The organism is Pseudomonas sp. FSL R10-2189 (genome assembly GCF_009600325.1).
In the GTDB taxonomy this organism is placed as follows: domain Bacteria; phylum Pseudomonadota; class Gammaproteobacteria; order Pseudomonadales; family Pseudomonadaceae; genus Aquipseudomonas; species Aquipseudomonas helleri.
Window position 1 is genome coordinate 112,580 of the sequence record NZ_WIVZ01000005.1, and the last position, 113,447, is coordinate 226,026.

At 60.0% G+C, this 113,447-nt stretch carries 104 protein-coding genes (2 of these 104 running past the window's edge); 49 read left to right on the forward strand and 55 right to left on the reverse strand.

What is annotated here, in order from left to right; translation table 11 throughout:
- From GHO32_RS06155 to GHO32_RS06165, 3 genes are all read left to right on the forward strand, one after another.
- Positions 1-686, forward strand: the 3' portion of a protein-coding gene (locus tag GHO32_RS06155) for an acetoin reductase (RefSeq protein WP_153336525.1). Its footprint begins 94 nt before the window's first position; the window shows 686 of its 780 coding nt (coding positions 95-780); its start codon lies beyond the left edge, outside the window; the stop codon is at positions 684-686.
- A gap of 308 nt (positions 687-994) precedes the next feature.
- Positions 995-1,261 (forward strand): helix-turn-helix domain-containing protein, encoded by a 267-nt coding sequence (locus GHO32_RS06160; protein ID WP_123751672.1) that lies wholly within the window; start codon positions 995-997, stop codon positions 1,259-1,261.
- A complete protein-coding gene (locus GHO32_RS06165) occupies positions 1,258-2,595 on the forward strand; it encodes a type II toxin-antitoxin system HipA family toxin (protein ID WP_153336524.1) in 1,338 nt (445 codons plus the stop codon). The genes GHO32_RS06160 and GHO32_RS06165 overlap by 4 nt, the downstream gene beginning before the upstream one ends.
- Before the next feature lie 48 nt (positions 2,596-2,643).
- Here GHO32_RS06165 and GHO32_RS06170 read toward each other — a convergent pair whose 3' ends face one another.
- From GHO32_RS06170 to GHO32_RS06210, 9 genes are all read right to left on the reverse strand, one after another.
- Positions 2,644-2,994 (reverse strand): DUF6124 family protein, encoded by a 351-nt coding sequence (locus GHO32_RS06170; RefSeq protein WP_153336523.1) that lies wholly within the window; start codon positions 2,992-2,994, stop codon positions 2,644-2,646.
- A gap of 343 nt (positions 2,995-3,337) precedes the next feature.
- Positions 3,338-4,000, reverse strand: coding sequence for a transcriptional regulator BetI (gene betI, locus GHO32_RS06175; RefSeq protein ID WP_153336522.1), 663 nt, complete (start codon positions 3,998-4,000; stop codon positions 3,338-3,340).
- A 139-nt stretch (positions 4,001-4,139) separates the two neighbouring features.
- On the reverse strand, positions 4,140-5,585 hold the full coding sequence (locus GHO32_RS06180) for a cytosine permease (RefSeq protein WP_153336521.1): 1,446 nt from the start codon (positions 5,583-5,585) through the stop codon (positions 4,140-4,142).
- Positions 5,586-5,650: 65 nt separating this feature from the next.
- Positions 5,651-6,835 carry an iron-containing alcohol dehydrogenase gene (locus GHO32_RS06185; RefSeq protein WP_368668347.1) on the reverse strand — a complete coding sequence of 395 codons (1,185 nt, stop codon included), beginning with the start codon at positions 6,833-6,835 and terminating at the stop codon, positions 5,651-5,653.
- A 10-nt stretch (positions 6,836-6,845) separates the two neighbouring features.
- Complete coding sequence (locus GHO32_RS06190) at positions 6,846-8,342, reverse strand: aldehyde dehydrogenase family protein (RefSeq protein ID WP_368668346.1); 1,497 nt, start codon at positions 8,340-8,342, stop codon at positions 6,846-6,848.
- Between the two features lie 314 nt (positions 8,343-8,656).
- Positions 8,657-10,318, reverse strand: coding sequence for a CapA family protein (locus GHO32_RS06195; RefSeq protein WP_153442795.1), 1,662 nt, complete (start codon positions 10,316-10,318; stop codon positions 8,657-8,659).
- Positions 10,319-10,369: 51 nt separating this feature from the next.
- Positions 10,370-11,452, reverse strand: coding sequence for a M14 family metallopeptidase (locus GHO32_RS06200; RefSeq protein WP_153336518.1), 1,083 nt, complete (start codon positions 11,450-11,452; stop codon positions 10,370-10,372).
- Positions 11,453-11,496: 44 nt separating this feature from the next.
- A complete protein-coding gene (locus GHO32_RS06205; protein WP_048367717.1) occupies positions 11,497-12,789 on the reverse strand; it encodes an MFS transporter in 1,293 nt (430 codons plus the stop codon).
- Between the two features lie 26 nt (positions 12,790-12,815).
- Positions 12,816-14,627, reverse strand: a complete 1,812-nt coding sequence (locus tag GHO32_RS06210) for a DUF1302 domain-containing protein (protein WP_256665447.1) — start codon at positions 14,625-14,627, stop codon at positions 12,816-12,818.
- Positions 14,628-14,956: 329 nt separating this feature from the next.
- On the opposite strand from GHO32_RS06210, the gene GHO32_RS06215 reads away from it, so the two are divergent.
- The 3 genes from GHO32_RS06215 (at position 14,957) to GHO32_RS06225 (ending at position 18,685) form a co-directional block, all read left to right on the forward strand.
- Complete coding sequence (locus GHO32_RS06215) at positions 14,957-16,060, forward strand: GlxA family transcriptional regulator (protein ID WP_178110172.1); 1,104 nt, start codon at positions 14,957-14,959, stop codon at positions 16,058-16,060.
- A 229-nt stretch (positions 16,061-16,289) separates the two neighbouring features.
- Positions 16,290-17,327: a branched-chain amino acid aminotransferase gene (locus GHO32_RS06220; RefSeq protein WP_153442796.1), complete on the forward strand. Its 1,038-nt coding sequence runs from the start codon at positions 16,290-16,292 to the stop codon at positions 17,325-17,327.
- 281 nt (positions 17,328-17,608) lie between these two features.
- On the forward strand, positions 17,609-18,685 hold the full coding sequence (locus GHO32_RS06225) for a sigma-54-dependent Fis family transcriptional regulator (protein ID WP_153336516.1): 1,077 nt from the start codon (positions 17,609-17,611) through the stop codon (positions 18,683-18,685).
- Here GHO32_RS06225 and GHO32_RS06230 read toward each other — a convergent pair.
- From GHO32_RS06230 to GHO32_RS06245, 4 genes are all read right to left on the reverse strand, one after another.
- Positions 18,682-19,797, reverse strand: a complete 1,116-nt coding sequence (locus tag GHO32_RS06230; RefSeq protein WP_153337992.1) for an LLM class flavin-dependent oxidoreductase — start codon at positions 19,795-19,797, stop codon at positions 18,682-18,684. The genes GHO32_RS06225 and GHO32_RS06230 overlap by 4 nt on opposite strands.
- Position 19,798: 1 nt before the next feature.
- Positions 19,799-20,815 carry an LLM class flavin-dependent oxidoreductase gene (locus tag GHO32_RS06235; RefSeq protein ID WP_153337991.1) on the reverse strand — a complete coding sequence of 339 codons (1,017 nt, stop codon included), beginning with the start codon at positions 20,813-20,815 and terminating at the stop codon, positions 19,799-19,801.
- A complete protein-coding gene (locus GHO32_RS06240) occupies positions 20,805-21,758 on the reverse strand; it encodes an LLM class flavin-dependent oxidoreductase (RefSeq protein WP_153336954.1) in 954 nt (317 codons plus the stop codon). Before GHO32_RS06240 ends, GHO32_RS06235 begins: the two co-directional genes overlap by 11 nt.
- A gap of 61 nt (positions 21,759-21,819) precedes the next feature.
- Positions 21,820-24,255, reverse strand: a complete 2,436-nt coding sequence (locus GHO32_RS06245; protein ID WP_153336955.1) for a TonB-dependent siderophore receptor — start codon at positions 24,253-24,255, stop codon at positions 21,820-21,822.
- A 369-nt stretch (positions 24,256-24,624) separates the two neighbouring features.
- Between GHO32_RS06245 and GHO32_RS06250 the strand changes: the two genes are divergently transcribed.
- Complete coding sequence (locus GHO32_RS06250; RefSeq protein ID WP_153337990.1) at positions 24,625-25,617, forward strand: P1 family peptidase; 993 nt, start codon at positions 24,625-24,627, stop codon at positions 25,615-25,617.
- A 111-nt stretch (positions 25,618-25,728) separates the two neighbouring features.
- On the opposite strand, the gene GHO32_RS06255 is transcribed toward GHO32_RS06250, so the two are convergent.
- Complete coding sequence (locus GHO32_RS06255) at positions 25,729-27,105, reverse strand: tetratricopeptide repeat protein (protein ID WP_153337012.1); 1,377 nt, start codon at positions 27,103-27,105, stop codon at positions 25,729-25,731.
- Positions 27,106-27,380: 275 nt separating this feature from the next.
- Here GHO32_RS06255 and GHO32_RS06260 point away from each other — a divergent pair, with 275 nt between their 5' ends.
- From GHO32_RS06260 to GHO32_RS06285, 6 genes are read left to right on the forward strand one after another with little or no spacing between them, the layout of a single operon-like run.
- A complete protein-coding gene (locus GHO32_RS06260; protein ID WP_153337989.1) occupies positions 27,381-28,997 on the forward strand; it encodes an ABC transporter substrate-binding protein in 1,617 nt (538 codons plus the stop codon).
- Positions 28,994-29,986 carry an ABC transporter permease gene (locus GHO32_RS06265; protein WP_048367699.1) on the forward strand — a complete coding sequence of 331 codons (993 nt, stop codon included), beginning with the start codon at positions 28,994-28,996 and terminating at the stop codon, positions 29,984-29,986. The genes GHO32_RS06260 and GHO32_RS06265 overlap by 4 nt, the downstream gene beginning before the upstream one ends.
- A complete protein-coding gene (locus GHO32_RS06270) occupies positions 29,983-30,831 on the forward strand; it encodes an ABC transporter permease (RefSeq protein WP_153337988.1) in 849 nt (282 codons plus the stop codon). Before GHO32_RS06265 ends, GHO32_RS06270 begins: the two co-directional genes overlap by 4 nt.
- Positions 30,828-32,453, forward strand: a complete 1,626-nt coding sequence (locus GHO32_RS06275; RefSeq protein ID WP_153337987.1) for an ABC transporter ATP-binding protein — start codon at positions 30,828-30,830, stop codon at positions 32,451-32,453. The genes GHO32_RS06270 and GHO32_RS06275 overlap by 4 nt, the downstream gene beginning before the upstream one ends.
- On the forward strand, positions 32,450-33,673 hold the full coding sequence (locus GHO32_RS06280) for an LLM class flavin-dependent oxidoreductase (RefSeq protein WP_256665446.1): 1,224 nt from the start codon (positions 32,450-32,452) through the stop codon (positions 33,671-33,673). The genes GHO32_RS06275 and GHO32_RS06280 overlap by 4 nt, the downstream gene beginning before the upstream one ends.
- Entirely contained in the window at positions 33,660-34,508 is an 849-nt protein-coding gene (locus GHO32_RS06285) for an alpha/beta fold hydrolase (RefSeq protein WP_368668345.1), read from the forward strand. Before GHO32_RS06280 ends, GHO32_RS06285 begins: the two co-directional genes overlap by 14 nt.
- A 77-nt stretch (positions 34,509-34,585) precedes the next feature.
- Here GHO32_RS06285 and GHO32_RS06290 read toward each other — a convergent pair whose 3' ends face one another.
- Positions 34,586-35,245, reverse strand: coding sequence for an ATPase (locus GHO32_RS06290; RefSeq protein WP_153335256.1), 660 nt, complete (start codon positions 35,243-35,245; stop codon positions 34,586-34,588).
- 93 nt (positions 35,246-35,338) lie between these two features.
- Entirely contained in the window at positions 35,339-35,779 is a 441-nt protein-coding gene (locus tag GHO32_RS06295; RefSeq protein ID WP_153335257.1) for a carboxymuconolactone decarboxylase family protein, read from the reverse strand.
- 110 nt (positions 35,780-35,889) lie between these two features.
- Between GHO32_RS06295 and GHO32_RS06300 the strand changes: the two genes are divergently transcribed.
- Together GHO32_RS06300 and GHO32_RS06305 are read left to right on the forward strand one after the other, a co-directional pair.
- Positions 35,890-36,810: a LysR family transcriptional regulator gene (locus tag GHO32_RS06300; RefSeq protein ID WP_153335258.1), complete on the forward strand. Its 921-nt coding sequence runs from the start codon at positions 35,890-35,892 to the stop codon at positions 36,808-36,810.
- A gap of 182 nt (positions 36,811-36,992) precedes the next feature.
- Complete coding sequence (locus GHO32_RS06305) at positions 36,993-37,433, forward strand: cupin domain-containing protein (RefSeq protein ID WP_153335259.1); 441 nt, start codon at positions 36,993-36,995, stop codon at positions 37,431-37,433.
- Between the two features lie 61 nt (positions 37,434-37,494).
- Here GHO32_RS06305 and GHO32_RS06310 read toward each other — a convergent pair whose 3' ends face one another.
- Genes GHO32_RS06310 through GHO32_RS06325 form a run of 4 tightly spaced genes read right to left on the reverse strand, consistent with a single transcriptional unit; the run spans position 37,495 to position 43,556 of the window.
- The gene (locus GHO32_RS06310) at positions 37,495-38,934 is read right to left on the reverse strand and encodes an efflux transporter outer membrane subunit (RefSeq protein WP_153335260.1); all 1,440 of its coding nucleotides are present in this window, start codon (positions 38,932-38,934) and stop codon (positions 37,495-37,497) included.
- Positions 38,927-42,106, reverse strand: coding sequence for an efflux RND transporter permease subunit (locus GHO32_RS06315; protein WP_153442798.1), 3,180 nt, complete (start codon positions 42,104-42,106; stop codon positions 38,927-38,929). Before GHO32_RS06315 ends, GHO32_RS06310 begins: the two co-directional genes overlap by 8 nt.
- Positions 42,107-42,124: 18 nt before the next feature.
- The gene (locus GHO32_RS06320; protein ID WP_368668344.1) at positions 42,125-43,279 is read right to left on the reverse strand and encodes an efflux RND transporter periplasmic adaptor subunit; all 1,155 of its coding nucleotides are present in this window, start codon (positions 43,277-43,279) and stop codon (positions 42,125-42,127) included.
- A 43-nt stretch (positions 43,280-43,322) separates the two neighbouring features.
- Positions 43,323-43,556, reverse strand: a complete 234-nt coding sequence (locus GHO32_RS06325) for a hypothetical protein (RefSeq protein WP_153335262.1) — start codon at positions 43,554-43,556, stop codon at positions 43,323-43,325.
- Between the two features lie 306 nt (positions 43,557-43,862).
- Here GHO32_RS06325 and GHO32_RS06330 point away from each other — a divergent pair, with 306 nt between their 5' ends.
- Positions 43,863-44,780, forward strand: coding sequence for a LysR family transcriptional regulator (locus tag GHO32_RS06330; RefSeq protein WP_153335263.1), 918 nt, complete (start codon positions 43,863-43,865; stop codon positions 44,778-44,780).
- Between the two features lie 18 nt (positions 44,781-44,798).
- Here GHO32_RS06330 and GHO32_RS06335 read toward each other — a convergent pair whose 3' ends face one another.
- From GHO32_RS06335 to GHO32_RS06405, 15 genes are all read right to left on the reverse strand, one after another.
- Positions 44,799-45,995, reverse strand: a complete 1,197-nt coding sequence (locus tag GHO32_RS06335; RefSeq protein ID WP_153335264.1) for an NAD(P)/FAD-dependent oxidoreductase — start codon at positions 45,993-45,995, stop codon at positions 44,799-44,801.
- Positions 45,988-46,542 (reverse strand): OsmC family protein, encoded by a 555-nt coding sequence (locus GHO32_RS06340; protein WP_048367688.1) that lies wholly within the window; start codon positions 46,540-46,542, stop codon positions 45,988-45,990. Before GHO32_RS06340 ends, GHO32_RS06335 begins: the two co-directional genes overlap by 8 nt.
- Before the next feature lie 78 nt (positions 46,543-46,620).
- Positions 46,621-47,388, reverse strand: coding sequence for an ABC transporter ATP-binding protein (locus tag GHO32_RS06345; protein WP_153335265.1), 768 nt, complete (start codon positions 47,386-47,388; stop codon positions 46,621-46,623).
- Entirely contained in the window at positions 47,385-48,218 is an 834-nt protein-coding gene (locus GHO32_RS06350) for an ABC transporter permease (RefSeq protein WP_153335266.1), read from the reverse strand. Before GHO32_RS06350 ends, GHO32_RS06345 begins: the two co-directional genes overlap by 4 nt.
- Positions 48,215-49,291 (reverse strand): ABC transporter substrate-binding protein, encoded by a 1,077-nt coding sequence (locus GHO32_RS06355; protein ID WP_178113845.1) that lies wholly within the window; start codon positions 49,289-49,291, stop codon positions 48,215-48,217. Before GHO32_RS06355 ends, GHO32_RS06350 begins: the two co-directional genes overlap by 4 nt.
- Positions 49,292-49,427: 136 nt before the next feature.
- Entirely contained in the window at positions 49,428-50,006 is a 579-nt protein-coding gene (locus tag GHO32_RS06360; RefSeq protein ID WP_153335268.1) for a TetR/AcrR family transcriptional regulator, read from the reverse strand.
- Positions 50,007-50,075: 69 nt separating this feature from the next.
- Complete coding sequence (fic, locus tag GHO32_RS06365; protein WP_153335273.1) at positions 50,076-51,197, reverse strand: protein adenylyltransferase Fic; 1,122 nt, start codon at positions 51,195-51,197, stop codon at positions 50,076-50,078.
- A 516-nt stretch (positions 51,198-51,713) separates the two neighbouring features.
- On the reverse strand, positions 51,714-52,469 hold the full coding sequence (locus GHO32_RS06370) for a helix-turn-helix transcriptional regulator (RefSeq protein WP_153336392.1): 756 nt from the start codon (positions 52,467-52,469) through the stop codon (positions 51,714-51,716).
- A 234-nt stretch (positions 52,470-52,703) separates the two neighbouring features.
- The gene (gene ppa, locus GHO32_RS06375) at positions 52,704-53,231 is read right to left on the reverse strand and encodes an inorganic diphosphatase (protein WP_016779241.1); all 528 of its coding nucleotides are present in this window, start codon (positions 53,229-53,231) and stop codon (positions 52,704-52,706) included.
- A 102-nt stretch (positions 53,232-53,333) separates the two neighbouring features.
- Entirely contained in the window at positions 53,334-54,146 is an 813-nt protein-coding gene (locus GHO32_RS06380) for a zinc-dependent peptidase (RefSeq protein ID WP_153336391.1), read from the reverse strand.
- A gap of 13 nt (positions 54,147-54,159) precedes the next feature.
- Positions 54,160-54,807 (reverse strand): DedA family protein, encoded by a 648-nt coding sequence (locus tag GHO32_RS06385; protein ID WP_153336390.1) that lies wholly within the window; start codon positions 54,805-54,807, stop codon positions 54,160-54,162.
- A gap of 266 nt (positions 54,808-55,073) precedes the next feature.
- On the reverse strand, positions 55,074-55,874 hold the full coding sequence (eutC, locus tag GHO32_RS06390; RefSeq protein WP_153336389.1) for an ethanolamine ammonia-lyase subunit EutC: 801 nt from the start codon (positions 55,872-55,874) through the stop codon (positions 55,074-55,076).
- A 2-nt stretch (positions 55,875-55,876) separates the two neighbouring features.
- The gene (locus GHO32_RS06395; protein ID WP_153336388.1) at positions 55,877-57,277 is read right to left on the reverse strand and encodes an ethanolamine ammonia-lyase subunit EutB; all 1,401 of its coding nucleotides are present in this window, start codon (positions 57,275-57,277) and stop codon (positions 55,877-55,879) included.
- 52 nt (positions 57,278-57,329) lie between these two features.
- Entirely contained in the window at positions 57,330-58,778 is a 1,449-nt protein-coding gene (gene eat, locus GHO32_RS06400) for an ethanolamine permease (RefSeq protein WP_153336387.1), read from the reverse strand.
- A 154-nt stretch (positions 58,779-58,932) separates the two neighbouring features.
- Positions 58,933-60,453, reverse strand: coding sequence for an aldehyde dehydrogenase family protein (locus GHO32_RS06405; RefSeq protein WP_153336386.1), 1,521 nt, complete (start codon positions 60,451-60,453; stop codon positions 58,933-58,935).
- Positions 60,454-60,795: 342 nt separating this feature from the next.
- On the opposite strand from GHO32_RS06405, the gene GHO32_RS06410 reads away from it, so the two are divergent.
- The 4 genes from GHO32_RS06410 (at position 60,796) to GHO32_RS06425 (ending at position 65,151) form a co-directional block, all read left to right on the forward strand.
- A complete protein-coding gene (locus tag GHO32_RS06410; protein ID WP_153337986.1) occupies positions 60,796-62,703 on the forward strand; it encodes a sigma-54-dependent Fis family transcriptional regulator in 1,908 nt (635 codons plus the stop codon).
- Positions 62,704-62,895: 192 nt separating this feature from the next.
- Positions 62,896-64,245 carry a UDP-N-acetylmuramate:L-alanyl-gamma-D-glutamyl-meso-diaminopimelate ligase gene (gene mpl, locus GHO32_RS06415; RefSeq protein ID WP_153336384.1) on the forward strand — a complete coding sequence of 450 codons (1,350 nt, stop codon included), beginning with the start codon at positions 62,896-62,898 and terminating at the stop codon, positions 64,243-64,245.
- A complete protein-coding gene (gene ubiX, locus GHO32_RS06420) occupies positions 64,242-64,871 on the forward strand; it encodes a flavin prenyltransferase UbiX (protein WP_048367666.1) in 630 nt (209 codons plus the stop codon). The genes mpl and ubiX overlap by 4 nt, the downstream gene beginning before the upstream one ends.
- On the forward strand, positions 64,864-65,151 hold the full coding sequence (locus tag GHO32_RS06425) for a YceK/YidQ family lipoprotein (protein ID WP_153336383.1): 288 nt from the start codon (positions 64,864-64,866) through the stop codon (positions 65,149-65,151). The genes ubiX and GHO32_RS06425 overlap by 8 nt, the downstream gene beginning before the upstream one ends.
- Positions 65,152-65,201: 50 nt before the next feature.
- Here the strand turns inward: GHO32_RS06425 and GHO32_RS06430 are convergent, their stop codons facing one another.
- Together GHO32_RS06430 and GHO32_RS06435 are read right to left on the reverse strand one after the other, a co-directional pair.
- The gene (locus tag GHO32_RS06430; protein WP_048367662.1) at positions 65,202-65,843 is read right to left on the reverse strand and encodes an oxidoreductase; all 642 of its coding nucleotides are present in this window, start codon (positions 65,841-65,843) and stop codon (positions 65,202-65,204) included.
- A 61-nt stretch (positions 65,844-65,904) separates the two neighbouring features.
- Positions 65,905-67,587, reverse strand: a complete 1,683-nt coding sequence (locus GHO32_RS06435) for a C13 family peptidase (protein WP_048367661.1) — start codon at positions 67,585-67,587, stop codon at positions 65,905-65,907.
- Between the two features lie 185 nt (positions 67,588-67,772).
- On the opposite strand from GHO32_RS06435, the gene GHO32_RS06440 reads away from it, so the two are divergent.
- Genes GHO32_RS06440 through GHO32_RS06450 form a run of 3 tightly spaced genes read left to right on the forward strand, consistent with a single transcriptional unit; the run spans position 67,773 to position 69,449 of the window.
- Positions 67,773-68,135, forward strand: a complete 363-nt coding sequence (locus GHO32_RS06440; RefSeq protein WP_048367660.1) for a CidA/LrgA family protein — start codon at positions 67,773-67,775, stop codon at positions 68,133-68,135.
- Positions 68,132-68,848: an LrgB family protein gene (locus tag GHO32_RS06445; protein WP_123751705.1), complete on the forward strand. Its 717-nt coding sequence runs from the start codon at positions 68,132-68,134 to the stop codon at positions 68,846-68,848. Before GHO32_RS06440 ends, GHO32_RS06445 begins: the two co-directional genes overlap by 4 nt.
- 10 nt (positions 68,849-68,858) lie before the next feature.
- Entirely contained in the window at positions 68,859-69,449 is a 591-nt protein-coding gene (locus GHO32_RS06450; protein ID WP_153336382.1) for an LON peptidase substrate-binding domain-containing protein, read from the forward strand.
- A 55-nt stretch (positions 69,450-69,504) separates the two neighbouring features.
- On the opposite strand, the gene GHO32_RS06455 is transcribed toward GHO32_RS06450, so the two are convergent.
- Both GHO32_RS06455 and GHO32_RS06460 read right to left on the reverse strand, forming a co-directional pair.
- A complete protein-coding gene (locus GHO32_RS06455; RefSeq protein WP_153336381.1) occupies positions 69,505-70,821 on the reverse strand; it encodes a bifunctional DedA family/phosphatase PAP2 family protein in 1,317 nt (438 codons plus the stop codon).
- A gap of 106 nt (positions 70,822-70,927) precedes the next feature.
- Positions 70,928-71,620 (reverse strand): DNA-3-methyladenine glycosylase, encoded by a 693-nt coding sequence (locus GHO32_RS06460; RefSeq protein ID WP_088500368.1) that lies wholly within the window; start codon positions 71,618-71,620, stop codon positions 70,928-70,930.
- A 161-nt stretch (positions 71,621-71,781) separates the two neighbouring features.
- On the opposite strand from GHO32_RS06460, the gene GHO32_RS06465 reads away from it, so the two are divergent.
- The 13 genes from GHO32_RS06465 (at position 71,782) to GHO32_RS06525 (ending at position 84,094) form a co-directional block, all read left to right on the forward strand.
- A complete protein-coding gene (locus tag GHO32_RS06465; RefSeq protein WP_153337985.1) occupies positions 71,782-73,053 on the forward strand; it encodes a glutamate-5-semialdehyde dehydrogenase in 1,272 nt (423 codons plus the stop codon).
- The gene (gene nadD / locus GHO32_RS06470) at positions 73,022-73,744 is read left to right on the forward strand and encodes a nicotinate-nucleotide adenylyltransferase (protein ID WP_227024833.1); all 723 of its coding nucleotides are present in this window, start codon (positions 73,022-73,024) and stop codon (positions 73,742-73,744) included. Before GHO32_RS06465 ends, nadD begins: the two co-directional genes overlap by 32 nt.
- A gap of 71 nt (positions 73,745-73,815) precedes the next feature.
- Entirely contained in the window at positions 73,816-74,310 is a 495-nt protein-coding gene (gene rsfS, locus GHO32_RS06475; protein ID WP_048389663.1) for a ribosome silencing factor, read from the forward strand.
- A gap of 9 nt (positions 74,311-74,319) precedes the next feature.
- Positions 74,320-74,787, forward strand: a complete 468-nt coding sequence (gene rlmH / locus GHO32_RS06480; RefSeq protein WP_003444191.1) for a 23S rRNA (pseudouridine(1915)-N(3))-methyltransferase RlmH — start codon at positions 74,320-74,322, stop codon at positions 74,785-74,787.
- A 15-nt stretch (positions 74,788-74,802) separates the two neighbouring features.
- On the forward strand, positions 74,803-76,698 hold the full coding sequence (gene mrdA, locus GHO32_RS06485; RefSeq protein WP_153335843.1) for a penicillin-binding protein 2: 1,896 nt from the start codon (positions 74,803-74,805) through the stop codon (positions 76,696-76,698).
- 31 nt (positions 76,699-76,729) lie between these two features.
- Complete coding sequence (gene rodA / locus GHO32_RS06490) at positions 76,730-77,833, forward strand: rod shape-determining protein RodA (RefSeq protein ID WP_178113847.1); 1,104 nt, start codon at positions 76,730-76,732, stop codon at positions 77,831-77,833.
- A 17-nt stretch (positions 77,834-77,850) separates the two neighbouring features.
- Positions 77,851-78,861, forward strand: coding sequence for a lytic murein transglycosylase B (gene mltB / locus GHO32_RS06495; RefSeq protein WP_153335842.1), 1,011 nt, complete (start codon positions 77,851-77,853; stop codon positions 78,859-78,861).
- Entirely contained in the window at positions 78,861-79,850 is a 990-nt protein-coding gene (locus GHO32_RS06500; RefSeq protein WP_048367643.1) for a septal ring lytic transglycosylase RlpA family protein, read from the forward strand. The genes mltB and GHO32_RS06500 overlap by 1 nt, the downstream gene beginning before the upstream one ends.
- A gap of 85 nt (positions 79,851-79,935) precedes the next feature.
- Positions 79,936-81,093, forward strand: a complete 1,158-nt coding sequence (locus GHO32_RS06505) for a D-alanyl-D-alanine carboxypeptidase family protein (RefSeq protein ID WP_048367641.1) — start codon at positions 79,936-79,938, stop codon at positions 81,091-81,093.
- 72 nt (positions 81,094-81,165) lie between these two features.
- On the forward strand, positions 81,166-81,441 hold the full coding sequence (locus tag GHO32_RS06510) for a DUF493 domain-containing protein (RefSeq protein WP_048367639.1): 276 nt from the start codon (positions 81,166-81,168) through the stop codon (positions 81,439-81,441).
- The gene (lipB, locus tag GHO32_RS06515) at positions 81,441-82,094 is read left to right on the forward strand and encodes a lipoyl(octanoyl) transferase LipB (protein ID WP_153335841.1); all 654 of its coding nucleotides are present in this window, start codon (positions 81,441-81,443) and stop codon (positions 82,092-82,094) included. The genes GHO32_RS06510 and lipB overlap by 1 nt, the downstream gene beginning before the upstream one ends.
- A gap of 1 nt (position 82,095) precedes the next feature.
- Entirely contained in the window at positions 82,096-83,136 is a 1,041-nt protein-coding gene (gene lipA, locus GHO32_RS06520; protein WP_048367635.1) for a lipoyl synthase, read from the forward strand.
- A gap of 4 nt (positions 83,137-83,140) precedes the next feature.
- Positions 83,141-84,094 carry an LD-carboxypeptidase gene (locus GHO32_RS06525; protein ID WP_153335840.1) on the forward strand — a complete coding sequence of 318 codons (954 nt, stop codon included), beginning with the start codon at positions 83,141-83,143 and terminating at the stop codon, positions 84,092-84,094.
- 147 nt (positions 84,095-84,241) lie between these two features.
- Here GHO32_RS06525 and GHO32_RS06530 read toward each other — a convergent pair whose 3' ends face one another.
- The 5 genes from GHO32_RS06530 to leuS all read right to left on the reverse strand — a co-directional run bounded on the left by GHO32_RS06530 (position 84,242) and on the right by leuS (position 90,234).
- Positions 84,242-85,555 carry a lytic murein transglycosylase gene (locus GHO32_RS06530; protein ID WP_153335839.1) on the reverse strand — a complete coding sequence of 438 codons (1,314 nt, stop codon included), beginning with the start codon at positions 85,553-85,555 and terminating at the stop codon, positions 84,242-84,244.
- Positions 85,556-85,605: 50 nt separating this feature from the next.
- The gene (arfA, locus tag GHO32_RS06535; protein WP_003444166.1) at positions 85,606-85,755 is read right to left on the reverse strand and encodes an alternative ribosome rescue factor ArfA; all 150 of its coding nucleotides are present in this window, start codon (positions 85,753-85,755) and stop codon (positions 85,606-85,608) included.
- 97 nt (positions 85,756-85,852) lie between these two features.
- Complete coding sequence (gene holA, locus GHO32_RS06540; protein ID WP_048367632.1) at positions 85,853-86,890, reverse strand: DNA polymerase III subunit delta; 1,038 nt, start codon at positions 86,888-86,890, stop codon at positions 85,853-85,855.
- Between the two features lie 47 nt (positions 86,891-86,937).
- Positions 86,938-87,537 (reverse strand): LPS assembly lipoprotein LptE, encoded by a 600-nt coding sequence (lptE, locus tag GHO32_RS06545; RefSeq protein ID WP_153335838.1) that lies wholly within the window; start codon positions 87,535-87,537, stop codon positions 86,938-86,940.
- A gap of 90 nt (positions 87,538-87,627) precedes the next feature.
- Entirely contained in the window at positions 87,628-90,234 is a 2,607-nt protein-coding gene (gene leuS, locus GHO32_RS06550) for a leucine--tRNA ligase (protein ID WP_153335837.1), read from the reverse strand.
- 233 nt (positions 90,235-90,467) lie between these two features.
- On the opposite strand from leuS, the gene GHO32_RS06555 reads away from it, so the two are divergent.
- Together GHO32_RS06555 and GHO32_RS06560 are read left to right on the forward strand one after the other, a co-directional pair.
- Entirely contained in the window at positions 90,468-90,755 is a 288-nt protein-coding gene (locus GHO32_RS06555) for a hypothetical protein (RefSeq protein WP_048367627.1), read from the forward strand.
- 146 nt (positions 90,756-90,901) lie between these two features.
- Positions 90,902-91,663 (forward strand): YdcF family protein, encoded by a 762-nt coding sequence (locus tag GHO32_RS06560; RefSeq protein WP_153335836.1) that lies wholly within the window; start codon positions 90,902-90,904, stop codon positions 91,661-91,663.
- Between the two features lie 92 nt (positions 91,664-91,755).
- Here the strand turns inward: GHO32_RS06560 and lnt are convergent, their stop codons facing one another.
- The 5 genes from lnt to miaB all read right to left on the reverse strand — a co-directional run bounded on the left by lnt (position 91,756) and on the right by miaB (position 97,157).
- On the reverse strand, positions 91,756-93,279 hold the full coding sequence (lnt, locus tag GHO32_RS06565) for an apolipoprotein N-acyltransferase (RefSeq protein ID WP_153335835.1): 1,524 nt from the start codon (positions 93,277-93,279) through the stop codon (positions 91,756-91,758).
- 21 nt (positions 93,280-93,300) lie between these two features.
- Positions 93,301-94,140 carry an HlyC/CorC family transporter gene (locus GHO32_RS06570; protein WP_048367621.1) on the reverse strand — a complete coding sequence of 280 codons (840 nt, stop codon included), beginning with the start codon at positions 94,138-94,140 and terminating at the stop codon, positions 93,301-93,303.
- 39 nt (positions 94,141-94,179) lie between these two features.
- Positions 94,180-94,641, reverse strand: a complete 462-nt coding sequence (ybeY, locus tag GHO32_RS06575; RefSeq protein ID WP_153335834.1) for an rRNA maturation RNase YbeY — start codon at positions 94,639-94,641, stop codon at positions 94,180-94,182.
- Positions 94,634-95,656, reverse strand: coding sequence for a PhoH family protein (locus tag GHO32_RS06580; protein WP_153335833.1), 1,023 nt, complete (start codon positions 95,654-95,656; stop codon positions 94,634-94,636). The genes ybeY and GHO32_RS06580 overlap by 8 nt, the downstream gene beginning before the upstream one ends.
- Positions 95,657-95,828: 172 nt before the next feature.
- Complete coding sequence (gene miaB, locus GHO32_RS06585) at positions 95,829-97,157, reverse strand: tRNA (N6-isopentenyl adenosine(37)-C2)-methylthiotransferase MiaB (protein WP_153335832.1); 1,329 nt, start codon at positions 97,155-97,157, stop codon at positions 95,829-95,831.
- Between the two features lie 132 nt (positions 97,158-97,289).
- Here miaB and GHO32_RS06590 point away from each other — a divergent pair, with 132 nt between their 5' ends.
- Positions 97,290-97,616: a DUF1820 family protein gene (locus GHO32_RS06590; protein WP_048367613.1), complete on the forward strand. Its 327-nt coding sequence runs from the start codon at positions 97,290-97,292 to the stop codon at positions 97,614-97,616.
- A 15-nt stretch (positions 97,617-97,631) separates the two neighbouring features.
- On the opposite strand, the gene GHO32_RS06595 is transcribed toward GHO32_RS06590, so the two are convergent.
- The 4 genes from GHO32_RS06595 to GHO32_RS06610 all read right to left on the reverse strand — a co-directional run bounded on the left by GHO32_RS06595 (position 97,632) and on the right by GHO32_RS06610 (position 101,216).
- A complete protein-coding gene (locus GHO32_RS06595; protein ID WP_048367611.1) occupies positions 97,632-98,180 on the reverse strand; it encodes a tetratricopeptide repeat protein in 549 nt (182 codons plus the stop codon).
- A gap of 279 nt (positions 98,181-98,459) precedes the next feature.
- Positions 98,460-99,743: a glutamate-1-semialdehyde 2,1-aminomutase gene (gene hemL, locus GHO32_RS06600; RefSeq protein WP_153335831.1), complete on the reverse strand. Its 1,284-nt coding sequence runs from the start codon at positions 99,741-99,743 to the stop codon at positions 98,460-98,462.
- A gap of 31 nt (positions 99,744-99,774) precedes the next feature.
- The gene (gene thiE, locus GHO32_RS06605; RefSeq protein WP_153335830.1) at positions 99,775-100,401 is read right to left on the reverse strand and encodes a thiamine phosphate synthase; all 627 of its coding nucleotides are present in this window, start codon (positions 100,399-100,401) and stop codon (positions 99,775-99,777) included.
- Positions 100,402-100,418: 17 nt separating this feature from the next.
- Positions 100,419-101,216 carry a hydroxymethylpyrimidine/phosphomethylpyrimidine kinase gene (locus GHO32_RS06610; protein ID WP_026014362.1) on the reverse strand — a complete coding sequence of 266 codons (798 nt, stop codon included), beginning with the start codon at positions 101,214-101,216 and terminating at the stop codon, positions 100,419-100,421.
- Positions 101,217-101,406: 190 nt separating this feature from the next.
- On the opposite strand from GHO32_RS06610, the gene GHO32_RS06615 reads away from it, so the two are divergent.
- From GHO32_RS06615 to GHO32_RS06630, 4 genes are all read left to right on the forward strand, one after another.
- Positions 101,407-103,782 (forward strand): hybrid sensor histidine kinase/response regulator, encoded by a 2,376-nt coding sequence (locus tag GHO32_RS06615; RefSeq protein WP_153335829.1) that lies wholly within the window; start codon positions 101,407-101,409, stop codon positions 103,780-103,782.
- A gap of 73 nt (positions 103,783-103,855) precedes the next feature.
- Complete coding sequence (locus tag GHO32_RS06620; protein WP_153335828.1) at positions 103,856-105,505, forward strand: acyl-CoA dehydrogenase family protein; 1,650 nt, start codon at positions 103,856-103,858, stop codon at positions 105,503-105,505.
- A 196-nt stretch (positions 105,506-105,701) separates the two neighbouring features.
- Complete coding sequence (amn, locus tag GHO32_RS06625) at positions 105,702-107,174, forward strand: AMP nucleosidase (RefSeq protein ID WP_153335827.1); 1,473 nt, start codon at positions 105,702-105,704, stop codon at positions 107,172-107,174.
- A gap of 143 nt (positions 107,175-107,317) precedes the next feature.
- The gene (locus tag GHO32_RS06630; RefSeq protein WP_372239788.1) at positions 107,318-107,884 is read left to right on the forward strand and encodes a pseudouridine synthase; all 567 of its coding nucleotides are present in this window, start codon (positions 107,318-107,320) and stop codon (positions 107,882-107,884) included.
- On the opposite strand, the gene GHO32_RS06635 is transcribed toward GHO32_RS06630, so the two are convergent.
- Positions 107,879-108,088, reverse strand: coding sequence for a DUF2788 domain-containing protein (locus tag GHO32_RS06635; RefSeq protein WP_153335826.1), 210 nt, complete (start codon positions 108,086-108,088; stop codon positions 107,879-107,881). The genes GHO32_RS06630 and GHO32_RS06635 overlap by 6 nt on opposite strands.
- A 153-nt stretch (positions 108,089-108,241) precedes the next feature.
- A complete protein-coding gene (locus GHO32_RS06640) occupies positions 108,242-108,721 on the reverse strand; it encodes an Lrp/AsnC family transcriptional regulator (RefSeq protein WP_048367596.1) in 480 nt (159 codons plus the stop codon).
- An 886-nt stretch (positions 108,722-109,607) separates the two neighbouring features.
- Here GHO32_RS06640 and GHO32_RS06645 point away from each other — a divergent pair.
- The 6 genes from GHO32_RS06645 to GHO32_RS06670 all read left to right on the forward strand — a co-directional run.
- Positions 109,608-111,746: an S-type pyocin domain-containing protein gene (locus tag GHO32_RS06645; RefSeq protein WP_153336945.1), complete on the forward strand. Its 2,139-nt coding sequence runs from the start codon at positions 109,608-109,610 to the stop codon at positions 111,744-111,746.
- The gene (locus GHO32_RS06650; protein WP_153336946.1) at positions 111,739-111,990 is read left to right on the forward strand and encodes a bacteriocin immunity protein; all 252 of its coding nucleotides are present in this window, start codon (positions 111,739-111,741) and stop codon (positions 111,988-111,990) included. Before GHO32_RS06645 ends, GHO32_RS06650 begins: the two co-directional genes overlap by 8 nt.
- 91 nt (positions 111,991-112,081) lie before the next feature.
- A complete protein-coding gene (locus GHO32_RS06655) occupies positions 112,082-112,474 on the forward strand; it encodes an HNH endonuclease signature motif containing protein (RefSeq protein WP_371924561.1) in 393 nt (130 codons plus the stop codon).
- 14 nt (positions 112,475-112,488) lie between these two features.
- Entirely contained in the window at positions 112,489-112,746 is a 258-nt protein-coding gene (locus GHO32_RS06660; protein ID WP_153336948.1) for a bacteriocin immunity protein, read from the forward strand.
- A gap of 122 nt (positions 112,747-112,868) precedes the next feature.
- The gene (locus GHO32_RS06665) at positions 112,869-113,219 is read left to right on the forward strand and encodes an HNH endonuclease signature motif containing protein (protein WP_368668343.1); all 351 of its coding nucleotides are present in this window, start codon (positions 112,869-112,871) and stop codon (positions 113,217-113,219) included.
- A 4-nt stretch (positions 113,220-113,223) separates the two neighbouring features.
- Positions 113,224-113,447, forward strand: the 5' portion of a protein-coding gene (locus GHO32_RS06670) for a bacteriocin immunity protein (RefSeq protein WP_048367593.1). 28 nt of this gene lie beyond the right edge of the window; 224 of the gene's 252 nt are visible here — the first part of the coding sequence; the start codon lies at positions 113,224-113,226; its stop codon lies beyond the right edge, outside the window.

Below are 113,447 nucleotides of genomic sequence, written 5' to 3' on the forward strand. Positions count from 1 at the left end.
TCGCGCTGGTCGACCTCAACCCGGAAAAGCTGCGCCACGTGGCCGAAGAGGTCCAGGTGCTGGGCCGCAAAGCCAGCACCTTTGTGGCGGACGTGGGTGACCGCGAACAAGTCTTCCAGGCCGTTGAACATGCCCACAGCACGCTGGGCGGGCTGGACATCATGGTCAACAACGCGGGTATCTCGCAGGTCAAGCCGCTGCTGGACGTGACCGCCGAAGAAATCGAACGCATCTACCGCATCAACGTGCAGGGCACTTTGTGGGGCATTCAGGCGGCGGCCGAGAAATTCCAGGCGCTTAAACGCACCGGCAAAATCATCAACGCGTGCTCCATCGCGGGCCACGAAGGCTATGCTTTGCTGGGCGTTTACTCCTCCACCAAATTCGCTGTCCGTGCCTTGACCCAGGCGGCGGCCAAAGAGCTGGCGGTACACGGCATCACCGTCAACGCCTATTGCCCGGGTGTGGTCGGAACCGACATGTGGGTCGACATCGACAAACGCATGTCTGAAATCACCGGCGCGCCGATTGGCGCCACCTACGATAAATTCGTCAACGGCATCGCCCTGGGCCGTGCCGAAACCCCGGAAGACGTCGCAGCGTTCGTCGCCTACCTGGCCAGCCCGGACGCCGACTACATGACCGGCCAAGCCCCGCTGATCGACGGCGGCTTAGTCTTCCGTTAAACCCACAGGCTGTCACTCGCGATCTTTTGATCTTTTAAAAGATCGCGAGGCAAGCTCGCTCCTACAGAAAAGCCTTTGAAATTAACGCGCCTGCTTAAACCATTCCCCGCCTCACCACCTGCCCTCGCAGCCTTAGTGCCTCGACAGCGACTACACAGCCATGGTGCTCCAGGGCTACAAAATCAGCAGATTTAGCTTGTTTTGATGCTCAAGGGCTACAGCGATGAGCAGATAAGAACTTGTTGGTTTGTATCTCTGGGGCTACATTTAAGCCTGTCATTGCTATTTTTGATGCCCGAGGGCTACAAATGTCTACTCTGTACGATATCGCCGAAATGCTTAAACAAGCCCGCAGCGAAGCTCGATTGAGCCAAGAGGCTTTGGCTCACCGCGCGGGTGTATCGCGCTCGACAGTCGCGCGTATGGAAACCCTGGCCAAGGGCGACATGAGTGTGTCAGCACTTGTTCGGCTACTGGAGGCGGCAGGGTATGACTTGAAGCTGGTTAAGGCCGGGCATATGCGAACCGTTGAGGACATTCTGGCCGAGCAGCGCTCAGGAGTGTCAGGACCATGATGCTCGATGTACACGTCAGCGGGACAACCGTCGCCAAACTCTATCGAGAGCGCGATGAGTATGTTTTGAAATACCTCCCCGGTATTAGCACGCAGGACTTTGTCAGCTTGGCACTGCCCGTGCGAGAAGAGCCTTGGCGTTGGCCTCGAGACCTTTTCCCGTTCTTTCGCCAGAACCTGCCTGAAGGTTATTTGCTGGGTGTTATCCGTGAAGAATTCGGGCCGTTGCTTGATGGCACAGACTTGTCATTGTTAGCGGTCATCGGTGGTGCAGGGATCGGACGGGTGACGGTTACCCCCGAGGGGGTGTTGCCTGGCAATGAAATGGAGCCTTTAGAAATAGAGCAACTCCTGACTGCTGAAAATACAACCGAGCATTTTTCAGCATTGGCGCGCCGTTATGCACGTGCAGCGATTTCAGGGGTAGTCCCCAAGTTCATTGCCCAAGACGCGGCGCCAGAGACCTTGCCACTGGGTAAGCCTACGTTACGCACCAGCTTTCACATTATTAAAGGTTCGGATGAAACGACGCCGTATTTGGGTTTCAACGAGTACTTCACAATGCGCGTGCTGGAGCGTTTAAACGTTGTGCCGGTTGCAACGTGTCGCATGTCTGAAGACGGTCGGGTACTGGTGGTGGACCGTTTTGATGTCGATGAGCAGGGCGTGCCGCGTTACGGACTTGAAGATGCCTGCGGACTTTTGGGTCTTGCGCCTCACGAGAAATATGCGACCACCACCGAGCGGGTGTGGAATGCCACTCGGGCTTATATTCCCGCTGAGCGCCTGCGCGAGCAGCGTGAGCATCTTGGCTGGCATCTTCTGACTAACTATGTTGTCCGCAACGCGGATTGCCATGCCAAGAACATAGCGTTGTATTACACCTCCCGAGATGACGTAGCCTTTACGCCGATCTATGACGTAGTTACTACTCAAGCCTACCCGCGCTTTGCCGGTAGTCCGCCTGGCCTGTCAGTCGGGGGGAGGCAAGTCTGGGCGCCGGGTCGTACGCTCGAAACCTTTTTTAATGCTCGCTTGAGTATTTCGCCACGTCAGTACACGGCCATGGTTGAACAACTGTGTGAGTCCGCAGTTGCCGTCGGCAAAGAAGTCATCGAGGCCGCCAAAAACGAACCAGCCTGGCGTGATGTGGCAAAACAGATGGTGCATGCCTGGAATGACGGCATGGAGTCATTGCGAAGTGCGCGCTCAGCGCCGCAATTTCGTGGGCTTGAGGTTGCTATCACAGAGGCAGGTTTTTCAGGGCCCCGAGCGCCAGAAAGTGGGCGAGTGCAAATTGGGCGTTCGGAGTTATTAGCGCCGCGTAAGCGCTGACGATGAATTCAAATTAACGCGCCTGCTTGCACTCAGGCGCGTGCTGCTTTAGTGCGTCGTTAAACCATCCAGCGACTTGTCCACATACGCCTTGGCCAGCTCCACCAAGTGCATGCAGGACAACACCAAACTGCGCGAATGCCCGCTCAAGCCATTCCCCGCCTCACTCGCCGAAGCGCCCGCGCAGCGCAACAAGTCTGACGCCTGGGCCAAAGCCGCTTCTAAATTGACGCTGTCCGGGATGGCATACGTGGCCTGATCCACGTGCCGTGGAGGCTTATGGTCGTGCAGGTAGTAATCGAGGGCGCGTTCGGTGGCCGCACGGTCTAACGACAGTGCCTCGCACTGAGCAGCATCTTGTGAAGGAGAAACGGGTGGATCAGGAACAATTTTTTTCATAGGAACAACTCCATGTGGACATAAGGAGCTGTCACCTGTCGCGACTAAACGAATGGGTGGCAGCCATGCGCAGGTTAGTCGACCGGTCACACGGAAAACCGGCGCGCCACGAAGGGCGCCCTGCGCACGGCCACCATAAAACGCAGGCCGAAAAAAAGGGCCTCGCGGAGGTGGCGCCATGCGCCGTGTGACACGTCGGGCGACTAAACCCAACCGCTGATTTGCAGCGATGGGCCGAGACTATTCCCCGAATGGCACAGGCACAAGCGAACGGAAGTTTCTAGGATGTTTCCCCGGATTGAAAGGGAAGCGTCGTACGAAATGGCTGATTGTGAGGGGCCGTTCACCCTGTAGGAGGCATAGCGGTGAGCGGTTGGGCCGCTTTCACAAACATCTGCGCGGTAGTGATGCAGCATTTTTCGGCTTTTTTGGAGCTGAAGGCTTTGTGGTCCAGGGCCCATTCCAGCCAAAAACCGTCTATCAGGGCGGTAATGGTCAGGGCCGCGCTTTTGGCGTCGATGTGGGTGCCGTTCTCGCGGGCGATGTCGTTGAACACCGCTTCGAGTTCTTTGCGGTAGTCGGCGTAGAGCTTTTTGTTCAGCGCCCGCAGTTGCTCTGACGACACCGCCGCCCCCCAGAAACCCAGCCAGGTGGTGAGGATGAATTCGTTGAAGATCTGCCCCCGGAACGAGGAGCGAATAATCGCCAGCAAGCGGTCTTCGGATGAGCCGTTCTGGTTGGCCAAATATTTGCGGGTTTCTTCGCGTAGCTGGTCGGTCAGCGCCTGGTAGGTCGACAGCATCAGCTCTTCTTTGCTGGAAAAGTGATGGCCGATCAAACCAATGGAAATACCCGCCTGTGCGCAGATTCGCTCCAGCGTGCAGCCGCTGTGGCCGTACTGCGTGATGCATTGCATGGTGGCTTCGATGATCGCCTTGCGTCGCAACTCCGGGTCTATGCGGGTTCGGCGCTTTTTGAGCTCAGGCACTGCGGCGTCACCACTCATTCATCCATTCTCCGACACTAAAATCGACGCTTAAAAACAGGGCGCCAATTTAGCAACTTTTTGTCGGGCGAGTGGCAGGAATTAGTCGCGGTTGCGGTTCACGGCCCGTGGCAGGCAGTGAACCGCGTGCACGCGGTGATCAGTGGGCGGGTAAACCGGCTTCGAGGTCCTTGTCCAGATGGTCGATTTGCGACAGTTCCTGCTGGATGTTCTGCGAGCGGCACAGCCACCAGTACACCACGCCCGAAACGACCAACCCGACGATCATGCTCACGTCCGCACCGTCGAGCAGGGTGGTGACGTAGCCGGTGTACAGGCCGGTGCTGGAGAACGGCAACATGGCAACAAAGCCTGCGACGTAAGCGCCGATGCCTCGCCAGTTCCAGCGCCCGTAAATGCCGTTGGGCTTGAAGATCTCGGTGATCGAGAACTTGCCGTGGCGCACCTTGTAGAAGTCCACCAAATTGATGGCCGTCCACGGGGTGAACAGGTACAGCAGGATCGCCAGGAAGTCACCGAAGTCCTTCACGAAGTTATCCGACGCGGTCATGGCGATCGCGATGGCGGTGCCGCCCACGATCAGCATCGACACGATGCGTTTGAGCAACGTTGAGGTCTGGCTTTTAACCGTGTCGGCGATGCTCAGCAGGGTGATCGATGCGCCGTAAAAGTTCTGCGCCGCACTGGTGACCAAACTGAGCACGGCCAGAATCAACAGGATCTCGCCAAAGCCGCTGAACAGCGTGTTCCCCAGCATGACCAAGCCTTTGGCCAGGTTCTGCCCAGGGCTCAAGGCCGCAGCCAGGGCGCCGATCAGCATCATCCACACACCGCCAATCATGGCGCCCATGTAGGTCCACCAGAACGACGATTTGACGCTGATATTGGCCGGTAAGTACCGCGAGTAGTCCGACACGTAAATCGCCCAGCTCAACTGGTATGCGGCGGCGACAAAGAACTGCGCAAGGAACGGCGTGGCCTTGAAGCCCGACATGCTCAATTGCTCGGCAGGCAGTTTGACGAAGAAAAACAGCCCGATGGTGAACACCACCATCACCGCGATCAGCACAAACGCGAGAAACCGCTGCACCTTGTGGAAGGTGTTGTACCCGGCAATCGCCATGACAATCGCCAGCAGCGAGAAGGCAATGGCCGAGCCGTGTTCCGGTGCGTTGAACAGCTCGTGCAGGGTTTGCCCGACCAGCAACTGGTTGAAGGCGTTGTAACCCACGTACGTGGCGATGGCCACGACATACACCAGCAGCGCGCCCAGATAGCCGAACTGCGGTCGGGACTGGATCAGTTGTGGCAGGCCCATTTGCGGGCCCTGGGTGGAATGCCCGGCCATGAACAATGTGCCGAATGCGCACCCGAAAAAGATGGCGATGGCCGACCAGAACAGGTTGGCGCCCATGCCCACACCGATGATGCCCACCGCGAGGGTGGTCAAGTGGGCTTCGCCGCAAAACCAGATCGGCCACAAGTGCCAGGCTTTGCCGTGCCGCTCGGCCAGCGGCACATAGTCGATGGAGCGTGTTTCAAGATTGAGCCGTCCTTTGGACGCAGCTTGGGTAGAGTCAGACATCGCGGTGGCACCTTTTTTATTTATTGTGGTTACACGACAAAGCAGGATTTCGGTGTGTCAGGTCATCAGTCGCGAGCGTGGTCGATGGCGTGTGCCAGCAGGGTCTTGAGTTGCTCAAGGGAGCTGTCGCGGGGGTTGGTCAAACGTGCGGGGTCGCCGAGCGACTTGGTGGCCAGCGCGTCGATATCAGCGTGTTTCACACCCAGTTCCGCCAGGGATTTTGGGATGTTAAGGCTGTCGAGCTTGGCGCAGATGGCGGTGTAGAAGGTTTCAAATTCGGCATCGGGCAGGTCCAGCACCTGCGCCACGGGCTTGAGGCGCGGGCTGATTTCGGCCTGATTGAAGCGCAGCACCACCGGCAAAATAATCGCGTTGGTCAGCCCGTGATGGGTGTTGTAGGTCGCGCCCACCATGTGGCTCAGCGCGTGCACCAGGCCCAGGCCCTTGAGAAAGGCCACGCCCGCCAGGCACGAACCGATGAGCATTTTGCCCCGTGCTTCGAGGTCCTGGCCTTGCTGCACGGCGGTGTCGATGGAGTGCCAGAGCAAGTCCAGCGCCTGCAACGCCGCGCCGTCGCTCAGCGGGTTAAAGGTGGGCACAAAGTAGGCTTCCAGCGCATGGATGATGGCGTCGAAACCGGTCCAGGCGGTGAGGTTGGCGGGCAGGCTGCGGGTCAGTTCCGGGTCCAGAATGACCGCTGAAGGACGCGCCAGCGGGTGCCAGACACAGCCTTTGATGCCGCGTCGGGTGTCGGTGACCATGGCCGTGCTTTCGGTTTCGGCGCCGGTGCCTGCGGTGGTCGGCAGGGTGATGACCGGCGGGAAGTCTTGCGCACGAAACCCTGCGGGCACCGGCTGATCGAAATCAAAGGCCCACAGCTCGCAACGCTGTTGGCGGGCAATCAACGCGATGGCTTTGGCGCCGTCCAGGCCGCTGCCGCCGCCCAGGGCGATGATGCCGTCGGCGTCCCAGGCCTGATAAGCCTGCGCACCGGCAACAATGGTGCTGTCGGTCGGGTTGGGCTCAATGCCGCCGTACAGGCCGCAGGCCAGGCCCGCAGCGTTCAAGGCGTGCTGCAACTCGGCCACGAATGGCAGGTTCAACGAGCCTTGGTCGGTGATGATAAAGGGCCGCGAGATACCGAATTGATTGCACAGGGCGGCCAGTTCATGACGGGCGCCGGGGCCGTATTCCATCGGCAATGGCACGGTCCACTTTTGTGGGAGTAACGCTGAAAGAGTGTTTTGCACAGGACTCACCTTAACGGCAACGCAGGATGGTGGATTTCAACTCGGTGTATTTGCTGAGCGCGTGAACCGAGTTGTCCCGGCCATTTCCCGACTCTTTAAAACCGCCGAACGGGAAATTCATGTCCACCAGTTCGTCATAGCAATTGACCCACACGGTGCCCGCTTTCAAACGGCGCGTGGCCGTGTGGACCGTGCTGATGTCAGACGACCAGATCGCCGCCGCGAGGCCGTATTCGGTCTGGTTGGCGATGGCGATGGCTTCGTCCAGCGTGTCGAACACAATCACCACCAATACCGGGCCGAAGATTTCTTCGTTGGCGATGCGTGCCGAGGCGTCCTTGGCCAGGAAAATCGTCGGTTCCAGGTACGCGCCGGTCCCGGCCAGTTGCAGGGTGCGGCCGCCTCGCAGCAAGGTGGCTTCTTGCCGGCCAATGTCCAGGTACTGATTGATCTGCTGGAGCTGCCCGCCGTCAATGATGGCGCCGGTGACGGTGGCAGGGTCCAGCGGGTGGCCAGGTTGGTACGCCTGCGCGGCGTGCAGCAATTCGCTGAGCAGGGTGTCGGCAACGGAGCGCTGCACCAGCAGGCGAGAACCTGCGCTGCACACCTGGCCCATGTTGGCGAAAATGGCGGCGGCGGCCGAGCGGGCGGCCTGGGGGATATCCGCGCAGTCAGCCATGACGATATTGGCCGACTTGCCGCCCAGCTCCAGCCACACGCGCTTGAGGTTCGACGCGGCGGCATTTTTGGCGATTTCACGGCCCACCTTGCCCGAGCCGGTGAAGGCGATGCAGTCGACATCCGCGTGCAGGCTCAAGGCCCTGCCGGTGTGCCCGTCGCCACTGAGCACGTTAAACACACCCGCCGGGATGCCCGCTTGCAGGGCGAGCGCGGCAATGCGCAACGCGCTGAGCGGGGTTTTTTCTGAAGGCTTGAGCACCACGCTGTTGCCTGCGGCCAGGGCCGGGGCGAACTTCCAGGCGGCCATCAACAGCGGGTAGTTCCATGGCACAACGGCGGCGACAACGCCCATGGGTTGCTGGGTCACGGTGCCGAAAAACTGCGGGTCGGTGGCCGGTACTTCGCCGTGCACCTTGTCGATCAGTTCGGCAAACCAGCGCAGGCAATAAAGGGTGCCGGGCAGGTCACCGCCCAAGGTGTCAGCGATGGGTTTGCCGCTGTCCAGAGACTCCAGCAAGGCCAGCTCTTGGGTGTGTGCTTCGAGCAACTGCGCCCAGTTGAGCAGCAGCGCTTTGCGTTCACGGGCAGAAAGGTCCGACCACACCCCGGCTTCAAAACTGCGACGGGCAGCGGCTACGGCCAGGTCGACATCGGCACTGGCGCACTGCGCCACAGACGCCAACGGCGCGCCGTCGATGGGGCTGAACGAGGTAAACGTGGCTCGGTTTTGGGCATCGACATAAGCGCCATCAATAAACGCCCGGCCTTCAATGGGCAGCGTTTGGGCTTTGTCGAGCCAATAGGTTCGATCTTTTGACTCTGGCACAGCAACACCTCGATTTATTCTTGTCAGGCTGAGGCAATGCTAGGCAATACTGAAAAGATCTTCAATAGTGGTTTGGTGCTTTACTGAAATTATTTTCAGTTGTTTTGTCCGTAAATACAGGCCAAAACCTATCTGTAGGAGCGAGCTTGCCTCGCGATCTTTCGAATTTTCAAGGGGATATGACAGTTGGTGCGGCGAGAGATTTTTTTCTGACGACACGGACCCTGTAGGAGCGAGCTTGCTCGCGAGCTTTTAAGATCAAAAGATCGCGAGCAAGCTCGCTCCTACAGATAGGTGGTTATAAGGGGAGGGCGTTACGCGTCAAAACGCTGGGCAATGCTCGAAAGCGGCGACAGGATGTCGTTCCACACTTTGTCTCGCAGGTGCGGCAGCTGGCTTATTTCCAGCTCGGTCAGGCCAAACTCAGTCGGCCTTTCCAGCACGTCGAAGAACTTGACGATGCGGCAGTTGAAACGGTCATCTTCGGGATCCTCCGGCTTTAGTTTCTGATTGACGATATACAGCGGCAACGCCTGCAAATTGAACAACCCGGTGGAGCCCTTCACCTTGCCGATGTTGAACTTCACGCTGTAGGCCAGTTTGGAGTTGCGGCTGTCGGGGTGGTAGCTCACAAAGTCGCCGAACGCGTAGATCACCAGCGCGTCCTGTTTGCCGGTGCGCGGGATCAACTGCGCGGGCTGGCTGACATGCGGGTGGTTGTCCAGAATCGTGTCGACGCCGCACTCAATCACCTTGTGCGCGGCATCGACGATGTTGACGTGGGGGTACATCTCGAACTCCCAGCCCCAGTGGCAGTAAGCGATGATCCAGTCCGCGCCCTTGGCCTGTGCCGCCGCGACCTGCTTTTTGATCAGGGTGTAATCAGGCGGCGGGTTTACATCGTTAAAGCGCACTTCGTTGGCCAGGTAAGACTTGCCCTCGGGCACCAAGTGGCCGTTGAGGTCAAAGGTGTAGGCCAGCAGCGCCACTTTGATGCCGTCTTTTTCGAAGATCACCACCTCGTTCTGCTCGGCTTGGCTGGCGGCCGTACCGGCATACAGCGCACCCGACCTTTTGAGCACGTCGAGGGTGGCCAGCACGCCCGATTCGCCATAGTCCATGGCGTGGTTGGTCGCGGTGCTGAAGAAGTTGATTTTGGCCTCGTGGCGGAACTTGTCGAACATGGCCTCGGACGTGTTCATCCGCGCCGGTTCGCCGGGCTGCTGGTTACGGCCAGGCTCCTGGTTTTTATCTACCGTGGATTCGAGGTTGGCGCTGACAATGTCGGCGCTGCTGTAAAAGTCGGTGATCGCATCGAACAAATGCTCGGTGTTTTCGGGTGTCAGCACATCCACCGCGAGCAAATCCCCGGCGCACGACACCGACACCGAAGCAATTGTGCTGTCAGCGTCCGGCGACGGGTCGGTCAGGTTGAAAAACTCTAAGCGCTGGGACGCGAAAAACGCTTCCAGGCCCGAGCCCACTTCAGCGACTTCCAGTTGATTGAACCAGTACCGGTACACCCACTTGAGCTTTTCGAATGCACTGCCCGAAATGTTGTATACCCCGGTTTCAGGCTGCGGGTAGTGGAACTGGTCATAGCAGATGTAGCTCGCCAACAGCACGCCAAGCCTTGCCAGGGTGCGCTTGTCCTTGAGTTTTTTAAGCGAAGGCGGCAACTCGCCAAACCCCGGATCGACAAAAATCTCATCCAGGGCGATGTCTGCGGCCGAGCCGATCAGTTCCGGCAACAGCGGCCCAACCTTGGCCCAGACCTTCAGCGGGTCATGTTGCGCCACCCAGCCAAACAGCTCGCGCGCGCATTCAAGCTCTTCGGGGGTGAGCGTTTCGACCGGCTTTAACTCCCCCAGCGCCACACGCTGAAGGGTGGTGGTGATCTCATCGCCATGCTCATCAAGTGTGGTCTTGATCTGTTGCATGATCTGTCTTAACGCTTCCATCAAATATGCATTCATCCTGAATATCCTTTTTGTCTTGAGGGGTGACTCAATCGACGGCGCAGATTGCTACGTCATGGAAAGCCCTTTGAGGGTCTGTGCCGTGACCTCTCGCGCTTGTTCCAGCACGCGTCGTTTCCAGTCATCGCTATCAATGTAGAAGGCATCGCGAAGTTGTCGCTTGATTTGAGTGCGTTGGGTGTCATTAGCCTGTGGATTGTTCTGCAACCATTGATCGGCGCGCAGTGCGTTGAGCACGGCCGGGCCGGGTTTGGTGCCGTATTCCAGGGTCAAGCCGTTGTATTGGGCCAGCGGGCACTCTTGCATTACGGCCAGGTCCAGCGTGCCGTTGAGCACGGCAGAGGACGACGAGCCGTCTTCGCTGGAGGTGACCTGCGGCCCCCACCATTCGCGCGCCCGGGCAATGTCGTTTGAGGTGGTGTGCCCTTTGTAAATGCGCTCGCCCACGCCATACGGGCCGAGCCCCGTGTGCACGTCGATCCAGCCGATGCGTTGGCAATGGCTGCCCAGGCGGCGGATGATCTGGCGCAGTTGCAGGTTGCTCCAGGTGGGTTGAGTACCCGCAAAAAACAGACCGCGCGGGTCGATGTGCTGGCCGCTGGTGATGGCTGTTTGCAGCGCTTTAGGCCCGTGACGCAAGGCGTAACCCGCCAGCCCCAGGGTGCTGAGCAGCGTCGGCGGTTGGCGCTTTGGCACCAGCCACGAGGCGAGGGCGCGGTAAGGGGAATGAGCGGGCAGCGGCTGGCTGAAGTCACTGAAGTTGCGATTGAGGTCGACGTTGTCTTCGTTGACCCGGCGCAGCCAAGAGAAGCCATAAGGGTTGAGCGCATGCAGATACAACACGGCCACATTCTCTCGGTGGCTGTCATGCAGCCAGTTGCGGTCACGCAGGTGATCGACTTGCACCGCCGAGCCGCAAAAGCCTTCAACACCGTGGACGCCGCTGCTCACGACCAGCAAGTTGGCCGCACAGGGCGAGCCTGAAAGCGCCACATCAATGGCCAGTTCTTCTCCCTCCTTACCGGCCAGCGGATGAAGGTGAGACTCCACCTTGAGATCTGCATTGGAGCAGGCCTCAAGGAATTTTTGCCGCGCTTGGGCGTAGCTCTGTGAAAAGCAGGATAAGTCCATCAAGCAGTTCCTATGCAAAGTCGGGAGGTGTCATGACGCGCAGGCTAGGCCGGGCTGGCGGCCGGTAAACCTGCAAGGGGAGTGTTGGCATTGAGCTCGCGACGGGTGCGCTCCGGGTCGATCAACAGCAGCCCAAGTACGCTGAAGACCAACAGGGTGATGCCAAACAGGCCGATGGCCAGTTCGAAGCCGTTCACCAGATCGCCGTGCTGCCAGCCAATGGCTTGCCCGACCACCAGGGGCGCGAGCATGCCGGCCGTGGTCATCAAGGCGATATGGATGGCCAGCATGCTGCCGCGTTGGCGGGCCGGTGCGATGTGGGCAACGATACTGAAACCAAACGCAGACAACAGGTTGAGCAGAATGCTGCCCAGCAAGAACAAGCCCAGCGTCACGGTCAGGGCCGTGGTGGTAAAGCCCATGACGATGTACGCAACGCCCGCAATCAGGCAGGCCAGCAGCGGTGGCACCACCATCGCCTTGCGGATGCTGGCGCCGCGTTTCATGGCGCGTTGGGCCAGGCTTGAGACCAGCAGGTTGATGGCAATCACCCCCAGGGTGGTGGCAAGTACCAGGTAACCGGATTGCATCGGCGTCATGCCCAACCCTTTTTGCAGGTACGTCGGCAGCCAGCTGTAGAGCAGGGCGTTGGGCAGGTAACTGCAAAAAGCGACCAAGGTGATGCAGACAAAGGTGCGGTTGAGCAACAAGCGGGCATAAGGCAGCGTCGGCAAGGCCTCGCCGTTGGCGGTTTTGGTGTCATCGTGCTGCCCTTCGCGGCCATACAGTTGCCACAGCAGCAGCCAGATCAGGCCGATACCGGCCAGCAGTACATACCCTGTGCGCCAGCCGTAATGCTCTATCAATTTGGGCAAGGCCAGCGCCCCGGCGATGGCGCCGAGCATGATTGCCACCTGAATCAGCGCGGCCGGCAAGACCCGCTCGCGGGTGGCATACCATTTGAAGCAGGCGTGCTGGGTGACGGCGGTGCCCGGCCCGCAACCGGCACCGAGCAGCACGCGGCTGGCCAACAGGCTGATAAACGTCGTGGACAGGGCCGCGAGCAATTGCGCAGTCATCCACACCAGGGCCATGCCTGAGAGGATCCAGCGGCTGGGCATGCGGTTGGCCACAAAGCCCACCAGCACGCCGGAGATCGAATACAAAAAGAAAAACGCACTGCTGATAAAGCCGAACTGCTCGGCGGTGAGCTTGAGTTCGTCAATGATCTGCGGGCCGGCAAAGGCAAAAATGGTTTTATCCAGCACGCTGATAATGACCACGGTCATCAGCAGTGCGACCACCAGCGGGCGGCGTTTATCGGTCAATGAGTGCATGGGGATGGCCTTTTCAATTGGGGCGCTCAGAAGCGGATGCCGACACTGGCCTCAAACATGCTGCGATCGGCGACCAGGTTGTAATCGCCGCCACCGGTGTTCAGGTAGCTGACGTTGAAGGTGTAGGTTTTTTGATATTCGCCCTGTACGCCCAGCACCTGCGCGTAGCGGCCTTCGGAAAACACGCCGTCATAGGCATGCCCTTTAACGTCATAGAGCACCGCCAGCGAAGGCGTCAGATCTAGCCCCGGCAACACATTTTTATAGTGGATTTCGGCTTTGGCGCGGGTGCCCCAGGAAAACGGTGTGACAAACCCGTCCATTGAGCATTTAGCCGCCGGGCCCGTGCATTTCGCGTTCTCGCCGTAGGGCGCGCTGCCAAACCCGGGGCGGCCGTAGCGGCGCTCGTCGGTGTCCGGCAGGTCATGCACATACTTGAACCCGGCTTCGGCCGACAGCTTCATGTCACCGCCCAACACGTGGCCGAACGGACGGCTGGCGCCAAGGTTGAATTGGCTGACGCGAAAGCGGTCATAGCCGGGCGCCAAATAGCCGGTCGGGGTTTTAGTCAGGTACGCAAAGGGGCCGCTGCCGCCCAGCAAACCGGTGATGAAGTCCGAGCCGTTCCAGGCAATGGGCTGGTTGGGCCGGTAGCTGTATTCGGCATAAATCCCGGTGCCGTCCGGGAGCCGGGTCTTGAAGTTAAGCGCGTACAGGCGGATATGGGTCGCAAAGGCGCGCTGGTAATACGCGGCCACGCCGGTGGGTGTGGCCTGGCCCAGGTTGGCGGCCGGAGGTGTCAGCACGCCGGGCCCTGTGCGCACCACTTGGGTGATGGCATCGCGGCTGGTGTAGTCGGCGAAATACAAGCCGAACATGCCGACGTTGTCCCACAAGTAGTGCAGGCCAGCGCCGTATTGGTTGTCGCTGGGCCGATGGTCGGGGCCACGGGCCACACTGTCCAGGGGGTTGTTCAGGGCTTGGCCGTCCGGGGTAAAGATCGGCCGGCCGGCCAGCGAACTGAGGATGCTGCCGTTGAGTAAAAACTGGTTGCATCCGGGTTGCGCGTAATCGCTGGTCGACAGGAACGTGCCGCAACCGGGGTAGGCATTGGGGCGCAACTCAAACTGATTAAAAGCATCGACGCTCAGGTTGTCGGTCAGGGCCAGCTTGGCGTAAAGCGCGGGCATCGCCACGGTGCGGGCTTCGGCAATCGAGGTGCTGCGCCGGGCGGCGGCCCAGTCGAATGCGTTCACAGCCTGCAGGCCGCCGCCTATGGTGGTCGGTGTCACCCAAGGGATCGCCTGATCGCCAAGCCGGACCAACAGGTCATGCCCGCCCGGCTGGAAGTTGCCATACACATAGGCATCGTCGATGACCGCGTTGGAAAACCGCGCCAGCGAGTCGAAACCGTCATCACTCAAGGGTTTGCCGGAGCGATAGCCGTTCGGGACGCTGCCATAGTCCACGTCCTGGTTTTTTTGTGCGTAGTCGTACCAGCCTTTGGCGCTGACAAACACGCCGAGGTTGCGGTGGCTGAGGTCGGCTTGCAGGTAGGTTTCCAGCGACGTCGACACGGCATCGCCGCGCTTGTAGTTGAGGTCGCCGTCGTTGAACAGGTTCATGCCGTATTCGGTGCTGGTCAGGCGGTGGCTCGGGTTGTCCATGCGCCGCACTGTGCCCAGTTTCACAGCGCCTTTAACGGTCAGGCGGGTGTCGTCCTGCTGCCATTCGATTCCTGGGCCGAGCCCGGATCGCAAATCACCGAACACCCGTTCGCCCCCTGATACCGGGGCTGTCATGCCTGCGCTGAGCAGCGCTGTGGAGAGTCCCGTCATGACGGGTTTGCCAGCCTTGGCCCACGCTTTTCTTATTGTTGTGTTCACTGAGCACTACCTTCGTTTTGTTTTTGTGGGATGCCAGGCGTTTTCAGTCTATCGCCCAAGGTCGGGCGGTAATACGGCGAATACCGACAGCGATAGGGCCAATATCGCCAGCCAAAACACGAGGTAAACCGCCCGCGCAGCGCTTGGCGTGGGCTTTGTCCGGCTGCTTTGAACTGGCAGGGATAAGGTTCGAGGGAGGTGTGGCAAGTGGCGCTGGCAGACAAGGCACAGAGGTAAAGCTAATATCGCCAACAATAAGTCCAATATCGCCGGGTTAGCCCATGAACGTCCGTATTGATTTGCTCCACGGCCCGCACAGCATGGCCGGGACGCTGTTCAGCGTTATCGATATTCTGCGCACCTTCAACACGCTCTGGCAGATGCGTAACCCCGACAAGCGCGGGGCGTTCTTTCATTGGCGGCTTATTGATGCGGCGGGTAATGAACTGCCGCTGCCCGACTGGATGACGGCCATGCAGTCGCCTGCCGGGGGGCGCAAAACCTTGCGACCCTCGCAAACTGCGCTGTTTGTTCCGGGCGTGCAGATGAAAAGCGTCCCCGACCTCAACCATGTGCTCGACCAATGCAGCGAAGAGCTGGACTGCATCGCCCGCTACCACTCCCAGGGCCGGGTGATCGCTGCCAGCTTCAACGGCCCTGTGATGTTGGCGCGCGCCGGGGTGCTCAATGGTCGGCGCGCCACGGTCACGTGGATGATTGCCAACTGGTTTGCGTCCAGCTTCCCCGCCGTGCAGATGGCGATGGAAGGCCCGGTTGTGGTGGATGGCCCGGTTTTTACTGCCGGGGCACCGGCGGCGGTCTGCGACTTGGTGGTTGAACTGATTCGCCATTTCGCGGGCGAAGAAATGGCGCAAATTGCGACCAACGGGCTGCTCTATCACCCCATGCGTTTTGAACAGTCGGGCCTGAACTTTCCCGGTATCTCGGTGAAAACTCGCGACAGTGTGGTGTTTCGCGCCAAGCACTGGCTACAGCAGCATATTCAGACGCCCTACAGCCTTGAGCGCGTGGCCCAGGCCGCGACCGCCAGCCCGCGCACCTTGTTGCGGCATTTCAAGGAAGTCGAAGGCATGACCCCGCTGGACTACCTGCACCGCCTGCGTGTGGAGCGGGCCAAACAGCTGCTGGAAGTGACGCTGATCGACCTGACTGAGGTCATGGAATATTGCGGCTACCAGGATGCCAGTGCCTTCCGCCGCCTGTTTCGGCGCGCCACCGGGGTCACGCCCTCTGAATATCGGCGCCGCTACACCATGCGTGTTTCCAGCCGTTGGTGGCGCGCCGATGAACCGGGTGCCGATGAGCGGGCAGATGACCTGATCAAGTCATTGGGGATTGAACCGGACGACAACGCGGGCCATTGATGGCAGGCAGCCGCCATCGAGACACTTGCCTAACCGGTTTTTCCGTGCAATAAAAATGGCCACTTTGGTTCGGCCTTCAGGGCTCAACGCGACGAACCGCACGTTATTTTTCGCAAATACTGAATGACCCCGGTGCGCTGGCCGTAAGTGGCTGGCACACTGGCCCGTAATAAAGGCATCGACCTTGCCGATGCCGCATAACCTGCCAAGAACAGCTTTCGAGGTAATCATGTCTGTCCCGAGTATCGACTGGAGCACATTGGGCTTCAATTACATCAAAACCGACTATCGCTACCTGTCTCGCTGGAGCGACGACAAATGGGACAACGGCGTTCTGACTGAAGACAACGTGCTGCACATCAGCGAAGGGTCCACCGCCCTGCACTATGGGCAACAGTGCTTCGAAGGCCTGAAGGCCTATCGCTGCAAAGACGGGTCGATCAACTTGTTCCGCCCGGATCAAAACGCCCTGCGCATGCAACGCAGCTGCGACCGTTTGATGATGCCGCATGTGCCGGTTGAGCAGTTCATCGACGCGTGTACCCAGGTGGTCAAAGCCAACGAACAGTTCATCCCGCCGTACGGTTCGGGTGGCGCGCTGTACTTGCGTCCATTCGTGATTGGCGTGGGCGACAACATCGGCGTGCGCACGGCCCCTGAATTCATTTTCAGCGTGTTCTGCATCCCGGTAGGCCCGTACTTCAAAGGCGGTATGAAGCCTTGCAACTTCATGATCTCCGACTACGACCGCGCCGCGCCAAATGGCACCGGTGCTGCCAAAGTGGGTGGTAACTACGCGGCCAGCCTGCTGCCGGGTTCCGAAGCCAAAAAGGCCGGTTTTGCAGATTGCATCTACCTGGACCCGCTGACCCACACCCACATTGAAGAAGTCGGCTCGGCCAACTTCTTTGCCATCACCAAAGACAAACAATTCGTGACCCCGCGTTCGGCCTCGGTACTGCCGGGCATCACGCGTTTGTCGTTGATCGCACTGGCCAAAGAGCGTCTGGGCCTGACCGTGGTTGAAGGCGATGTACGCGTAGACGAGCTGGACCGCTTCACTGAAGCGGGCGCGTGCGGCACCGCTGCCGTCATCACCCCGATTGGTGGCATCCAGTACCGCGACAAACTGCACGTCTTCCACAGCGAGACAGAAGTAGGTCCGGTGACACAACGTCTGTACAACGAACTCACCGGCATCCAGTCCGGCGACGTCGAAGCTCCGGCTGGCTGGATCGTCAAGGTCCAGGGCTCGCAACAGGCGTAAACACGCCTGCCCCGCATTGCCTCGCGATCGTTTAAAAGATCGCGAGGCAAGCTCGCTCCTACAGGGGGCGGTGTATGCCTTCTTGTTGCGCAAGAGCCGACGACTGTTGCATGCACACACAAACTGTAGGAGCGAGCTTGCTCGCGATCCTTTGATCTTTCTTGTATCCACCAATATCCAGAAAAGTTTGGTCGTAATTCTTTTTAAGTATTTCTGGCTATAACCCGCGCTCGGTAAAGTATCGCTACCTTCGATCGTTACCTACGCTGGAATTCCTTGCCATGAGCGGCCCCCTGGGACATTCGACCCCGATTTTGACGTTCCCTCAGGGTGAAAAGGACCCCCTGTCTATCCGGGCCAAGGCCCTGGTGTTTGCCGACCCGCGTTCGCGCCAGTTGCTGGATTTTTTGCAGCAGGTGGGGCCGAGTGAGGTGCCGGTGTTGATCAATGGCGAAACCGGTACCGGCAAGGAGCTGGTTGCCCGTTATTTGCACGCGGCCAGTGGCCGGCGTGGCGCCTTTGTTGCGGTTAACTGCGGGGCGATCAGTGAGACCCTCGCCGAGAGCGAGTTTTTCGGCCATGAAGCCGGGGCCTTTTCCGGGGCCACCGGGCGGCGCGCGGGCTGGTTCGAAGAGGCCGATGGCGGCACGCTGTTTCTCGATGAAATTGGTGATCTGCCGTTGCCGTTGCAGGTCAAGCTGCTGCGCGTGTTGCAGGAGCAGGAGGTGGTGCGCGTCGGCTCGCGCAAGCCGGTGAAGATTGATGTACGGCTGGTGACCGCCACCAACGTCGATCTGGAGCAAGCGGTGGAGGCGGGTAATTTCCGTCTCGATTTGTTTTACCGGGTCAACGTCGCCCAAGTTTCGGTGTTGCCGCTGCGTGAGCGCCCGCTGGATATCCTGCCGCTGGTGGAACACTTCCGCCGCCTTTACAGCGCGCGCTTGAAGATCAATGAACCGATGCTCTCCGAATCCGCGACGCAAGCGCTGCTGGATTACCCGTGGCCGGGCAATATTCGTGAGCTGGAAAACGTCGTGCACCTGGCGTTGCTGGTGGCCGGTGACAAGCCGATCCGCCCGGAGCACCTGAAGTTTTCAGGCGGGCTCAGCGTGGTCAAGTCCGGGGTGAGTACGGTGAGCAAGCTGCCGCAAGAGGTGATGCGTGAGCAGTTGCTGCGTTTGTTCGAGGTGCCGGGGGACACCCTGCTGCATGACATTGAAGACTTGATCGTGCGCGAGGCCTTTGCCTTTTGCGGTTTCAACCAGTTGCGCACCGCCGCGCTGCTGGGCATCACCCGTAATGCCATGCGCACCTTGCTGGTCAATCACGGGATGCTCAAGGGGCGCGCACCGAGCTAAGTGCGGGCGATGCGTCGTAACAGTGGCAGCAATTCCGCGCCCTGGTGGATCGCCTCTTCCAGGTGCGGGAAACCCGACAGCACAAAACACTCCACGCCCAGTTGGTAGTACTCCTCGATGCGCTGGGCGACGTGTTCATAGCTGCCCACCAGCGCAGTACCCGCACCGCCACGCACCAGGCCGACACCGGCCCAGAGGTTGGCCGACACTTCCAGTTCCCGCGCGCGCCGTCCGCGACCTTTGACCAGCCCGGTCTGGCGGGTCTGGCCCACCGACTCATACGCGGCCATCTGTAACTGCGCCCGTTCGATGGCCTCTTTGGGGATCTCTTCCAGCAGCTGTTCGACGTGCGTCCAGGCTTCATCGTCGGTGGGCGCGGCGAACACGTGCACGCGCAGACCAAAGCGCAAAGTGCGCCCGCGGGCGGCGGCGCGTTCGCGCATGTGCAGGATGCGCTCAGCGATCATCGCCGGGGGCTCGCACCACATCAGGTAGGTTTGCGCATGGGCCGCGCCGACCTGTTCGGCGGCCTGCGAAGCGCCACCAAAATAGATCGCGGGCGCCGGTGCCTGGGGCGCGATGGGGGCGCCGCCTGCGCTGCGGTAATAGCGCCCGTGATAGGGCTGGTTGCGACCGCTCCACACGGACTGGAACACTTCAAGAAACTCGGCGGTGCGTGCATAGCGCTCGTCATGCTCCAGAAAATCCCCCAGCGAGCGCTGCTCAAACCGGCTCGAACCGCTGACCACATGCAAATCCAGACGCCCGTCGCTGAGCAACTGCAAGGTGGCAGCACGGTGGGCGCTGTAGGCGGGCAGTTCGAGGCCGGGGCGCACGGTCAGCAAAAAGCGCAGGCGGCGCACTTCCTGGGCCAGCACGGCGGTGATCAACCAAGGGTCTTCGAAACCGCTGGCGGTCGGCACCATGATGCCGTCGAAGTCACCCAATTCGGCCGCCCGCACCACTTGGCGCAGGTAGTCGAGGGTGGGCGCGCGTTCGCCCTGCTGGAACAACCCGACACTGGGCAGGCCGCTGCTGGTCAGGTGGCGGCCGTCGCCGTTGGTGGGCAGGAACCAGTCAATCTCGATGGCCCCGTTAGCGGATGTGGGCATGTCAGACGTTCTCCTTGCGCAGGCCCTGAGCTGCCAGCAGGGGCAGGACCTGTTCACCAAAGCGCAGCACGTCGCTGACCGACGGCTGGCTCTGAATCACGATATGTTCGATCCCCAGCCCATGCAGTTCTTGCAGGCGGGTGGCAAGTTGTTGCGGGGTGCCAATCAAGTAGGCCGGTTGCCCCGGCGCCGTTTGCAGCAGATTGGGATGGACCTCGAAATGGCGCAGCGGGTGGCCACCGCGTTGCAGGCGCAGCACGCTTTCGGCTTCGCTGGTCGGGGCGGCCGGTAGCGTCGGTATTTGCCGGGCGGCGGCCTCCCAGGCCTGCGCTTCGGTGTCGGCGAGGATCAGCCCGAAGGTGCAGGCAAACGCGAGTGGTGTTGACGGCTCAACGCTGGCGGCGCGCTGGCGCTCGATGGCCTGGCGCAACTGTGCAGGCGCCGCCGCCCGCAACAGGCAAACCTGTGCCTGGCTGGCAATCAGCGCCGGGCTCTGGCTGTCGTTGAGGACGATGGCCGGGGCGGGCAAGTCGCGGCGGGCATAACCGGCGTTTTCCAGTTGGAAGTAGCGGCCGCTGTAGGTGAAACCACCGTCGTCGCCGCGCAACAGGCGCCCGAGGATGTCGAGGTATTCTCCGATGCTTTCGCTGCGCTGGTCACGATTGAGCCAGTCGTCGAAGGTGTGACGCGCGGTGCTCTGCTGGCTGTCCGGCAGGTGCAGGCGCACGCGGTTGCTGCTGATCGATTGCAGGCTTTGCACGGTGCTGGCCAGCGCGGCGGGGAGCATCACTTGCGGCGGTACGCTGACCGTCAGTTGCAGGTGGCGGGTATGTGCGCACAGCGCGGCGGCCACGCCCAGGCTGTCGGCACACTGGGAGCCGCCGGGTATCCACAGGCCATCAACGCCTGCGTATTCGACGGCTTGGGCCAACTGAATCCAGTGCCCTGGCTGCGCCGTCCAGTCGGGCACCGCACCCGCTGCGCAGAGCGGCAGTTGCCAGCTGAATTCAAGAGGCATGGGCAGGTTCCGTCACGGGGTGGATGCTGGCACTGAAACGGTTGCTCGGTCGCGGCAGGCCCAAGTGCTCGCGCAGGGTGCTGCCGCTGTAGCTGTGGCGCAACAGCCCGCGGTGTTGCAGCAATGGAATCACATGCTCGACGAAGCTGTCGATGGCGTCGGGCGCGTCGGTGAACAGCAGATTAAAACCATCGCAGGCGCGGGTCTGGAACCCGTTTTCTAAGTGCTCGGCGATGTCATTGTGCGCGCTACCCAGCGGGTTGACCGTGGTCAGAATCTTGAGGTGTTCAGGGTTGCGGCCCAAGGCAGCGGCACGCTGTTTGATGTCCTGATAGAAGGCTTGGGCAGCGGGCAGGTCGCGGTGCCCGGTGATGATCACGTCAGCCACACGGATGGCCAAGGCGGTGTCCGCTTCTGATGCGAGAGTGTGCACCCGCAGCGGGTGGCCTTGCGGCGGGCGGGCGACGTTCAGCGGGCCGCGCACCGAGAAGTGTTCGCCCTTATGGTTGAGGGTGTGCAGTTTGCCGGGGTCAAAATAGCGGCCGCTGGCTTTGTCACGGATAAAAGCGTCGTCGTCCCAGCTGTCCCACAGATCATTCACCAGGTCGTGGCGCTCGTTTGCGCGTTGGCTGGACGGCTCGCTGGCTACGCCCCAGGCGGCGCGGCCGTTGGACAGGTGGTCGAGGGAGGCGAGTTTGCGGGCGATGTGGTACGGCTCGTTGTCGTGCGGGCTGGCGATGAGGCCAATGTGCTCGGTGACGGCGGCCAGCGCCGACATCAAGGTCAGCGCTTCAAACTGTTCGGGCGGTTCGGTGAAGCTCAGTGCAGCGAATGTGCCGCGCTCGGCGCTGCGGGCGAGGGCCTTTAGGCGCTCGAAGTCCGGGCGACGGGTGTTGGCGGTGAAACAGGCACCCAGTATCAATGGGTCGGTACGGCGGGTCATGACAGCCTCCGTGCAAGTGTTCGGCAAAGCCCTGCCGCCGCTGGGGCGGCAGGGCAATGGGTCAGAAGTTGTACGTCACGCAGGTGTACCAGTAGCCGCCGGTGGTGCCGTAAGGCGAGAAGTTGCCGTACGGGAAGGCGCCCGAGCTGCTCGGCAGGTTTGTGCGTTCCGGGTAGATGTTGAACAGGTTGTTGGCGCCCGCCGTCAGGGTCAGGCTGGAGGTCAGGTGGTAGTCCACGTTGAGGTCGGTGATCCAGGCTGGCGAGAACGTGCGGTCGTAAATCTCGGCGGTGCCGTACTGGGTGTACTCGCCGTAGCGGGTCAGGTTGAGGCCGATATCAAACTTGTTGATGGTCCAGGTGGTGCCCAGAATCAGCTTGGATTCCGGGTTGCCGTGCTTGAGGTTGCCCTGGCGCTGACGGTTGTAGCCGCCGTCCGGGCCGAGGGTGGCCTGGGCCAGGGGCGAGGCGTGGATGTCGTCAATTTCAGTGGTGTTCCAGTTAAAGCCCAGGGTGTAGCGCAGGTTGCCGTAGGCGCCCAGGTTCTGGCGGTAGTCACCGATCAGGTCGATGCCGCGGGTGGTGGTGTCCAGTGCGTTGGTGAAGTAAGTCACCGCCTGGTTGGTCGGCAGCCCGGCGGCGCCGAGGATGGCGTCGATTTGCGGCGTGCCGCCGAGGTAGCCGGTCTGGTCGATGCGGTCCTTGATTTTGATCTGGTAGGCATCAAGGGTGATGCTGGTGGCATCGGTCGGTTGCAGGGTCAGGCCGAGGGCGAAGTTGGTGGATTTCTCCGGTTTGAGGGTGGTGGCCCCCAGGGCTTTGGCCACTTCAGAGTCGACGGCCACGTTGCGGTAGTTGAACAGGTTGCCGTTGACGCTGGTCTGCGAGGTGGAGCTGTAGATCTGCTGGGCCAGCGAAGGCGCACGGAAACCTGTGCTGACGCTGCCGCGCACGGCGAGGATCGGCGTCAACTGATAGCGGGTGGCGATTTTGCCGTTGGTGGTGGTGCCCGAGCCGTCGTTGTAATGCTCGTAACGACCGGCCAGATCGACGTGCCATTTGTCGGTCAGGTCCTGACCGATCTCGCCGTAAGCCGCTAGGCTGGTGCGGCCTTTTTGGTCGGCGTCGGCAGGCGTGGTGCCAGCACCGGAGATAGTCCCCGGCGCAATCGGATTGCCGCTGACGCCTGTGTCAAACGGGCCGCTGGCGTAAGAGGCGTAGTCGCCCTTGCCGATTTTGTAGTTCTCGTAGCGTTGTTCCAGGCCCCATGAAATCTGCGTCGGTTTGGCCAGGCCAAAGTCGAAGGCGCGGGTCAGGTCAAGGTTGTTGGTCCACTGGCTGAAGGTCTTCACCCCGGTGTCGACTGAGGTCGGCGAGTCAGGGCCGTAGCTCAGGTTGTAGGTGTGGCGCAGGGTGGCTTCGGCGTGGTCCTGGCCGTAAGTGCTGGACAGGTCGTAGTCCCAACCGGCGACGGTGCCTTTGCCACCGAAGGCCACCTGGAAGTCGTTTTCGATAAAGCGCAGGGTGTCTTCGATCCCTTCCGGGAACGGTGTGGCAATGCCGTCAAAGCTGGCGGGCTGGTGGAAGGCCAGGGGCTTTTCCGAGTTGCGCCGGGTGTAGGTCGAGAACGAGTACAGGGTCAGGTCATCGCTGACTGGCAGCTCGGCGTTGTAGCCCAAGCTGAAGTTGCGCGCCTCGGGCAGGCCGGTGCCGTAATAGGTGTGTTCCAGGCTGGTGTTGCCCGCGCTGTCGGTGTACGGGGCTTTGTCGGAGCGGTCGGAGACTTTCTGGTGGCGCACGTCCAGGCCAAAGTTGATAAAGCCGTCATTGGGCAGGGCAAGGCCGACGTCGCCGGTCTGGCGGATGGTTTCGCCGTCACCGTTTTGGTAGTTCTGGCCGTAGGTGGTTTTCAGGCTGCCGCCGTGGTCGGTCTGTTTGAGGACGATGTTGATCACCCCGGCGATGGCATCCGAGCCGTACTGGGCCGAGGCGCCGTCACGCAGGATCTCGACATGATCGATCAACGCGGTGGGGATCATATCCAGGTCGACCGGCTGCGAGCCGGAGTTCAGCGACGTGCCGTTGTTGAGCAGGGCGCTGTTGTGGCGGCGCTTGCCGTTGACCAGCACCAGCACCTGGTCGCCGTTCAGGCCGCGCAGGCTGATGGGGCGCACCACCGACGCGGAACCATAGCCGGACGATGCAGGCAGGTTGATGGACGGCAACACGCGGTTCAGGGCGCGGGTCAGGTCAGGCTCGCCGGTGGCCAGCAACTGCTGGGACGAGATCACGTCCACCGGCGCGGTGCTTTCGGCCAGGGTACGGGCCTGGCCACGGTTGCCGACCACCACGACGGTGTCCAGCGGGTTGTCGCTCTTGCTCTCGGCGGCCAGCAGCGGGCTTGCGGCCGTCGCGGCTTCGCACACCGCAAGAAACAACAGGCTGCGAGCGAAGATCTTGCGCGGCTGGGGTAAACCCGTGATACGTGAAGAAGTCATGGTACGAAGGCTCCAGTGTGTTCCCCGGTTCGCGCCCTGCTGGGTGGCCAACCTTGTCGGGTAAGGCGACGGCATTGGCGTCGCAAAATAGTGGTCAGTAGCGGCTTGTTGCGGATGCTCTGGGGCATCAGTCTCAAGCTCTGGTGCAAAGGCCTTGAGCAAGGGCTGTGCCATTGTTGAAAAGCCTTTGTTAACAACGGCTTGCAGGGCGGGTGTGAGCGGGGTTGGTGTTTTTGTAGCAATGCCCGATCAGGGTGTTGTTTTTTCTACAGGGGCAGTGGGCGGCAAACCGGCTGTTGACGGCGCTAGCGGCTTTGGCACATCACTTGCTCCACATCGGGTACCACCACCTTTTCAGGAAGCGATTGAATGCCACATCCCGGACCCCGCAACTTGCTCACCGACATCCCCGGCCTGTTGGTCGGCCACGCCATCGATGAACGTGTCGAGACGGGTGTCACGGTGATCCGCACCGATCGCCCGTGGACCGCCAGCGTCGACATTCGTGGCGGCGGCCCGGGCGGGCGCGAGTCGGCGGCGCTGGAGCCGGAGAACATGGTCGGGCAGTTGCATGCGCTGGTGTTCTCTGGCGGCTCGGTGTTTGGCCTGGGCGCTGCGGATGCGGTGACGGCGGCGTTGTCGGTGCAAGGTGTTGGCCTGCATTTGAAGGCGGGCGCACCGGCCATCCCCATCGTCCCGGCTGCCGTGTTGCACGACCTGTCCAATGACGGCGACAAGGACTGGGGGCTGGAGCCGCCTTATCGTCGCCTGGGCTTTGAGGCGCTGAACAACTGCGCTGAAGATTTCGACCTGGGGGCGGCGGGCGCGGGGCGGGGCGCTATGGCGGGCGTGCTGCAAGGCGGTTTGGGCTCGGCCTCGCTGGATTTGGGCGACGGCCTTGTGGTTGCCGCGTTGGTGGTGGCCAACCCGATCGGCTCGGTGTACATGCCCGATGGCGAAACCTTCTGGGCGTGGCCGTGGGAAATCGCCGGCGAGGCCGGAGGTGCGCGGCCGCAGGGCGAACAGGACTGCAACGATCCGATGCCTGAACTGTCGCGGCTCGATTCCATGGGCCGCCTGCAAGCCGGTGCCAACACCACGCTGGTGGTGGTCGCCAGCACCGCACAGATGAGCACCGCCGATTGCAAACGCGTGGCCATCATGGCCCAGGACGGCATCGCCATGGCGGTGCGCCCGGCGCACTTGCCGTTCGATGGCGACACCGTATTTGCCTTGGCCAGCGGAGAGGTTGAACTGAGCGCTGGCGCCCGCCGCCAGGTCGATATCGGCCGTATCGGCTCTGCGGCGGCCACCTGCGTGGCCCGCGCCATCGCCCGCGGCGTGTACGAAGCCCGCCGCTGAAACACCCAAATCTGTGGGAGCGGGCTTGCTCGCGATCGGATCAACGTGGTCTGGCAGAGATACCGAGTTGTCTGCATCGCGAGCAAGCCCGCTCCCACGGGTGTCAGGGGGTTATGGGGTGTGTGGGGTGTTAAGCACCGCCTCAACCCGCGCTGCGGCGGCTTGCGCCAATGTCGGCAAGCCCAGCGCCTGGTACACCCGCTCCAGCGCCCGGTTGGTCGGTACATCCAGCCCGTCATAACGGCGACGCAATTCCAGCACCTGCTGCGCCCCGGCCCAGTCTTGCGCGTGCAGGCGTGCGTCCAGTTCGATCTGGGCGAACAGGTCCCGCTGGGCATGGCTGCCGCCAATGTCGTTCAACCGGGGCAGGGCCACGCCCAAACGTTCCAGCGCCAGCCGGTGTTCACCACGGGCATGGGCCAGCAACCCTTCGGCCAGCGGCAGGGTGACCTCGGCCCAGACCGCCCGGCTGAACACTGGCGCCTCACGCGCATGCTCGCGCAATGCGTGCAGTAATTGATCGGCCTCGGGCTTGCCTGCGCGGCCCAATCCATACAGGTATTGCACGCTCAAAAACGGCTGCACGGTATCGCGGTGGCGGGCCTGCAAGTACGGCGCGAGGGCTTGCCAGCGCTCGCCCACATCGATCCCGGCCAACTCCAGACGGGCCAGCAGCGACACCGCGCCGATCTGGTCCTGGGAGTACGCCGGCAGCACGCCCCAGACATGCTGGTCGTAGATTTCCAGCACCCGCGCCTGATCGCCACGGGCCAAATAGAACAGCGCCAGATGCCACCAGTTGTGGGTGTACATAAACGAATTCAGCCCCTGCCAATGGTGGCTGACGCTTTCCAGAAAACCGATGCCTTCTTCAATGCGCCCTTGGGTCAGCATCACGTGGGCCAGCGCATGTTGTGCCCAAGGTTCGCTCGCTTGCAGTTGCAGGGCGCGGCGCGCACTGGCTTCGGCCTCATCCAGCAAATGGCATTGCTCGTAGGCGAACGCCAGCATGCCGTGGCTCTGGGCGATATCGTCGCTGGCCGCTACGGCCTTGAGGGCGATGCGCAGCAGCGCCGGCCAGTTGCCGCGATTGAACTCCACGTACTGGTTGAGCTTGGCCGCGAACAGGTCGCGGGGGTACTGGTCGAGCAGCGTTTCGCTGAGGTGCAGCACCTGGTCGAGGTCTTCGTTGATCCACGCCTGCAACAGCGCCACATACAGCGCTGCCCGAGGTTGCGGGTCGGCCACCTGCGCGGCGATTGCGCGAAAGCGCTCGGCCAGCACCGGGCCTTCGGGTGATTCGCTGAACATCATCAGGATGCCGGCCAACGCATTGCTCAGCGCCGATTCCGGGTGGCGCTCGGCGCTGGCCACAATCCCCTCGGCACGCGGGTGGTAGCTGAGAAAACCCAGGGTGAAATCGTCCAGCGCCTGACGCGCCAAGGGGTGGTCGGTGTCGATGGGGTTGCCGAGGTAGTCGTGTGACATGCGAGGTGTCCGCTCAAAGGTCGATCCGTTGTACAGGGCAAGGGCTGTGCCAGTTCGTGCGGCTGCGCAGTCAGGCGCACTGGGGGGGAAACAACACATTGGCCACTGTTGCTTTTTCCACAGTCAGGTCCGGAGCTGTGGTTTTTTCATCAATGCGCCCGCGCCGCAGACCGCTGCGCCGCCGGTTCGGCGGCCTGCCGGGGAGTGGCACACCCCTTGCAAAACTGCTTGGCAGTGGGGCCGCGTGCCCCGAGCAATTAACGCCAGGAGTTCGCATGTCCAGTCCAGCCCATCGTCATCCGCCTCGCCCCGGGCCGCTGCGCCTTGCCCTCAAACGCCTGGGCCTGCTGGCCAGTGCCGCAGTGTTTGCCGCCAGCGTTCACGCCGCCCCGCAAGACGGCGGTGTGCTCAACCTGATCGCCCAGCCCGAGCCGCCGTCGCTGATGCACGGCGTGGTCACCCATGTCTCGACCCAATACGTCAGCGGCAAGATCCTCCAGGGCTTGCTGACCTTTGACACCGACCTCAAGCCCAAGCCAGTGCTGGCGCGCAGCTGGACGGTGTCACCGGACGGCCTCACCTACACCTTTGAATTGCAGCCCGACGTGCAATGGCACGACGGCAAGCCGTTCACGGCGTCTGACGTGAAGTTCAGCTTCGGCACCTTCTACCCTGAAGTCGATAAACGCATTGCCAGCGTGTTCGAGGAGTACCTCGACAACATCGACGCCAGCCAGCCGCACCAGGTGGTTTTCCACCTGAAAAAACCTTTCGCACCGTTCCTGTCATTGCTCGGCAGTGGCCTGCGCCCGATTGCCCCGGAGCACCTCTACGCGGGCACCGATTTTCGCAGCAACCCGTACAACCTCAAGCCGGTGGGCACCGGGCCGTTCAAGTTTGAGGAGTGGAAGCGCGGCGCTTACATCAAGCTGGTGAAAAACCCCAACTACTGGAAAAAGGGGTTGCCGCACCTGGACGCGATTGTCTTTCACGTGATCCCGGACGGCTCCTCGCGTGCTGCCGCCTTTGAGCGCAACGACGTGCAGGTGCTGCGCAGTGGCGATGCCGACTACTCCGACCTCAAGCGCCTGGGCGCACTGCCGGGCGTGGAGTCTTCGGACAAGGGCTGGGAGCTGTACTCAGGGCTGGCCTACTTGCAGTTCAACACCCGCAAGCCACCGCTGAACAACCCCAAGGTTCGTCAGGCGATTCTGTATGCGCTGAACCGTCCGTTTATCGTCGACAACATCTTCTTTGGTGCGGGCAAGGTGTCGCCCGGTGCTTTCGCCTCCAGCTCGCCTTACCACGACCCGCAACTGCCGCAGTACGCCTACGACCTGGCCAAAGCCAAGGCGCTGATCGCTGAGTCCGGGGTGGACGTGGGTGCGGTGCGCATTCGTTTGCTCAACGGTGAGAAAGGCGGCGCCTGGGAGCGTCTGGCCGAGTACACCCGCCAGGCCTTGCAGCCGCTGGGTTTCAAAGTGCAGGTGGTGACGTCGGACGCGGCGACCTGGTTCCAGCGCGTCAGCGATTGGGACTTTGACCTGACCTACAACTTTATCTTCCAGATCGGCGACCCGTACCTGGTCAACGCCTACCTGTACCGCACTGACTACATCCTTAAAACCTCGCCGTTCGCCAACGTCGGCGGCTACAGCAACCCGGACGTCGACAACCTGTGGAGCAAGGTTGCTGACACCCCTGAAGGCGCGGAGCGGACTCGCGTGTACAGCGAGCTGGAGCACAAACTCAACGACGACCTGCCGGTGGCGCCGATTTTTGAAATGCGCTACCCGACGTTGTTCCACAGCCAGGTGAAGAACCTGCTGCAAACCGCCACCAGCCTTAACGAAGACTACGAGAGCGTCTACCTGGACGCCCCGGCGCCATGAGCGGCGTGTGGTTCCTGGGCGCGCGCCTTGGGCGTGCGCTGCTGATGATCCTTGGCGTGCTGGTGCTGAGCTTTTTGCTGGTGCGTTTGGCGCCGGGGGATCCGGCGCAACTGATGGCCGGTGAGGCGGGCGTGGACGATGCCCAGTACATCGCCAAGCTGCGCAGTGAGATGGGGCTCGATCAGCCGTTGCCGCAACAGTTACTGCACTACTTGGGGCAGGTGGCGCACCTGGATCTGGGGTACTCGTATCGCAATCAGGCGCCGGTCTGGGACTTGTTGTCCGAGCGCTTGCCCGCCACCTTGAGTCTGATGGGCTCGGCGTTTGTCATCTCGTCACTTTTCGGCGTGGCCCTTGGTGCGTTGGCTGCGCTCAGCCGCCAGCGCCGCCGCTGGCTGGACGGGCTGATTTCCAACGGTGCGCTGTTGTTGTACGGCACGCCGCCGTTCTGGCTGGCGATGCTGTTGATCGTGTTGTTCTCGGTCAAGCTCGACTGGCTGCCCGCGTTCGGCATGCAGACCGTCGCCGCCGACCTGAGCGGCTTCGCCTGGCTGGGCGACCGGCTGCGCCATCTGGTGCTGCCGTGCCTGTCGCTGAGCTTTCTGTTCCTGGCTTTGTACGTGCACCTGACCCGCGCCGCCACCCTGGAGGCGCTGCAACAGGAACATGTCTACACCGCCCGTGCCAAAGGCCTGGCGCCGTCACGGATCGTCTTCGCCCACGTGCTGCGCAACGCGCTGCTGCCTGTGGTGACCTTTGCCGGGTTGCAACTGGGGCAACTGGCCAGCGGCGCCTTGCTGATTGAAGTGGTGTATTCCTGGCCGGGCATCGGCCGCTTGATGTACGACGCCCTGTCCCAACGTGATTACAGCGTGTTGCTGGGCGGCTTTTTGCTGATCTCGGTGTTGGTGGTCGGTTTCAACCTGCTCACGGATTTGGCCTGCCGCCTGATCGACCCGCGCATCGGCGCCGAAGGGGCAGCACGATGAAGGATTCCAGTGTGTGGCAACGTTTTATCGGGCAACCTGCGGCGCTGATCGGCGCGGTTTTTTTGTTGCTGCTGGGCCTGCTGGCCGTGGCGGCACCGTGGCTCTGCCAAGGCTCGCCCTGGGAGATGAACACCACGCCCATGCTCGCGCCGTTTACCCTGGCCGGGCATTGGCTGGGCAGCGACATGCTGGGCCGCGACCTGGCCACCGGCTTGCTGTACGGCGCCCGGGTGTCGCTGTCGGTGGGCGTGTTGGCGACGCTGGCCACCTTGCTCACCGGCTTGCTGGTGGGGGCATTGGCCGGTTACTTCGGCGGCTGGCTGGACGCGGTGCTGATGCGCGTGGCCGAGTTCTTCCAGATCATTCCGCAACTGGTGCTGGCAGTGATTCTGGTGGCGGTGCTGGAGCCGTCGCTGGGCACCATCGTGTTGGCCATCGCGCTGGTCGCCTGGCCTGCGGTGGCGCGGTTGGTGCGCAGCGAGTTCCTCAGCCTGCGTCAGCGTGAATTTGTGCAGGCCGCGCGGGTGCTGGGGCAAGCGCCGTTGGCCATCGTCTTTCGGCAAATCCTGCCCAATGCCTTGGCGCCGTTGCTGGTGACGTTGAGCTTTGTGATGGCCACGGCGATTCTCACCGAGGCGGCGCTGGCCTTTCTTGGCCTTGGCGACCCGGATGCCATGAGCTGGGGCTACATGATCAACGCCTCGCGCGGAATGCTGCGCGACGCCTGGTGGATGAGCCTGATGCCGGGGCTGGCGATTCTGTTTTGCGTGCTGGCGGTTAACCGTGTGGGCGAAGGCCTGCGCATTGCTTTTGAACCTGCCCGTCGCCCTGGAGACTCCGCATGAGCGCAGCTCAACCGATTTTGCTCGACGTCGAGCACCTGCGCATCGCCTTGCCGTCGGGCGGCGACCGCAGCCACGCGCTGCATGACGTGTCGCTGCACGTGCGCGAAGGCGAATGCCTGTGTGTTGTGGGCGAGTCCGGCTCGGGCAAGTCGATGCTGGCCAAGGCCCTGCTGCGCCTGCTGCCAGCACCTCTAAAAATCGAGCATGGCACCCTGCGCTGGCGCGGCGAAGACCTTGCCGCCCTGGATGAACCGGCCATGCGCGCCCTGCGCGGGCGCGACATCAGCATGGTGTTTCAAGAGCCAATGAGCGCGCTCAACCCGTTGCTCAGTGTGGGCCGACAGATCGACGAAACCTTGCAGGCCCATGGCGTGAAAGACCGCGCCCAGCGCCGCGCTCGGGTTGTCGAGCTGCTCGGCTATGTCGGCCTGCCGGACCCGCAGCGGCTCTACCATGCCTACCCGTTTGAGTTGTCCGGTGGCCAGCGTCAGCGCGTGGTGATCGCCATGGCGCTGGCCTTTGCGCCGAAGCTGTTGATTGCGGACGAGCCGACCTCGGCGCTGGACGTGACCACGCAACGGCAAATCCTCGATTTGCTGCGGCGCATCCAGCGTGAGCAGGGCATGGCCATGCTGTTTATCACCCACGACTTTGCCGTGGTCGAGGCCATTGCCGACCGCGTGCTGGTGTTGCAAAAGGGCCATCACGTAGAAGCAGGCACGGCGGCTCAGGTGCTCGGTGCGCCGCAGCAAGACTACACACGGCAGTTGATTGCGGCGGTGTCTGCGGCCCCTGACCACCCGCGCCCGACCCTGGCGCCGGGCAAGCCCGTATTGCAGGCGCAGCAACTGGAAAAACACTTCAGCCGCCGCCTCGGTTGGTGGGGGCGGCGCACCACACGGGCGCTGGCGGGTGTCGACCTGCAACTGGCCGAAGGCGAAACCCTGGGCATTGTCGGTGAATCCGGCTCGGGCAAATCGACCTTGGGCCGCTGCCTGGTGCGTTTGTTGCGCAGCGATGGCGGCAGCCTGCACTGGCACGGGCGTGACGTCACCGACCTGCCTGAAGCGCGGTTGCGCGAGCAGCGTGGCGAGGTGCAAATGATCTTTCAGGACCCGTTCGCCTCGCTCAACCCGCGCCAGCGCATCGGCACGCAACTGATGACCGGGCCGCTGGCCCAAGGTCGCAGCCCGGCGCAGGCGGCAGAAAAAGCACGCGAAGTGCTGGGTCTGGTGGGCCTGCCAGAAACGGCGCTGGACCGTTATCCCCATGAATTTTCCGGCGGCCAGCGCCAACGTATCGGCATCGCCCGGGCCTTGGCGGTGGAGCCCAAAGTGCTGATCGCAGACGAATGCGTGTCGGCACTCGATGCGCTGATTCAGGTGCAAATTCTTGAATTGCTTGAGGACCTGCAACGGCGGTTGAAGCTGAGTATTGTCTTCATCACCCACGACCTGCGCGTGGCGGCGCGCTTGAGTGACCGCATCGCCGTGATGCAGGCCGGGCAAGTGGTGGAGCAGGGCGCGACCGCCGCGCTGCTCGGCCAACCGAATCACCCTTACACCCGCAGGCTGCTGCAAGATTTTGCGCTGCATGCCCCGGCGCTGGAGGCCACACCATGAGCCAACGGATGATGAGCCTCAACGCGTTTTTGATGGCCACCGGGCACCATATCGCGGGCTGGCGCCACCCCGAAGCGCAGGCCGATGGCGGCCTGAACGTCGCCCACTATCAGCAACTGGCTCGTACCGCCGAGCGCGGCTGTTTCGATGCGCTGTTCCTCTCCGATACCTTGGCCATGTTGCCGGGCAGCGTTGAGGCGCTGAGCCGCATGTCGCGCACCGAGCACTTCGAGCCGCTGACGTTATTGGCGGGGTTGGCCGCCGTCACCGAGCGCATTGGCCTGGTGGCGACGGTGACCACCTCTTACAACTCGGTTGAGTCGCTGGCCCGGTCCTTCACGTCTCTTGAAGCCCTCAGCGGGCAGCGCAGCGGCTGGAACCTGGTGACCTCCAGCAATGCCAACGAAGCCTTCAACTTTGGGCGCGACGGCCACTTTGAACACGCCCGGCGCTATGAACGGGCCCACCGCTTTCTGGCCGAGGTGCAGCAACGCTGGGCCAGCGCCGGGGTGGCGCCGGTGCAAGTGCTGGCCGGTGCCTCACGGGAAGGCTGCGAGCTGGCAGCGGCCCATGCCGAAGTGGTGTTCACCGCGCAACCTGAGCTGGCGGGCGCCCAGCGTTTTTACCGTGACCTCAAGGCCCTGTTGCCCCAGTACGGGCGCAGCGCCGAGCAGGTCAAAATCATGCCGGGGGTGATGCCCATCGTCGCTGACACGGCGGACGAAGCGCAGGCCTTGTTTGATCAGTTGCAAGGGTTGGTGCAGCCCGAAGTGGGCCTGTCGCTGCTCGCGGACATTGCCGGTGGCACCGACCTGTCGGCCTTCGCGCTGGATGGGCCGCTGCCTGAGCTGCCCGCCACCGAGTCGGGGGTCAGCCGTCGTGACTTGCTGATCCGTGTGGCCCGAGCAGAAGGCTTGAGCATTCGCCAGCTTTACTTGCGCATGGCAGCGGCACGCGGGCATCTGGTGCTGGTGGGCGATGCGCGGCACGTGGCCGACACACTGGAGCAATGGTTTGTCGAAGGCGCCGCCGATGGCTTTAACGTGATGCCGCCGTATCTGCCCGGTTCGCTGGATGCGTTTGTCGACAAGGTGGTGCCCGAGTTGCAGCGTCGTGGTCTGTTCCGCCGAGCTTATCAGGGCCGCACCTTGCGTGATCATCTAGGCCTGCCCCGTCCCGATTATTTTGCCGCTCAGGAGGCCAAAAGTGCCCAAGGCTGACCCCAACCGATTCGCCCACTTGCCGCTGGTGCGTGGCCAACTGATAGACGTGCGCCCCGGACGACGACTGAGCGTGGCCGTGCATCAGGGCAACCGCGACACCGTGGTGTTTTTGGGCCATGGCAGCGGCGGCAACAAAGACCAGTGGCGCGAGCTATGGCGCAACTTGAGCGAGCAGGGCTACACCTTGGTGGCCTGGGACCTGCTCGGCCACGGCGACAGCGACAAACCGCGCGACGCCAGCGCCTACGCCTGGGACGAACTGGTGGCCGACAATCTGGCGGTGCTCAAGCGCTATGCCGGGCCGCGCAACCTGTACGTGGCGCACTCCTACGGCACCGGCCTGGCCATGAGCACTTTGCTTGCATTGCCGCGCCAGCAACCGGCGCTGCGTATCGACGGCGCGTTGCTGCTGGGCAGCGTCTTGCATCGCCCCGTAGGAACGGGTGGGTTGTTGAGTTTGCCGAACTGGCTGCTGACGTTAATACGGCCGATATTGGCCAAAGACTTTCGCGCCCGCGCCTGGCACCCCGAGGCTGATCCGGCGTTGGTCGACTATGAGGACGGCCTGGCCCAGCGCAACCGCCTGGACGTGTTCAAAGCCCTGATGAACAACGCCCAATGGCCCGACGCCCAAGCCCTGGCCGGGCTGAATGTGCCGGTGTACGTAGTGTCTGGCGAAACCGACGGCCTGACCCCCGCCAGCGGCGGCGAAGCCCTTGCCCGCCACCTGCCCAACGCGCACTACCAGGTATTGCCCTGCGGCCACCAACTGATGCTCGAATGCCCGGAGCAAGTGCTGCAAGCCTTCGAGCGTTTAGCGGCTAACGGTTGACCCCTGTAGGAGCGAGCTTGCCTCGCGATCTTTTGAACTTTTAAAAGATCGCGAGGCAAGCTCGCTCCTACAAGGCATTACCGGCTCAGCACGTCATTTAAAGACCGGTCAAAGTCGTGCAGTGCATTGATTTGGACGTTCTGTTGCTGGGTGATGTCGTGAACAATGTCTTCACTGCGTTTATTGCCCGCCCACACGGGCGTCAGGGATGTCGCATCATGACCGGTTGCCATGGCGAGGTAGTTCAAGTGCTTGTCATAGAAGTAAGCCGTTGTGGTCGATTCAATATCAGAACTGCGCGGCGTGATTAGCTGGCTACGCGTGTCAATCACCACGATCACGTCAGGTTTGGCAGCCTTCAGGGCTTCGACGTCCGGATAGACGGTGACAGTGCCAAATCGGCGTTGCAGGGCGCTTTTTATCCAATCGACAGCAAGGTCAGGATTGGACGTGGCGATGTACGCATCACGAATCGCCGGAACCAGCAGGCTTTGGCCAAATCCTGTGCCTGCGTTGGCCTGGTAATGCTCAAGGTAGGCCCGATTGATCTGGGTGTTCTGGCTGTAAAGGATGCCGAGAGTCAGCTGTTGGCCTATTTCGACCGTGGCCCCGGTGTTGGCGCTTTCAGGTGGGCCATAAAGGCCACTCAATGATGAAACGGCTGACGGTGCAGCAGGAATCGAGCACCCGGATAACAGGGCTACGGCCGTCAATGTCATGACAAACCCCAGTTTCATGGCGGTTCTCCAAGGGTACTTAACACTCAGTCATTAATGGCTGTGCGGGGACAAGGCAGTAAGGCGATGACCTGGCCCCCGCGACAGAGGCATTTATTGCGGTTGCATGGCGAAACCAACGCCAAAGCGGTTCCAGGCGTTAATCGCAGCGATTACAAAGGTCAGCTCTGAAAGCTCTTGCTCGTTAAAGTGCGTCGCCACGGCTTGGTAAATGTCATCAGGTGCGTGGCGCTCTGCGACCAGGGTCAGCGTTTCGGTCCACAGCAGCGCTGCACGTTCACGGGCGTCGAAAAAAGGGGTTTCTTTCCAGGCGCTGATTGCCATCAGGCGGCGAGGTGTTTCTCCGGCTTTCAATGCGTCTGCTGTGTGCATGTCGATGCAGTAAGCACAGCCGTTGATTTGCGAAGCGCGAATGCGCACCAGCTCTCGCAGCGAAGCAGGCAGGATCGATTGAGAGGCGGCTTTCTCCATGCCCATCATTGCTTTCATGGCGTTGGGGGCGGCTTCGTAGTAGTTGATGCGTTTGTTGCTCATGGGGTTTTCCTCTAAATGTCGCCACTTGCCGTGGCATGGGCAAATTGTAGGAACTCAAAAAGCTCGGATAAACTAGCCGAAATCGTTTTGTTCTTACGGGAATTCGTACAATGGCGCTCGACCGTTTAGAGGCAATGCGTGCGTTCTGCCGCATTGTCGAAGTGGGGAGTTTCAGCGGGGCAGCCGAGTCTTTGGGGCTGGCTAAAACCACTATTTCGGGGCAGGTGCAGGCACTGGAGCAATTGCTTGGCATCAAGCTGTTGCACCGTACGACCCGCAAGGTTTCGCCCACCACCGAAGGCACGGCCTATTACAGCCGGGCCCGAGCGCTGATTGACGAGGTAGACGAGCTGGAAGCGTCTGTTTCCAAAAGCCGCAACATCGTTCGCGGTCGGGTTCGAGTCGAAATGCCTTCCCCGGTTGGCATCCTGCTGATTGTCCCGGCGCTGCCTGATTTCGCGGCCAGGTTCCCGGATATCCACCTTGATATCGGCTGCAGCGAACGGGTGACGGATCTGGTGCAGGAGGGCGTGGATTGCGCCATTCGCGGCGGTACGGTGTCGGATCCGGATCAGGTCTGCCGACCCGTAGGGCAAATGCATTTTTGCTTGTGCGCCTCCCCGACGTACCTGGCAAAAGCGCCGCCTCTCAAGGTGCCCGCCGACCTGGCCGGGCATCAGCATCTGGGGTTCAAGTTTCCGGCCACTGACAGGCGCTTTGTACCAACCCTGCAGCGGGGTGAGGAACGCTATGTGCTGGATCTCCCGCCGACCATGTACTTCAACAATGGCACTGCCACCGCCGCTGCGGCGTTGGCGGGGCTTGGGGTCGCCTTTATCCCCACGGCAGAAGCCGTGCCCCACTTCAGCAGTGGTGCGCTGGTAGAGGTGCTTGCGGACTGGACAATGCCGAGCATGCCGATGTCCATTGTTTACCCCTACACGCGGCACTTGTCGGCCAGGGTCCGGGTGTTCACTGACTGGGTGGCGGCCTTGATGGCTGATGATCCGCTGTGGGCACGCTCCCCATAATTTCAGTGTTGGCGAAACGCTAAATGAGGTGATTGCGTTGCTTGCAATACACGTACAGGCCGAGTTCGCAGCGCTGCCGGGCAAGCATCGTGGCACATAAGAAAAACCCGTTTATGGCTCTTTTAATCGGGCAGGTCGGGGCTGACACTCACGGGTCAATCTCTAGGTAAGAGGATCTACCCATGAATATTTTTGCGCTTGCTGCCTCGCTGTCAGGGAGTGTGTTTTTGGCTGTTGCCGCGCCTGCCAGTGCACATGAGCTGACGGAAGTCGTGAGGCCCAACTTTGCACACGCGATTCCAAACATCCCAGGCAAGTCGTTGGTCGCTGTCGAAGTCGAGTACGCGCCTGGCGCCGCTTCCCCTTCGCACACCCATGCCAATTCGGCCTTTATCTACGCTTATGTCGTGTCCGGTGCCATTGAGTCCCAAGTCGATGACGGGCCCAAGCAAGTCTTCAAAGCGGGGCAAAGCTGGTTCGAAAATCCGGGCGCGCACCACGTCGTAAGCCGCAATGCCAGCGCCACCGAGCCTGCCAAACTGTTGGCCGTTTTTGTCGTGGACTCAGACGATAAAGCACTCACCACGTCCGACACATCCAGGACAGCGCCGGGCCAAAAGTAAGAGCGGTGAAGAACAGCGTTAAACGCATGACGCCGGGCAAACCCGGCGTCAGGCGTATCGGTCACTTTATGGAGGTGGGCGGTGCAGGCGCATGTTCTGGCCAGCCTCCGGCCAGGGATGCAAACAGGTCTACTGCGCTGGTGCTGCTGCGTGCCTGACTGTCGGCTTGGGAGATCTGCGCGGTGTACAGCGCTCGCTGCACATCGAGCAGTTCGAAGAGCTCAATGGCGCCAGCCTGGTAGCGGGCGCTGGCTATGCTGGACGCGGTGTTCAACTCGTTGGCCGCACGCGTCAGCCGGGCATTTTCAGCCTGGCTGCGGCTGAAGCGAACCAGTGAGTTCTCGACGTCTTCCAGCGCTTTGAGCACCGTTTGTTGATACGTCGCCAAGCGGGCCGCGGCTTCGGCGTCGGAGGCGGCGATGCGGCTTTTGACTCGGCCTACGTCCAGAAAGGACCAGTCTATGCCCAATAGCGCCAGGTTCGACTCGGCACCTGCGGAGTAAAGCCCGCCGCCATTGAACGCAAACGTCCCGATAGCCGCGCCCAGGCTGACCCGTGGAAAGAGGTCGGCCGTGGCGACGCCCACGCGTGCGGTGGCGGCATGCAACTGCTGCTCGGCTGAGGCGACATCCGGGCGCCGCCGGATGACTTGCGCAGGTGTGTCGGGCTCGATGACCTGCGGCGCCGTCGGCAGCGCGGCATCGGCTTGCAGTCGTGCATCCAGTGCGGTGGGTGGCAAGCCGGCGAGTACAGCCAGGCGGTGCCTGTCCACGGCCACTCGCGCCTGAAGGGGCGGGAGGCGTGACAGTGATATCTCAAGCTGGGCCTGTGCCCGGGACAGGTCGTAAGTCGACCCACGCCCGGTTTGCAACCGCCCCTGGACGATCTCCAGTGTTTGCTTCTGGCTATCGGCATTCGCTTGCGAAAGCCTGAGCATTTTCTGTGCAGCACGCAGGTCGATGTAGGTAGACGCGACCTGGCTGACCACTGCGACCTGCATGGCGTACAGGTCGCTGGCTTTGGCCTGTGCGGCGGACCTGCTGGACTCTACTGAGCGCCGTACCCGGCCCACGAGGTCCAGCTCCCAGCTCAGCGAAGCCTTGTTGGCATACACATCATTGCTGCGGGGCGCACCGTTGGCTTCGTCGGTGCTGGCTCTCTGGTGACCCGCTTGCCCGGACATCGTGACGGTCGGGATCTGGTCGAACCGGGCGAGGCGCAGCAGCGCATTCGCCGCATCGTAGTTGGCCAGCGCTGTTTGCAGGTCATGGTTGGCGGCCAGGGTAGTCTCTATCAGCGCGGTGAGCTGAGGGTCTTCAAAACGTTCCCAGAACGCAGCGCCGGCCGCGTTTGCCTGCGCTTGTCCGGTCTCTTGATCCTGTGTCCGGGTAAAGGTCGCAGGCAGGTCGGGTGTCTGCGGCCGATGAAAGTCAGGTCCGACGGTGCAACCTTGCAAGAGGGCCAACAGGACGGGCAGGGGCCAGTTTTTTAGCTTAATCATGGTGCAGGGCCTCCGCTGCATGGGGTGACAGGTGCGAGGGATGGGCTGGGACACGGGCGCCCAGTTTTCTCAGGACCACGTAGAACACCGGCGTCAGGAACAGTCCGAAGATCGTCACCCCGAGCATGCCGAAGAACACGGTCACGCCGGTGGCATGCCGCACTTCACTACCGGCCCCGGCTCCGATCAGCAGCGGGACGGCCCCGGCAATAAAGGCCACTGAGGTCATGACGATCGGACGCAGGCGCAGACGGCAGGACTCCAGTGCTGCCTCCAGGGTGCTGCGGCCTTGCATCTCCAGTTCACGCGCGAATTCCACGATCAGGATGGCGTTTTTGCACGCCAGCCCCATCAGCACCACCAGGCCTACTTGTACGAACACATTGTTGTCGCCGCCCGCCAGCCATACCCCGGTCAGGGCTGCAAACATGCACACCGGCACGATAAGAATCACGGCCAGAGGCAATGTCCAGCTCTCGTAAAGGGCTGCCAGCACCAGGAACGCGAGAATCACGGCAATCGGGAAAACGATGATGGCGGTGTTGCTTTGGGTGACCTGCTGGTAAGTCAGGTCGGTCCACTCCAGTTCGATACCGCGAGGCAGCGTTCGGGCAGCGATTTCCTCCAGTTTTTTGATGACTTCCCCTGACGACAACACGCGCGGGTCGGCATCGCCAATCAGGTCGGCGGCCGGGTAGCCGTTGTAACGCATGACCGGATCCGGGCCGAAGGTCGACACGATGTCCACCATCGAGCTGATCGGCACCATCTCACCGTGCACGTTGCGCACGCGCAAATTGCCGATGTCTGCAGCGCTCTGCCTGAAGCCGGTATCTGCCTGATCAATAACCCGATACACGCGGCCCAGCATGTTGAAGTCATTCACATAGACGGAGCCCAGATAGGTCTGCAAGGTGTCGAAGACCGCTGTGGGTTCGATGCCTTGGGCCTGGGCTTTGGTTCGATCCAGTTTCACTTCCAGTTGCGGTATGTCGGACTGATAGGAACTGACCGGGAACGTCATGCCCGGGGTGCTCGCCACTTCGGCCTGGAATGCCTCCAGCGCTTTTTGCAACGCGGCATACCCGAGCCCGCCGCGATCGGTCAAAAACAATGAGTAGCCTGAGCCATTCCCCAAGCCCTGAATCGGCGGGGGCAGCAGTGCATAGGCGGAACCGTCCTTGATGGCGGCAAACTTGACGTTGAGCTCGGCATTGATTTGCTCGGCGCTGCGTGAGCGCTGCGAAAACGGCTTGAGCAAGATGTAGGAGGTCACCAGGTTAGGCGTTGTGGTGCTTTGCAAGGCGTTCAAGCCGACATAGGAGTTGGCGAAGTCCACGCCTTCGACGGTCAAGGCAATTGCTGACATTTCACGTGCGACCGCCTCGGAGCGTGCCAGAGAAGCACCAGGCGGCAGCGTTGCGCCTGCAAAGAGGTAAAGCTTGTCCTGGTTGGGAATAAAGCCGCTGGGGATCGTGTTGAACAGCATTCCGGTTGCGCCCAGCAACAAGGCATATATCACAAAGACCACACCACGGCGTGGCAACAGCCGCGCGATGCCACTTTCATAGCGCTCCGAGCTGCGATTGAAGAACCGGTTGAACGGACGCAGCAACCAGCCCAACGCACTGTTCATCCAGCGCGTCAGCCTGTCAGGCGGTGAGTGGTGATGACGCAGCAGCTTGGCCGCCAGCGCGGGCGACAAGGTCAGCGAGTTGATGGTCGAGATGACCGTCGAGATGGCGATGGTTACCGCGAATTGTTTGTAGAACTGGCCGGTGACACCACTCATGAAGGCCATCGGAATGAAGACGGCACACAAGACCAGCCCGATGGCCAGAATAGGCCCCGAAACTTCACGCATGGCCTGGTGGGCAGCCTCCAGCGGGCTGAAGCCCAGCTCGATATTGCGTTCAACGTTTTCCACCACGACGATGGCATCGTCCACCACGATACCGATGGCCAGGACCAGGCCGAACAGGGTCAGGGTGTTGATCGAGTACCCCAGCAAATACAGAAAGGCGAAGGTCCCGACGATGGACACCGGGACGGCAATCAGCGGAATGATCGAGGCGCGCCAGGTCTGCAAGAACAGCACCACGACCAGGACGATGAGCACCATCGCTTCGAGCAGGGTGTGTTGCACGGAGTTGATGGACTCACGCACAAAGACGGTCGGGTCCCAGACGCTGACGTAACTCACGCCCTCCGGGAAGTCCTTGGACAGACTGTCCAGCTTGGCGTAGACCGCGTTTGCAACCTCGATGGCATTGGCGCCGGGGGTGAGGAAAAAGCCGATGGCGACTTCCGGGTTTTTGCCCCGGAATACCCGCAGCGTGTAGTCGTTGGAGTCCAGTTGCACGCGGGCCACATTTGACAGGCGGGTGACCTGCCCGTCGCTGCCGGTCTTGAGGATGATGTCGCCAAATTCCTGTTCGGTTTTCAATCGCCCTTGAACGTTGATCGAAATGAGAAATTCGTTATTTTGCGGCGAAGGCTCTGCCCCCAACTGGCCTGCTGACACCTGGACGTTCTGTTGGCGAATCGCCGCGATTGCGTCTTGAGCGGTAATCCCGCGGGCTGCGAGTTTGTCCGGGTCAAGCCAGACGCGCATCGCGTAGTCGCCTGCGCCGTACAGAATGACGTCACCAATGCCGGGGATGCGTGACAGCTCATCTTTGACATGCAGGCGCAGGTAGTTACGCAGGTACAGGGCATCGAACTGGTCGTTGCTCGAATACATGTCGACGAACATCAAGGGCGTCGGCGATTGCTTCTGGGTGGTAATGCCGTACTGGCGAACCGACTCGGGCAGGCGCGAAAGGGCCTGGCTGACCCGGTTCTGCACGCGCACGGCGGCCGTGTCAGGGTCGACCTTGGCGTTGAAGGTGACCACCACTTGCAGGGTGCCGTTGGAACTGGCAACCGACTTCATGTAGATCATGTCTTCTACACCGGTGATCGCCTCTTCCAGCGGGACGGCGACCGAATCGGCGATTTCTTTGGGGTTGGCGCCCGGATACGTGGCTTTCACTACCACGGTGGCAGGCACTACTTCCGGGTATTCGCCGACTGGCAGCAGCGGAATTGCGACCAGGCCAGCGGCGAAAATAATGATCGACAGCACCATCGCGAAGATGGGTCTGTCGATAAAAAACTTGGAAAAGTCCATAACAGGAGCCTTTGGCGATTATTGATCGTTTATTACGAGGCTGGGCACATGAAGTGTGTTGTTACCCGGGGAGAGTGATTGGGGAGTGACCGGTGTATCAGTGGCATGGATGTTTTGCAGGCCGGAGACAATCAGGGTGTTATCGTTTTCCAGCCCTGAAGTAATCACGCGTTGTTGGTCGAACAGTTGGCCTGTTTCGACATAACGCTTGATGGCTTTGTTATCGTTGCTCAGTACATAGACGTACTTTTTGTTTTGGTCGGTCAATATTGCTCGTTCGGGTATTAACAGCGCCGGTGTCGGCTCGCCCACCGACAGTTGAACTTTTGCAAATAAACCGGGGGTAAATAAACGGTCGCTGTTATTCACCGTGGCGCGCGCCCGAACAGTGCCGGTTGTTGCATTGACCTGGTTATCCAGGAAGGTGAGTTCGCCGGTGTAAGGGTGGCCTTCATCGTTTGCCAAACCGATGCGCACGGATGTGTCTTGGGAGTGTTTCAGGGTCTTCTGGTAGTTCAGAAAACTGTGTTCATCCGGGTCAAAGTAGACATAGACCGGGTTCTGCGAGACCACGGAGGTCAGGGCGGACTGGTCGGCGACGGCGAGGTTGCCCAGGGTCAATTGCGCGCGACTGGTGCGCCCGTCAATGGGTGAGCGAACCTCGGTGAAGGCCAGGTTCAGCGTGGCCGCTTCTAATGCAGATTCGGCGGTGTGAACATCGGCCAGGCTTTGATCGCGGGTTGCGCGTTTTTGTTCTGCCTCTTCTTTGGACACCGCGTTGCTTTTGAGCAGTTGCTGCGCGCGAAGGTCCTGCTGGCTGGCCAGTGCAAGGGCGGCACGGGCCCGTTCCAGCTGAGCCCGTGCGCTGTCCAGTGCGGTGCGATACGGGCGCTGATCGATCACGAAGAGCAAGTCACCCTTTTTCACTTCACTGCCTTCACGGTAAGCCACCCGGGTGATGTAGCCCCCCACGCGAGGGAGTATCACCACTGTGTCTGTGGCACTGACCCGACCATTGAAGCTGTCCCAGGTCTTGATGGTTTGCTGGGTGACACTGGCCACCTCGACGGAGGGGGGGTGACCCGCAGCGGTCTGGTCGGGTTTTTTGTAACAACCACTGATCAGTAAGGCAGTGGTGATCATTCCGGTAACGGCGACTAATCGAACGCGCACAGGATCATCCTTATCAAGGGGGATTAATGGGCTGAACGAGTGTTCATTGTTGGGTTTGCTGATCTTCGGCACGGAGGGTGTCGGGCATTGTTTTTTTCTCTTGCTCAGCCTTCTGTCGTTCGGCCTGTTTACGTTTTTCAATGTCTTTGGCTTGCTGCGCAAACATGGCTTTATTTCTTTCGTTAAAACGCTGAAGAGCTTCGGCGCCGTCAGATGCGTGGGCAAAGACAGGCAGGGCCAAAATAAATAACGCGATCAATTTAAAAGAGGTTTTCATGGTTTTTTCTCAAGTTTTACGCGCACTGAGGCGCTCAATTAGATTAAGTTGAAGTGCAAGTAAGTTAATAAGGGCTGGCGCGCTGGGGCGATAGAGTTAAATGGCGCTACGTTTAAATAAATCTTGTGAGTTATTTAATTCGATAATGTTTTCTTAACGTTGATGCATGTGGGTCATGAGTGACGTGATTGATCACAGTTTGCCTGGAGACAGAAGGTGTTGTTTCGAGGCATGGGCGGACTATAGAAAAAAACGTTCCTTGGATAAACTGGGTCCCGACGTTTTGTTTTTACGGAAATTCGTACAATGGCATTTGACCGGTTGGAAGCAATGCGAGCGTTCTGCCGAATCGTTGAAGTCGGCAGTTTCAGTCGAGCGGCGGAGTCGTTGAATTTAGCCAAAACCACGGTTTCCGGTCAGGTGCAGGCACTTGAACACCTGTTGGGCATGAAGCTGCTGCATCGCACGACACGCAAGGTGTCTGCGACAACCGAAGGGGCCGCTTACTATCGGCGCGCTCGTGCCATCCTGGAGGATGTCAACGAACTGGAAGCCTCCCTTTCGCCTAGCCGTAACGCGATCCGTGGGCATGTGAAAATTGAAATGCCTTCACCGGTGGGCACGTTATTGATTGCCCCTTCATTGCCCGATTTCACCCAACAATTCCCACAGATACACCTGGAGATCAGTTGCGATGAGCGCATTGTGGATTTGGTTGAGGAGGGGGTGGATTGTGCCATTCGGGTCGGTCAGGTCTCGGACCAGAACCTGATCTGCCGCCCGGTAGGGTTAATGCGTTACTGCTTCTGTGCCGCGCCTTCCTACCTGATGTGCGCACCTGCGCTTGATACGCCCTTTGACCTGCCGGCGCACAAGCACTTGGGGTTTAAATTCCCGGCGACCAACCGGAGGCATTTGCCGACGCTCACTCGGGGAGAAGAGAGCTTCACCCTTGACCAATTGCCGACCCTCTATTTCAACAGCGGCGGCACGGCGGCGGCCGCCACGGTGGCAGGATTGGGCGTTGCGTTTTTGCCTCGTGCCGAAGCGGATGCGCATCTGCAACGGGGCACGCTGATTGAGGTCCTGGCGGATTGGCCAATGGAGAGCCTGCCCATCTCCTTGGTCTATCCGCAGACCCGCGACTTGTCGGCGAGGGTGCGGGCACTGCTCGACTGGACAACCGCGTTGATGGCGAGCAGCCCGCTGTGGGCGCCTGAATAAACGTAGGCGCCCAGGCACCTACAGAGAAACCTCCCCCGCCCCGGAGCAGTGCGCCGTTTGCGTGACCTCCAGATAACGCTTGACCCCCGCAGCCACGCCCGGTGCCTGCAAGCCGATTTCACGCAACTGGCCGCTGATGGGGTTGCGGTAGCCGATGAAGAACAGCCCTTTGGCCACGGTGGAGTGGCCTTGTGCATCTACCGTTGGTTTGCCGTCTGCGGTGAGCGGCGCAGGGTAGTTGATCAGGTTCTCAAGGCCGGTGGTGTAACCGGTGCCCGCGACGATCACGTCGGTGTTCAGCGTGCAGCGCTGTGTGCGGTCGAGACCGGTGTGGGCGACGACGCTTTGCTCATTGAGTTCCAGCACTGGCCCCACCACCTTGATGCGGCCTTGTTTCAGGTCGTCGATGACCGGCATGAACAGCGTCGGGGTCACGCTGCCCAAACCGGAAACGCCTTGCGCCGGTTGTGGCAGGCCGTAGGCCGACAGATCCCCGACCCAGCGCCGCGACAATCCGCTCAATACGGCGTCGCTCCAGCGTGTCGGGAGTCGACGAATCAACGTGCCCAGCGCCGCCAGCGGTACACCGAACAGGCTCTTGGGCAGAAAGTGCGGCGCCCGCCGTACCGACAACGTGACCGACGCAGCATGGGGCACCAGACGGCTGGCAATCTCGCAGGAGGAGTTGCCGCTGCCGACCACCACCACGTGCTTGCCCGCGTAGTGGCGCGCATTGCCGAAGTGGGCCGCGTGAACGACTTGCCCGGTAAAGCGCTGTGCTCCCGGCCACTGCGGGATCGACGGCACGCACGAGGTGCCGGTGGCAATCACCAGCGCCTGCGCACGAAACACCCGCTCATCCCGGCAGCGCACTTGCCACAGCCCTGACGCCGCGAGGTACTCGATATTCACCACCGCGCAGCCGGTCAGCACATTAAAACCGCCACGGGCTGGCAACGCTGCCAGCTCCTTGGCCAGGTCATCACGGCTTGGCCAGCGCCCTGCCGACCAAGGGAAGCGCAGGCCCGGCAAGCTGGAAAACCAGCGCCCGGTGTTCAGGCGCAGGCCGTCGTAGTGGTTGCGCCACACATCCCCCACCGCCTGCGTGCGCTCCAGCACCAGCGGGCGCAGGCCCGCACGCACCAGTTCGTAGGCGCACGACAGCCCCGCAGGCCCGCCGCCCACGACCAGCACCGAGTGCTCGTTATCAGCCATGGGTGGCGCCGCCAGTGTGTTGAACCTCCACCGTCAGCGGCACCGGACGCATGATGGTGTCGGGGATCGGCGCGGTCGGCAGCAGCTTGGCCAGCAAGGCGTCGACGCGCTCGGAGGATTCTTCGGTATCGATCAGCACCTGCACCTGGATGCTTTCAAAGCCCGGGTTGCCGCTGGTCACGCCAAACGCGGCACGGAAATCCACACGGCCGGAAACGTCCAGCACCAGGCTGTTGACCTTGACCCCGGAGGCCGACAAGCCGCCGATGTAAGTGGCCGCGAGGCAGTTGCCGATACCGGCCAGCAGCAGTTCCTGAGGCGTTGCACCCAGCCCGGCGCCACCGTAGGCGCACGGTTCGTCACCGTGCAGGACCGCGCCGGACTTGACCGTAGTCTGGGTCTGGTAGCCCTGGGTCCACTGCACGGAGGTCTGGTACAGCGGGCGGGCAATGTCACCTTCGCCATCGGCACGAATGCGCTCGCGAACTTCGCGGCCAGCGTTGACGTGCAGTCCGTTGATGGTCACGCGGTGTGTGGTTTCACTCATGGTCTTTGCTCTTCAAAGGGCGGCGTATCGGTCGAATGACCGGGTGCCAATCAAGTAAGTCGGGAGGTCCCGTGTTAACTAAAAGTGCTCGGCCAGCCGGGTTTCGTGGGTCAGGAACGCGTCCAGCCGCTCTTGCAGGTCAAGCAGTGCTTCCGAGCGCCCGAGACGCGGGCGCGGCATGTCGATTTCGAGGATCTGCGCGATGTGCCCGTGGGGCGCACTGGCCATCAGTACGATGCGGTCGGCCAGCAACAGCGCCTCTTGCAGGTCGTGGGTGACCATCAGCACGGTGGCGCCGCTGCTGCTCCAGGCGCGCAGCAGTTGCTCCTGCATCAAGCGCCGGGTCTGAGCGTCCAGTGCCGAAAACGGCTCGTCGAGCAGCAGCAAACGTGGCTCCAGCGCCAAGGCCCGGGCCAACGCAATGCGCTGGCACATGCCACCCGACAACGCGCCGGGCCGGTGCTGCGCAAATTCGGCCAAACCGACCTCGGCCAGCAATTGCCCGGCGCGCCGGTTGGCGTCTTCGCGGTTCAGCCCACGGTTGAGCAGGGCGATGGCGATGTTCTCGGCCGCACTCATCCACGGGAACAGGTTGTTCTGCTGGAAGATCAGCGCGCTGTCGGGTTTGTTGCCCGTCAACGCCTGGCCGTCATACATAAGGTGCCCGGTGCTGGGCTGTTGCAGACCGGCGGCGATGTTGAGCAAGGTGCTTTTGCCGCAACCACTGCGCCCCAGCAGCACGGTGAAGCTGCCCGCCTTGATGTCCAGATCACCGACATCGACCCGCGTGCCGCCTTCAAACTGCTTGCTCAGGCCTCGAAAGCTCAGCGTGGCGCCCCGGCTCATGACGACCACCCGCTAAAACGGCGCCCGAGCAACAGCAACAGGCGATCCACCACAAAGCCCACAGCACCAATGGTCATCACGCCCACCATCACCAACGGCATGTTGTACATCTGCTGGGCCATGATGATCATGTAGCCCAGCCCGGAATTGATCCCCGCCATTTCCCCGGCCAGCACCGCCATCCACGCGCCGAAAAAGGCCATGCGCAGGCTGGTCATCGCGCTCGGCGCAATCGCCGGCAAGCGCACCCGCAGCCAGATTTGTTTGCGGGTGCAGCGCAGGTTGTGGGCGATGTTCAGGTACTGCGGGTTGATGGCGTCCAGTGCGGCGCTCAACGACAGTGTCATGGTGCCCAGTACGGCGAGGAACACCACGAAGACCGCCGCCTGGCCACCAATGCCGATCACCGCGATGGTGAAGGGCACCCAGGCCACCGGCGAGATCGGCGCCAGGGTTTGCACCAGTGGCAGGATCAAACGACGCAACAGCTTCACTTCGGTGATCAGTACCGCCAGCACCAGCGCCGCCAGGCTGCCGGCCAGCAACCCGCCGCTGACCCGCATCAAGGTCACCAGCAAGGCCTCCAGCAATCCGCTGCGCTGCTGGCCGAAACCCACCACCGCTTCACCTGAAAACGCATACGGCAGCGTCACGCTGGGCGGCGGCAGCACGCGGCCGTCCAGCCAGCCGACCTGCACGGCCAGCTCCCACGCACCGATCAACAGCGCCCAAGCCAGCACAAACCACAGGGTGTCGCGCAGCGCGTGCAGATACCGCGACGGGCGCCGCGCCTCGACCGGCGGGTTGAGGGTCAGAATGTTTTCGCTCATCCCGTCACCTGAGCGGCCGGTTGATGGCGCAGGTCGAGTACCGCGTCGATCGGGTTGTCGGTGAAGTAGCCCAGCTCGACCAGATACCCCGCGCCGCGCTTGAGGCCCGCCACGCCCACCGGGCTGATGACCGGGTTGGGCGACTGGCGCGCCAGGGCCACTTTGAGCACGTCATTGGACACCCCGTACACCGGCTGCAACTGCTGCACAGCGCCGTCGAAATCGGCTTTCATCGCATTCGCCGAAGCTTGCAGCAGCTCCAGATAACGCGTGAGCAGCGGCCCTTGTTCTTCGCTGGTCCGCACTTGGGTGGTGATCACGCAGTCGGCGGCTTCCGGGCCCCACACCGCATTGGAGTCGCTCAAATAGCGCGCACCGGTGGTGCTGACCACGTTCTGCGCATAGGGCTGGGCCAGGGTGCAGACGTCCAGACGGCCGTTGGCGATGGCTTCACCCATGCCGGCCATGCTTGGGAAAAAGGTCATTTGGTAATCGTTATAGGACTTGCCGTGGCGCGCCATCGAGCCGTAACCCACCAGTTCCAGGGTGTCCAGACGCAGCGTGCCGACGCGCAAGCCGCTGCCTGCGGCGGCAATAAATTCGTCAAGGCTGGCCACCGAGCCGTTGCGTGCCACCAGCTCGATCCCGCCTTGCCCGGAGCCGCCGATGATGCGCAGGTCTTGCGTGCCTTTGGCATAGGCGGCTGCGGTCATGGTCCAGGGGCCGTGCATCACGTCCAGACGCCCGGCCAGCAACGCCTGCAACGCGTCGCTCGGGCTGTTGAACTGGGTCAATTCGACCTGAATGCCTGCCGCAGCGAAGTCACCGCGCAATTTCGCCAGCAGCAAATGCGAGACACAGCCCGCGGGCATGTGCCCGACGCGCAACAGCGGCCCGCCGGTGGCGGCTTCGACCTTACTGGCGGCGGCCAACAGCGCGGTGCCCACACTGCTCAAGGCCAGCATGCCGCAGCCACAGGCGCACATGAACGAGCGGCGGCTCAGATTGGGCTGGAGTGCGGACGTCACTCGGGCGTCAGAAGTGGAGAACAACCGCTGGAAAAAATCTCGCATCACACGCATCCCAAAACAGGTAGACCGATCGTTCTCGGCAGGCGTGCGAAGTATGTGAGATCTGCAATATAAGCAGAACTAATTTTTTAGCCTTAGCTTAGCTCTGTATGGAATAAGCGATGCCCGAAGGCCCAGCCTAGACGGCTTTCGCCTCGCGCAGCAGGATCAACAAAATCGAACGCGCCACCTGCGCACTCTGCGCATTGCGCGTGACCATTGCCGTGGCGATTGCACCGTCGATCAACAGCGCCACCTGCTGCGCCACCCACGCCGGATCACGCAGGCCAGAGGCCACGGCCAGCGCCTCGATGCGGGCATGCACCCGATCAAAATGCTCCTGAGCCAAGTCCCGTACCCAACTCGAAGACTTATCGTGCTCCGCCACCGCATTGGTGAACAGACACCCGAAAAAGCGCCCGCTGGCGAACCACGCCTCCAGCAGATCAAACAGATAAATCAGGCGCTGCTCCGGATCATCCGTGTGCTGCGGCAGCGAATGATCAAACCAGCCAAACCACATCGCCGCCTCGCGATCAAACACCGCGCGCAGCAGATTCTCCTTCGAGCCATAACTCTCATACAACGTACGCCGCGCGACTTTGGCCTCACTGAGCAGACGAGAAACGCCCGTGGCATGAATGCCCTCACGGCAAAACAACCGCCGGGCACTCTCCAGCAAACGCTCCTTGGCAACGGTCGGGTGTGTACTTTCCATCAAATCAATTCCGGCTGAATCAAGTGGGGGGGCTGTGTGCAGGGTAATGAATTGCTCGCAAAAAATGTATCAGTCATAGGGCGTGAAGTTGTTATCGTCGCGAGTCAGTAGGTGCATCAGCTTTGGGTGGATGAACAGCTTTTCTTTGCCAACTTGTACTTCTTGCAGGACGCCAATGGAGACCAACTCTTTCAGATAACGTGAGGCGGCTTGACGCTGGGCAATCTGTTTGTCGACAACATTACTGATGCGGCAGTAGGGTTGCTCGAAAATAACGTCTACCAATTCGCGGGAATAGGTTTTCGGCAGTTGCGCCCTCACAAAGTGAGTAGTGTGCTCGGCAAGTCTGCGGATGGCGGCGATTTTGACGCAGGTCCAGCGCGCGGTCTCTTCTACTGCGCTGAGCATGTAAAGCAGCCAGGGTTCCCATGCGTTGTCGCGGGTAACATCGAGCAGCAGTCGGTAGTAATCGGCTCTGTGCGCAATAATGTAACGGCTGAGATAAAGAATCGGCAGATTCAGCAAGCCCTCCTGGATGAGGAATAGCGTGTTTAGCACTCGTCCGGTACGGCCATTACCGTCGGTGAACGGGTGAATAGCCTCGAACTGATAATGACCGATTGCCATACGCACCAAAGGGTCCAGGTCAGTTTCGTTGTGTAGAAAGCGCTCCCAGTTGGCGAGCAGGTCCCGCAAACGATCTTCGCCTTCCGGTGGGGTGTAGATGATCTCGCCAGTGCGATCATTGGCCAGTTGAGTGCCTGGTACTCGGCGTATATCCATATTCACGCCCTTGAGCGTTCGGCATATTTCGACTGCCGTACCCGTACAGAGTGGACGATCAGCTAATGACTGGTAGCCATTGTGCAGAGCCTTTCTGTAGCGCAGAGCTTCCTTGGTGGCAGGGTCAGCCTGGTGTTCGCCATCTTGGGCATGCTGGAAAAGCAGATCCGTCGTGGTGACGATACTTTCTATCTCCGAACTGTCTTTGGCTTCAAGCAGCGGGAGCGTGTTGATCAGCATCCTTTGGTTAGGAATCAGCTCAGCGGCTTGTTTTAACTCGGCCAAGGCAGTGCGAGCTTCGATGCAGCGTTTGAGAACTGCGCGGGTTTCTAGCTCAACTGTTGGCGGCAAGGTTGGCAGCTGGTTATAGGGCCTGTCGGCTTGCCAATGTAACTGAGTTGAAGTCATGGCTGAGAGCTTGCTCACGGAGGAGTCCATTAAGGCAGGACACCTCTGCTGAGCGCCCTTTTCATGTCGTCAGTGTAGACAGGTAAGCGCTACGTGTCGCAATTTTCAACTTTTTGCGACATGTGTCGTTCACGTGTCGCTGACGACGACATGTTGGCCATACGTGTACTTGAAAGCTGTCTTTGGCGACGTGTCAGGTGCTGATTCGATTTGTCATCGCAGATGTGGTTGCAGGATTTTCAGGTAGGTCGGGTTTATCCCAGACATTAAAAAGCCGGCTTGTGGCCGGCTTCTCGGGGGCGGGTTTGGTTTGTTTTTGGCAAACCGTACTCGCCTTCAAATCGGGGCGACCAGCGCGTTGTGCTGGTGTGGGGCATGGCCGCTTTTTGCGGCGGCCCCTGCAATCCGGCCTGCCTGAGCAAGGGGTTGCGCGAGTGGGGCGAAGCATACTGGGAATCGGTTGCATTTCCCAGCACAAATTCCTCTTGTGGCTTCGCTGGCTCGCGCGCAAAGGCTCTACTCCGCCAGTTTGCACGGCACTGGCGGGCGACGTTTATTGAGGGTGGACCACCAAAATACCCAGCCCAATATCCGTATGCGTTGTTCTTGTATCTGCGCCGCGCCGTAGTGTTCGTCCGGGAACTCTTCGTGGTTGTGGCTGCGTAGGCGTAAACCATTGCTGGGCTGGCGGTAGACGTATTTGATGCGCAGCATGCCGTCATGCTCAATGGCGTAGATTTCGCCGTCCACGATGTGGGTCAGGCTGCTGTCGATGGCCAGGGTAGAGCCATCCTCTATACGTGGCGCCATGCTGTTGCCGAGCATGGGCGCGCAGATGGCCTGGTCGTGGCCGACGTCCATGGCCTGCAAGATGGCCGCGCTCAGGCGGATTTGGCAGTCCATGATCTGGGCCACATGGGTTTGGCTTGAGCCACTGGCATTTAACACTTCGTTGTAGAACGGGACGTCGATGTCATGGGGGGTGGTTGAGACGGTGTAGGGGTGAGGGCTGACGGGTTGTTTGGGGGCGGTGTTGCGTGCCGTAGGACTAATACTGGGGGCTCCTGGATGTTTGGTGCCTTCACCCGTGCGCAGCCAACGGCTGTTAACGCACAACAGTTCGGCGATTTCGTCCAGTCGGGCCATGGGTATACCACGCTTGAACCAGTTGTTGACGTGCTGCGGCGTAACGCGGCGATTGGCGGCGAAGTCCGAAGCGGATAAATGACACTCCCGCAGGAGGGTTCTGAGGCGATCACCGGATGTATTCATGAATGCGGAGTTTACGGAGAAGACCGCACCGTTTAAATAAACTAAACGTTCAAAAAAAACGGTGAAAAAGAGACATTTCCCTAGGCTAAAAGGAGATTTCTTACGGTATGCCGGTTCTCGCGCAAAAGCGATGAACGGGCTGTGTTGCGGGTGTTTAGACGGCAATAAAAAACCCCGGCAAGCCGGGGTTTTTTGAGTGCGTCGGGCGGGCTGAAAATGCCTGCCGGTGTGCACTTAGCCTTTGTAGGCAGCAACCGATTTGGTGATCTCGGCGCGGGCAGCTTCTGCGTCGCCCCAACCTTCGATTTTTACCCACTTGCCTTTTTCGAGGTCTTTGTAGTTCTCGAAGAAGTGCTGGATCTGCTGGATCAGCAGCGGTGGCAGGTCGGTGTACTCTTTCACGTCCACGTACAGCTGGGACAGCTTGTCGTGAGGCACAGCGACTACTTTGGCATCGCCGCCGCCGTCGTCGGTCATGTGCAGAATGCCGACTGGACGCGCGCGGATAACCGAACCTGGAGCAACCGGGTAAGGGGTTACCACCAGTACGTCGAGCGGATCACCGTCGTCAGCCAGGGTGTTCGGGATGAAGCCGTAGTTGGCCGGGTAGAACATCGGGGTCGCCATGAAGCGGTCAACGAACAGGCAATCGCTGTCTTTGTCGATTTCATATTTGATCGGCGCGTGGTTAGCCGGAATCTCGATGGCGACGTAGATGTCATTCGGCAGGTCTTTGCCAGCCGGAATCTTGCTGTAGCTCATTGGGCGGTGCCCCCGTGTGTAGGCCAGTTTACTTGGCCGATGTGGCCAAAAAGTGGCGGCGATTATAGGCGTATTCCTGCAACCACGTCACGTCTGGCGGTATCAGTGATGTGCACGGTAATCCGGGTGTTCACTCTGTAGCCTGCGTAACCGGGCCAGGGTGTCTTGCCGATAAAACAGGCTGAGCTGCTTATACACCAGCGGATAGACATGGTGCAGCAGGTCGGGTGCGCTAAAGAAGTACTCGCTGGTGACGGCAAAAAACTCGGCCGGGTTTTCAGCGGCGTACGGGTCGATGGGCGCGTGGTCCGGGTTGTGGTGGTCCAGATAGTGGTTGAGGTGGTCGAAGGCTTGCTGCATGTCCTTCGTCCAGTCTGTCACTTGCATGTTGCTGTGCAGCGGCGGCATGCCGTTGGCGGCGCCGTTGAGCATGTCCAGCTTGTGCGCCAACTCGTGAATGACCAGGTTGTAACCTTCCCAGTGACCACTGGCCAGTACGCCCGGCCAGGCCAGAATCACCGCGCCGTGTTGCCATGCTTCACCGCTGTGATGGCCTTCCCACACGTGTTCTACGCCACTGGAGTCGCGGTGGCGCTGGGGGCTGACGAAGTCATCGGGGTACAGGACGATCTCGTGAAAGCCCTGGTACCAGTCCAGATCGCCCAGGTTGAGCAAGGGCAGTTGCGCCTGTGCGGCGAGCAGCAGCTCGCCTTCTTCGGTCAGCTCGACGCCGGGCATGGGCGTCAGGTGTTTTTGCTGGAGGAACAACACGCTGCTTTCGCGCAGCCATTTGTCCTGCGCGTCGTCCAGCCCGTCAAGAATACTCAGGTGGTGGCGCACGTCATGCCAGACGTCCTCCGCCACCGGGTGCTGCGCCAGAATCCGCTGGCGTCTCCATTCACTCAGCGACCACATTGCCGTTCTCCGATCAGGCTTTGGAAGGGCTGCGTCCGAAACGGCTGCGGATCACACCAATAATCATCGGCACCAGCGACAGCACGATGATGCCCACCACCAGCAGCGACAGGTTGGTTTTGATGAACGGCACGTTACCGAAGAAGTAACCCAGGGTGACCAGGCCGCCGACCCACAGGATGGTGCCGAACACGCTGAACATGAAGAAGCGCGGGTAGAACATGCGGGCCACACCGGCCACGAACGGCGCGAAGGTGCGGAAGATCGGCAGGAAGCGCGCCATAGTCACGGTTTTGCCTCCATGACGCTCATAGAAATCGTGGGTTTTTTGCAGGTAGTCGCGACGGAAGATCTTCGAGTCGGGGTTACTGAATAAGCGTTCCCCTGCCGTTCGTCCGATGACGTAGTTGGTACTGTCACCCAGAATCGCCGCCAGCATTAACAGCGCGCCCAGCAATACCGGGTCCATGCCACCGCCCGCGGCAACGGCGCCGGCGATAAACAGCAACGAATCACCCGGCAAAAATGGCATGACCACCAGCCCGGTTTCACAAAAGATCACCAGAAACAGGATGGCGTAAATCCATACACCGTAGTTTCTTACCAGCATGTCCAGGTACACATCGAGGTGCAGGATAATGTCGATAGGGTTGAAATCCATGTAAGGCACCTGTCTTGATGACCCGGCTCAGCAGGTCTGTGCGGGGGAGTAGGTAGTTAACTACAACGAATGTAGTTTTTTCGTACATTCTGGTTCCGGGGGATTATACGGATTGAGACAAATTGTGCTGCTTGAGTTTGTAGCGAAGCATGTATTAGTTCTGCTTGACCAAACGTGTAGGAGCGAGCTTGCCTCGCGATCTTTTGTTTTTTAAAGATCAAAAGATCGCGAGGCAAGCTCGCTCCTACAGAGGGTTTTGCGCGTGATTACGCGTCTTTTAGCAGGAAATTTTCGTTGGGCGCGGCCACGTCCAGGGTTTGTACCTGGGCCTCGTCCTTCAAGTTGACCCCCGACAACTGCCGCCGACAGGCTTCGCGCATCAGGTACGCCAGCCGATGAGCGGCCATGCCGTAACTCAAGCCTTCAAGCCTGACGTTGGAGATGCAGTTGCGATACGCGTCGGTCAAACCCACCTTCGGCCCGTAGGTGAAGTACAACCCGAGGCTGTCCGGCGAGCTGAGCCCTGGGCGCTCGCCAATCAGCATGACCACCATCTTGGCGCCCAGCAGTTCGCCAATCTCGTCGGCGATGGCGACCCGGCCTTGCTCCACCAGCACCACCGGCGACAGGCGCCAGCCTTCAGTGCTGAAGTGCTCCTGCATGCGGGCTAAAAAAGGCACGGTGTGACGATGAGCCGCCAACGCGGACAACCCGTCGGCGACTACGACAACAACGTCGAAGCCGCCCGTGTTGGCCTGCGCATAGTCGCGCAACTGTTGCGCCGAGGCGTCGTTGAGTTTGCGCCCCAGATCAGGCCGTTGCAGGTAGCTGTGGCGATCACTGGCGGCGCTGTGCACCAGCAGGCTGTCACGCCCCAGTTCAGCAAATTGGCTGCTCAGCCCGGCATGATCAAACGGCAAATGCACCGCGTCCCGCGCCTGGGCGTGAGCAAATTGAAAGTCCAGTTGCGCCTGGGTCGGCATGCTCGTGCCGGTGCGCCCAAGGGCAATACGTGCCGGGGTCAGGCGGCGCAGTTCGAGCCACGGGTTAAGGGTGTCGGTGGCCATGCTCAGCGCCCTCCCAAATGGGCCAGCGCCTGACGGAACGCAGGCGGCAATTGATGACCAAATTCAATCCGGCCATCGTTCTGGGTGAAAATTCCGATCTGGCTCAGCCAGTGTTCGAATTCGGGTGCAGGCTTTAATCCCAAGGTTTTTCGGGCATAGAGTGCGTCATGAAAGGACGTGGTCTGATAGTTGAGCATGATGTCGTCCGACCCCGGAATGCCCATGATGAAGTTGATCCCGGCCACGCCCAGCAGCGTCAGCAGGTTGTCCATGTCGTCCTGATCGGCTTCGGCGTGGTTGGTGTAGCAAATGTCACAGCCCATCGGCACGCCGAGCAACTTGCCGCAAAAGTGGTCTTCGAGCCCGGCGCGAATGATCTGTTTGCCGTTGTACAAGTACTCGGGGCCGATAAAGCCGACCACGGTATTGACCAAAAATGGCTTGAAGTGGCGGGCCACGGCGTAGGCGCGGGTTTCGCAGGTTTGCTGGTCAACGCCGAAATGCGCGTTGGCCGACAGTGCGCTGCCTTGCCCGGTCTCGAAATACATCAAGTTGTTGCCCAACGTGCCGCGATTGAGGCTCAAGCCTGCTTCGTAACCTTCCTGCAGCACATTCAGATTAATCCCGAAGCTGGCGTTGGCCGCTTCGGTGCCGGCAATCGACTGAAACACCAGGTCCAGCGGCACGCCACGGTTGATCGCCTCAATGGAGGTGGTGACGTGGGTCAGCACGCAGGACTGGGTCGGGATGTCATAGCGCTGGATGATCGCGTCGAGCATGTTCAGCAGGTCGCAGATCGAGGCGATGCTGTCGGTGGCCGGGTTGATGCCGATCATCGCGTCGCCATTGCCGTAGAGCAGGCCGTCGAGAATGCTCGCGGCAATACCGGCCGGATCGTCGGTGGGGTGGTTGGGTTGCAGACGGGTCGACAAACGCCCGCGCAAGCCCATGGTGCCGCGAAACCGGGTGACGACGCGGATCTTCTGCGCCACCAGAATCAAATCCTGTACGCGCATGATTTTCGACACGGCCGCGACCATTTCCGGGGTGAGCCCGGGGGCCAATGCGCGCAGCGTGTGTTCGTCAGCGGCGTCACTGAGCAGCCAGTCACGAAAGCCGCCCACGGTCAAATGGCTGACCGTGGCAAAAGCCAGCCGGTCATGGCTGTCGATAATCAGCCGGGTGACTTCGTCGGACTCGTAAGGGATCAGCACTTCTTGCAGGAAGTACGAGAGCGGGATGTCAGCCAATGCCATTTGCGCCGCGACGCGTTCGCCATCATTGGTCGCGGCAACACCGGCCAGAAAGTCCCCGGAACGGGCCGGGCTGGCTTTGGCCATGACGTCTTTGAGGCTGTCAAAACGGTAGGTCTGTGTCCCCACCGCGTGAGAAAAAGTTGCCATACAAGGTGCTCCTTAACGCCAGACGCGGTGCGCCTGGCGGGTTTTTCAGCGACTAGTGCAAGGATTGCTCAGCCTGTTGGATGGCTGCGAATTCCTCTTCCGGCGTACCGGCGACCAAATGGTGTCGACTGTAAAAAGCAAAGTAGGCAATTAATACGCCATAGATCACCGCAGCGCCAATCACTACGCGTGGATCCACCAGGAATCCGGCGACCACGGCCACGCAGGCCAGCACCAAAGCGGTGCCTGAAGTGACAATACCGCCCGGCGTGCGATAAGGACGCTCCATTTTGGGGCGACGGATGCGCAGGGTGATGTGCGCGGCCATCATCAGTACGTACGAAATGGTCGCGCCAAACACTGCCACCAGAATCAGCAAGTCACCCTGGCCGGTCAGCGACAGGCCAAAGCCGATAATGCCGGGGATGATCAGCGCCAATACCGGGGCTTTGCTCTTGTTGGTTTCAGACAGCTTGCGTGGCAAGTAGCCTGCACGGGACAGGGCGAAGATCTGACGCGAGTAGGCGTAAATGATCGAGAAAAAGCTGGCGATCAAACCGGCCAGGCCGACCAGGTTGACGAAGCTGCCCATCCAGGTCGAGCCGCCATAGGCTTTGCTCAGCGCTTCAACCAGTGGGTTGCCCGAGGCCATCAAGTGGTGGGCACCGGCGCCGCCCGGGCCGATGAACAGGATCAACAGGGCAAAGGTGGCGAGTACCAGCATGGCGCCAATCAGGCCGCGGGGCAGGTCGCGCTTGGGGTTTTTGGTTTCTTCGGCGGCCAGCGGCACACCTTCGACCGCGAGGAAAAACCAGATCGCATAGGGGATGGCCGCCCACACGCCAACATAACCAAACGGCAGGAACGAACTGGCGCCCTTGGCTTGGGTGACGGGGATGTCCAGCAGGTTGGCGACGCTGAAGTGCGGCACCATCGCGACCAGAAACACGCCCAGGGCAATGGCCGCCACGGCGGTGATGATGAACATCAGCTTGAGCGCTTCACCGACGCCGAAGATGTGGATGCCGATAAAAATGATGTAGAAGGCCAGGTAAATCATCCAGCCGCCGATACCGAACAGCGACTCGCAATACGCCCCGATAAACACCGCAATGGCGGCGGGGGCGATGGCGTATTCAATGAGGATGGCGGTGCCGGTCAAAAACCCGCCCCACGGCCCGAAAGCACTGCGGGCAAAGCCGTAGCCGCCGCCTGCGGTGGGGATCATCGATGACAGTTCGGCCAGCGAGAAGCACATGCACAAGTACATGGTGGCCATCAGCAGGGTGGCGATAAACATCCCGCCCCAGCCGCCCTGGGCCAGGCCGAAGTTCCACCCGGCGTAGTCGCCGGAGATCACGTACGCCACGCCCAGGCCCACCAGCAGGACCCAGCCGGCAGCGCCTTTTTTCAGTTCACGTTGTTGAAAGTATTCGGAGTCAACTTTTTCAAAGTCGACAGAGGAGTTGGCTGCAGGAGCCGCATTGGGTTCGCTAGGCATTTCAGATCACCTGTTCTTTTATTGTTTGGAAAATTTGACAGGGAGCAAAGCAAGAGCCGGGCCACCGGCCCGTTTGTAGGAGCGAGCTTGCCTCGCGATCTTTTGACCTTTTAAAAGATCGCGAGGCAAGCTCGCTCCTACAGGGGTAGGGCGGTTAGAAGAAGCCCAGCGGGTTGATGTCGTAGCTCACCAGCAGGTTTTTGGTCTGCTGATAATGGTCGAGCATCATTTTGTGGGTTTCACGGCCAACACCGGATTTTTTGTAGCCGCCGAACGCGGCGTGCGCCGGGTACAGGTGGTAGCAGTTGGTCCACACTCGGCCCGCCTTGATCGCGCGGCCCATGCGGTAGGCGCGGTTGATGTCGCGGGTCCACAAACCAGCGCCCAGGCCGAACTCGGTGTCGTTGGCAATCGCCAGCGCTTCGGCTTCGTCTTTGAAGGTGGTGATGCTGACCACCGGGCCAAAGATTTCTTCCTGGAAGACGCGCATTTTGTTGGTGCCCTTGAGCAGGGTCGGCTGGATGTAATAACCCGTCGACAGATCGCCTTCGAGCTTGGCCACCTGGCCGCCGGTCAGCAACTCGGCACCTTCGACCTTGGCGATTTCAAGGTAGGACAGGATCTTGTCGAATTGCTGCTCGGACGCCTGGGCGCCGACCATGGTGTCGGTGTCCAGCGGGTCGCCACGTTTGATCGACTCGACTTTCTTCATCACCACTTTCATGAAGTCGTCGTAGATCGACTCCTGAATCAGTGCGCGTGAAGGGCAGGTGCACACTTCGCCCTGGTTGAAGAACGCCAGCACCAGGCCTTCTGCAGCCTTTTCAATAAAGGTCGGCTCGGCCTGCATGATGTCGGCGAAGAAGATGTTCGGCGATTTGCCGCCCAGCTCGACGGTCGACGGGATGATGTTTTCTGCCGCGCATTTCATGATGTGCGAGCCCACCGGCGTGGAGCCGGTGAAGGCGATTTTGGCGATGCGTTTGCTGGTGGCCAGCGCTTCGCCCGCTTCCTTGCCGAAACCTTGCACCACGTTAAGCACGCCCGGTGGCAGCAGGTCGCCGATCAGTTCCATCAGCACGGTGATGCTCAGCGGGGTTTGCTCGGCCGGTTTGAGCACGATGCAGTTACCGGCGGCCAATGCCGGGGCGAGTTTCCAGGCGGCCATCAGCAGCGGGAAGTTCCACGGGATGATCTGGCCGACCACGCCCAGCGGCTCGTGGATGTGATAAGCCACGGTGTTGCCATCAATCTCGGCCGCGCTGCCTTCTTGTGCACGAATGCACCCGGCGTAGTAGCGGAAGTGGTCGGCAGCCAGCGGCACGTCAGCGTTCAGGGTTTCGCGTACCGCTTTGCCGTTGTCCCAGGTTTCGGTCACGGCCAGCAGTTCGAGGTTCTGCTCAATGCGGTCTGCGATTTTCAGCAGCACCAGCGAGCGCGCCTGCACGGAGGTCGCGCCCCAGGCATCAGCAGCGGCGTGGGCGGCATCCAGGGCTTTTTCGATGTCTTCGGCAGTGGAACGAGGGAATTCAGCGATGGCCTTGCCGTTGACCGGCGAGGTGTTGGTGAAGTACTGGCCTTTGACCGGTGCCACGAATTCGCCGCCGATGTAGTTACCGTAGCGGCCCTTGAATGTGATGACCGAGCCTTCAGTACCGGGTTGTGCGTAACGCATGGAGTGTCTCCTTGGCTTTATTGTGCTTATGGGAGGACGCGCTGTGGCGCTGCCCCATACCGGAGCAAAGGCTGGGCCAAATAGCGCAAGCCCTTGTAAACCGGGGCTTGCAGGTTTTCAGGGGTGGGCTGAAGCAGGGCGAGTGTGACAAGGCTGGTACAGCGTGAGTGGCAGGTTGTGTCAAAAATGGCACAACAAGTGACCGACGGGTCAGTTCGAGATTGCAATGCATCGAGCGCAAGAGGATGCTGGCTGTTCGGTTTGGACTGAGTCCCATGCGTCGCACAAGGCTGGTTTTTTTTGCGCGGTGGGGTCGTCGTGACAGAGCGGAGAACAATAAAAATGCACAGTACCGATTTAAATCGGCACGCCCGACAAGTCATCAATGTTATTCAGGGCCGCCCCCAAGGGTGTGACCCTTCTATCGTTCGCTCCTGGCAGCGTTGCCTGGAGGACTACCACCTCGACCCCGCGCAAAACATCGCCCCGACGGTACTGGAACACAGCCGCATCCTTGAGGGGCGCGAGCGTCTGCAGCAGGTGCTGCAAATCGCCGGGCACGAAATGAACAGCCTGCACCAGCAGTTATCGGGCGCTGGCCATGCGGTGCTGTTGACCGATGCCCGCGGGGTCATCCTCAACTGCATCACTGCGCCCACTGAGCGCAAAGTCTTCGAGCACGCAGGTTTGTGGTTGGGGGCCGACTGGAGTGAAGCCCGCGAAGGCACCAACGGCATCGGCACCTGCCTGGTAGAGCGCCAGGCCTTGAGCATTTATCAGGACGAGCATTTTCGTGGCCGCCACACCGGCCTGACCTGTTCGGCCAGCCCGGTGTTTGATCCGCACGGCGAGCTGCTGGCCGTGCTGGACGTGTCTTCGGCGCGTCATGAAGCCTCGCGCCAGAGCCAGTTCCACACCATGGCACTGGTGAATCTCTCGGCCAAGACCATCGAAAGCAGTTACTTCCTGCGCCAATACGAACATCAATGGTTACTGCGCTTTCATTTACAGGCCGAATCGGTGGGCCTGTTCAGTGAAGGCATGCTGGCGTTTGACGGTGATGGCGTGATCTGTGGCGTCAATCAAAGCGGACTGAACCTGTTGGGGCAGACCCGTCGCGGTTTGCTCGGGCAAGCGGTGGACAGCATTTTCGATTGCAGCGCGGATGAACTGTTCGCCCGCGCCAGTGTGCAGGCCACGGCCAGTTGGCCGCTGCGCAGCCGCGATGGTCGCCTGTTGTTTGCCGCCCTGCGTGGCCAGCCTCGCGCAATACCGGTGTGGGTGGCGCCAGTACCTGCGCCAGTGCCAGTGCCAGTGCGGGTGCCGGCGGGCGGGATCTGCTTGGGTGATGAAGCCCTGCAAAGTGATTTTCGCCGGGCGCTGCGGGTGTTTGAGCGTGACGTGCCGTTGTTGATCAACGGCGAAACCGGCTCAGGCAAAGAGGCCTTTGCCAAGGCCGTGCACCAGGCCAGCCTGCGGGCCAGCAAGCCGTTTGTGGCGCTGAACTGCGCGTCGATCCCCGAGAGCCTGATCGAAAGCGAGCTGTTTGGTTATAGCGGTGGCAGCTTTACCGGGGCGCGCAAAGAAGGCATGCAGGGCAAATTGCAGCAGGCCGATGGCGGGACGTTGTTTCTGGACGAAATTGGCGACATGCCGCTGGTGCTACAAACCCGTCTGTTAAGGGTGCTCGAAGACCGCGTGGTGGTGCCGATTGGCGGCGAGCCGCAGACGGTTGACGTGCGCATTGTCAGCGCGACCCACCGCAACTTGCTGGAACGCGTAGCCGACGGCAGCTTCCGCGAAGACTTGTACTACCGCCTCAATGGTCTGGAAGTGGGCTTGCCGGCGTTGCGCGAGCGCACCGATAAATCGCAGTTGTTAGATTTTTTACTGGCCCAGGAAGCGGGCGGGCAGCGGTTGACGATCAGCCTGGCGGCGCGTCAGGCGTTGCTGCACTTTCAATGGCCGGGCAACGTTCGCCAACTGCGCAATGTGCTGCGCACCTTGGCGGCGTTGTGTGAAGGCGAGGTGATTGAGTTTGACGACTTGCCGGTGGCGATTCGTCAGGGGCCGCTTAAACCGCTGCCGCCTTGCTCCGACAACCCGCTGGAAGACGCCGAAAAACTCGCCTTGTTGGCCGCGCTGGAGCAGCACCGTTGGCACATGACCCAAACCGCCGCGCAGTTGGGTGTCAGCCGCAATACGCTATACAGAAAGCTGCGCCGGCATGGGATAGAGAGAAACCTGTAGCCGCTGTCGAGGCACGAAGGCTGCGATGCGGGCCGCAGGACCGCCGTTTGGGGCTGCTGCGCAACCCATCGCAGCCTCATGCTTTGTCAGCGGCTACAAGGTTGCGCGTCGGGTTTAGCCCTCAACGAGAATCATCAGGTGCGAAAAAAAGCCCCCTACGCTACCCTTCGCCGATGATTTACGAGGTCGACTATGCACATTCATATTCTTGGTATTTGCGGCACTTTCATGGGTTCGCTGGCGGTATTAGCCAAAGAACTGGGCCATCACGTTACCGGTTCTGACGCTAACGTCTATCCGCCGATGAGCACCCAGCTGCAAGCTCAAGGCATTGAATTGACTCAAGGCTACGACCCGCAACAGCTCGATCCGGCGCCGGATCTGGTGGTCATCGGCAACGCGCTGTCACGGGGCAACCCGGCGGTTGAGTACGTGCTCAATAAAGGCCTGCCGTATGTGTCGGGCCCGCAATGGCTGGCCGATCACGTGTTGCAAGGGCGCTGGGTACTGGCCGTGGCCGGTACGCACGGCAAAACCACCACCAGCAGCATGCTGGCCTGGGTGCTAGAGCACGCGGGCATGGCGCCAGGCTTCTTGATCGGCGGTGTGCCGCAGAACTTTGCCGTGTCGGCGCGTCTGGGCGATACGCCGTTCTTCGTCGTGGAGGCCGATGAATACGACAGCGCATTCTTCGACAAGCGCTCAAAATTTGTTCACTACCGCCCGCGCACCGCGATCCTCAATAACCTTGAGTTCGATCACGCAGACATCTTCCCGGACTTGCCAGCGATTGAGCGCCAATTCCACCACTTGGTGCGCACCATCCCCGGTGAAGGCCTGGTCATCCACCCGACCACCGAACCTGCTTTACAGCGGGTGATCGAAATGGGCTGCTGGACCCCGGTGCAAACCACCGGTGAGGGCGGTCAATGGCAAGCCAAATTGCTGAGTGAAGACGGCTCGCGCTTTGAGGTGCTGTTTGAAGGCGTCGCCCAAGGCATCGTTGAATGGGACATGACCGGCCAGCACAACGTTGCCAACGCCCTGGCAACCTTGGCCGCCGCGCGCCATGTGGGCGTGGTGCCGAGTTTGGCGATCGACGGTTTGAGCGTCTTTAAAAGCGTGAAGCGCCGCATGGAAAAAGTCGCTGAGGTGCAGGGCATCACTATTTATGACGACTTTGCACACCACCCGACGGCGATTGCCACCACGCTGGACGGCCTGCGTAAACGCATCGGCGATGCGCCGTTGATCGCTGTGATTGAGCCACGCTCCAACTCCATGAAGCTTGGTGCCCACCGTGACGGCTTGCCTGGCAGTGTGACCCAAGCGGATCACGTGGTCTGGTACGCACCGCCTAACCTCGGTTGGGACCTGGCCGCGACTGTGGCTTCAAGCTCGGTGCCGACGCTGGTGTGTGATTCGCTGGAGGCGATCATTGCCGATGTGAAAGCCCAGGCCAAGCCGGGCACCCACGTGGTGATCATGAGCAACGGCGGCTTCGGCGGTCTGCATGGCAAGCTGGCGGAAGCGCTGCAATGAGCGGCCCGGAACGCATTACCCTGGCCGTGACCGGCGCGTCGGGCATGCCCTACGCGTTGCGGCTGCTCGATTGCCTGGTGCGCGAAGATCGCGAGGTGCATTTTTTGATCTCCAAGGCCGCGCAACTGGTAATGGCGACTGAAACGGACGTTAACTTGCCACCCAAGCCACAAGCCATGCAGACCTTTCTGACCGAATACACGGGCGCTGCCGCAGGGCAGATTCGCGTTTACGGCAAGGAAGACTGGATGTCGCCCGTGGCGTCCGGGTCTGGAGCACCGGCGGCCATGGTGGTGGTGCCGTGTTCGACGGGTACGTTGTCAGCGATTGCCACAGGCGCTTGCAACAACCTGATTGAGCGGGCCGCGGACGTGACGCTTAAAGAGCGTCGCCAATTGATTCTGGTGCCGCGTGAGGCGCCGTATTCTAGTATCCACCTGGAAAACATGCTCAAGCTGTCGAACATGGGGGCCGTTATATTGCCCGCATCCCCTGGCTTTTATCACCAGCCGCAGACCATTGATGACCTGGTGGATTTCATGGTCGCGCGCATTCTGAATCTGCTGAATATCCCGCAAGACATGCTCCCGCGTTGGGGCGAGCATCATCTGGGCAGTAATGACTAAGCCACTGCTGACCCTGTTGCTGCTGATGCAGCTCGGCGGCTGCGCCAGCGTTCGTACGCTGGACGCTGCCAAGCCGGGGGCGCCGATTGTCTATTCCGGTACGCGGCTGGACTGGTATGCACTGCAAGGCGGGTGCTGTGCGCAGGATCGTTTTGGCGCGCAAGCGCCGCGCTATCCGGGGCTCGACTTACCGGCCAGCGCTGTGCTGGACACGGTGCTGCTGCCGTTGTCAGTGCTCACTGTGCTGGGTGTCGGGTTTCAAGCCAGCGGCGGCCTTTGATACCGGGCTTTTATTGCCCGGTCCAGGCGCCGCTTAAGTAGCCGCGGCGGTTATTTACCCAGCTTGCGCAACTCATCCGATTCAACCACCCGCACACCTTTTTGCTCTTCCAGCGCCAGTCGCCACAAGGCCCGGGCCAGTTCACAGGCTTCGATGCCGTGGTACTTGCCCGGAATCAGCTTGGACAGGGTGCCGGCAATTTTTTCTACGGGGCGCTCTTCCTGGCGCTCGCCAATCAGTAATGACGGGCGGGCGATGGTCAATTGCGGCCAATTTTGAGCGCGCAACGATTGCTCCATCTCGCCTTTGACCCGGTTGTAGAACACTGAGGATTTTGGATCGGCGCCGATTGCGCTGATGACGATCAGGTGTTTTGCCCCCATTTCCAGGGCGCGCTTGGCAAAGGCTACAACCATGTCGTGATCCACGGCGCGGAATGCTTCTTCTGAGCCTGCCTGTTTGATGGTGGTGCCCAGACAGCAGAAGGCCACCTCTACCGGGCCGCTCAGTTGCGGCAAGAATACGGCCGGGTCACCCACGGGGTTTTCCAGGTGCGGGTGAGCCGCCAATGGTTTGCGCGAGGGGGCCAGTACGCGCTTGATGGTAGGTTCGTTGAGCAGGCGGTCGAGCAGAAGCTCGCCGGTCAGGCCGGTGGCTCCTGCGAGCAGAATGTGCTGAGGCGTCAAGTACATGCGAGTTCTCCCTTGATACATTCAGCTTAGTCCTTCTTTGAGGGCTTGCTGTTCAACTGATTTATTGCAAAGCCCGTTTGGCTTGTTGCTGGCGCAGACGTTGCCAGTGATTCAGCACGCCTTTTGGCGCCCACATTTGCGGTTCTGACGCCTCGTAGCCGTCAGTTTGTTCGCGTTCAGCAATGGCCTCTTTAGCCAGCTTGAAGGCTTTTTGCAGGTCATCGGTCTGGTTCAGCGCCTGGGCAAACAAGGCGTTACCGAAGTAGGTGAAATCGGCTTCTTCAGAGCAACCAAATGACACACGATCGGTGCGCGAGGCGGTCATGATCAGGGTTCTTTCATCTTTGAGCGCGGGGATAAAGCCGCCCGAATAGCACGATGAAATCACAATGACCTTGTCGCGGTTTTTCAATGGCTCCAGCGCTGCGGCGAGTTCATCGGCGGGCAGGTCTGCCAGCTCCAGACGCGGCTGGTCGAGTACCAGTTCATGGTCCTGGGTGCCGTGGCTGGTCAGGTAAATAAACACCAGATCTTCCGGCCCGGTGCGCTCGGCCAGGGTTTTGGCGGCGCGGTGCAGGTTTTCACGGGTGGCCATGGGGCGGTCCATCAGATGGTCGCGATGGTTGACCAGGGTGATGTGGCCGCGGCTGCCGAAACGGCTGGCGAGCATGTCGGTCACGTAGTCGGCTTCGCGCATGAAAACGCTTTGTTTGCCGTCGCCCGCAACCACCAGGCTGTACAACTCAATGGCCGGGGTTGAGGCCGGGACCGCTTGCAGTGCCTGGTTCAGCAATTGGCCCTGGTTGAGCAGGCCCAGTTCCAGGGTATCGGGCAGCAGGCCGCCCTGGGCGTCGCGAACCCGCTGGCCATTGATCCAGAAACCGCTTTCGACGGTGCCGTCACTGGCGGTCAGCGTGCCGTTGCCCTGATAGGTGTCTGCGGCAAAGTCGCCGATGTAGGTGCTGCCATCGGTCATGCTCAAGTGGCCGGGGCCATTGAAGCGCCACTCGCTGAACTGGCCGCGATAGTGGCTGCCATCGACGCCGATCAGTTCGCCTTTGCCGGTCAGTGCACCGTCTTTGAAGTCACCGATCCAGACGTCGCCGTCGGCGTTTTCATAGCGGCCTTTGCCGTTTAACTGGTTATTTTTGAACCCGCCGGCGTACTGGTCGCCGTCAGCGCTGTTGAACGTACCGTTGCCTTCGAGCTGGCCGTTGACGAAGTGCCCGCTGAATTCATTGCCGGTTGAGTCGCTGCGCTTGCCTTCGCCGTTGGGCTTGCCGTTGGCAAACTGGCCCTCGTACTGGCTGCCGTCGTCCAGTTCCAGATGGCCGAGCCCGGAAAACTCGTCATCGTGGAACTCGCCGCGATAGCTCATGCTGCCTTCTTTGAGCGTGCCTTCGCCTTCGCGACGGCCGTTCTTGAAGCCCCCCACATAGCTGCTGTTGTGGGTGGTCAGGCTGCCTTGGCCATTGAACAGGCCCTGCTCGAAATGGCCGATATAGACCTCGCCGTTGCTGCCGTGCCACTCGCCCTGGCCATGCCATTGGCCATTTTTGAACTGGCCTGCGTACCAACTGCCGTTTGGATAGTCGATACGGCCCTGGCCTTGCAGCAACCCATTGACCACTTCGCCCCGGTAACGGCCGCCATCGGGCAGGCGTGCGTCAGGCGGCAATAGCGATTCGCCATCGCCGCAGGCCGTCAGTAGCAGGGTCAAAGCAAGGGGAGCAAGTGGGCGCATAGCGGGATCCGGATAGTTAGGCTGCCGAGTATGCCGAAGCAAAAAAAGCTGTCTATAGGGGCAGATGAAACATGCGCAGATATTGTGTTTTTCAGTACAGCTGGTAGCAGAAAGTGATCCGCTTCGGTGAGCGGTGTCGGGACGTGCTTATAATGCTGCGCGAAAAAGATCGCTGGAGAGATGACATGTTGTTACGCGGCCTGACGTGGCTGGTGCTGTTTCAATTGCTGGGCACCGCCCTCAACCACTTATTCATTCCGGTACTGCCCGGCCCGATTATCGGTCTGTTGCTGCTACTGGTGTATTTGCTGGTGTGTGGCCAGGTCAGCGAGCCCCTGAACGAAGCGGCCAAAGGTCTTTTGCGTTACTTGCCCTTGCTGCTGGTGCCGCCTGCGGTGGGCGTGATGGTGTATGCCGCCGATATTGCCGCTGATTTTTGGGCCATCGCCGGGGCGCTGGTGTTGTCGTTGTTGATCTCCATGGCGTTCGTCGGCGTCTTGATGCAGCGCTTGCTCAAGCCTCACGCCAACCGTGAGGAGCGACCATGAGTGTTGAATGGCAAAGTGCCTGGCAGTCGGTGATCCATCACCCGTTGTTTGGCATCGGCATTACCCTGGGGGCTTATCAACTGGTCCTCGCCGGGTACGAGAAAACCCGCTGGATCTTTCTGCAGCCGGTGCTGGCCAGCATGTTGCTGGTGATCGGGGTGCTGGTCAGTTGCGGGCTGACCTATGACGAATACCGCAAAAGCACCGACATTCTCACCATCTTGCTGGGCCCGGCTACGGTCGCGCTGGCGGTGCCGCTGTTCTTGAACCTGCGGCGAATCCGCCAGCTGTTCTGGCCTATTTTTACTACGCTGGTCATAGGCGGCGTATTTGCGACCGGCCTGGTGGTGCTGTTGGCGTGGTGGTTTGGTGCCGAGCACATGGTGCTGATGACCCTGGCGCCTAAATCCGTGACCTCGCCGATTGCCATGCTGGTGGCCGAACAAATTGGCGGTGTGGCGGCGCTGGCGGCGGTGTTTGTGTTGATCACCGGGGTGATCGGGGCCATTTTCGGCCCACCCCTGTTGAACCTGCTTAAGGTGCACAGCCCTGAAGCCCGTGGCATGGCGCTGGGCATGACGGCCCATGCGGTGGGCACTTCAGTGGCATTGCACGAAGGCGAAGAGGCGGGTGCTTTTGCGGCCTTGGCAATGAGTCTAATGGGCGTAGGCACGGCGGTCTTTCTGCCGCTGGCCGTGACCCTCGTGGTGTAAGGAGGGTTGTATGAAGCTGCCATTGTTCCCCTTGAGCACCGTCCTTTTCCCGGGCTGCGTGCTGGATCTACAAGTGTTTGAAGCCCGTTACCTGGACATGATTGCCCGCTGCATGAAGCAAGGCAGCGGTTTTGGTGTGGTGTGCATTCTGGAGGGCAGCGAAACCGGCGACATCGAGCCCGATATCGCCGGGATTGGGTGTGAAGCGCGGGTGAGTGATTTCCAGAAGCAGGATAACGGCCTGCTGGGGATCCGCGTCGAGGGTGGCCGGCGTTTTGAGGTGCTGAACACCGAGTTGCAGCGTGACAACCTGCTGGTGGCCGACGTGCATTGGCTGGACGAGATCCCGGAGCAGCCGTTGCAGGACGAGGACCAGGACCTGCTGGCTTTGCTCAAAGCCCTGGCTGAACACCCGATGGTTGCCGCGCTGAACATGAACACCGAGGTTACTGGGCAGCAATCATTGGCCAACCAGTTGGCCTACCTGCTGCCCTTTGCCGAAGAAGACAAGGTCGATCTGCTGCAAGTGGACGACCCGCAGCAGCGCCTCGACGGGATCCAGGCCCTGCTCGAAGAGATGCAGGGCGAGATGCTTAATTGAGCGGTGTCCTTTCCGGATCAAAAGATCGCGAGGCAAGCTCGCTCCTACAGGCCCCTTAATAGGCGTAGCGCAGCAGTTCCTTGGACAAATGGCTGAGCATGAAAAAGCCATACAGCGCTGCGCATGACGGCAAGATCATCCACCAAACTTTAACCGGCACCGGCGTAAGCACCATGTAACGCTGGGTCAAGGCCAGGGCGAAGGCGTTGACGGTGATGGCCAGGAACGCGCCCGCCATGATGTCAGTTGGCCAATGAGCGCCCAGGTAAATCCGTGACATGGCCACGGTCATGGCCAGCAAACAGCCGATCAGCACGCAGGTAATGCGCATGCGTTGCGGTTTTTCACGGCCCGCCAGAATCGCCAGGGCCAAAAAGAACGCAAACGAGCCAGAGCTGTGGCCGCTGGGCATGCTGTAGCTGGTCAGCGGGTCGAGTAGCACGTCAGGGCGCATGCGCGCGAAGAAGTGCTTGGTGGCGGTGTTGGCAATGGCGGTAAACAGCGTGACCCCGCCAAAGAAGATCAAGGCGCGCCATTGTTTGTTGAAGAACAGCAACGCACACACCAGGGCGGCGGCCAGCAGTTGCGTGCGGAAGTTACCGATCTGCGTCACCAGCACGGCCAGCATGTCCATGGTGCTGCTGCGATGTTCTTGCACCAGGGCGCTGATGCCCTGATCGAACGCGGCCATGTGCGTGTAGCCAAAGAACACCGCCACCAGCAGCGCCAGGCTCAGGGTGCCGATCAGCAGTGTGGCTTTGGGTTGGCGGCGGACGTTGGCGTGGATGCTCAGGCCCAGCAGGGCGGCGATGCTGACGGCGACGATGGCAGCTTGTGGCCAGAAGTTTTCAGGCAGCGGCAAGCGGATCGCCGCCCCCGTCGCCCAGCCCGGCAGCAGGTAAGCGACCGACCAGCCAGCGCCGGCCAGCAAACTGACCAGAATGAAGCGCGGCAGCGGCATGTCGCACATCCCGGCCACCATCGGCAACATGGGCCGCAGCGGGCCAATGAAACGGCCAACGATCAGGCTGACGATGCCGTAGCGCTGAAAGTAGTTTTCGGCGCCGGTCATCCATTCCGGGTGGGTGCGCAGCAAAGGCAAGCGCCGGATATTTTGATGGAAACGTCTGCCCAGCGCGTAAGACAACATGTCGCCCAGCAAGCCGCCGAGGAAGCCTAGCAGCAGAGTCTGGCCCAGCGACAGGGCGCCGCTACCGGCCAGCACTGCGATTGCAAACAACAGCACCGTGCCGGGCACGATGATCCCGGCAATGGCCAGGCATTCCACGCACGCCACGATAAAAACGGCCAGGCCCAGCCATTGCGGGTTGGTGGTGAGCCAACTGGTAACGCTATCGAGCCATGGGCCCATACTTCAACTTCCTTTTGTTTTTTGTAGAGGATCAGCTACCCCTGTAGGAGCGAGCTTGCCTCGCGATCTTTTGATCTTTAAAAAAGATCGCGAGGCAAGCTCGCTCCTACAAGAGGGCGGTGTTTTCTAAAACGAGGTAATCCTGCCCCTCAACCTGGCCACGGCGCAGCGGGTTACGGGTGCAGTACGCCGCGTAGTCGGCGTCGACAAACCGGTACAGCAAATGTTCGTCACGACCGTGCGGGATGCCCAGGCGGGTGGTCTGCAGGATGCGTGACGGTCGCTCTCTGACGTCATCAACCCACAATCGTTCGCGGTCGAAACGTTTGGCATCCCATTCGCGCACTTTCAGGCCCAATGCTTTGCACAGCAGGGTTTGCCCGGCGCACAGCTTTTGCGCCGGGCGCGGCTGGCCCTGTGCGTCAGGATTATTGAGTTGCATCTGCGCCAGGCTGTCCGGGCCAGACAGCGCGTCGACCCACGGGTAGGCCGATTTGATCAGCACGGCGTTGCCGGGGCCCTGGGCGCTGAAGTTCAGCGAGTCGCCGCCGCGGGCGTAGTACATGTAGATGTGCCCGCCATCCAGAAACAAAGCCTTACGTTTTTCTGTGTAGCCGAGTGAGGCATGGCTGCCTTTTTCGGCGCAGTAATACGCTTCGGTTTCGATAATCCGGGCGCTCAGCCACAGGCCGTTGACCCGATGGCGGATGACTTTGCCCAGCAGTTCGCGCGCGACAAGCTGGGCGTCGCGGTCGAAAAAGGCGTCAGGGAGCATCGTTGGCATCGTCAGCGGGGTCATAAGATGGCAGAAAAGTTACAGATCATAGCAACTCGTGCTTAATCGGGGCTGAACAGAGACTATTTGCCGTCCATTTCGACCATCCGCCTGTCACCGCTGTGCGTGAGACGGCGGGACCGCTATAATCGGCCGCTTTCCCCTCTGCCAAGACCATTGAGACCATGACTGAGTCCGTTCTTGACTACATGACCCGCCTGGGTCGCGCTGCCCGCGAAGCCTCCCGAGTGATCGGCAGTGCCAGCACCGCGCAGAAAAACCGTGCCTTGCAAGGCGCTGCGTCCGCACTGGACGCTGCCCGCGAGGAGCTGACTGCCGCCAACGAACTGGACTTGGCCGCCGGCCGGGCCAACGGCCTCGAGCCCGCGATGCTGGAGCGCCTGGCGCTGACCCCGGCACGCATCGACAGCATGATTGTCGGCTTGCGCCAAGTGGCCAGTCTGCCGGACCCCATCGGTGCCATCCGGGATATGAGCTACCGTCCATCGGGTATCCAGGTCGGCAAGATGCGCGTCCCGTTGGGTGTCGTCGGGATCATCTACGAGTCGCGTCCGAACGTGACCATCGATGCGGCCAGCTTGTGTTTGAAGTCCGGTAACGCGACCATCTTGCGCGGCGGCTCCGAGGCGATTCATTCCAACCGCGCCATTGCGATCTGCATCCAGCGAGGTCTGGCCGAGGCCGGGCTGCCGCCGGCCGTGGTGCAAGTGGTTGAAGTCACCGACCGTGCCGCCGTGGGCGCATTGATCACCATGCCTGAGTACGTCGACGTGATCGTACCGCGTGGCGGCAAGGGCTTGATCGAGCGCGTCAGCCGTGACGCCCGCGTGCCGGTCATCAAGCACCTGGACGGTATCTGCCACGTCTACGTCAGTGCCCATGCCGACCTGCCCAAGGCCCAGCGGATTGCCTTCAATGCCAAAACCTACCGTTATGGTATTTGCGGCGCGATGGAAACCCTGCTGGTCGACCAGGCCGTGGCGGCGCAATTTTTGCCGGCCATGGCTGAACAATTTCGCGCCAAGGGCGTCGAACTGCGCGGCTGCGAACGCACCCAGGCGCTGATTGACGTGGCCCCGGCGAGCGAAGAAGACTGGCACACCGAGTACCTGGCGGCGATTTTGTCGATCCGTATCGTTGATGGCCTGGACCAGGCGATTGAGCACATCAATCACTATGGCTCCCACCACACCGACTCGATCGTGAGCGAGCATCAGGGCGAATGCCGGCGTTTTATCGCCGAAGTGGACTCCAGTTCGGTGATGCTCAACGCCCCGACCTGCTTCGCAGATGGATTTGAATACGGATTGGGTGCTGAAATTGGCATTTCTACTGATAAGCTGCACGCCCGCGGCCCGGTGGGTCTCGAAGGTCTGACCTGCGAGAAGTACATCGTGGTCGGTGATGGCCAGTTGCGCGGCCAGGAGCCGAGCTGACTTGGGCGAACTTAGCCCTTCAGGCAACGTGCAGGTCAACGACGTGTTACCCCGGCGCATTGGTGTGCTGGGGGGCACGTTTGATCCGGTGCACATCGGGCATTTGCGCGGTGCGCTAGAGGTAGCGGAAATGATGGCGCTCGATGAGCTGCGCCTGACCCCCAATGCCCGGCCACCGCACCGTGACACCCCGCAGGTGTCGGCGCTCGACCGTTTGGCGATGGTTGAGTGCGCCGTCGCAGGAGTCGCTACGCTGGTAGTGGACCCACGGGAGCTGCAACGGGACAAACCGTCCTACACCATTGATACCCTGGAGCTGATGCGGGCCGAGCTGGCCGCGGATGACCAGTTGTTTTTATTGCTGGGCTGGGACGCATTTTGCGGCCTGCCCATGTGGCACCGCTGGGAAGAGTTGCTCCAGCATTGCCACATCCTGGTGCTACAGCGCCCGGATGCCGACAGCGAACCGCCGGATGCCTTGCGCAACCTGCTGGCAGCGCGCTCGGTAAGCGACCCGCTGGCCCTGAAGGGGCCGAGCGGACAGATTGCATTCGTCTGGCAGACACCGCTCGCGGTATCCGCCACCCAGATCCGTCAACTGCTGGCCAGCGGTAAGTCGGTACGTTATCTGGTGCCCGACGCGGTCCTGGCCTACATCGATGCGCACGGGCTTTACCGTGCGTCGAACTAAAAAAGGCGTGTTTCAAGGCGCGATTTGACGTGTATTGAAGCCGCTGAACATACGAGCAAAACGAGTTTTATATGACAAATAAAGATGTAAGCAAAGTAAAGCGCAAAGGCACCTTCAAAAGCGCCCCGTTGCCAGTTGCCGCCCACACGGGTGAAGTACTGGCTGGCGAAGCACTGGTGAAAGTCGCTGTAGCGGCCCTGGAAGACGTCAAGGCCCAGGATATCCAGGTTATCGACGTACGTGACAAGCACAGCATCACTGACTTCATGATCATCGCCACCGGTACTTCGAACCGTCAGATCGGCGCGATGCTCGACAAGGTCCGTGAAGCCGTTAAAGCACAGGGCGTCAAGCCGCTGGGCGAAGAAGGCAAGGGCGACAGCGACTGGGTACTGCTGGATATGGACGACGTGATCGTGCACATGATGACCGCCAGCGCACGTCAGTTCTACGACCTGGAGCGTCTGTGGGCCGGTGCTGCACAAAGCCGTGCTGAAAGCGCTGCGCACCACAGTCCGGAAAACACCCATGAGCATTTCACCAAGCTCAACAAAGACCAGGAATAAGGGTTCGCTGTGCGCTTGCGTTTGATCGCTGTCGGTTCGCGTATGCCCAAGTGGGTGGAAGAAGGTTGGCACGAGTATGCCAAGCGTCTGCCATCCGAACTGGCGCTCGAACTGGTAGAAATACCGCTCAATACCCGTGGCAAGAATGCCGACGTGGCCCGGTTCATCCGTCAGGAAGGCGAGGCCATGCTGGCCAAAGTCGGCCCGGGGGAGCGGATCGTCACCCTCGAAGTGCATGGCAAGCCCTGGAGTACTGAGCAACTGGCGGTTGAACTTGACCGCTGGCGCCTCGACTCGCGTACGGTGAACTTTATGGTCGGCGGCCCGGAAGGGTTGGCGCCAGAAGTCTGCGCCCGCGCCGATCAGCGCTGGTCGCTGTCGCCGTTGACGTTGCCGCACCCGTTGGTAAGGATTCTGATCGGTGAGCAGTTGTATCGCGCCTGGACGGTATTGTCCGGGCACCCTTATCACAAATAGCTCAGCGCCCCCGGAATGACCCAGCCAATTCGCCTCAAGGACCACGAAAAAGACGCACGTCTGGTGCGCAGCCGTGTCGTGGTCGGCGCTCTGTTGGTGTTGGCCCTGATTTGCGTACTGATTGCGCGTCTGTACTACCTGCAAGTGGTGCAGTACGACTATCACTCCACACTGTCAGAGAATAACCGGGTACATGTGCAGCCGATCCCCCCGACCCGCGGCCTGATTTATGACCGCAATGGCGTGGTGATCGCCGACAACCGTCCCAGCTTCAGCCTGACCATGACCCGCGAGCGTGCGGGCGACTGGCATCAGGTGCTCGACACTATCGTTGAGGTGTTGCAGCTCACCCCTGAAGACCGCACGTTGTTTGAAAAGCGCACAAAGCAGGGGCGGCGGCCGTTTGAGCCGGTGCCGATTCTGTTCGAGCTCAATGAAGAGCAAATTGCCCGGATTGCTGTTAACCAGTTCCGCTTGCCTGGGGTTGAGGTGGTTGCGCAATTGGTCCGCCACTACCCGCAAGGGGCGCATTTTGCGCACTCGGTCGGTTATGTGGGTCGGATCAACGAGAAAGAGATCAAAACCCTCGATAAGGTTAACTACAGCGGCACCCATCACATTGGTAAAACCGGTATAGAGCGCTTCTACGAAGCCGAGCTGCATGGCCAGGTCGGCTACGAAGAGGTCGAGACCAATGCTCGCGGCCGTGTGCTGCGGGTGCTCAAGCGCACCGACCCGATTCCGGGCAAAGACATCGTTCTGAGCCTGGACATCAAGTTGCAAGAGGCGGCTGAAGAAGCCTTGGCCGGTCGGCGTGGGGCGGTGGTTGCACTGAACCCGATGACTGGCGAAGTGCTGGCCATGGTCAGCCAGCCGAGCTTTGACCCCAACCTGTTTGTGACCGGTATCGGCTTCAAGGCTTACGCCGAGCTGCGTGATTCCATTGACCGCCCGCTGTTCAACCGCATTTTGCGTGGCTTGTACCCGCCGGGTTCGACCATCAAACCCGCCGTGGCGATTGCCGGGCTGGACAGCGGTGTGGTGACGGCCAGTACGCGGGTGTTTGACCCCGGTTATTACCAACTGCCCAATTACGATCACAAGTACCGTAACTGGAACCGCAGCGGTGATGGCTTTGTCGATCTGGACAGCGCGATCATGCGCTCCAACGACACCTACTTCTATGACCTGGCCCACAAGCTGGGCATCGACCGTTTATCGACCTACATGAATCAGTTCGGCATTGGTCAAAAAGTCTCCCTCGACATGTTCGAAGAGTCGGCCGGGTTGATGCCGTCCCGCGAGTGGAAACGTGCAACCCGCCGCCAGGCCTGGTTCCCGGGTGAAACCCTGATTCTGGGGATCGGCCAGGGCTATATGCAGTCCACCCCTTTGCAGTTGGCCCAGGCCACGGCGCTGATTGCCAGCAAAGGCAAATGGAACCGTCCGCACCTGGCCAAGACCATCGAGGGCGTGCCGCCGGTAGACCCCAACCCCATGCCCGACATCGTGCTGCGGGACCCGTCCAACTGGGGCAAGGTCAACCACGCCATGCAGCAGGTAGTGCATGGCGCTCGCGGTACGGCGCGAGTCGCCGGTGTCGGCGCGCAGTACCTGATCGCGGGCAAGAGCGGTACGGCCCAGGTGGTCGCAATCAAACAAGGTGAAAAGTACGACCGGTCCAAGGTTCAGGAGCGTCACCGTGACCACGCGTTGTTCGTGGGCTTTGCCCCGGCGAACAACCCGCAGATTGCGGTCTCGGTCATGATCGAAAACGGCGAGGCCGGCAGCCGTGTGGCGTCGCCGGTGGTGCGCTCGGTCATGGACGCTTGGTTGCTCGGTGAAGACGGCAAACTCAAACCTGAATACGCCAGTGTTTCCAAGGCGGAGGCTACGGCCAATGATGAGTAATTTTGACCGCATCCTCTCCAGTGAGGATGTGATGCGTCGCCGTGCCACGCTGTTGCAGCGTCTGCACATCGACGGCCCCTTGCTGATTTTGTTGCTGACACTCGCCGCAGGCAGTTTGTTTGTGCTGTATTCGGCCAGTGGTAAAAGCTGGGACCTGCTGAGCAAGCAGGCCACCTCGTTTGGTATCGGGCTGGTGTCGATGTTTGTCATCGCCCAGCTTGAACCGCGTTTTATGGCGCGCTGGGTGCCGGTCTGCTATTTGCTCGGCGTGATGTTGCTGGTGGTGGTAGACGTCATGGGCCACAACGCCATGGGCGCCACGCGCTGGATCAACATTCCGGGGGTCATTCGTTTCCAGCCCTCTGAGTTCATGAAAATCCTGATGCCCGCGACCATCGCCTGGTATCTGTCCAAGCGCACCTTGCCGCCGCAGCTCAAGCACGTGGCGGTCAGTTTGTTGCTGATCGGCATACCCTTCGGCCTGATCGTGCGTCAGCCCGACCTCGGCACCGCCTTGCTGGTGTTGGCCGGGGGCGCGTTCGTACTGTTTATGGGCGGTTTGCGCTGGCGCTGGATTGTCAGCGTGCTGGCGGCTGCGATCCCGGTGGCGATTGGCATGTGGTTTTTCATCATGCACGACTACCAGAAGCAGCGAATCCTGACCTTCCTCGACCCTGAGAGCGACCCGCTGGGCACTGGCTGGAACATCATCCAGTCCAAGGCAGCGATCGGTTCGGGCGGCGTCTTCGGCAAAGGCTGGCTGCTGGGCACCCAGTCGCACCTGGACTTTCTGCCCGAGAGCCACACCGACTTCATCATTGCGGTGATGGGCGAAGAGTTCGGCCTGGTGGGTATTTGCGCGCTGTTGTTGATCTACCTGCTGTTGATTGGTCGCGGCCTGGTGATTACTGCCCAGGCGCAAACTCTGTTTGGCAAATTGCTGGCCGGCAGTTTGACCATGACCTTTTTTGTTTATGTTTTCGTCAACATCGGTATGGTCAGTGGGCTGTTGCCGGTGGTGGGCGTGCCATTGCCGTTTATTAGTTACGGCGGAACTTCGCTCGTGACGCTGCTGTCAGCGTTTGGGGTTTTGATGTCAATCCATACGCATCGCAAATGGATTGCACAAGTTTGATTAAGGTGAAGAATTCAATGCAAGCAATGCGTGGCTGGGCCGCTCGATACGCGTCGTGGATGGGCTTTTTGGGCCTATTCGGGGCAGCGCAAGGTGCGGTGGCCGGCGACTACGATGGCTCGCCCCAAGTGGCTGAATTTGTCGGTGAGATGACCCGCGACTACGGGTTTGCCGGTGAACAGCTGATGGATGTTTTTCGTGAGGCCGAGCGCAAGCAGAGCATTCTGGATGCCATTTCGCGTCCGGCCGAGCGCGTCAAACAGTGGAAAGAATACCGTCCGATGTTCCTGGCCGACGCCCGCGTTGCCCGCGGTGTCGACTTCTGGCGTGAACACGAAGCGGTGCTGGCCCGTGCCGAGAAGGAATACGGTGTGCCGGCCCAGGTGATCGTGTCGATCATCGGCGTCGAAACCTTTTACGGGCGCAATACCGGCAATTACCGGGTGATTGATGCGCTCTCGACCTTGGGCTTTGATTACCCGCCGCGCGCCGAGTTCTTCCGCAAGGAGCTGCGTGAGTTCCTGTTGCTGGCCCGTGAAGAACAAGTCGACCCGCTTAGCCTTAAAGGCTCTTACGCAGGCGCCATGGGCTTGCCGCAGTTTATGCCGAGCAGCTTTCGCGCCTATGCCGTGGACTTCGACAATGATGGCCATATCAATATCTGGAGCAATCCGGACGATGCCATCGGCAGTGTTGCCAGCTACTTCAAGCGTCATGGCTGGGTGGCGGGCGAGCCAGTGGTGGCCCGCGCCGACGTGCAGGGTGACCGCGTCGATGAAGGCTTGACCCAAGGGATTGAACCGGTCAAAACCGTTGGGGAGTTGCGAGCGTTGGGCTGGTCGAGTCATGATGCGCTGCGCGACGACATGCCGGTCACGGCGTTCCGTCTCGAAGGCGAAAATGGCCCTGAATACTGGATGGGCCTGAAGAATTTTTATGCAATCACGCGGTACAACCGTAGCGTGATGTATGCCATGGCAGTGCATCAACTGTCCGACCTGCTGGTTCAAGCACGGGGCAACAAGTAATGCCGTTTTTAGCGATCCGCACACCTCTGAAAATCGCGGCCTGCACGGCTATCGCACTGCTGATGGTGAGCTGCTCGAGCAGCCGCACCAGCACGCCGCAAACCGCGGGCACTATCAGCGCCAAGCCTGGCCTGGACATCAACCGCGCGCACAAAGACGGCGCGCCGTGGTGGGATGTCGACGTTTCGCGTATTCCGGATGCAACGCCAACCTTGCACACCGGCCCTTACAAGGCCAACCCGTATACCGTGCTGGGCAAGTCGTATTTCCCGATCCAGGAGTCCAAGAACTACGTGGCCACAGGCACGGCGTCCTGGTACGGCACCAAGTTCCACGGGCAGAACACCGCCAACGGCGAAGTGTATGACCTGTACGGCATGAGTGCGGCGCACAAGACGCTGCCGCTGCCCAGCTACGTTAAAGTGACCAACCTGGACAACGGCAAGGCTGTAGTGTTGCGGGTTAACGACCGTGGGCCGTTCTATTCGGATCGCATCATTGACTTGTCTTACGCGGCCGCCAAAAAGCTCGGCTATGCCGAAACCGGCACGGCCCGCGTCAAGGTCGAGGGCATTGACCCGCAAGCCTGGTGGGCTGCGCGAGGCCGTCCGGCACCTTTGATGCTCAACGAGCCGCAAGTGGCGCAAGCTGCCGCCGCGCCGACGGTTTCAACAGGCAAGGTCGAACAATGGACGCCGCCACCGCAACAGCACGCGTCTGATGTCATACCGCCTGTAGCGGTGCACAAGGGCCAGGGCACCTATTTGCAAGTAGGCGCATTCGCCAATCCTGATGCGGCCGAGTTGCTTCGTTCCAAACTCAGTGGCATGGTCAGCGCCCCTGTGTTTATCAGCTCGATTGTGCGCAATCAGCAAACCCTTCATCGTGTGCGCATGGGGCCGATTGCCTCGGCCGGTGAAGTGCAACAAACGCAAAACAGCGTGCGTCTGGCCAATTTGGGCCAGCCGAGCGTTGTGACCGATCAGTAACACTGAACACGTGGCAGCCCGTTAAACGGCTGTCAAAAAGTTTTGCCCGCGAGGGTAAGGTTCCATTAGCAAACTCGAGAGACGGATGAACATCACCACCTTTGCCAAACGCCTGTGCCTGCTTGTACCGCTGATCGTCACTCCTGCCGCCTGGGCAGCCGAGATGATGCCGTCGCCGCCACAGCTGGCCGCCAAATCCTACGTTCTGATGGATGCCAACAGCGGTAACGTGCTGGTGGAGAACAACGGTGATCAGCGTCTGCCTCCGGCCAGCTTGACCAAGCTGATGACCGCTTACATCGCGACTCTGGAAATCCGTCGTGGCCAGATCGGCGAGAACGACCCGGTAACCGTCAGCGAAAACGCCTGGCGCACCGGCGGTTCGCGTATGTTCATCAAGGTCGGCAGCCAAGTGTCGGTCAGCGACCTGTTGCACGGCATCATCATTCAGTCGGGTAACGACGCCAGCGTTGCGCTGTCCGAGCACATCGCCGGCAGCGAAGACGCCTTCGCTGACATGATGAACAAAACCGCTGGCGACCTGGGCATGTCCAACAGCCACTTCATGAACCCGACCGGCCTGCCGAACCCGGAGCACTACTCGTCGGCTCACGACATGTCGTTGCTGGCTCGCGCCATCATCCACGAAGACCCGACTCACTACGCGATCTACTCGCAGAAAGAGTTCTTCTGGAACGGTATCAAGCAGCCTAACCGTAACTTGTTGCTGTGGCGTGACAAGACCGTTGATGGTCTGAAAACCGGTCACACCGACGAAGCCGGCTACTGCATGGTGTCTTCGGCGGTACGTGACGGCATGCGCCTGATCGCCGTGGTATTCGGCACCAACAGCGAAGCAGCACGTGCTGCTGAAACCCAGAAACTGCTGACCTACGGCTTCCGTTTCTTCGAAACCCAGACCTTCTACCAGAAGGGCACGGAGCTTGCTCAAGCGCCAGTCTGGAAAGGCACCACTCACCAGGTTAAAGCTGGCCTGGCCGATGACCTGAGTCTGACCCTGCCTAAAGGCCAATTGAAAAAGCTGGCGGCGAGCATGACCATGAACCCGCAGCTGATGGCCCCTATCGCTAAAGGCGATGTGATCGGCAAGGTTGAAGTCAAACTGGACGACAAAGTTATCCACAGCGCTGACTTGATCGCGCTGGAGCCGGTTGAGGAAGGTGGCATTTTCCGCCGTGTGTGGGATAGCATCCGTCTATTCTTCTTTGGGCTGTTCAACTGATTTAACCCACCCTGCGTGGCCCCTTGCTGAGTGTGCAGGGGGCCGCTCTGTAGTTCCCGAGGCCAATACGCCATGACCGATACCGAAGTAAAGGCGCCAAAGATCGAATTTCCTCAAACTGACTATCCGGTTAAGGTGATCAGTGACACGGGTGTGGGCAACAAAGACAAGATCATTGCCATCGTTCTGAAACACGCAAAGATCAATGACGAGCGCATCGACGAGCGTCAGAGCACCAACGGCAAATACACCACGATTCAGTTGCACATCGTTGCGACCGATCAAGACCAGCTGTACAACATCAACAGCGAGCTGCGAGCCACCGGCTTCGTGCACATGGTGCTGTGATGCCGCAGATCTTGGGTGTTCGTGATTTGGGTGTGCTCGATTACGAGCGCACCTGGCAGGCGATGCAACGTTTCACCGACCAACGCAAGCACACGCCGGACACGCAAGACGAGGTCTGGCTGGTGCAGCATCCGCCGGTGTTCACCCAAGGTCAGGCGGGCAAGGCCGAACATCTGTTGTTGCCGGGGGATATCCCGGTTGTTAAATCGGACCGCGGCGGGCAAGTGACCTATCACGGGCCCGGCCAGTTGGTCGCTTACCTGTTGCTGGATGTGCGCCGTCTCGGTTTTGGCGTGCGTGAGCTGGTCAGCCGCATGGAGCTTTGCCTGATCGAGTTGCTGGCCACCTATGGCGTGACTGCGGCGGCCAAGCCCGATGCGCCCGGCGTGTATGTCGACGGTGCGAAAATCGCATCCCTGGGCCTGCGCATTCGCAATGGTTGCTCTTTCCACGGTCTGGCGCTGAATGTGGACATGGACCTGGAACCGTTTCGACGGATTAACCCCTGTGGTTATGCGGGGCTGGCAATGACCCAGTTGCGTGACCATGCAGGGCCGATTGAATTTGCCGAGGTAGGTGTCCAGCTGCGTGCGCAGCTCGTCAAACACCTCGACTATGCTGAGCAGACGACCCTAACGGGCGGAATCGACTGATATGACTACTGCGCAAGACGCTGTTCAAACCCTGATCCCGACGCTGGATATCTCCGAACGTGTGGCCCGTGCGCAAGAGGCCCGTTCCAAGGTTGAGACTGGCGTTAAATTGCGCGGTGCCGAAAAGGTTGCGCGTATCCCGGTAAAAATCATTCCGACCACCGAGCTGCCGAAGAAGCCAGACTGGATTCGCGTGCGCATTCCGGTGTCGCCGGAAGTCGACCGCATCAAGGCGTTGCTGCGTAAACACAAGCTGCACAGTGTGTGCGAAGAAGCCTCCTGCCCGAACCTGGGCGAGTGTTTCTCGGGCGGCACCGCGACGTTCATGATCATGGGTGACATCTGTACCCGTCGTTGCCCGTTCTGCGATGTGGGCCATGGTCGTCCAAAACCACTGGACACCAACGAGCCGGATAACCTGGCCGTTGCCATTGCTGACTTGCGCCTGAAGTACGTGGTGATCACCTCGGTAGACCGTGACGACCTGCGTGACGGCGGTGCTCAGCACTTTGCCGACTGCATCCGTGAAATCCGTCGCCTGTCGCCGAACGTCGTGCTCGAAACCCTGGTTCCGGACTACCGTGGCCGCATGGACATCGCGTTGGAAATCACCGCAGCCGAGCCGCCGGATGTGTTCAACCACAACCTCGAAACCGTGCCTCGCCTGTACAAGGCTGCGCGCCCGGGTTCTGACTACCAGTGGTCGCTGACCCTGCTGCAACGCTTCAAGCAAATGATGCCGCACATTCCTACCAAGTCCGGCTTGATGCTGGGCCTGGGTGAAACCGATGACGAAGTCATTGAAGTGATGCAGCGCATGCGCGAACACGACATCGACATGCTGACCCTGGGCCAGTACCTGCAACCGTCGCGCAGCCACTTGCCAGTGCAGCGTTTTGTGCACCCGGACACCTTCGCCTGGTTCGCCGAAGAAGGTTACAAAATGGGCTTCAAAAACGTCGCCTCGGGTCCGCTGGTGCGTTCTTCGTACCACGCAGACGAGCAAGCCAAACTGGTTAAAGACATGTTGGTAGGTTCCTGAAACCATGAATAGCCGGTTCGCTGCGCCTGTGTCGTTCACTACTCACAGCGCAGTGCCCGCGCTGCCTGCCGGCGGGGTGATCGGTGTGATCGCCCCGGCTGGTCCCTCCGAATTCGATCTGCACAGTGCAACCCAATGGATGGAAACCCGTGGCTATCAGCTCAAGGTGTTTCCAGGCGTCTGGGAGAAAGACGGCTACCTGGCCGGTTCCGATGCTGTGCGCTTGCGTGACCTGCATGATGCTTTTGCCGACGACACTGTGGATGCCATTCTGTGCATGCGCGGCGGCTATGGCTGCACGCGCTTTCTCGAATACATCGATTTTGAGCTGCTCAGACGCCATCCCAAGCCGTTTGTGGGCTACAGCGACATCACTGCGCTGCATTTGGCGATCACCCGTTACGCGGGCTTTGTGACCTTCCACGGGGCCATGCTGAATGCGGACCTGCTGGGCAACAAACAGCTGCCAACAGAATCCTCCTTGCTGCGCATGCTCAGCGGGCAACAATCGGCATTGCTGGAGCACCCTGCGGCGTACCCGCTAACCACCCTTGCGCCGGGCAGTGCCAGTGGTCGCTTGCTGGGCGGCAACCTGTCGATGATCTGCGCCACCATTGGCACGGCGTTTGAGCTGGACGATCAGGGCATCATCCTGTTTATCGAAGACGTCAACGAGCCGTTATACCGGGTCGATCGCCTGCTCACCCATCTGCGCCAGGCGGGCAAGCTTGGGCGGGTGCGCGCAGTGTTGGTGGGGGACTTTGCCGGGGTCGATGTTTCGCGGTTGGAGCTATTGCTCAAGCAGGAGCTGGGGCCGCTGAATATCCCCGTGCTGGCCGGCTGGCGCAGCGGCCATTGCGACCCGAACATCACCTTGCCGATGGGCGCGCACGTGCGTCTGGATGCCGACAAGCAGCAGGTAGTGCTTGAACAGGCCGTGGTAACGGCTCAAACCTGACTTTGTCCCTCGCGACTTTTTAAAAGATCAAAAGATCGCGAGGCAAGCTCGCTCCTACATTTTTTGGTGTTCACCCCGCAGGCTGCGATCTTTTGACGTTAAAGATCAACAGATGGCAGCCTCCGGCAACTCCTACAAATTAATAGGTTATTGGCTGCGCAAACGCTCGAGCAGTTTGTGCGTCGGGTAGCCGTCGGCGGCCCAGCCAAAAGCTTGTTGGGCGCTACGAATCGCTTTGCGGGTGTTGGCGCCAATAATGCCGTCAGGGTTGCCCGCATCGAAGTTGCGCTGGCTCAGCAGGGTCTGCAACTCCATGCGTTCGGTGCGGCTCAAGGGCAGGTCGTCTTTTGGCCAGTCGCCCACTATCACCCCGCCGCCATTGAAGCGCTGCGACAGCAAGCCCACTGCCAAGGCATACGATGACGAGTTGTTGTAACGCAAAATGGCGCGGAAGTTATCCAGCACCAAAAACGCCGGGCCACGGTAGCCAGCCGGCAACAACAAGGTGGCGCTGAGTTCTTCGGACCCGGCAGGTGCCTGGGTGCCAGCCGGCAGTGTTACGCCGAGCTTGCGCCATTCACTGACGCTTTTGCGCACCGCGCCATCAGCCAGCGCGTAATCGAACCCGGCTGGCAACTGAACCTCAAAGCCCCACGGCTGGCCTTGCTTCCAGCCAGAGCTTTGCAGGTAGTGGGCGGTCGAGGCCAGGGCGTCGGCTGAGCTGTTCCAGATATCGCGACGGCCATCGCCATCGAAATCCACCGCGTGGGTTTCATAGGTGGTCGGGATGAACTGGGTCTGGCCCATGGCGCCTGCCCAGGAGCCGAGCATTTTGTCCGGCGTGACATCGCCTTCCTGAATGATCTTGAGCGCGGCAATCAGTTGGCTTTGGGCGAACTCCGGGCGACGGCCTTCATAGGCGAGGGTGGCCAGTGAGCGAATCACCGACTTGTTGCCCTGGAAGGTGCCGAAGTTGCTTTCCATGCCCCACACCGACACCAGCGCCTGGCGGTCAACACCGTAGCGTTGCTCGATGCGGCTCAGCAGTTCGGCGTTTTGCTCCAGCAGGCGCTGGCCGTTACGCACGCGTAAAGGTGACAGGGCACCGTCGAGGTACTCCCAGACCGGGCGGCTGAATTCAGGTTGGCTGCGGTCGGCCTTGATCACGCTCATGTCAGGCGTTACGCCGTTGAACGCGTTATCAAAAATAGTCGGGGAGATCCCGGCGTTCAGCGCTTGCACGCGGAAACTGTCCAGCCATTGCTCAAAGCTTTGAGCGGGCTGAATGTCGGGTATGTCAGTGCTGGCGGCATTGGTGGTGACCACCGGCGCGGCAGGCGGGACAGGCAAAGGCTGGGCATCGGCTGCGGTGGGTTTTTCTGCGCAGGCGACTAACAAGATGACGCTGGAAAAAGCAATCAGTTGGCGCATCGGCCAACGGTGTGAAGAACTTAAAGACATGCGCAGGTCCACGAAATGCAAATCAGATGCAGACCTTATCATCCCCGCTGTCAGGCAGCCAGAAAGTAAAAAGCCTCCCGGTCTCTCGACTGGAAGGCTTCGCGGCGGTAGCTGCCTTTGCCTTTGGCGGGGCGTTCCTGGCGGCTGCGGAACAGGGGTTGGGCAACAATGGACTTGGCCTTGTTGGGGCGCTTGCTCATGGCTTTACTCTCGCTGGGTTAGAAAAGGCTCAATGTGAACGAGCGCAAATCATCGGCCAGTTTTTTTGAGTTGTCCAGTGCGCCCCTGCGTTGAGGATTACTCCGCTGGCAAATTCAGACGTTGCCCACACATCAGCAGCGTTAATCGGCTCAGGCTGCTCCAGGCTGACCCGGCGGCCTGGCCTTTGATCTGAGCATCAATGCGTTGCGCATCCATCAATAGTTGGGCCCAACGTTGCGCCGAATAACGTTGCAACGCTTTGCTCATGAGCGGTTTGCGCTTGTCCCAGACCGGTGGGCGGGCCTGGCTGAAGGCTTTGTCCAGCGGGATGCCCTGGCTGTATTGCAGTGCAATGTTGGCCAGCACCCGCAACTCGCGGGCCAACGCCCACAAAATCACCGGTGGTTCGACGCCTTCGCCGCGCAGGCCTTCGAGCATGCGCAGGGCATGCGCCGCTTCGCCGTTGAGCACCGCATCGACCAGGCCGAATACATCAAACCGCGCACTGTCAGCCACCGCTGCCTGCACGGTTTCGACGGTGATCTGGCCATCTTCGGCCATCAGCTTGAGCTTTTCGACTTCCTGGGCTGCCGCCAGCAGGTTGCCTTCAACCCGAGCGGCGATGAGTTCGACAGCGTCCTGGCTGGCGGCCAGCCCGGCTTGCGACAGGCGCTGACGAATCCATTGCGGCAACTGGTTGGCGTCAACCGGCCAGATCTGCAAGAACTGGGTCTGCGGGCCTTCAATCAGGGCTTTGCCCCACTTGGTCTTTTGCGCGCTGCCGTCGAGCTTGGGCAGGCTGATCAGCAGCAAGGTGTCTTCGGCCGGGCGCGAGCAATACTCGATGAGGGCCGCCGCACCTTTGTCGCCGGGTTTGCCGGAAGGCAGGCGCAACTCCAGCAGGCGCCGTTCGGCAAACAGCGACATGCTGGCACCCGCTTGCAGCAGCGTGCCCCAGTCAAAGCTGGCGTCGGCGCTGAATACCTGGCGCTCATCAAAGCCCTGCTGGCGGGCAGCCGTGCGGATGGCGTCTGCAGCTTCCTGGCATAACAGCGGGTCATCGCCGCTGATGATGTAGACCGGCGACAGGCTGCCTTGCAGGTGTTTGGTGAGTTGAGCGGGGGCGAGTTTCATAGGGGCTAGATAGATGACGGGGCGCTTGAGCGCCCCGTATCCCTTACTTATGGCAGTTCGAGGGGCGACTGCTGAGGGGTTTCGGCTTCAGCTTTTTGCTGGGCTTCCAGGGCTGCCGCTTCTGCACGGGCCTTTTCGTCGGCCAGTGTTTGCAGCTCGGCCAGACGTGCCGGCGTCAGTTGCTCAAGGCGCAGCAGGACTTGCTGAACCAGGTCGCGGTCGAGTTCCTTGCGGACCATCGAGGCTTCCTGAGTGCTACCCGCGATGTTGCCAGTGTCTTGCATGAAGAATTTACGGGCTTCAACTTTGTTCTCGAGCAACACCAGGTTGTTGTCGCCTTTGATCTGGTAGTTCAAGACCTTGGTCAGTTCGTACTCAGCGGTCGAGCCGGTGCCGGTGTAGCTGGCAGCGCGCTGGTTCTCTTGCTCATTGTTCAATACGAGCTTGTACGGTGCCGCGTCGGTGATTTTAACGCCGCTGCCTTCCAGCGCCAGGCGCAGGTCGCGAACGGTTTGGCCGTAGGCATCACGGGCGCTGAGGCCCAGCTCGGTAATGGTCAGTTGGTTGGTGCCGGTACCGCGCAGCTGGAAGCCGCAGGCACTCAACAGAACAGCGAGACCCATCACCAGCAAGTTGCGTTTGATCATGTGTTGCTCCCCTTGAAACCAGGTAGGTCGGTATTGCGACCCGAAAGGTTTTAATGGGCGCCCGACTCAAAGGCCGGGCGCCTGTTCCAATTAGCTGGCGACGATGTTGACCAATTTACCCGGTACCACGATCACTTTGCGGATCGTCAGGCCTTCGGTAAAGCGCAGCACGTTTTCGTTGGTGCGGGCAGCCGCCTCAACCTCTTCACGGCTGGCAGCCGCAGGCATTTCGATGTGACCGCGCAGTTTGCCGTTCACCTGAATAACCAGCTGCAAGGTGTCTTGCACCAGTGCGCTTTCATCCAGGGTTGGCCAGGCGGCGTCAATGATTGCCGTGGTGTGACCCAACTGGCCCCACAGCACGTGGCTGATGTGCGGCGTGATCGGCGCGAGAATCAAAGCAACTGTCTCAAGACCTTCCTGCAGCAGGGCGCGGTCCTGTTCGGTGGCTTGCGGTGCTTTTTCGAGCACGTTCATCACGGTCATTACCTGGGCAACGGCTGTGTTGAATTTGTGATGCTGGCCGACGTCCTGGCTTGCTTGCTTGATGGCCTGGTGAATGGCGCGGCGAATGACTTTTTGCTCGTCATTCAGGCCGGCAACGTCCAGCGCGCCCGGCAGGCCTTGGCCTACGTGAGCGTGGGCCAGGCGCCATACGCGCTTGAGGAAGCGGTGCGCACCCTCAACACCGGCATCCGACCATTCCAGGCTGGCGTCAGGTGGCGAGGCGAACATCATGAACAGACGGCAGGTGTCTGCGCCATATTGTTCGATCATCGACTGAGGGTCGACGCCGTTGTTCAACGACTTGGACATTTTTTGCGAACCGCCGATTTCAACCGGCAGGCCGTCAGACTTCAGCGTGGCGCCGATGATCTTGGCCTTGGCGTCGCGCTCAACTTCTACGTCGTCCGGGTTGAAGTAGTCCTTGCCACCGTTGTCCAGGGTACGGAAATAGGTATCCGCGATAACCATGCCCTGGGTCAGCAGGTTCTTGAACGGCTCGTTGGAGCTGACCAGACCTTCGTCGCGCATCAGTTTGTGGAAGAAGCGTGCGTACAGCAGGTGCAAGATCGCGTGTTCGATACCGCCGATGTACTGGTCGACCGGCAACCAGTGGTCGGCCGCCTTGCGCTCAACCAGGCCGCCGTCGAAGTGCGGCGAAGCGTAGCGCGCGTAGTACCACGACGACTCGACGAAGGTGTCCATCGTGTCGGTTTCGCGTTTGGCCGGTGCGCCACATTTAGGGCAGCTGCACTCGTAGAACTCAGGCATGCGCGCCAATGGCGAACCGGCGCCATCGGGTACGACGTCTTCTGGCAATACGACTGGCAGTTGGTCTTCCGGGACCGGCACGTCACCGCAGGTGTCGCAGTGCACGATCGGGATCGGGCAGCCCCAGTAGCGCTGGCGGCTGATGCCCCAGTCACGCAGACGGAACTGGGTACGCGACTGGCCCAGGTGCTTGGTGGTCAGGGCAGCTTCGATGGCATCGAATGCAGCCTGGAAGTCCAGACCGTCGAATTCGCCGGAGTTGATCAGCGGGCCGTGTTCGCCGTAAGCGGCCTGCCACGGTGCTGGCGACTCATCGCCTGCGCTGGTGCGGACAACGGCCTTGATCGGCAGGTTGTACTTGGTGGCGAATTCGAAATCACGCTCGTCGTGCGCCGGGACTGCCATTACAGCGCCATCGCCGTAATGCATCAGTACGTAGTTGGCAACCCACACCGGGAGCTTTTCGCCGGTCAATGGGTGTTCCACGTACAGCGAGGTGGGCAGGCCCTTTTTCTCTTGGGTCGCCACGTCGGCTTCGGCAACGCTGCCGCCTTTGCATTCAGCGATAAACGCTTGCAGCTCAGGATTGTTCTGCGCTGCCAGGGTGGCCAGCGGGTGTTCTGCGGCCACGGCCACGTAAGTGGCGCCCATCAGGGTGTCTGGGCGGGTGGTGAAGACTTTGAGTGCGCCCGCTTCGCCGATGGAAGCCTGGTCGTAGGGGAACTGCACTTCCATGCCACGGGATTTGCCAATCCAGTTGCGTTGCATGGTTTTGACTTGCTCCGGCCAGCCGGGCATGTCGTCGAGGCTTTCAAGCAGCTCATCCGCGTAAGCGGTGATCTTGAAGTAGTACATCGGGATTTCGCGTTTTTCGATCAACGCGCCCGAACGCCAGCCGCGGCCGTCGATCACTTGTTCGTTGGCCAGAACGGTCTGGTCGACCGGGTCCCAGTTCACGGTACCGTTTTTGCGGTAGATCACGCCTTTTTCGAACAGGCGGGTGAACAGCCACTGTTCCCAGCGGTAGTAATCAGGCTTGCAGGTGGTGATCTCGCGTGACCAGTCCACCGCCAGACCCAGGCTGCACAGCTGGGTTTTCATGTAGGCGATGTTGTCGTAGGTCCACTTGGCCGGGGCGACTTTGTTTTTCATCGCCGCGTTTTCAGCCGGCATGCCGAAAGCGTCCCAACCCATGGGTTGTAGAACGTTTTTGCCGAGCATGCGCTGGTAGCGCGAGATCACGTCACCGATGGTGTAGTTGCGCACGTGCCCCATGTGTAGCTTGCCGCTTGGGTACGGGAACATCGATAGGCAGTAGTAGGTTTCTTTGCCTAGATCTTCGCTGACTTCGAAGGACTTTTGGTTGTCCCAGAATGATTGGGCGGCGGCTTCTATTTCACGGGGTTGATATTGTTCGTGCATGGCTACTTGTACTAATAAAGGGTGGCCTAATCCTCTTCAACTCACGCGGACATTTTTGTTGCCCGGTCAGGTTGGAGCAGGGGTTACAGGAAGTCCCGTAGCATACATGACCCCACTCTATCGAGGGAAACCCTGATTGCCTCATCGCTCCGTTGGTCGCAGCGGCGCGCTGGTTTTAGCAGCGCAGCTACGCTGTTGGTGGGGGGAAGAAACTTCCTTAATGAGGTGGACGGATGGTTGAGTCGCAATACAAGGCTATAAATTCGGAGGTGTTCGAGCGTCTGATTGATCGTTTGAGTGTGGCTCTAGATTCAGCAAAAACGGCAGTGCGACTGAGAAACGAACGTCCTGCCGAATTGGAATTGCGTGGGTTGAGTCGTGCCGAGCTGGAGTTGATCAACGTTTATTTAAACCGGATCGGGCGTGAGGCTGATGAACGCCTGCAAGGCAGCAGTACTGAGCAAAAAGCCCCTCAGACAGCCAAGGTCATCTGGCTAAAAGACAGGGTTAAGGGTAAGTAGGCCGGCGCGACGATTCAGGTTGGGCCCACATGAAGAGCGGCATTTCCTCAGGGTTGAGGTAACACGGGTTGTGATTGAGTTTTGGCCAGCCCTGTTGATGCCTCCCTTCAACCCCCTTAGGCTTCGGGCATCTATGGAGATGCTCGATGCCTTTTCGCTACTTTGTTAAACAACTTCTACTGCCTCCGGGCATCCTTCTTTTATTCCTGCTGTCGGCCTGGTGGCTGCGGCATTCGCGTCCGCGTTTGGCCGGTGTGCTGTTTGCCGTGGGCCTGGGCGGCATGTGGCTGATGAGCCTGCCGGTGATGGTGGAATGGAGCGCCCGCACCATTGAGCGCGAGCCTGCGTTAGCCCCCAATGAGTGGTCGAGCTTGTCTGAACGGGCCGATGCCATTGTGCTGCTGGGCTCCGGGCGAGAGCGCGATGACCCGGCGTGGGGCAGTGATCAGCCCACCGGGATCGGCCTGGAACGCCAGCGCTATGCGGCGCAACTGGCCAAGGCTTCGGGGTTGCCGGTGCTGGTCACGGGCGGCTTGCACTACGGCACCCCGCCGAGCGAGGCGCAGATAATGGCCGACTCGTTGCGCGAAGATTCGGGGTTAGAGGTTCGCTGGAAAGAAGAACGCAGTCGCACTACGTGGGAAAACGCACAAATGAGTGCAGAGATTCTGTTGCCGCAGGGCATCAAGCGCGTGGTGGTGGTCACCCAGGCGTGGCACATGCCGCGTTCGGTGTGGAGCTTTGAAAAGGCGGGGTTTGAGGTCGTGCCGGCGCCGGTCGGCTTTTTAAGCGTCGACAACGCCAGGCCGCTGGGCGGCTGGATGCCGGAGTACAAGTCTGTCTGGCAGTCCGGGCTGTTGCTCAACGAAGCCGTCGGGCAGATCGCCTACCCGTTGTTTTACCGCTAAGTGCGCCTTGTGGGAGCGAGCTTGCCTCACGATCTTTTGATCTTTAAAAGATCGCGAGGCAAGCTCGCTCCTACAGGGGTTGGCCTTCGGGTTTACACCGTCTTGGCGATGCGGCTGGTGATCAGCGCCCAGCCAATCAGCAGCGCACACAAGATTGCCAGCGGCCACGAGCGCCACTGCAGGTAAGGCGTGAGGTTGTGCATGGGCACCACGTCGCCGTACAGGATTCCTTGCTCGAACTGCGGGATCTGCGTGGTGATCTGCCCAAACGGGTTGATCAGCGCGGTGACGCCGTTGTTGGTCGCCCTGATCATCCAGCGGCCCGCTTCAAGGGCGCGCATCTGGGCCATCTGCAAATGTTGCAGGGGGCCGATCGAGGTGCCGAACCAGGTGTCGTTGCTGATGGTCAGCAAAATATCGCTTTGCGCGGCCAGCCCGGCGACAAAGTCCGGGTACACCACTTCGTAGCAAATCAGCGGGGCGATCTGGTAACCCTTGGCCTGCAGCATGGGTTGGTCGGCAGGCCCGCGGGCAAAGTCTGACATCGGCAGGTCAAAAAACGCGATCAGGCCGCGCAGTACATCCTGCAACGGGACGTACTCGCCAAACGGTACGAGTTTTTGTTTCAGGTACACGCCATCGCCTTCACCCACGGCTGTGATGCCGTTGAAGAAGCGCGATTCATGGCGCACTTCTTCGCGGATCGGCACGCCGGTAATCAGCGCGGAATTTCGCTCGGCAGCGAACCGGCTCATCATCGTCAAATAGCCTTCGGCGTTCTCTTTGAGCACCGGAATGGCCGTTTCAGGCCACACAATCAGGTCGACGCGCTTGGAGCTGAAGGTCATATCACGGTACAGCGCCAACTGCGCATTAAGCTCAGCCGGGTCCCATTTCATGCTTTGTGCGACGTTGCCCTGCATTGCCGCCACGCTCAGCGGGTCACCCGACGGGCTGGTCCAGGCGTGATGCTTGAGCGCAATGCCGATGCACCAAGGGCCGACCAGTAACACCAAAGCGGCGCCGATAAAGGTTTTGCGCCTGGCTTTGATCAGGCGGGGCAGGTTGCACAGCAGCGCTGCGGTCAGCGCCAGGGTGAACGAAATAAGCCACATGCCGCCCAGCGGCGCGAGCCCGGCGAGGGGGCCGTCGAGCTGGCTGTAACCCGAGTAAAGCCACGGGAAGCCCGTGAGGAACCAGCCACGGAAAGCCTCTTGGGCCGTCCACAGCGCAGCAAAGGCCAGGGTGTCGGCCAGCGGCGCTTCATTGCGTCGGATCCAGCGCGCCCACAGCCAGGCGGGCAGGGCAAAGAACCAGGCAATGGCAGCGGTGAACAGCAGCATCAAGAAGCCGGCCAGCAGCACCGACGCCCCGCCGAAGTGGTGAATGCTGTAGTAGATCCAGCTGGTGCCCGCGCCAAACAGGCCAAAGCCGAAGCACCAGCCACGGCCCAGCGCCTGCTTGGGCGACAGGTCGCGCAAGCCCAGATAGAACAGGGCCAGGGCAACCAGTGCCAGCGGCCAGATATCGAAAGGTGCCAACGCCAGGGTTGTCAGTGCGCCGGCCACCACAGCCAGCAAGTTACCGGGCCAGCCGGGGGCGGTTATCCAGCGCATTTCAATCCTTAGCGTCAGGGTTTAGCGGGCAATGGGCGTTAAGCGAATCAAGTGAATCCGGCGGCTGTCGGCATTGAGGATGCGGAAGCGATAAGGGCCGATCTCAGTGATTTCGTTGCGTTTTGGCAAGTGCCCGAACGCACTCATGACCAAGCCACCAACGGTGTCGAACTCATCGTCGGAGAAGTCGCTGTCAAAGAACTCGTTGAAGTTCTCGATGGGCGTCAGGGCCTTGATCAGGAAGTCACCGCTGGGCAGCGGCTTGATGTAGCTGTCTTCTTCGACATCGTGTTCGTCTTCGATGTCGCCGACGATCTGTTCCAGAACGTCTTCAATCGTCACCAGACCGGCCACGCCGCCATATTCGTCAATGACGATGGCCATGTGGTTGTGGTTGGCACGGAACTCACGCAATAACACGTTCAGGCGCTTGGACTCAGGGACAAACGTCGCTGGACGGAGCAGATCCTTGATGTTGAATTTGTCGCCGTTCTCTTGAAGGATCAGCGGCAGCAGGTCTTTGGCCAGCAGGACGCCGAGGACGTCATCGTGGCTTTCGCCGATCACGGGATAACGCGAATGCGCTGCGTCAATGATCGCCGGGAGGAATTCGCGGGGTGTCTGGGTCGCCTTGATGCTGATCATCTGCGAACGCGGAACCATGATGTCCCGTACTTGCAGGTCAGCCACCTGGATGGCGCCTTCGACGATGGCCAGCGCTTCGCTGTCCAACAGTTTGTTCTGATGTGCTTCGCGCAGCAGCTCCAGCAGCTCCTGGCGGTTTTTCGGCTCATGGGCAAAGGCCTGGGTCAGCTTACCCAACCATGACTTTTGCCCGTTGCTCGATCGGTCTTCGCTCATAGCGATTTACTCGTATCCCTTGGTCGTTTCAGTGGGTTGTTAATCAGTTTCGTCGTCTGCATACGGATCTGGATGACCCAGTTCTGCAAGCAACGTTCGTTCCAGCGCTTCCATCTCTTCGGCTTCTTCGTCTTCTATATGGTCGTAACCCAGAAGATGCAAGCAGCCGTGGATCACCAAGTGAGCCCAGTGAGCGTCAAGTGCCTTGCCTTGTTCGGCGGCTTCACGCTCGACCACAGCCACACAGATGACCAGGTCACCCAGAAGCGGGATATCAAGGAATTCGTCCGGCACTTCTGCCGGAAAAGACAGCACGTTGGTCGCGTAGTCTTTGTGTCGCCAAGTGTGATTAAGCTCACGGCCTTCGGCTTCGTCTACCAGACGAATGGTCATTTCCGAGTCGGCGGTGCGCTGGCGCAGCGCCAGTTCGCACCATTGGCGGAACTGGGCTTCGTTGGGCGCAGCGGCTTCGGTGGCCAGTTGCAGGTCAAGCTCAAGCATCTTTGCGGTAGTCCTTGGCGGCGGGCAGGGCGGCCAGCTTGTCAGCGGCTTCCTGTTCGTAGCGCCCGTAGGCCTCAACGATGCGTTGTACCAGCGGGTGGCGCACAACGTCTTTGGACAAAAAGTGCGTAAAGCTGATGCCCGGCACGTCCTTGAGCACGTCAATCACGTGGGTCAGCCCCGACTTGGTGCCTTTTGGCAGGTCGATCTGGGTGATGTCACCGGTGATCACGGCCGTGGAGCCGAAGCCGATACGGGTCAGGAACATCTTCATCTGCTCGACGGTGGTGTTCTGGCTTTCGTCGAGAATGATGAAGCTGTTGTTCAGCGTGCGACCGCGCATGTAGGCCAGCGGTGCCACTTCAATAATTTGCCGCTCGATCAGCTTGGCCACGTATTCAAAGCCGAGCATCTCGTACAGCGCGTCATACAGCGGACGCAGGTACGGGTCGATTTTTTGCGACAGATCGCCCGGCAGGAAGCCGAGTTTTTCACCCGCTTCAACCGCCGGGCGCACCAGCAGGATGCGGCGGATTTGCTCGCGCTCCAGGGCGTCAACTGCGCAGGCCACGGCCAGGTAGGTCTTACCCGTACCGGCTGGGCCAATGCCGAAGTTGATGTCGTTGCCGAGGATTTCTTTGACGTAGCGCTGCTGGTTGGTGCCGCGCGGGCGGATCATGCCCTTTTTGGTGCGCAGCGACACGCTGGCCTCGGCCACAGGCGTATTGGCCAGGTCATCGGTGGCAGCAGACTCTTGCAGGAACAGGTGCACCAGGTCCGGCGAAAGCTCAGTGGCTTGGGTTTCGCGGTACAGACGGCGCAGCAGGTGTTCTGCAGAAACAGTCAGTTTGGGGTCGCCGATCATTTCGAACTGGTTACCGCGATTGCGGATTTCGATGCCCAGACGTTGTTCGACCAAGCGCAAATGCTCGTCGAATTGTCCGCACAGATTGGCGAAGCGGCGAGCCTCAAAAGGCTCGAGGAGAAAACGATGTGGTTCGATGGGTGCGTTCAAGGTCGTTTTTAGCCGCCCTAAGGCAATTGAGGTGAGATGAAGGATAACGCTAGCAGGTCACGCGCGAAAGGGCCGTGATAAATGATTAACCCACTGTAGGAGCGAGCTTGTCTCGCGATCTTTTAAACGATCAAAAGATCGCGACACAAGCTCGCTCCTACACAGGCACGCGTTAGTTCAGCAGTGAACCCCGCAGGGAGTGCGGCTGGGCGGCATCGATGTGCACGTCGGCGAATTGTCCGATCAACTGCGGGTTGTCGCAGCGGAAGTTAACAATGCGGTTGTTTTCGGTGCGCCCTTGCAGTTCGCCAGGGTCTTTTTTCGAGTAATCGGTCACCAAAATCCGCTGAGTGGAGCCGACCATTTGCCGGCTGATCTCAAAACCTTGCTGGTTCAGGCGGTGTTGCAGCGCATTGAGGCGCTCTTTTTTGCGCTCTTCTGGCGTGTCGTCAACCAGGTCGGCCGCAGGCGTGCCCGGGCGCTGGCTGTACACAAAGGAGTACGAGAAGTCGAAACCGACGTCCTCGATCAGCTTCATGGTTTGCTCGAAGTCCTTCTCGGTTTCACCGGGGAAGCCGACGATAAAGTCAGAGCTGATGCAAATGCCCGGCACCGCCGCACGCAGTTTGCGCAGCTTGGATTTGTACTCCAGCGCCGTGTGGTTGCGCTTCATGGCCGACAGAATGCGGTCCGAGCCCGATTGCACCGGCAAGTGCAGGTGTTTTACCAACTCCGGCACGTCGGCATGCGCCTGGATCAGGCTATCCGAGAACTCCAGCGGGTGCGAGGTGGTGTAGCGAATGCGCTCGATCCCGTCGATGGCTGCCACCACGCGAATCAGTTCAGCGAGGTCCGCCAGGCGACCGTCCTCGGTCAGGCCGCGATAGCCGTTGACGTTCTGGCCCAGCAAGGTCACTTCACGCACGCCGTTTTCGGCCAGGTGAAACACTTCGCTGAGCACGTCGTCGAACGGGCGGCTGACTTCTTCGCCACGGGTGTAAGGCACCACGCAGAACGTGCAGTACTTGCTGCAACCTTCCATGACCGACACATAGGCACTTGGGCCGTCGATGCGGGGTTCTGGCAGGTGGTCGAATTTCTCGATTTCGGGGAACGACACGTCAACCTGCGGCAACTTGGTGATGCGCGCAGCGTCGATCATCTCGGGCAGGCGGTGAAGGGTTTGCGGGCCGAAGACTACGTCCACGTAAGGAGCGCGGTCGCGGATGGCGGCGCCTTCCTGACTGGCAACGCAGCCGCCGACGGCAATGACCATCTCGGGGTTGGCCAGTTTCAGCTCGCGCCAGCGGCCCAGTTGCGAGTACACGCGGTCTTGGGCGCGTTCACGGATCGAACAGGTATTCAGCAGGATGACATCAGCGTCTTCGGCGCGCGCTGTGACTTCCAGGGCCTGATGTTCACCCAGCAGATCAACCATGCGTGAGCTGTCGTACTCATTCATCTGGCAACCGTGGGTTTCGATGTAAAGCTTCTTGGCCATGGGTGTTCATCAAGTGGTTCAAAGAACCGCGCATTATAGGGGGCATGGTCGCGGGTTCCTAGCGTTGTGCGTCCGGTGGCTATGCTATAGTTCGCGCCCTCTTTTATATCCTCAGATGTTTACCCGCCCACCATGACCAAACGTGAAGCTCCAATCTACAAGGTGATTTTCCTCAATCAGGGCCAGGTGTTCGAAATGTACGCCAAGCAGATCTATCAAAGTGATCTGTGGGGCTTTCTGGAAGTTGAGGAATTTGTCTTCGGGGAGCGCACGCAAATCGTCGTTGATCCGAGCGAAGAAAAGCTCAAAGCTCAATTTGAAGGCGTGGTACGCAGCTTTGTGCCGATGCACTCGATTGTGCGCATCGATGAAGTTGAACGTCTGGGAACACCGAAAATCAGCGAAGCCAATGGCATGAGCAACGTGATGCCGTTTCCGTTTCCGATGCCGGACAAGTAGTTCGGCACCTTTACCCTAAGGCAGCGGTGAGAACGGCGAGCGCCCGTCGGCCGATTGCAGCTCAAGCAGATACTTGCGGAAGATCTGCCCCAGGATCTGGGTGGCAGTCTCGAGTTGTTCGCGGGGCATTTGTTCGGCGACCAGGTCGGCGGTGTCGAGCGCGTCTTCGGCGCCGTTGACCGCAGCCATTTTCAGCACGATGTACGCCTGAATGTTATTGGCCGGAACGCCTTCACCCTTGAAGAACATGGTGCCCAGCTGAAACTGCGCCATGGCATGGCCTTGCAGCGACGCTTGTTCGAAGTAGCTCAGGGCCTGATTGAGGTCTTGCGGGGCGTTTTTACCGTCGTAATAGAACTCACCCAGCTCGTATTGAGCTTCTGCATCCCCGGTTTTTGCCGCCTCAACGCAGGCTGCCAGAGCTTCTTTGAGGTCTTCTGGCTGCGTATTGAGGGTGCAACGACCCATCGCTGGAATCAACAGCGAGTTGCCACCTGCCTGAGCAAGCAACGGTTGAAGGAGCAACAGGCAGCCCAGTGCAAGGGCGCGGCCGGTGCGGTTCATGGGAATCGACGTACCTCTGAAAGGCGGGCATACCCGACCAAGGGATGAGTAGGCGCGCATTATGAAATAAGCGGAGGCCACCTTACAAAGTCTTTACTCGTTTTTCTGCTGCGTGACCGCCATATCGATTGATTTAAGACGATTTTGGACAGGTGGCATAAATGATTAGCCCCTCACGCGCATAAAAAGAACATAAACCCCTGTAGGAGCGAGCTTGCCTCGCGATCTTTTGATCTTTAAAAGATCGCGAGACAAGCTCGCTCCTACACAGGGTTCAGGTTATTTCAACGCAGCAAAAGCGCGCTCGGCAGCATCCAGGGTCAGTTGCAGTTCGGCGTCGCCGTGGGCGATCGACGTGAAGCCAGCTTCAAACGCACTTGGCGCCAGGTACACGCCGCCGTCCAGCATCAGGTGGAAGAACCGCTTGAAGCGATCGGCATCGCTGGCCATGACGTCGTCGAAGGTCACGATGTCATTGGCTTCGCTGAAGTACAGGCCAAACATGGCACCCGCCTGGGTGGTCACAAAAGGAATGCCGGCAGCGTCTGCGCGTTCTTGCAGGCCTGCGAGCAGGCGCGTGGTGTAGTCGGTCAGCTCGTCATGGAAGCCCGGGCGGCTGATCAGGCGCAGGGTGGTCAGGCCGGCGGCCATCGCCAACGGGTTACCGGACAGCGTACCCGCCTGATACACCGGGCCCAGCGGGGCGATGTGCTGCATGATCTCGCGCTTGCCGCCGAAGCAGCCTACCGGCATGCCGCCGCCAATGATTTTGCCGAAGGTGCTCAGGTCGGGCGTTACGCCGTAGTGGGCTTGGGCGCCGCCCAGGGCTACACGGAAACCGGTCATCACTTCGTCAAAAATCAGCACGATGCCGTGCTGGTCGCACAGGCTGCGCAGGCCTTGCAGGAAGCCCGGCGCGGGTGGCACGCAGTTCATGTTGCCCGCCACCGGCTCAACAATGATGCACGCCACTGTGTCGCCGACTTCTGCCAGCAACTGCGCAACGGCGTCGATGTCGTTAAAGGTGCTGGTCAGGGTGTGTTTGGCGAAGTCGGCCGGGACACCGCCCGAGCTTGGAACGCCTTGGGTCAGTGCGCCGGAGCCGGCTTTTACCAGCAGGCTGTCGGAGTGGCCGTGGTAGCAGCCTTCGAACTTGAGGATGTTGTCACGCCCGGTAAAGCCGCGCGCCAGACGGATGGCGCTCATGGTGGCTTCTGTGCCGGAACTGACCATGCGGACCATTTCCATGGACGGCACAATCGAGCACACCAGGTCGGCCATCTCGGTTTCCATGGCGGTCGGGGCGCCGTAGGACAAGCCGTGTTGCAGTTGCGCACGCACCGCGTCCAGCACGTCCGGGTGGCTGTGGCCCAAAATCATCGGGCCCCACGAACCCACGTAGTCGACATAACGCTTGTCGTCTTCGTCAGTCACGTAGGCACCTTCGGCGTGTTTGAAGAACAAAGGCGTGCCGCCCACGCTCTTGAAGGCACGAACAGGCGAGTTCACGCCGCCGGGGATGTGTTTTTGGGCGTTGGCAAACAGCGTTTCGGAACGAGACATGGTGGGCTCTCTCTGAATCAGAATTCGGTATTTAAATGGACAGCAAGGCGTTGAACGCGCGGGCGCGTCGGGTCACTTCCTGCGTGCTGTCGGCGCCAAACAGGCCGTGCACCACGGCCAGCAAATCAGCCCCGCGCTCGACCAGCGGGGCGGCGTTGTCCAGGGTAACGCCGCCAATCACACAGATCGGCACGTTAACAAGCCTGGCGCGCGCCTGGTTGATGACGTCGAGTGCCGCCGGGGCTGCGCCGGGCTTGGTGCTGGAGGTGAAAAAGCGCCCAAAGGCCACATAGGTGGCGCCTTCCTTCACTGCCTGCTCGGCCAGCTCGATTTGGTTGTGGCACGTTGAGCCAATAATGGCCTTCGGGCCGAGCAATGCCCGTGCAGGTGTCAGCGGGCCGTCGGTCTGGCCCAGGTGAACACCCACGCCCAGGCGCGCGGCCAGTTCGGCGTCATCGTTGATCAGCAAGTGCGCCTTGTAACGATCGCACAAGTGCATCAGCGCCTCGGCCTCGCGCAAGCGGCGGGCCTCATCGGTGCTTTTGTCGCGGTACTGCAACAGTGTCAGGCCGCCATCCAGCGCCGCCTCGACATACTTAAGGCATTTGCCGGCCAGCAGTTGGCTATCGGTGATTGCGTAAAGACCACGCAGCTTCATGGGTCGAGCCTCATTCGTTACGAACAGAAGTCCAGCGGTAAACGCCGGGGCACAAATTGGCCCTGGCCCAGTTGCTCGGCATCACGCAGGGTGCGCCACGTGTAGTTGAGCGCCGTCTCGACCGCGCTGACCAGGTTTTCGCCAATGGCCAAACGCCCGGCCAAGGTGCTGGCCAAGGTGCAGCCCGAGCCGTGATAGCTGCCCGGCAGACGATAGCAGGTGAAGGTGTGACGGCTGCCGTCGCGGCTGTACAGGCGGTTATGGACTTCGTGTTCATCGCCGTGTCCGCCGGTGATGAGCAGGTGTTTGCAGAAAGGTAGGAGTTTTTCGGCGCATTCATCGGCGCTGCCCTCAGGCAGTTCGGCCAGAATGCGGGCTTCAGGCAGGTTGGGCGTGGCGATCACGGCCAGGGGCAGCAAGCGCTCGCGCATGGCGTAGCCCACTTCGTCTTTACCCAGACGACCGCCGCCGCCCGCGCGCAGTACCGGGTCACAGACCATCGGCAGATGCGGGTGGGCTTGAAGCAGCTCGACCACGGTGTCGACCATTTCCAGTGAGCCGAGCATGCCCAGCTTGACGGCCGCAACCGTGGAGTCGCTGAGCACGGCGTTGGCTTGCGCCAGCACCCACTCTCGATCCAGCACGCGGAAGTCGCTGACATTCACGGTGTTCTGCACAGTCAAGGCGGTGACCACGGGGGCCGCGTGACAACCTTGAGCCAGCAGGGCTTCGATATCTGCCTGCAAGCCGGCACCCCCACTGGGGTCATGGCCGGAGAGACAGAGGACAACGGGGCGAGAGCTGTAGATATTCATGGTGCGCGAGCTTACCACCAAACGCTTTTTTGCGGCTGTTTGGTCCGCTGATTTGTATGATGGCCATGCGGCTCCATCGGGATGGCTATGCTAAAGTGAGCCCCACATTACTAACAGGTAAGACGGTCGACGCGGTCTCAAACGGAACAGGAGATTCTGCACGTAACCGGGCGGACCACGCTGGGGCTGTATGCGCTATTTGCTGATTATGATGCTGGGCTGGCTACCGATGCTGGCCGGCGCCGTCGAGTTCGACGAAACCACCCAGAGCCTGCCCTTGGGCCGAGTGATGCAGGTCTTCGAAGATGTGGGGGGCCAGGCGACGTTGAGCGATGTCATCGCCAACCCGGGTCTGTTCAAGCTCCACACCAAAGACACGCTGAATGCGGGTTATTCGCGTTCGGCCTTCTGGCTGAAAATTGATCTGCAATACTTGCCCAAAGACCCCACGGCACACCGCACCTGGTTGATGGAGCTGGCGTATCCGCCGCTGGACAACATCGACCTGTACCTGGCCGATGCGGCGGGCAACTACTATCTGGCTGAGCGCACCGGCGATGCCTTGCCCTTCGGCAATCGGCAAATCAAAGAAAACAACTACCTCTTCGAACTCAATTTCAGCCCTGGGCAAAGCCAGACCGTCTACCTGCGCCTGGCCAGCGAAGGCTCTATTCAAGCGCCGCTCACCTTGTGGTCCGCACAGGCCTACCTCGAAGAACAGCCCCAGCGCATTTATGTGCTGGGCCTGATTTACGGGGTTCTGCTGGGGATGCTGGTGTACAACCTGTTCATCTACATCAGCGTGCGTGACACCAGCTACCTGTATTACATCGTCTATATGGCCTCGTTCGGCCTGTACCAGCTCGCGGTCAACGGTGCGGCGGTGCAGTATTTCTGGCCCAATAACCCGTGGTGGGCCAACGCGTCAGTGCCGTTTTTGATCGGTTCGGCTGCGCTCTTTGGCTGCCAGTTTGCGCGCTCCTTTTTGCAGATCGGCTCGCAAAGCCGCTGGCTGGACCGTGCGCTGATCCTGCTGATGGGCGTCGGTGCGCTGGTCATGCTGCTGTCGCTGATCACCAGTTATGCCGTGGCCCTGCGGCTGGCCACGGCGCTGGCGCTGGCGTTTATCGTGGTCATCTTTGTTGCGGGCGTGGTGGCCTGGGCCCGTGGTTTGCGGGTGGCGCGCTATTTTGTAATTGCCTGGTCGGCCTTTTTGCTCGGAGGTCTGGTCAACACGCTGATGGTCCTGGGCTATTTGCCGAACGTCTTCCTGACCATGTACGCCAGCCAGATCGGCTCGGCGGTCGAAGGCTGCCTGCTGTCGCTGGCGCTGGCCGACCGGATCAACGCCATGCGTGATCTGCATGCGCGCACCTTGCAAGAAACCGGGCAAAAACTGGCAGCGATGAACCAGCAACTGGCCCGCACCAACCAACTCAAAGACGAGTTCCTGTCCACGGTCACCCACGAACTGCGCACGCCCATGAACGGGGTAATCGGTTCGTTGGAACTGATCAAAACCCTGGACATGGGCTCTGAACTCGAGTTCTACACCCAGACCGCCGAAGGCTCGGCGCGGCAAATGATGGGCATGGTCAATGGCATTTTGTCCCTGACCGAATTGCAGGCCGGTCGTCTCACGGCCGAGTTGCAGCCCTTAAGCCTTGGCGAACTGCTCAAAGGCTTGAGTGCTGAATTCGCCCCAAAGGCCCGCAGTAAAGGGCTGACTTTTTCGTATGACATTGCCCACGGTTTGCCTGATCACTGGGTTGGGGACGAAGCGAAAATTCGCCAGTGCCTCGAATGCTTGCTGGATAACGCCATCAAGTTCACCTGCGAAGGCGGGGTAATTTTACGCGTGACCGGCAAAGCTATCGACGAGGCGCGCTGGTCGTTGGCTTTTAATGTGATCGACAGCGGCATCGGCTTTGTTCATCAGGAACGGGCCGAGCTGTACCAGCACTTCTTCCAGGTCGATGGTTCCATGACTCGCAACTACGGCGGCCTGGGGATTGGTCTGGCTATCTGCCGGCGCTTGGTAGAGCTGATGGGCGGCCAGTTGACTCACCATTCGCTGCCGCGTCAGGGCTCGCAGTTCCAGGTCTCGCTGGAGCTTGAGGCTTTGGCCCCGGCTACCCAGAGCACGATCCTGAGCCTGAAAAAAAGCCCGATGGAGTGCGCCGTGTTGCTGGTTGAAGACCACGACGTCGGTGCTCCGGACCTGTACGGCATGCTGCTCGCATTGGGCTATCGCGTGCATTGCGCCGACAGCGGGCAGGCAGCCATCGACCTGCTGCGCCGTGAGCGCGTCGATGCAGTGCTGCTCGGTTGCCCGCTGGCGCGGATAACCGCCACTTCAAAAGACGCTCAACTGCTGACCCTGGCGGTGTGTTTGCAACTGCCAGTGCTGGCGGTGTTTGAGTCTGCCGCCGAGGCCCAAGCGGCGCGTGGGCAGGTCGACGCGATCACCGATGCCTTGATCAAACCGCTGGGTATCGATGACGTGCAGCACGCCCTTGCGCAGCGCCTGTTGGTGGTCGGTGAGGGCAAAAGCGCCGGGTCTTAGGCGCATATGCCACTTGTGATGGTGGCTGTGCGTGCTTCACTGGGTCATTGGATTGATCCGAGGAGCCCGCGCCATGAACCTGCATCAATACGCCGAAACCCACCAAGTGACCAATCAGCCGCCGTCGTTGGACGGCGTCAATCTGTACCGTATCGACCTGCCGTTGCAGCACTGGAGCCAGCACTTCGGTGCGGGTTGGGCGCAAGGGCGGATTGACCAATACGGGGCGCTGGCCGGTGGGCCGTTGATGGCAGCGGGCTTTTTGGCCAATGAAAACAAACCGGTGTTTGTCAGCCATGACCGCTTTGGCCATCGGATCGATCTGGTGGAGTTTCACCCCGCGTACCACGAACTGATGCGTACCGCGATTGAGCACGGCCTGCCGTCCTTACCCTGGACCGACCCGCAGCCCGGCGCTCATGTGGCCCGGGCCTCCATGACCTACCTGCACAGCCAGGCCGAAGCCGGCAGTGGTTGCCCGCTGACCATGACCTTCGCCAGCGTCCCGGCCTTGCGCCTGCAACCGGACATTGCCCACGTATGGCTGCCCAAAGTGCTGGCCCCGGAATACGACCCGCGTAACGTCGACATCAGCCAAAAAGCCGGGGTCACCCTGGGCATGGCAATGACCGAAAAACAGGGCGGCACCGATGTGCGCGCCAACACCACCCGCGCCTACCCGGTGGGCGCTGCCGGGCCGGGGCAGGCGTATGAGCTGCTCGGGCACAAATGGTTTTGCTCGGCGCCCATGTGCGATGGTTTTTTGACCTTGGCGCAAACCGACAAAGGCCTGAGCTGTTTTCTGCTGCCGCGCCACCGCCCCGATGGCAGCCGTAATGAGTTCTACATCCAGCGTCTGAAAAACAAACTGGGCAACAGTTCAAATGCCTCCAGCGAAGTAGAGTTTCGTGGCGCGCTGGCGTGGATGATCGGCGAAGAAGGGCGCGGCGTGCCGACGATCATTGAAATGGTCGCCATGACCCGCTTCGATTGCATGGTGGGCTCCAGCGCGCTGATGAGGCAGGCGCTGACCCAGGCCAGCCATCACTGTGCGCACCGCCTGGTGGGCGGCCGGGTGTTGGCTGAACAACCCTTGATGCAAAACGTGCTGGCTGACCTGGCGCTGGAAAGCGAAGCCGCGCTGGCCTTGAGCCTGCGCATGGGCCGCGCGCTGGACCATCTGGATGACTCCCACGAGGCCCGTTTCTCGCGGTTGGTGACGGCAGTGGGCAAGTATTGGATCTGCAAGCGCGCCCCGGCCATGATTAACGAAGCGGCGGAATGCATGGGCGGCGCGGGGTATGTTGAAGACAGCATCCTGCCGCGCCTGTACCGCGAGGCGCCGGTCAACTCAACGTGGGAAGGCTCCGGTAACGTGCAATGCCTCGACGTGTTACGCGCCTTGTCCAAAGAACCGGGCGTGCTGGACGCGTTGTTTGCCGAGTTGGGTGACGGCCATGGCGATGCGCGTTTGGCGCAGCACATTGGCCAGTTGCAGCAGGCCTTTAAAGACACCGATGACATTCAATACCGCGCCCGACAACTGACCGAAGACATTGCCTTGGGCCTACAGGCCAAACTGCTTTTGGAAGCTGGTAACAGCGACGTCAGCGACGCCTTTATTGCCAGTCGGCTACACGGCAATGGCCGCGCCTACGGCAACCTGCCACGCGGCCTGAACGTCGCCGCCATCGTCGCGCGCTCAACCCCGCACATCCTTTAACCCTCACCCACCCATGCACTGTGGGAGCGGGCTTGCTCGCGATAAAGACAACCCGGTCTGTCTGTGGCACCGAGTCAATCCAATCGCGAGCAAGCCCGCTCCCACCGATCGTACGGCTACAGGGTTTTGTGGTGTGCCCGGTATGCTTTAACGACTGATACAGGCAAGATAAAGGCCTGCCAGTTCAGAAGACAGGATGCTTATCGTGACCGAAGCTTTTATTGTCGTTTCAACCGCTGCCGAGGCTGTCGACCGCCTTGCGGCCCTGCATGAACGCGCAACCACGGCGTTAAGCCAGGCACTCAAGCGCTACCTGAAAGACCGGATCGAACCGACCCCGGAAGAACGTGCTCTGTTTCGTTACCCGGAACTGCGTCTGACCTACCGCATCCATGGCGAAGTCCCGACCACCACCCGTGCTTATGCCAAGGTGCAACTGCCTGGCACCTACAGCGTCACCGTCACCCATCCCGCTGCGTTCCGTCACTACCTGCTGGAGCAGTTGGTGCCGTTGATGCGTGATTTCACCGTGGTGGTCGAAGTCGGTGTCAGCCAGCAAGACATCCCGTACCCGTACGTGGTTGAGCAGGGCGACGAGCTTGCAGGCTCCGGCGTAACGGCCGCAGCGCTGGCGCGGGTTTTCCCGAGCACCGACCTGTCGGCCGCCACCGATGGCATCGCCGATGGCCTGTATGACTGGGAAAACACCGATCCGCTGCCTCTGGCGCTGTTTGATGCGGCTCGTGTCGACTTCTCGCTGCGCCGCTTGGTGCACTACACCGGCAGTGACTGGCGCCATGTTCAGCCGTGGATCCTGCTGACCAACTACCACCGCTACGTGGACCAGTTCATTCTCCATGGCCTTGAGCAACTGCGTGATGACCCGCGTTTTGTGCGCATGGTTATGCCCGGTAACGTGATCATCGAAAAGTCCATGGACTACGGCGAAGCCCAGGCAATTGCTGCCGGTGTGGTCTGGCACCGCTATCAAATGCCGGCGTATCACTTGCAGGCCAGCGACGGCCACGGCATCACCCTGGTGAACATCGGTGTCGGCCCTTCCAACGCGAAAAACATCACCGACCACCTGGCCGTGTTGCGCCCGCATTGCTGGCTGATGATCGGCCACTGCGGCGGGCTGCGCCAATCGCAGACCATCGGCGACTACGTGCTGGCTCACGCCTACATGCGCCGCGACGGGATTCTGGACCGCGTCGTACCGCCGAACATCCCGATCCCGGCACTGGCCGAAGTGCAATTGGCGTTGCAGGAAGCGGCCGCGCAGGTCACTGGCGAGCGCGGCGATGAGCTGAAAAAACGCCTGCGTACCGGCACTGTGTTGACCTACGACGACCGTAACTGGGAATTGCGCTGGGCGCAGGAGCGTCCGCTGATCAACCTGTCCCGTGCGGTCGCGGTGGACATGGAAAGCGGCACCATCGCGGCTCAGGGCTACCGTTTGCGGGTGCCGTACGGCACGTTGCTGTGTGTCTCGGACAAACCCCTGCACAGCGAAATCAAACTGCCGGGCTCGGCCAACGCGTTCTATGAACGGGCCGTGAGCCAGCACTTGAAAATCGGTATCGCTGCCGTCGACTTGATGCGTGGCCAGCTCAACTCGCTGCACTCGCGCAAACTGCGCAGCTTCGACGAACCGCCGTTCCGTTGATTCAAGTGGTCATTTAGCGATCAGGGCACTAGCATGACCAGCCCTGATCGCTAGATGTTCTTTTTGTCATGTCCCGTCCTGCTCGTCCCGCCCCACGCCGTCCGGCGCCTAAAAGCACCAGCCCCACTGCTGCCAATCGCCGTGTGGCCAAGGCACCGCCAGCTGAGCCCAAATTGTTTCTGTTCAACAAACCGTTCGATGTCCTGACCCAGTTCAGCGACGAAGGCGGGCGGGCGACTCTCAAAGACTTTATCCCGATTCCGGGGATCTACCCGGCCGGGCGCCTGGACCGTGACAGCGAAGGTTTGCTGCTGCTGACCAATGACGGCCAGCTACAGGCCAAAATTGCCGATCCCAAACACAAGCTGCCGAAAACTTATTGGGTGCAGGTGGAGGGCGAGCCGACAGCAGAGCAATTGCAGCAACTGCGTGACAGCGTGCAACTGAATGACGGCAAAACCCTGCCCGCCGAGGCGCGAGCGCTGGAAGAACCTGAACTGTGGCCACGCAACCCGCCGGTGCGGTTTCGCAAAAGCGTCCCGACGTCTTGGCTGGAGTTGGTGATTCGCGAAGGGCGTAACCGCCAGGTTCGGCGCATGACGGCGGCGGTGGGGTTGCCGACGCTGCGTCTGGTGCGGGTGCGCATCGGCGACTGGACGATAGAGGGGCTGGAACAAGGCCACTACAAAGAAGTGCCGGCGCGGTTATAACGCGCCAGTCTCGATCAGGCCGATCACCACGCTTTTGATCACAAACGCGGCGACCCCAAGCCCGAGCACAAAAAACAGAATCATCGAACCAAAGCGCCCGGCCTTGGACTTTTTCGCCAGGTCCCAGACGATAAAGCCCATAAACAGGATCAGCACGCTGACCAGTATCGTCATCATCCATTCTTCAAATACGGCAGGATCCATTGGGGTCTCCATCGATCGCGTGTTGGGGCGCTCGCAATCCTGTAGCCGCTGCCGCAGGCTGCGATAAGGGCCGAAGGACCTTCGTTTGTGCGTGCTGAGCCGGGGTTGCTACGCAACCCATCGCAGCCTTCGGCAGCGACTACAGGGTGTTAATCACGTACGCAAATGCGTCAACGGCAACTCGGTGCTGTTGAGCACCTGGTTCAGCACAAAACTGGAACGTACGCTGGTCACGCCATCAATACGGGTCAAGTGGCCCAACAGCAGCTTTTGATAATGGTCCATGTCCGGTACGACCACTTTCAACTGGTAATCGGCGTCTATGCCCGTCACCAGGCTGCACTCGAGCACTTGCGGCAGCGTACGAATCGCCGCCTCAAAGTTCTCAAAACGCTCAGGGGTATGGCGGTCCATGCCGATCAGCACGTAGGCCGTGAGGCTCAACCCCAGCAGCTTGCGGTCCAGCAACGCGACCTGACGCGAGATATAGCCGTCGTCTTCCAGTTGCTTGACCCGACGTGAGCAAGGCGAAGGCGACAGCCCGATACGTTCGGCCAATTCCTGGTTAGAGATGCGCGCATCACGCTGTAATTCCGCCAAAATGCTTAGGTCGTACCGGTCCAGTTTGCTCACGTAGACACCCTTTGTAATAACTATTGCGGCAAAGTATCCATCTGAAGGCAAAAATTGCGCAAGTGCTATTTTATTCGGCAATCTTCGCAATCCTCTGCCGGCGCCTCAGGCCTATTCTTATTACCAGAATCACTGCCCGGACATAGAGTCCACTGCGGCCGCCGAATCAGGCCTGCCGCGGCCGCCAACCCAACAGGGTTGCCCCGGCCCCCGGGCTACGCACTGTCCAGAAGACGGGGCGAGGTGAGCCAACATCACAAGTGTTGAGCCTGGACGGAAAAATTCAAAGGGCGACCGACGGGTCGCCCTTTTTTATTGTGCGCGCCCAACTTGGCGTGCATAACACTCTAACGCTCGTAACGCTTGGAGACCCAAGGCCTTCTGCGCAATTGAACTGAATATATAAGAATGTAAAGTCATTAATTAGAAGAGCTCTAAAGTTTTATTTATTAGGTGGTTGTTGAATGGTGTTTAAGTTGTTGCGATTGCATAGGATTATTCGTTCATTGTTTTCGGAAGTGTCTTTCTCTTTTTAAGTATAAAACCTTTAACGTCATGGTTCATTTCTGAAAATGCGTTAGATACGTATAAGTTATCTAAATTAGTACTACTATTTTACGAGTGTCTTGGGAGGTTCCTTAAACAGTTAGAATGACAGCAGGGGATTTATATGGAGGATGAAATAACTAAGTATTTAGGCGCACATAGGGTACTAGGCCCTAGTTCCTACGCGATAGGACCCGTATCAATCAGGGTGAGTAATCAGCCTCAAGTTCTAATCGGAGGTGGCCAAATAGCTTGGGGGCTGAATGATGGCCCGCACAGAGGATTAGGTGGGGAGAGCAGCATTCGTAATGTAGCCACACCGCACGTCATGACTGAGTTCATGAATGAGCAAATCCACAGCCTAAAAGCGATTGATCACGAATACAGTGCACGATTCAACCTTTTGTTAGCAGATACCCAGCGAGAATGGGAGGCAGCAAAACAGGCGGCTAAAGAGAATCAAGATTTGACGCCTGCTGAGGCTCTTGTACGTGAACAAAAGGCGACATTAGACCTGATCGCTTCAAAAATATCTCGTTACGCCACTATTGCGCCTGCTATCTATGGGCTCTATAGCTTGAGCCCTTATTTTTTGATGGAAGTGCTACCGCGTCAGAAAATGAGCGAGCTTCTGAATTCGGGAAACACCACCCCCGAAAGTTTGATGGACTTATACGCACTGTTTGACACGGTCTATAAGTCGGCCATGGAGCTTAAAGTGCTGTCGCTTTCAACAGCGGACCTTGCAGGGAGACTTGCAGAGCAGGCGCAAAAAATAGAGCAGGCTCAAACTGCTGAGACCAAACTCGCACCGTCTCAGCAATTAGAAATCATTACTCAGGAACGAGATATCCACGCCCAGCAATTGCCGGAAAACCTCTATTCTGAGTTTATTGCGGCAGCGGGCGCGATGGACGGCATGTCGCCCGCTCAAGCCTTGGGTCATTACCGGTCGACATTGGAGCATATGGCCGCGTCTAAAATGGCTGCGGTTAACCCTGCTTACGCGCCCCCTTCTTTTAGTAGTGGCGGCGTTACAGTCCACTTCCCGGTGGAAAACCCGAACATAAAAGCCCCCTTAAGCAAACCTGAACTGGAAGCGCTCCACGAGCTGGTTTACTTACAAGGCCACACGGAGATAGGGACTAAATGGCAGAGCTACCACGATGCGTTGCTCAAGGTTGAGTCTGCCAGGCACCTTACTGCCACCGCGAAAGCACTTGGCGCTCTGGCCGAGCGAGCGAATCAGGTTGAGCAGGCCTTGGAAACGCAACGGCTTGCTGCTGAAGCTGCCGAACAGGCCCGCCTCGCAGCCGAGGCAGAGGCCAAGCGTGTAGCAGACGAACAAGCACGTGCTGCAGAGGCTATCCGCGTAGCCAATGCGTTTAAAGCTCCCGGCCCTGCATCAGCGTCAAGTTCGCTGTTTCTAACCCCCGCAGGCACCGCTGCGGTTATTGATACGGCGGCAGTGACTTTGCAAGCGGCTATTCGCTCTTCAATTGCAGCGATAACTGGCTTGGCGGCGGGTACGGTGTCGGGTTTTTTTGTCGGTGTGTCTGCTCTGGTCTACTCGTCCAAGCTGGCCAATGGCGAACTGCCTGAACGTTATGCTTTCAGTACGCCGCTATCGGATCTGATTTCGCACGATGGGCAGAACTTATGGGCTATTGCCGCCTCGGGTGGCTCTGTTGACTTGCCCGTACGCATCAGCTCCAAAACAGCAGCTGACGGGCAGTCTGAAGTTTTCGTCGCCAAGGCCGACGGGAGGGTCGTACCGTCGAACGTAAAGGTAGTAGCTGCTACTTTTAACGCTGAGCAGAATGTTTACAGCGTAACCACTGAGGACGTGCCGCCCCGAACGTTGACATGGACACCCATCGTTAACCCAGGCAATAGCTCGACCACCTTACCTGCTGAACCCACTGCGCCACCGGTCTACACGGGTGTAACGGTAACGCCTGTTGAAGGAAGAATTGACACCTTCCCGGGGCTTGCTGAAGCCGGGTTTGACGACTTCATTACCGTGTTTCCGGCGGATTCTGGTTTACCTGCGCTGTATGTCATGTTCAAGGACCGTCGTGAGGATCCGGGGGTTGCAACAGGAGCAGGTCAGGCGGTCACGGGGATCTGGTTAGGCGCAGCATCGCAAGGCGACGGGGCCCCGATTCCATCGCAGATTGCCGACCAGCTTCGTGGTCGGGAGTTCAGGAACTTCAGGGCGTTTCGAGAGGCGTTTTGGAAGGCGGTGGCTAATGATGCTGAATTAACGAAAAAATTTGATCCTGGTAATGTTGCTATTATGAAGAAAGGTTTTTCGCCATTTGTTAAAAAGTCTGAACGCAGCGGAGGGCGAAGGAAAAGCGAGTTGCATCATAAGCAACATATATCTCAAGAAGGTGGTGTTTATGATATTGATAATGTCAGCGTCGTAACTCCAAAGCATCACATTGAAATTCATCGGAGTATAGTAGATGAGTAATAAGATAAGTGAAATGACGGAGTCTGAATTTCTTTCTTTTGTCAAAAGAATCTACAATGCTGAATATTCTTCAGAGGAAGAGCATACTAGCGCTGTCATAAAATTTGAAGATATATCAGAGCATCCGTCCGGGTCGGATTTGTTATATTATCCTGAGCCTGGAAAGAGTGGCCCTGATTCAGTGGTAGAAGAAATTAAGAGTTGGCGAGCAGCCAATGGTAAACCAGGTTTTAAAGTGGTGTAATAAATAGGAATAAGTTCAGCAGCAGTTAGCGGTGGCTGAACTTTTTTCTTAATAGTATGATTAGCTAATTATTGTATTTTCAGGAAAATCTATTAGCCTCCTATTTGGACAAAGTCTAAATACTGGACAAGCCATGGATAGGGGCTGGTTAGGCGCAGCATCGCAAGGCGAAGGGGCCCCGATTCCATCGCAGATTGCCGACCAGCTTCGTGGTCGGGAGTTCAGGAACTTCAGGGCGTTTCGAGAGGCGTTTTGGAAGGCGGTGGCTAATGATTTTGAATTGGCTAAACAATTTTCATCTGTGAACTTAGCTCGAATGAAATTGAAAGGTTATTCTCCCTATGCTGCTCCGTCAGAACAAGTTGGGGGACAAATGAAGTTTGAAATTCACCATGTTATATTTTTAAAAAATGATGGAGGGGTTTTTGATGTGGATAATATGCGAGTTGTTACCCCTAAAGAGCATGTTGAATTGCATAAATGATATTGGAGTTAGATATGAAATTTAAAAATAAATTTGAAGGCTATACTGAATACGAATTTCTCGAGTTTCTAACTGCTATATGGGCCTTAGAGGTGTCTTCGGAGGAGGAACACGATGAGCTTATTGCGCATTTTTCCAAGGTTACAGAGCATCCGCAGGGCAATGGTTTGATTTTTTATCCAGATATTGGCGCTGATAGTCCGCAAGGTGTCATGGATGCGGTGAAAAAATGGCGAGCAGCCAATGGCAAGCCTGGTTTTAAAGTTGTGTGATTAAGTTACGCTCAGTCACCGCTAGTGGTGACTGAGCATTTAATTTGGCGTGTGTTGTGCTCAAGGGAATAACTGTTTATCTCTACCTTATGTGATGCTTGTGAGCAGGACCGATAGTAACGGTGATCTGGTTGGGCGCCGCATCGCAAGGCGAAGGGACTTCGATTCCATCGCAGATTGCCGATCAGCTTCGTGGGCGGGAGTTCAGGAACTTCAGGGCGCTTAGAGAGGCGTTTTGGAAGGCGGTGGCTAATGATGCTGAACTAGTAAAGCAATTAAAAAGGCAAAATTTATCAGCAGTTGTTAATGGAAAAGCTCCATACGTAAAGACCTCTGATCGAGCGGGAGCTGCTATCAAGTTTGAACTCCATCACAAGGTTTATGTTTCGAAGGGTGGGGCTGTTTATGATGTTGATAATATTGCTGTAGTCACGCCAAGGCGCCATAAAGAAATACACAGGGTGGAGGAGTAAGATCATGAAAAAAATTAATGATTACACAGAAGAAGAATTTTTAGATTTTGTGATGTCTCTATGTGATAGCAGCAAACGTACTGAGGAAGAAGATATTAAAATGGTTCTTGAGTTTGAGCGATTGACGGAGCATCCTGATGGGTCGGATTTGATTTTTTATCCAAAAGACGATCGCGCTGATACGCCAGAGGGGATTGTGAAAGAAGTTAAGGAGTGGCGAGCAGCCAA

Coding starts and splice junctions, on each gene's coding strand:
- GHO32_RS06325 (WP_153335262.1), bottom strand. CDS start 43,556: ATGAAAACCTCTTTTAAATTGATCGCGTTATTTATTTTGGCCCTGCCT.
- ybeY (WP_153335834.1), bottom strand. CDS start 94,641: ATGCTTGAGCTTGACCTGCAACTGGCCACCGAAGCCGCTGCGCCCAAC.
- GHO32_RS06500 (WP_048367643.1), top strand. CDS start 78,861: ATGCCGTTTTTAGCGATCCGCACACCTCTGAAAATCGCGGCCTGCACG.
- rodA (WP_178113847.1), top strand. CDS start 76,730: ATGCGTCGCCGTGCCACGCTGTTGCAGCGTCTGCACATCGACGGCCCC.
- GHO32_RS06165 (WP_153336524.1), top strand. CDS start 1,258: ATGATGCTCGATGTACACGTCAGCGGGACAACCGTCGCCAAACTCTAT.
- GHO32_RS06410 (WP_153337986.1), top strand. CDS start 60,796: ATGCACAGTACCGATTTAAATCGGCACGCCCGACAAGTCATCAATGTT.
- GHO32_RS06615 (WP_153335829.1), top strand. CDS start 101,407: ATGCGCTATTTGCTGATTATGATGCTGGGCTGGCTACCGATGCTGGCC.
- fic (WP_153335273.1), bottom strand. CDS start 51,197: ATGACTTCAACTCAGTTACATTGGCAAGCCGACAGGCCCTATAACCAG.
- betI (WP_153336522.1), bottom strand. CDS start 4,000: ATGAGTGGTGACGCCGCAGTGCCTGAGCTCAAAAAGCGCCGAACCCGC.
- GHO32_RS06340 (WP_048367688.1), bottom strand. CDS start 46,542: ATGAGTGAAACCACACACCGCGTGACCATCAACGGACTGCACGTCAAC.
- GHO32_RS06195 (WP_153442795.1), bottom strand. CDS start 10,318: ATGAATGCATATTTGATGGAAGCGTTAAGACAGATCATGCAACAGATC.
- GHO32_RS06445 (WP_123751705.1), top strand. CDS start 68,132: ATGAGTGTTGAATGGCAAAGTGCCTGGCAGTCGGTGATCCATCACCCG.
- GHO32_RS06270 (WP_153337988.1), top strand. CDS start 29,983: ATGAAGGATTCCAGTGTGTGGCAACGTTTTATCGGGCAACCTGCGGCG.
- GHO32_RS06200 (WP_153336518.1), bottom strand. CDS start 11,452: ATGGACTTATCCTGCTTTTCACAGAGCTACGCCCAAGCGCGGCAAAAA.
- GHO32_RS06355 (WP_178113845.1), bottom strand. CDS start 49,291: ATGCGAGATTTTTTCCAGCGGTTGTTCTCCACTTCTGACGCCCGAGTG.
- GHO32_RS06265 (WP_048367699.1), top strand. CDS start 28,994: ATGAGCGGCGTGTGGTTCCTGGGCGCGCGCCTTGGGCGTGCGCTGCTG.
- thiE (WP_153335830.1), bottom strand. CDS start 100,401: ATGAAGCTGCGTGGTCTTTACGCAATCACCGATAGCCAACTGCTGGCC.
- GHO32_RS06610 (WP_026014362.1), bottom strand. CDS start 101,216: ATGAATATCTACAGCTCTCGCCCCGTTGTCCTCTGTCTCTCCGGCCAT.
- GHO32_RS06425 (WP_153336383.1), top strand. CDS start 64,864: ATGACTAAGCCACTGCTGACCCTGTTGCTGCTGATGCAGCTCGGCGGC.
- mrdA (WP_153335843.1), top strand. CDS start 74,803: ATGACCCAGCCAATTCGCCTCAAGGACCACGAAAAAGACGCACGTCTG.
- GHO32_RS06300 (WP_153335258.1), top strand. CDS start 35,890: ATGGCGCTCGACCGTTTAGAGGCAATGCGTGCGTTCTGCCGCATTGTC.
- GHO32_RS06360 (WP_153335268.1), bottom strand. CDS start 50,006: ATGGAAAGTACACACCCGACCGTTGCCAAGGAGCGTTTGCTGGAGAGT.
- mltB (WP_153335842.1), top strand. CDS start 77,851: ATGCAAGCAATGCGTGGCTGGGCCGCTCGATACGCGTCGTGGATGGGC.
- lipA (WP_048367635.1), top strand. CDS start 82,096: ATGACTACTGCGCAAGACGCTGTTCAAACCCTGATCCCGACGCTGGAT.
- hemL (WP_153335831.1), bottom strand. CDS start 99,743: ATGTCTCGTTCCGAAACGCTGTTTGCCAACGCCCAAAAACACATCCCC.
- mpl (WP_153336384.1), top strand. CDS start 62,896: ATGCACATTCATATTCTTGGTATTTGCGGCACTTTCATGGGTTCGCTG.
- amn (WP_153335827.1), top strand. CDS start 105,702: ATGCTTATCGTGACCGAAGCTTTTATTGTCGTTTCAACCGCTGCCGAG.
- GHO32_RS06290 (WP_153335256.1), bottom strand. CDS start 35,245: ATGAAACTGGGGTTTGTCATGACATTGACGGCCGTAGCCCTGTTATCC.
- arfA (WP_003444166.1), bottom strand. CDS start 85,755: ATGAGCAAGCGCCCCAACAAGGCCAAGTCCATTGTTGCCCAACCCCTG.
- GHO32_RS06225 (WP_153336516.1), top strand. CDS start 17,609: ATGAGCGGCCCCCTGGGACATTCGACCCCGATTTTGACGTTCCCTCAG.
- GHO32_RS06560 (WP_153335836.1), top strand. CDS start 90,902: ATGCCTTTTCGCTACTTTGTTAAACAACTTCTACTGCCTCCGGGCATC.
- GHO32_RS06440 (WP_048367660.1), top strand. CDS start 67,773: ATGTTGTTACGCGGCCTGACGTGGCTGGTGCTGTTTCAATTGCTGGGC.
- GHO32_RS06570 (WP_048367621.1), bottom strand. CDS start 94,140: ATGAGCGAAGACCGATCGAGCAACGGGCAAAAGTCATGGTTGGGTAAG.
- GHO32_RS06220 (WP_153442796.1), top strand. CDS start 16,290: ATGTCTGTCCCGAGTATCGACTGGAGCACATTGGGCTTCAATTACATC.
- GHO32_RS06590 (WP_048367613.1), top strand. CDS start 97,290: ATGACCAAACGTGAAGCTCCAATCTACAAGGTGATTTTCCTCAATCAG.
- GHO32_RS06350 (WP_153335266.1), bottom strand. CDS start 48,218: ATGAGCGAAAACATTCTGACCCTCAACCCGCCGGTCGAGGCGCGGCGC.
- rsfS (WP_048389663.1), top strand. CDS start 73,816: ATGACAAATAAAGATGTAAGCAAAGTAAAGCGCAAAGGCACCTTCAAA.
- GHO32_RS06555 (WP_048367627.1), top strand. CDS start 90,468: ATGGTTGAGTCGCAATACAAGGCTATAAATTCGGAGGTGTTCGAGCGT.
- lipB (WP_153335841.1), top strand. CDS start 81,441: ATGCCGCAGATCTTGGGTGTTCGTGATTTGGGTGTGCTCGATTACGAG.
- GHO32_RS06245 (WP_153336955.1), bottom strand. CDS start 24,255: ATGACTTCTTCACGTATCACGGGTTTACCCCAGCCGCGCAAGATCTTC.
- GHO32_RS06430 (WP_048367662.1), bottom strand. CDS start 65,843: ATGTACTTGACGCCTCAGCACATTCTGCTCGCAGGAGCCACCGGCCTG.
- holA (WP_048367632.1), bottom strand. CDS start 86,890: ATGAAACTCGCCCCCGCTCAACTCACCAAACACCTGCAAGGCAGCCTG.
- GHO32_RS06240 (WP_153336954.1), bottom strand. CDS start 21,758: ATGACCCGCCGTACCGACCCATTGATACTGGGTGCCTGTTTCACCGCC.
- GHO32_RS06620 (WP_153335828.1), top strand. CDS start 103,856: ATGAACCTGCATCAATACGCCGAAACCCACCAAGTGACCAATCAGCCG.
- GHO32_RS06305 (WP_153335259.1), top strand. CDS start 36,993: ATGAATATTTTTGCGCTTGCTGCCTCGCTGTCAGGGAGTGTGTTTTTG.
- GHO32_RS06180 (WP_153336521.1), bottom strand. CDS start 5,585: ATGTCTGACTCTACCCAAGCTGCGTCCAAAGGACGGCTCAATCTTGAA.
- GHO32_RS06255 (WP_153337012.1), bottom strand. CDS start 27,105: ATGTCACACGACTACCTCGGCAACCCCATCGACACCGACCACCCCTTG.
- GHO32_RS06405 (WP_153336386.1), bottom strand. CDS start 60,453: ATGCGTTACGCACAACCCGGTACTGAAGGCTCGGTCATCACATTCAAG.
- GHO32_RS06295 (WP_153335257.1), bottom strand. CDS start 35,779: ATGAGCAACAAACGCATCAACTACTACGAAGCCGCCCCCAACGCCATG.
- ubiX (WP_048367666.1), top strand. CDS start 64,242: ATGAGCGGCCCGGAACGCATTACCCTGGCCGTGACCGGCGCGTCGGGC.
- GHO32_RS06460 (WP_088500368.1), bottom strand. CDS start 71,620: ATGACCCCGCTGACGATGCCAACGATGCTCCCTGACGCCTTTTTCGAC.
- GHO32_RS06595 (WP_048367611.1), bottom strand. CDS start 98,180: ATGAACCGCACCGGCCGCGCCCTTGCACTGGGCTGCCTGTTGCTCCTT.
- nadD (WP_227024833.1), top strand. CDS start 73,022: ATGGCCAGTTGCGCGGCCAGGAGCCGAGCTGACTTGGGCGAACTTAGC.
- GHO32_RS06525 (WP_153335840.1), top strand. CDS start 83,141: ATGAATAGCCGGTTCGCTGCGCCTGTGTCGTTCACTACTCACAGCGCA.
- GHO32_RS06635 (WP_153335826.1), bottom strand. CDS start 108,088: ATGGATCCTGCCGTATTTGAAGAATGGATGATGACGATACTGGTCAGC.
- GHO32_RS06280 (WP_256665446.1), top strand. CDS start 32,450: ATGAGCCAACGGATGATGAGCCTCAACGCGTTTTTGATGGCCACCGGG.
- lnt (WP_153335835.1), bottom strand. CDS start 93,279: ATGCGCTGGATAACCGCCCCCGGCTGGCCCGGTAACTTGCTGGCTGTG.
- GHO32_RS06170 (WP_153336523.1), bottom strand. CDS start 2,994: ATGAAAAAAATTGTTCCTGATCCACCCGTTTCTCCTTCACAAGATGCT.
- leuS (WP_153335837.1), bottom strand. CDS start 90,234: ATGCACGAACAATATCAACCCCGTGAAATAGAAGCCGCCGCCCAATCA.
- GHO32_RS06310 (WP_153335260.1), bottom strand. CDS start 38,934: ATGATTAAGCTAAAAAACTGGCCCCTGCCCGTCCTGTTGGCCCTCTTG.
- GHO32_RS06505 (WP_048367641.1), top strand. CDS start 79,936: ATGAACATCACCACCTTTGCCAAACGCCTGTGCCTGCTTGTACCGCTG.
- GHO32_RS06215 (WP_178110172.1), top strand. CDS start 14,957: ATGAACGTCCGTATTGATTTGCTCCACGGCCCGCACAGCATGGCCGGG.
- GHO32_RS06455 (WP_153336381.1), bottom strand. CDS start 70,821: ATGGGCCCATGGCTCGATAGCGTTACCAGTTGGCTCACCACCAACCCG.
- GHO32_RS06260 (WP_153337989.1), top strand. CDS start 27,381: ATGTCCAGTCCAGCCCATCGTCATCCGCCTCGCCCCGGGCCGCTGCGC.
- GHO32_RS06345 (WP_153335265.1), bottom strand. CDS start 47,388: ATGAGCCGGGGCGCCACGCTGAGCTTTCGAGGCCTGAGCAAGCAGTTT.
- GHO32_RS06450 (WP_153336382.1), top strand. CDS start 68,859: ATGAAGCTGCCATTGTTCCCCTTGAGCACCGTCCTTTTCCCGGGCTGC.
- GHO32_RS06315 (WP_153442798.1), bottom strand. CDS start 42,106: ATGGACTTTTCCAAGTTTTTTATCGACAGACCCATCTTCGCGATGGTG.
- GHO32_RS06385 (WP_153336390.1), bottom strand. CDS start 54,807: ATGGATTTCAACCCTATCGACATTATCCTGCACCTCGATGTGTACCTG.
- GHO32_RS06465 (WP_153337985.1), top strand. CDS start 71,782: ATGACTGAGTCCGTTCTTGACTACATGACCCGCCTGGGTCGCGCTGCC.
- GHO32_RS06335 (WP_153335264.1), bottom strand. CDS start 45,995: ATGGCTGATAACGAGCACTCGGTGCTGGTCGTGGGCGGCGGGCCTGCG.
- lptE (WP_153335838.1), bottom strand. CDS start 87,537: ATGATCAAACGCAACTTGCTGGTGATGGGTCTCGCTGTTCTGTTGAGT.
- GHO32_RS06275 (WP_153337987.1), top strand. CDS start 30,828: ATGAGCGCAGCTCAACCGATTTTGCTCGACGTCGAGCACCTGCGCATC.
- GHO32_RS06160 (WP_123751672.1), top strand. CDS start 995: ATGTCTACTCTGTACGATATCGCCGAAATGCTTAAACAAGCCCGCAGC.
- miaB (WP_153335832.1), bottom strand. CDS start 97,157: ATGGCCAAGAAGCTTTACATCGAAACCCACGGTTGCCAGATGAATGAG.
- GHO32_RS06530 (WP_153335839.1), bottom strand. CDS start 85,555: ATGTCTTTAAGTTCTTCACACCGTTGGCCGATGCGCCAACTGATTGCT.
- GHO32_RS06380 (WP_153336391.1), bottom strand. CDS start 54,146: ATGTGGTCGCTGAGTGAATGGAGACGCCAGCGGATTCTGGCGCAGCAC.
- GHO32_RS06210 (WP_256665447.1), bottom strand. CDS start 14,627: ATGACGGGACTCTCCACAGCGCTGCTCAGCGCAGGCATGACAGCCCCG.
- ppa (WP_016779241.1), bottom strand. CDS start 53,231: ATGAGCTACAGCAAGATTCCGGCTGGCAAAGACCTGCCGAATGACATC.
- GHO32_RS06395 (WP_153336388.1), bottom strand. CDS start 57,277: ATGGCAACTTTTTCTCACGCGGTGGGGACACAGACCTACCGTTTTGAC.
- GHO32_RS06510 (WP_048367639.1), top strand. CDS start 81,166: ATGACCGATACCGAAGTAAAGGCGCCAAAGATCGAATTTCCTCAAACT.
- GHO32_RS06205 (WP_048367717.1), bottom strand. CDS start 12,789: ATGCACTCATTGACCGATAAACGCCGCCCGCTGGTGGTCGCACTGCTG.
- GHO32_RS06230 (WP_153337992.1), bottom strand. CDS start 19,797: ATGCCCACATCCGCTAACGGGGCCATCGAGATTGACTGGTTCCTGCCC.
- GHO32_RS06645 (WP_153336945.1), top strand. CDS start 109,608: ATGAATGAGCAAATCCACAGCCTAAAAGCGATTGATCACGAATACAGT.
- GHO32_RS06660 (WP_153336948.1), top strand. CDS start 112,489: ATGAAATTTAAAAATAAATTTGAAGGCTATACTGAATACGAATTTCTC.
- eutC (WP_153336389.1), bottom strand. CDS start 55,874: ATGGCCACCGACACCCTTAACCCGTGGCTCGAACTGCGCCGCCTGACC.
- GHO32_RS06650 (WP_153336946.1), top strand. CDS start 111,739: ATGAGTAATAAGATAAGTGAAATGACGGAGTCTGAATTTCTTTCTTTT.
- GHO32_RS06250 (WP_153337990.1), top strand. CDS start 24,625: ATGCCACATCCCGGACCCCGCAACTTGCTCACCGACATCCCCGGCCTG.
- eat (WP_153336387.1), bottom strand. CDS start 58,778: ATGCCTAGCGAACCCAATGCGGCTCCTGCAGCCAACTCCTCTGTCGAC.
- GHO32_RS06435 (WP_048367661.1), bottom strand. CDS start 67,587: ATGCGCCCACTTGCTCCCCTTGCTTTGACCCTGCTACTGACGGCCTGC.
- GHO32_RS06370 (WP_153336392.1), bottom strand. CDS start 52,469: ATGAATACATCCGGTGATCGCCTCAGAACCCTCCTGCGGGAGTGTCAT.
- GHO32_RS06235 (WP_153337991.1), bottom strand. CDS start 20,815: ATGCCTCTTGAATTCAGCTGGCAACTGCCGCTCTGCGCAGCGGGTGCG.
- GHO32_RS06330 (WP_153335263.1), top strand. CDS start 43,863: ATGGCATTTGACCGGTTGGAAGCAATGCGAGCGTTCTGCCGAATCGTT.